The 115343-nt window shown below is 63.4% G+C and carries 82 protein-coding genes, 1 tRNA gene and 1 pseudogene (2 of these 84 running past the window's edge); 42 read left to right on the forward strand and 42 right to left on the reverse strand.

The features are described from left to right. The 12 genes from ACLRGI_RS10665 to ACLRGI_RS10720 form a co-directional block, all read right to left on the reverse strand. Positions 1–1472 carry the 5' portion of an FHA domain-containing protein gene (locus tag ACLRGI_RS10665; RefSeq protein WP_419201629.1) on the reverse strand. Its footprint begins 439 nt before the window's first position, so the window shows 1472 of its 1911 coding nt (coding positions 1–1472); the start codon lies at positions 1470–1472; the stop codon falls past the left edge of the window. Then, positions 1459–2385, reverse strand: coding sequence for a PP2C family protein-serine/threonine phosphatase (locus ACLRGI_RS10670; RefSeq protein ID WP_419201630.1), 927 nt, complete (start codon positions 2383–2385; stop codon positions 1459–1461). The genes ACLRGI_RS10665 and ACLRGI_RS10670 overlap by 14 nt, the downstream gene beginning before the upstream one ends. After that, on the reverse strand, positions 2382–3971 hold the full coding sequence (locus ACLRGI_RS10675) for an RDD family protein (protein WP_419201631.1): 1590 nt from the start codon (positions 3969–3971) through the stop codon (positions 2382–2384). Before ACLRGI_RS10675 ends, ACLRGI_RS10670 begins: the two co-directional genes overlap by 4 nt. After that, on the reverse strand, positions 3961–6459 hold the full coding sequence (locus ACLRGI_RS10680; protein WP_419201632.1) for a transglutaminase TgpA family protein: 2499 nt from the start codon (positions 6457–6459) through the stop codon (positions 3961–3963). Before ACLRGI_RS10680 ends, ACLRGI_RS10675 begins: the two co-directional genes overlap by 11 nt. Beyond that, a complete protein-coding gene (locus ACLRGI_RS10685) occupies positions 6456–7847 on the reverse strand; it encodes a DUF58 domain-containing protein (RefSeq protein ID WP_419201633.1) in 1392 nt (463 codons plus the stop codon). Before ACLRGI_RS10685 ends, ACLRGI_RS10680 begins: the two co-directional genes overlap by 4 nt. 90 nt (positions 7848–7937) lie before the next feature. Continuing rightward, a complete protein-coding gene (locus tag ACLRGI_RS10690) occupies positions 7938–8909 on the reverse strand; it encodes an AAA family ATPase (protein ID WP_014921183.1) in 972 nt (323 codons plus the stop codon). Positions 8910–8976: 67 nt separating this feature from the next. Beyond that, a complete protein-coding gene (locus tag ACLRGI_RS10695; protein WP_419201634.1) occupies positions 8977–15084 on the reverse strand; it encodes an Ig-like domain-containing protein in 6108 nt (2035 codons plus the stop codon). A 250-nt stretch (positions 15085–15334) separates the two neighbouring features. Further along, complete coding sequence (locus tag ACLRGI_RS10700; RefSeq protein WP_419201635.1) at positions 15335–21466, reverse strand: Ig-like domain-containing protein; 6132 nt, start codon at positions 21464–21466, stop codon at positions 15335–15337. Between the two features lie 151 nt (positions 21467–21617). Continuing rightward, entirely contained in the window at positions 21618–22796 is a 1179-nt protein-coding gene (locus tag ACLRGI_RS10705) for an adenylate/guanylate cyclase domain-containing protein (protein WP_419201636.1), read from the reverse strand. Beyond that, on the reverse strand, positions 22786–23379 hold the full coding sequence (locus ACLRGI_RS10710; RefSeq protein ID WP_419201637.1) for a PH domain-containing protein: 594 nt from the start codon (positions 23377–23379) through the stop codon (positions 22786–22788). Before ACLRGI_RS10710 ends, ACLRGI_RS10705 begins: the two co-directional genes overlap by 11 nt. Further along, positions 23372–24313 (reverse strand): biotin--[acetyl-CoA-carboxylase] ligase, encoded by a 942-nt coding sequence (locus ACLRGI_RS10715; protein ID WP_419201638.1) that lies wholly within the window; start codon positions 24311–24313, stop codon positions 23372–23374. The genes ACLRGI_RS10710 and ACLRGI_RS10715 overlap by 8 nt, the downstream gene beginning before the upstream one ends. A gap of 67 nt (positions 24314–24380) precedes the next feature. After that, positions 24381–25271 (reverse strand): SDR family oxidoreductase, encoded by an 891-nt coding sequence (locus tag ACLRGI_RS10720; RefSeq protein ID WP_419201639.1) that lies wholly within the window; start codon positions 25269–25271, stop codon positions 24381–24383. Positions 25272–25488: 217 nt separating this feature from the next. Here ACLRGI_RS10720 and ACLRGI_RS10725 point away from each other — a divergent pair, with 217 nt between their 5' ends. The 9 genes from ACLRGI_RS10725 (at position 25489) to ACLRGI_RS10765 (ending at position 38022) form a co-directional block, all read left to right on the forward strand. Beyond that, positions 25489–27072, forward strand: coding sequence for an acyl-CoA carboxylase subunit beta (locus ACLRGI_RS10725; protein ID WP_419201640.1), 1584 nt, complete (start codon positions 25489–25491; stop codon positions 27070–27072). Next, entirely contained in the window at positions 27069–27314 is a 246-nt protein-coding gene (locus tag ACLRGI_RS10730) for an acyl-CoA carboxylase epsilon subunit (RefSeq protein WP_419201641.1), read from the forward strand. Before ACLRGI_RS10725 ends, ACLRGI_RS10730 begins: the two co-directional genes overlap by 4 nt. A gap of 66 nt (positions 27315–27380) precedes the next feature. After that, entirely contained in the window at positions 27381–29063 is a 1683-nt protein-coding gene (locus ACLRGI_RS10735) for a DUF885 domain-containing protein (RefSeq protein ID WP_419201642.1), read from the forward strand. Positions 29064–29938: 875 nt separating this feature from the next. Further along, entirely contained in the window at positions 29939–31372 is a 1434-nt protein-coding gene (locus ACLRGI_RS10740; protein WP_419201643.1) for a dicarboxylate/amino acid:cation symporter, read from the forward strand. Between the two features lie 93 nt (positions 31373–31465). After that, positions 31466–31897: a YbjQ family protein gene (locus ACLRGI_RS10745; protein WP_419201644.1), complete on the forward strand. Its 432-nt coding sequence runs from the start codon at positions 31466–31468 to the stop codon at positions 31895–31897. Between the two features lie 133 nt (positions 31898–32030). Then, the gene (locus ACLRGI_RS10750; protein ID WP_419201645.1) at positions 32031–32756 is read left to right on the forward strand and encodes a TetR/AcrR family transcriptional regulator; all 726 of its coding nucleotides are present in this window, start codon (positions 32031–32033) and stop codon (positions 32754–32756) included. Position 32757: 1 nt separating this feature from the next. Further along, positions 32758–35277 carry an MMPL family transporter gene (locus tag ACLRGI_RS10755; protein WP_419201646.1) on the forward strand — a complete coding sequence of 840 codons (2520 nt, stop codon included), beginning with the start codon at positions 32758–32760 and terminating at the stop codon, positions 35275–35277. 120 nt (positions 35278–35397) lie between these two features. After that, entirely contained in the window at positions 35398–36090 is a 693-nt protein-coding gene (locus tag ACLRGI_RS10760) for a Maf family protein (RefSeq protein ID WP_419201647.1), read from the forward strand. Between the two features lie 60 nt (positions 36091–36150). Beyond that, positions 36151–38022 carry an acetyl/propionyl/methylcrotonyl-CoA carboxylase subunit alpha gene (locus ACLRGI_RS10765; protein ID WP_419201648.1) on the forward strand — a complete coding sequence of 624 codons (1872 nt, stop codon included), beginning with the start codon at positions 36151–36153 and terminating at the stop codon, positions 38020–38022. Positions 38023–38094: 72 nt separating this feature from the next. On the opposite strand, the gene ACLRGI_RS10770 is transcribed toward ACLRGI_RS10765, so the two are convergent. Then, entirely contained in the window at positions 38095–39504 is a 1410-nt protein-coding gene (locus ACLRGI_RS10770; RefSeq protein WP_419201649.1) for an MFS transporter, read from the reverse strand. A gap of 293 nt (positions 39505–39797) precedes the next feature. Here ACLRGI_RS10770 and ACLRGI_RS10775 point away from each other — a divergent pair, with 293 nt between their 5' ends. The 3 genes from ACLRGI_RS10775 to ACLRGI_RS10785 are packed head-to-tail and all read left to right on the forward strand — an operon-like array spanning position 39798 to position 44986. Continuing rightward, on the forward strand, positions 39798–41210 hold the full coding sequence (locus ACLRGI_RS10775) for an MFS transporter (RefSeq protein WP_419201650.1): 1413 nt from the start codon (positions 39798–39800) through the stop codon (positions 41208–41210). Further along, positions 41211–43427: a molybdopterin oxidoreductase family protein gene (locus ACLRGI_RS10780; RefSeq protein ID WP_419201651.1), complete on the forward strand. Its 2217-nt coding sequence runs from the start codon at positions 41211–41213 to the stop codon at positions 43425–43427. It abuts the gene before it with no gap. Beyond that, on the forward strand, positions 43424–44986 hold the full coding sequence (locus ACLRGI_RS10785) for an FAD-dependent oxidoreductase (protein ID WP_419201652.1): 1563 nt from the start codon (positions 43424–43426) through the stop codon (positions 44984–44986). The genes ACLRGI_RS10780 and ACLRGI_RS10785 overlap by 4 nt, the downstream gene beginning before the upstream one ends. Before the next feature lie 92 nt (positions 44987–45078). Here ACLRGI_RS10785 and ACLRGI_RS10790 read toward each other — a convergent pair whose 3' ends face one another. Continuing rightward, positions 45079–46488, reverse strand: coding sequence for an NAD(P)H-quinone dehydrogenase (locus tag ACLRGI_RS10790; RefSeq protein ID WP_419201653.1), 1410 nt, complete (start codon positions 46486–46488; stop codon positions 45079–45081). Between the two features lie 121 nt (positions 46489–46609). Here ACLRGI_RS10790 and ACLRGI_RS10795 point away from each other — a divergent pair, with 121 nt between their 5' ends. Continuing rightward, the gene (locus ACLRGI_RS10795; protein ID WP_419201655.1) at positions 46610–47410 is read left to right on the forward strand and encodes a purine-nucleoside phosphorylase; all 801 of its coding nucleotides are present in this window, start codon (positions 46610–46612) and stop codon (positions 47408–47410) included. Positions 47411–47524: 114 nt separating this feature from the next. Next, complete coding sequence (locus ACLRGI_RS10800; RefSeq protein ID WP_419201657.1) at positions 47525–49270, forward strand: phospho-sugar mutase; 1746 nt, start codon at positions 47525–47527, stop codon at positions 49268–49270. A gap of 4 nt (positions 49271–49274) precedes the next feature. On the opposite strand, the gene nirD is transcribed toward ACLRGI_RS10800, so the two are convergent. After that, on the reverse strand, positions 49275–49637 hold the full coding sequence (nirD, locus tag ACLRGI_RS10805; RefSeq protein WP_419201658.1) for a nitrite reductase small subunit NirD: 363 nt from the start codon (positions 49635–49637) through the stop codon (positions 49275–49277). 282 nt (positions 49638–49919) lie between these two features. Between nirD and nirB the strand changes: the two genes are divergently transcribed. From nirB to ACLRGI_RS10820, 3 genes are read left to right on the forward strand one after another with little or no spacing between them, the layout of a single operon-like run. Further along, entirely contained in the window at positions 49920–52550 is a 2631-nt protein-coding gene (nirB, locus tag ACLRGI_RS10810; protein WP_419201659.1) for a nitrite reductase large subunit NirB, read from the forward strand. Positions 52551–52559: 9 nt separating this feature from the next. Then, complete coding sequence (gene cobA / locus ACLRGI_RS10815; RefSeq protein WP_419201660.1) at positions 52560–53594, forward strand: uroporphyrinogen-III C-methyltransferase; 1035 nt, start codon at positions 52560–52562, stop codon at positions 53592–53594. A 12-nt stretch (positions 53595–53606) separates the two neighbouring features. Beyond that, positions 53607–54764: a uroporphyrinogen-III synthase gene (locus ACLRGI_RS10820; protein ID WP_419201661.1), complete on the forward strand. Its 1158-nt coding sequence runs from the start codon at positions 53607–53609 to the stop codon at positions 54762–54764. Positions 54765–54777: 13 nt separating this feature from the next. On the opposite strand, the gene ACLRGI_RS10825 is transcribed toward ACLRGI_RS10820, so the two are convergent. From ACLRGI_RS10825 to ACLRGI_RS10835, 3 genes are read right to left on the reverse strand one after another with little or no spacing between them, the layout of a single operon-like run. Next, positions 54778–56076, reverse strand: coding sequence for a Y-family DNA polymerase (locus tag ACLRGI_RS10825; RefSeq protein ID WP_419201662.1), 1299 nt, complete (start codon positions 56074–56076; stop codon positions 54778–54780). A 19-nt stretch (positions 56077–56095) separates the two neighbouring features. Continuing rightward, complete coding sequence (locus tag ACLRGI_RS10830; RefSeq protein WP_419201784.1) at positions 56096–56350, reverse strand: ArsR family transcriptional regulator; 255 nt, start codon at positions 56348–56350, stop codon at positions 56096–56098. 6 nt (positions 56351–56356) lie between these two features. Further along, complete coding sequence (locus ACLRGI_RS10835; RefSeq protein WP_419201663.1) at positions 56357–57097, reverse strand: aquaporin; 741 nt, start codon at positions 57095–57097, stop codon at positions 56357–56359. 45 nt (positions 57098–57142) lie between these two features. Between ACLRGI_RS10835 and ACLRGI_RS10840 the strand changes: the two genes are divergently transcribed. From ACLRGI_RS10840 to ACLRGI_RS10865, 6 genes are all read left to right on the forward strand, one after another. After that, positions 57143–57817: an arsenate reductase/protein-tyrosine-phosphatase family protein gene (locus ACLRGI_RS10840; protein ID WP_419201665.1), complete on the forward strand. Its 675-nt coding sequence runs from the start codon at positions 57143–57145 to the stop codon at positions 57815–57817. 157 nt (positions 57818–57974) lie between these two features. Beyond that, a complete protein-coding gene (locus ACLRGI_RS10845) occupies positions 57975–58397 on the forward strand; it encodes an arsenate reductase ArsC (RefSeq protein ID WP_419201666.1) in 423 nt (140 codons plus the stop codon). Between the two features lie 34 nt (positions 58398–58431). Continuing rightward, positions 58432–59421, forward strand: a complete 990-nt coding sequence (trxB, locus tag ACLRGI_RS10850; RefSeq protein WP_419201667.1) for a thioredoxin-disulfide reductase — start codon at positions 58432–58434, stop codon at positions 59419–59421. Positions 59422–59602: 181 nt separating this feature from the next. Then, entirely contained in the window at positions 59603–60988 is a 1386-nt protein-coding gene (locus tag ACLRGI_RS10855) for an FAD-dependent oxidoreductase (RefSeq protein WP_419201668.1), read from the forward strand. A 20-nt stretch (positions 60989–61008) separates the two neighbouring features. Beyond that, positions 61009–61248: a hypothetical protein gene (locus ACLRGI_RS10860; protein ID WP_419201669.1), complete on the forward strand. Its 240-nt coding sequence runs from the start codon at positions 61009–61011 to the stop codon at positions 61246–61248. Beyond that, positions 61248–61664 carry an arsenate-mycothiol transferase ArsC gene (locus ACLRGI_RS10865; protein WP_419201670.1) on the forward strand — a complete coding sequence of 139 codons (417 nt, stop codon included), beginning with the start codon at positions 61248–61250 and terminating at the stop codon, positions 61662–61664. The genes ACLRGI_RS10860 and ACLRGI_RS10865 overlap by 1 nt, the downstream gene beginning before the upstream one ends. A gap of 129 nt (positions 61665–61793) precedes the next feature. Here ACLRGI_RS10865 and ACLRGI_RS10870 read toward each other — a convergent pair whose 3' ends face one another. Beyond that, on the reverse strand, positions 61794–63260 hold the full coding sequence (locus ACLRGI_RS10870; RefSeq protein WP_419201671.1) for a sugar porter family MFS transporter: 1467 nt from the start codon (positions 63258–63260) through the stop codon (positions 61794–61796). 135 nt (positions 63261–63395) lie between these two features. On the opposite strand from ACLRGI_RS10870, the gene ACLRGI_RS10875 reads away from it, so the two are divergent. Then, complete coding sequence (locus ACLRGI_RS10875) at positions 63396–64418, forward strand: LacI family DNA-binding transcriptional regulator (RefSeq protein ID WP_419201672.1); 1023 nt, start codon at positions 63396–63398, stop codon at positions 64416–64418. Here ACLRGI_RS10875 and ACLRGI_RS10880 read toward each other — a convergent pair. The 3 genes and pseudogenes from ACLRGI_RS10880 to ACLRGI_RS10890 all read right to left on the reverse strand — a co-directional run bounded on the left by ACLRGI_RS10880 (position 64409) and on the right by ACLRGI_RS10890 (position 66025). Beyond that, the gene (locus tag ACLRGI_RS10880; RefSeq protein ID WP_419201673.1) at positions 64409–64840 is read right to left on the reverse strand and encodes a LexA family protein; all 432 of its coding nucleotides are present in this window, start codon (positions 64838–64840) and stop codon (positions 64409–64411) included. The genes ACLRGI_RS10875 and ACLRGI_RS10880 overlap by 10 nt on opposite strands. A 75-nt stretch (positions 64841–64915) precedes the next feature. Beyond that, a complete protein-coding gene (locus ACLRGI_RS10885) occupies positions 64916–65380 on the reverse strand; it encodes a hypothetical protein (RefSeq protein WP_419201793.1) in 465 nt (154 codons plus the stop codon). 242 nt (positions 65381–65622) lie between these two features. Next, positions 65623–66025 (reverse strand): annotated as a pseudogene (locus tag ACLRGI_RS10890) (dihydrofolate reductase family protein). Between the two features lie 208 nt (positions 66026–66233). On the opposite strand from ACLRGI_RS10890, the gene ACLRGI_RS10895 reads away from it, so the two are divergent. From ACLRGI_RS10895 to ACLRGI_RS10910, 4 genes are all read left to right on the forward strand, one after another. Next, entirely contained in the window at positions 66234–67109 is an 876-nt protein-coding gene (locus ACLRGI_RS10895; RefSeq protein ID WP_419201674.1) for an FAD-dependent oxidoreductase, read from the forward strand. A 115-nt stretch (positions 67110–67224) separates the two neighbouring features. Next, positions 67225–67917 carry a deoxyribose-phosphate aldolase gene (gene deoC / locus ACLRGI_RS10900; protein ID WP_419201675.1) on the forward strand — a complete coding sequence of 231 codons (693 nt, stop codon included), beginning with the start codon at positions 67225–67227 and terminating at the stop codon, positions 67915–67917. 52 nt (positions 67918–67969) lie between these two features. Next, on the forward strand, positions 67970–68197 hold the full coding sequence (locus tag ACLRGI_RS10905; protein WP_419201676.1) for a hypothetical protein: 228 nt from the start codon (positions 67970–67972) through the stop codon (positions 68195–68197). Positions 68198–68206: 9 nt separating this feature from the next. Next, on the forward strand, positions 68207–69343 hold the full coding sequence (locus tag ACLRGI_RS10910) for a glycosyl hydrolase family 28-related protein (protein WP_419201677.1): 1137 nt from the start codon (positions 68207–68209) through the stop codon (positions 69341–69343). A gap of 12 nt (positions 69344–69355) precedes the next feature. Here ACLRGI_RS10910 and ACLRGI_RS10915 read toward each other — a convergent pair whose 3' ends face one another. Together ACLRGI_RS10915 and mfd are read right to left on the reverse strand one after the other, a co-directional pair. Further along, positions 69356–70165, reverse strand: a complete 810-nt coding sequence (locus ACLRGI_RS10915) for a metal-dependent hydrolase (RefSeq protein WP_419201678.1) — start codon at positions 70163–70165, stop codon at positions 69356–69358. 5 nt (positions 70166–70170) lie between these two features. Beyond that, a complete protein-coding gene (mfd, locus tag ACLRGI_RS10920) occupies positions 70171–73803 on the reverse strand; it encodes a transcription-repair coupling factor (protein ID WP_419201679.1) in 3633 nt (1210 codons plus the stop codon). 109 nt (positions 73804–73912) lie between these two features. On the opposite strand from mfd, the gene ACLRGI_RS10925 reads away from it, so the two are divergent. From ACLRGI_RS10925 to nhaA, 4 genes are all read left to right on the forward strand, one after another. Beyond that, the gene (locus ACLRGI_RS10925) at positions 73913–75439 is read left to right on the forward strand and encodes an SDR family oxidoreductase (RefSeq protein WP_419201680.1); all 1527 of its coding nucleotides are present in this window, start codon (positions 73913–73915) and stop codon (positions 75437–75439) included. Positions 75440–75486: 47 nt separating this feature from the next. Beyond that, positions 75487–75984, forward strand: coding sequence for a DUF2505 domain-containing protein (locus ACLRGI_RS10930; RefSeq protein WP_419201681.1), 498 nt, complete (start codon positions 75487–75489; stop codon positions 75982–75984). A gap of 1 nt (position 75985) precedes the next feature. Next, complete coding sequence (locus ACLRGI_RS10935; protein WP_089594213.1) at positions 75986–76207, forward strand: SCO4848 family membrane protein; 222 nt, start codon at positions 75986–75988, stop codon at positions 76205–76207. A gap of 163 nt (positions 76208–76370) precedes the next feature. Then, on the forward strand, positions 76371–77702 hold the full coding sequence (gene nhaA, locus ACLRGI_RS10940; protein ID WP_419201682.1) for a Na+/H+ antiporter NhaA: 1332 nt from the start codon (positions 76371–76373) through the stop codon (positions 77700–77702). Positions 77703–77724: 22 nt separating this feature from the next. Here the strand turns inward: nhaA and sufU are convergent, their stop codons facing one another. The 10 genes from sufU to ACLRGI_RS10990 form a co-directional block, all read right to left on the reverse strand. After that, positions 77725–78177 carry a Fe-S cluster assembly sulfur transfer protein SufU gene (sufU, locus tag ACLRGI_RS10945; protein ID WP_419201683.1) on the reverse strand — a complete coding sequence of 151 codons (453 nt, stop codon included), beginning with the start codon at positions 78175–78177 and terminating at the stop codon, positions 77725–77727. 67 nt (positions 78178–78244) lie between these two features. Further along, a complete protein-coding gene (locus ACLRGI_RS10950) occupies positions 78245–79570 on the reverse strand; it encodes a cysteine desulfurase (RefSeq protein ID WP_419201684.1) in 1326 nt (441 codons plus the stop codon). Between the two features lie 88 nt (positions 79571–79658). Further along, positions 79659–82145 (reverse strand): AAA family ATPase, encoded by a 2487-nt coding sequence (locus ACLRGI_RS10955; protein WP_419201685.1) that lies wholly within the window; start codon positions 82143–82145, stop codon positions 79659–79661. A 470-nt stretch (positions 82146–82615) separates the two neighbouring features. Beyond that, on the reverse strand, positions 82616–85276 hold the full coding sequence (locus tag ACLRGI_RS10960) for an AAA family ATPase (protein WP_419201686.1): 2661 nt from the start codon (positions 85274–85276) through the stop codon (positions 82616–82618). Between the two features lie 41 nt (positions 85277–85317). Further along, positions 85318–88050 carry a helix-turn-helix transcriptional regulator gene (locus tag ACLRGI_RS10965; RefSeq protein WP_419201687.1) on the reverse strand — a complete coding sequence of 911 codons (2733 nt, stop codon included), beginning with the start codon at positions 88048–88050 and terminating at the stop codon, positions 85318–85320. A gap of 141 nt (positions 88051–88191) precedes the next feature. Continuing rightward, complete coding sequence (gene pth / locus ACLRGI_RS10970) at positions 88192–88776, reverse strand: aminoacyl-tRNA hydrolase (protein ID WP_419201688.1); 585 nt, start codon at positions 88774–88776, stop codon at positions 88192–88194. A gap of 120 nt (positions 88777–88896) precedes the next feature. After that, positions 88897–89472 carry a 50S ribosomal protein L25/general stress protein Ctc gene (locus ACLRGI_RS10975; RefSeq protein WP_419201689.1) on the reverse strand — a complete coding sequence of 192 codons (576 nt, stop codon included), beginning with the start codon at positions 89470–89472 and terminating at the stop codon, positions 88897–88899. Positions 89473–89791: 319 nt separating this feature from the next. Next, positions 89792–90772 carry a ribose-phosphate diphosphokinase gene (locus ACLRGI_RS10980; RefSeq protein WP_011774071.1) on the reverse strand — a complete coding sequence of 327 codons (981 nt, stop codon included), beginning with the start codon at positions 90770–90772 and terminating at the stop codon, positions 89792–89794. Next, a complete protein-coding gene (gene glmU, locus ACLRGI_RS10985; RefSeq protein WP_419201690.1) occupies positions 90769–92268 on the reverse strand; it encodes a bifunctional UDP-N-acetylglucosamine diphosphorylase/glucosamine-1-phosphate N-acetyltransferase GlmU in 1500 nt (499 codons plus the stop codon). Before glmU ends, ACLRGI_RS10980 begins: the two co-directional genes overlap by 4 nt. A 123-nt stretch (positions 92269–92391) precedes the next feature. After that, a tRNA-Gln gene (locus ACLRGI_RS10990) sits at positions 92392–92463 on the reverse strand. Positions 92464–92751: 288 nt separating this feature from the next. Here ACLRGI_RS10990 and ACLRGI_RS10995 point away from each other — a divergent pair. After that, a complete protein-coding gene (locus ACLRGI_RS10995) occupies positions 92752–93351 on the forward strand; it encodes a TetR/AcrR family transcriptional regulator (RefSeq protein ID WP_419201785.1) in 600 nt (199 codons plus the stop codon). A gap of 323 nt (positions 93352–93674) precedes the next feature. Here ACLRGI_RS10995 and ACLRGI_RS11000 read toward each other — a convergent pair whose 3' ends face one another. From ACLRGI_RS11000 to ACLRGI_RS11020, 5 genes are all read right to left on the reverse strand, one after another. Further along, positions 93675–95507: an ABC-F family ATP-binding cassette domain-containing protein gene (locus ACLRGI_RS11000; protein ID WP_419201691.1), complete on the reverse strand. Its 1833-nt coding sequence runs from the start codon at positions 95505–95507 to the stop codon at positions 93675–93677. Positions 95508–95558: 51 nt separating this feature from the next. Further along, positions 95559–96551, reverse strand: coding sequence for a 4-(cytidine 5'-diphospho)-2-C-methyl-D-erythritol kinase (locus ACLRGI_RS11005; RefSeq protein ID WP_419201692.1), 993 nt, complete (start codon positions 96549–96551; stop codon positions 95559–95561). Next, positions 96548–97429, reverse strand: a complete 882-nt coding sequence (gene rsmA / locus ACLRGI_RS11010) for a 16S rRNA (adenine(1518)-N(6)/adenine(1519)-N(6))-dimethyltransferase RsmA (protein WP_419201693.1) — start codon at positions 97427–97429, stop codon at positions 96548–96550. Before rsmA ends, ACLRGI_RS11005 begins: the two co-directional genes overlap by 4 nt. A 26-nt stretch (positions 97430–97455) precedes the next feature. Beyond that, on the reverse strand, positions 97456–98625 hold the full coding sequence (locus ACLRGI_RS11015; protein WP_419201694.1) for a resuscitation-promoting factor: 1170 nt from the start codon (positions 98623–98625) through the stop codon (positions 97456–97458). A gap of 290 nt (positions 98626–98915) precedes the next feature. Further along, positions 98916–99812 carry a TatD family hydrolase gene (locus ACLRGI_RS11020; RefSeq protein ID WP_419201695.1) on the reverse strand — a complete coding sequence of 299 codons (897 nt, stop codon included), beginning with the start codon at positions 99810–99812 and terminating at the stop codon, positions 98916–98918. Between the two features lie 196 nt (positions 99813–100008). Between ACLRGI_RS11020 and ACLRGI_RS11025 the strand changes: the two genes are divergently transcribed. From ACLRGI_RS11025 to ACLRGI_RS11035, 3 genes are read left to right on the forward strand one after another with little or no spacing between them, the layout of a single operon-like run. Then, positions 100009–101097: an AAA family ATPase gene (locus ACLRGI_RS11025; RefSeq protein WP_419201696.1), complete on the forward strand. Its 1089-nt coding sequence runs from the start codon at positions 100009–100011 to the stop codon at positions 101095–101097. Between the two features lie 13 nt (positions 101098–101110). After that, a complete protein-coding gene (locus ACLRGI_RS11030) occupies positions 101111–102577 on the forward strand; it encodes a DUF58 domain-containing protein (protein ID WP_419201697.1) in 1467 nt (488 codons plus the stop codon). Next, a complete protein-coding gene (locus ACLRGI_RS11035) occupies positions 102574–105069 on the forward strand; it encodes a transglutaminase TgpA family protein (protein WP_419201698.1) in 2496 nt (831 codons plus the stop codon). The genes ACLRGI_RS11030 and ACLRGI_RS11035 overlap by 4 nt, the downstream gene beginning before the upstream one ends. A 113-nt stretch (positions 105070–105182) precedes the next feature. Here the strand turns inward: ACLRGI_RS11035 and ACLRGI_RS11040 are convergent, their stop codons facing one another. Further along, positions 105183–106664 carry an NAD-dependent succinate-semialdehyde dehydrogenase gene (locus ACLRGI_RS11040; RefSeq protein ID WP_419201699.1) on the reverse strand — a complete coding sequence of 494 codons (1482 nt, stop codon included), beginning with the start codon at positions 106662–106664 and terminating at the stop codon, positions 105183–105185. Positions 106665–106824: 160 nt separating this feature from the next. Further along, on the reverse strand, positions 106825–107700 hold the full coding sequence (gene rsmI / locus ACLRGI_RS11045; protein ID WP_419201786.1) for a 16S rRNA (cytidine(1402)-2'-O)-methyltransferase: 876 nt from the start codon (positions 107698–107700) through the stop codon (positions 106825–106827). A gap of 133 nt (positions 107701–107833) precedes the next feature. Between rsmI and ACLRGI_RS11050 the strand changes: the two genes are divergently transcribed. The 6 genes from ACLRGI_RS11050 to ACLRGI_RS11075 all read left to right on the forward strand — a co-directional run bounded on the left by ACLRGI_RS11050 (position 107834) and on the right by ACLRGI_RS11075 (position 114426). Continuing rightward, positions 107834–109696: a dolichyl-phosphate-mannose--protein mannosyltransferase gene (locus ACLRGI_RS11050; RefSeq protein WP_419201700.1), complete on the forward strand. Its 1863-nt coding sequence runs from the start codon at positions 107834–107836 to the stop codon at positions 109694–109696. A 13-nt stretch (positions 109697–109709) separates the two neighbouring features. After that, positions 109710–111542 (forward strand): AMP-dependent synthetase/ligase, encoded by a 1833-nt coding sequence (locus tag ACLRGI_RS11055; protein ID WP_419201701.1) that lies wholly within the window; start codon positions 109710–109712, stop codon positions 111540–111542. Positions 111543–111697: 155 nt separating this feature from the next. Next, positions 111698–112168 (forward strand): hypothetical protein, encoded by a 471-nt coding sequence (locus ACLRGI_RS11060; RefSeq protein WP_419201702.1) that lies wholly within the window; start codon positions 111698–111700, stop codon positions 112166–112168. 14 nt (positions 112169–112182) lie between these two features. Continuing rightward, positions 112183–112866, forward strand: coding sequence for a sporulation delaying protein family toxin (locus ACLRGI_RS11065; RefSeq protein ID WP_419201703.1), 684 nt, complete (start codon positions 112183–112185; stop codon positions 112864–112866). 68 nt (positions 112867–112934) lie between these two features. Beyond that, positions 112935–113501 (forward strand): SdpA family antimicrobial peptide system protein, encoded by a 567-nt coding sequence (locus tag ACLRGI_RS11070; protein ID WP_419201704.1) that lies wholly within the window; start codon positions 112935–112937, stop codon positions 113499–113501. Further along, a complete protein-coding gene (locus tag ACLRGI_RS11075; RefSeq protein ID WP_419201705.1) occupies positions 113491–114426 on the forward strand; it encodes a sporulation-delaying protein SdpB family protein in 936 nt (311 codons plus the stop codon). Before ACLRGI_RS11070 ends, ACLRGI_RS11075 begins: the two co-directional genes overlap by 11 nt. A gap of 55 nt (positions 114427–114481) precedes the next feature. Here ACLRGI_RS11075 and ACLRGI_RS11080 read toward each other — a convergent pair whose 3' ends face one another. After that, on the reverse strand, positions 114482–115343 hold the 3' portion of the coding sequence (locus tag ACLRGI_RS11080; RefSeq protein ID WP_419201706.1) for a TIGR01906 family membrane protein. 314 nt of this gene lie beyond the right edge of the window; the window shows 862 of its 1176 coding nt (coding positions 315–1176); its start codon lies beyond the right edge, outside the window; the stop codon is at positions 114482–114484.

The following is a 115343-nucleotide window of genomic DNA, read 5'->3' on the forward strand; positions in this document are numbered from 1 at the left end:
CGTGCCAAAACACTCGGTCCATTGACGGCGGGGGTCTCCGCCCGCCCGTCAGCGGCATTGGCTCCTGCTTCGTCCTCAGCGGGAAGGCTGCTCTTCATGATTGTCTGACCGTCATGGTCGGAGTCCTCGTCCACGGCCATGGCTGTGGACGTGGCCGTTGGAGCCGATTTCCAAGCCGACGGCACTTGGGCAGCAGGATCAACCACTGTCCTGGGCGGATCCGCTGGCTTGTCACTTCCCGGTTTAAGGGTGGAGGACCCGCTGCGCAGCCACGGGACGGAATCAATCAGGCCGCTCGACGGCGTTGCTTCAGGCGCGCTCTCAAGGGAAGAATGCGCGGCTGGAGACTGCGCGCCTGGAGTCTGCACGGCTGGAAATGGGGTTCCCGGAGCCTCTGAAGCAGGTGCCGGAGCTGGTGTCGCATCGGGGGGCGTCGACCCGGTGGGTGTCGACTCGGTGGGTGTCGACGCGGGTGAGTCGTGCTCGTCAGACGCGTCGTCCGTGCGGACGGCAGCGTCCTCAATGTTGCGCATCACCGTCTTATCCCACAAGTGGTCATAGTTTGTGGTGTTTTCCAGAGTGGGAAGCAATGGATCGGTGGTGCTCGTGTGGACGGGCACCCCGGGTGCTTCCCCATGAGCATGTTCTCCGGGGGCAGGCTCTTCGGGAACAGGTACATCGGCGAGGCCAGTCTCCTCCTCCGCCTCGGGTACGTCGGTAACAACACGTTCCGGGGCGGAGGGAGACTCGCTGGCGGGAGACTCGCTGGTGGAAGACTCGCTGGTGGAAGGCACGGCGGTCGATGATGCGGCGGTGGAATGCTCACCAGCGGGGATCATGTGACCCGGGGCGATCGTCAGGCCAAGGTCTGCTTCCGTGTAGCCGATCATGGTCTCATCGGAAACGGCCGCGGGCCGGACTTCAGGTTTAGCGTCAACGTGGGCGGCAGCTCGGGCCGAGGCCTCGAGCGAGGCCAGGAGCACTACTCCCTCCCCCAGCGGAAGACTGTTTAAGTGCGAGCTGTTCACGCGAGAGCTGTTCAGCGGCACGTTTCCACCCGACGTCGGAGTTCCCGCGGACGGGGCCGGTGAATCACCGATCCGAACGCTGTACGAGGTGGCGTCTGCCAGTCGTCGTTCCGTCCAGGTGGTGACGTCGCGCCCTGTTAGGCGTTCCTCTTCCTTGGCCGTGTGCACAACCAGTTCCAGGTCTCCCCGGAGAAACACTCGAAGCGCATCCTTTGAATCGATAATTCCAAAGGGCGGGATGCGGCTGAGCGAAACGCCGAAGGCATCCGTCACCTCATGAAGGACTTCGTGGGCCTCAGGCGCGGAAGCCAGCAACTCCCAGACGGTGTCGATCAGTGCGTGCGGTGTCTCCGGACCCAGGAGTACCACGGTTCCGCTCCGCACTACTCCGAACCACTCACCCGGCTGGTAGCGGGTCAGCGATAGGTGGTTACTGCTTGCCATCGACGCCTTCCTCCTGGTTAGCCGCGGATACCTGGTCCGTGCCATTGACCCAGGCCCGGGGAAGAGTGTCCTCTTCTACGTCGGACGAAACCTCAGGGCGGGGCGCGGTGATGGCTATGCCGGCATCGTTCAGGACGTTCTTGGCGTCCACGATGATGACGGTGACGTTGTCCCTGCCACCGCTTCGCAGTGCAGCCTGGATCAATGCGTCCACGGCATCCTGCGGATGGGCCACAGTGCTGAGGATACGGAACATGTGGTCATCGCCCAGTTCGCCGTTGAGGCCGTCCGAGCAGATCATGATCCGGTCACCTTCCTGGATGGGAAGCAACCAGAAATCGGCCTCTGTCTCGTCCCCGGTGCCCAAGGCACGGGTCACAACGTGGCGGCGGGGATGGACAGTTGCCTGCTCCGCGGTGATATCCCCGGAATCCACCAGTTCCTGTACCTCGGAATGGTCCACGCTGACTTGGGTGAACTCCCCTTGGCTGAGGCGGTAAGTCCTGGAATCACCGATGTTCATCACCAGCCAGTACGGCAGGCCCATCTGTTCCACCACCACAACACCGGACAGTGTGGTGCCGGCGCGGGCTCCCGTTGCAGTGCGAATCGCAGCATCTGCCTTCAACAGGCATGACTGAAGGTCGGCAGCCGTTGCAGTGCGCACGCCGGCTGACAGTTCAGGCTCACTGCCCAAGGCACGGACACACATCCCGCTGGCAATCTCGCCCGCCTCGTGTCCACCCATGCCGTCAGCGACGGCGAACACGGGGTCAGAGGCAATGAACGAGTCTTCGTTCAGTTCGCGGCGAAGCCCGCGGTCCGTTCCGTACCCGTAGCTGAGTCGAAAGGAGGATCCGCCTGCGGCGGGACCCGCTTCGGCGTTGGCGGGCGTGGCCGGCTGTGAGTTCATGCTTGTCCTAGGTGGAAGGAACGGTCCCCAAAGTGAACGGTGGAACCGGGACGGACAAAGCTTGCTTCGCCCGGGTGGAGCCTGGTCTGGACGCCATCAGGGGTGGTAACAGCGCTGCCGTTGGTGGAATGACGGTCCGTAACCCAGACGCCGTCGCCATCAACGCGCAAGTGCAGATGCGTTTTGGAAATAGACCGGCCGGGATCTGATACGGGCAGCAATTGTTCCACGGACTCCCCTGGCTGAGGCGCCGGGTTACGGCCGAGGAGGACTGACCCGCCCAACTGAATGTCCTGTCCATCGTCGATCCGGATCCGCAGGACAGCCTGCGCCCGGGCTGCACCCGGACGCATCTGGGTGCGCTCCACGTCGTCGTCCGGGTGGGCGGCGGAGGTGGGGGCCTGCTGCGGCGCAATCGCCACAGGAGTTGGTGCCATTGATGGGGTTGGCGCCATTGATGCGCTCGGTGCTGCTGGCGTGCCGGCCGCCGATGCGAAGGGAGCCGGCGTGAAGGGTGCAGTGGGTGGGCGCCACTGGTTCGGGTCGTGTGAAGGCTGCACGGCCGGTGCTGATGGAGTCACCTGGTGTGCGGACTGTGCAGGGACCTGTGCAGGAGCTACCTGTGCGTTCGCGTTCTGACGGGCACCGGGTGCAGGCGCGGAAGGGACCGGAGAAGCCACGGGTTGAACCGGAGGAAGGTCCATCGGCGCGAAACTGTACGGCCCCTGGATGCCTCCCGTGGTCACCGGATTACGACCGACGTTCACATCGAACACCAACGACTTCGCCGCTTTGTCGTGCCAACCCCGCAACTTGCCGTTGCCGTCCCAGGCGTTGGAGATGACTACAAGGAAAGCCCAGACAACACCAAGGAACATCAGCGGCAGGGCGATCCATAGGACCAACCCGATTTGGCCGAGGGCCGACAGGATGACGGCAACGATGGATCCCAGCATCAGGAGGCCACCGGTGAGTATCCCGCGAACGAACACAACACCGGCACCCGGCGCGTAGCCGTCCGAGTCCGCACTGCGGATCCCCATGAGCTGGTTGCCGATGGTGTTACCGGACTTTGCCTCAATTCCAAGGAGGACAAAGGTGTAAACCACGGTCACGCCCAGGCCGATGCTGCCCAAGAGGACCAAGAGGCCCGTGTCGTAGACAATGAAGCCGTTCCTGCGGGTTTGAGTGATGCCGGCAATTCCAATGGTGAACGTCACGGCGAGCACGGCAACGGGACCCAGCCAATCCAGGACAGCTGCGCCCAGACGTTTCCCGGCAGAGGCCGGCGCCAACTCGAGCTTGGTGGTCATAGTGGTCCCTCCCCCTGGCCCCGGCATGTGGTCCGGCATTGTTTTTGGTCCGTGCTGCATCGGCGACGCCGGCGCCGACACTACCGAGATACTACCGGGATCGGGCAAGCCCTGCCGGTTAGCGAACTCCAACGCTGCCTTCCGGGCATGGTTGATGTTGCCTTCCTTGCGGGCACCACGGTTATTCAAAGGCGATCCGCACCGGGTGCAGAACGTTGCGCCCGGAAGTACCGCATGACGGCAGGCCGGGCACAGCTCGGTCTCACTGCTCATGGGTGGTGTCCTTCTTGAACGGCAATGAGAACCGGCGCTTGCTTGGGTCGCCGGGCGCTTGCTGCCGACGACGCAGCGCCGCCCGGCCGTCCGAAAGCAAGGAACGCGGCGAGAACCGTGCCTGCTGGCGTTTCCAGAAACCAACGCTACCCGTGATGTCGGTCAGAGACGTGTCAACGATTTCCCAGTATTCCTTGACCTCGTCCTCGCTGGGCTGGCCTGCGCCGAAGACAGCGGCATCGGCCCGGTGGGCAAGCATCGTGGTGGTGCTCCCGGCGGTGGGGAACGCATCGGCGATGACTGTGGCCGATTCGCGCCTGGTGGACTTGGTGTCAATCGAGGCACCCATGTCGGTGGCCAGGCTCAGCACTTCATTCCAGCCTCCGCCCACCCGCTGGGCGGGGTGGCCATCACGGTAGCGCGCCTTCCGGCGTCGTGATTTCAACAAGAGGATCAGCAACAGCGGCAAGGCGAGAATCGCGAGTGGAATCAGCGCCACACCGATGGCTGCCAGCAGCGGACCCCAGAAGAGCCACGGGTTGTTCTTCTTCTCGTCAGCGTCCAGCGCGTCGGGGGTGGAGTCCGGCGGCAAGTCCGCGGGTTCCTGCGGCGGGGGCGGCGGCTGCAGCACCTGGGGTTTGGGTTTGGACTTGTTCTCGGGGTCCGGTGGGATAGGCACGTTGTCCTTGGGCGGGGTGGGATCGAAGGTGACCCATCCCACGCGGTCGAACGCCACCTCCACCCAGGCGTGGACGTCCTTGCCGGTGATCTTGATATCGCCGGCACCGTTCTCGGGGCTCTTGGGGTCCGGGTAGAACCCCATGACCACCCGGGACGGGATGCCAAGGTGGCGGAGCATGAGGGACATGGACACGGCGTACTGTTCGTCGTCGCCCAGCATCTGCTTGGCGGAGAGCATGTTGCGCACACGGGCAGCACTGTGACCGGGAAGGCTTGGGAGCTGCCCCTCAGCCACCAGGCCATTGCTGAAGGCGCCACTCTTTTGGAAGTGGGCCTCGATCTGCCGGACGCGGTCAATGGCGGTAGGAGCATCCGCGGAAATCTGGTTGGCCTGTGAAGCCACGATGGGTGGTACTTCCTCCGCCTCGGGCAGTGTGAGCTTTGCAAAGTCGTATTGCGTTAGCTGGCCGTGTTCGAGGGTCCCGGGATCCGAGACCTGCACGGTGTAGTTCTCGCCCTTAACCAGGCCTTTGGTGGTGACGGCGGTGTCCGTGCCGGCATTGAAGTAGAGCCCTGAGGCTGCGCCGGACGTGTCCGCGAAGCTCATGCCCGTGGTGTGCCGGCCACCAGGGACAAAGTAGCCCTGGTAATCCTCAACAGTGATGTCCAGCGTGTAGTTGGTGCCCTCCACCGGGCTCCCGGAGTCAGCCAGGGTGTTCAGCGAACGGGCATCGCCCACTTTGCTGAAGTTGCCGGAGCTGTTGGGATCCATGCTGTAGTTCACGCCATTGAAGGCATCCAGTGCCGCCAGCCTGACGCGGGCGTCCTTGGGCAACCCCTTGACCGTGAACAGCGTAGTGTCCTTCTCGTCCTTGACGAAGTTGCGGAAGCTCGCCAGCGGAGTGACATACTCGCGGGGGTCGAACGGCGGGACGATCGTGTTGCGGAGCACCTTCCGGTCATCGCTCGCGGTGACCAACGGCGAGGCGATGGCGGTGACCCCGACCGCAACAGCGATCACGGCAGCAGCAGTCCCCAAGCGGCGGAGCTGGCCGCGGCGGGCCGTAGCGGCGTCGGAATCCGGCCTGTTGGCCGAAACGGCTTTGGTGCTGTTCCGGCGGAGCACGTCCCGGCGGAATGTCGCCCACACAATAGAGACAATGGTCAGCGAGACGCCGCGCTCCACATTGAGGAAACCGGCGCTGGTGCTGAACGCGATTCCCGTGACGAAGAGGACCAGCACGGGAAGCAACGGCCAGTACGGGCTCTTCAAACGCCACGTCAGCAGACCAGCTGCCAGAGCCGTCACCAATGAACTGAGGAACGGCACAATGAGCATGCCATTCGCTGTCCCCACAGGAACGCCAACGGTGAGCATGTCCTTCCAGGCAAACACGATGCCCAGCAGGAGGGTACGCAGCGAGTCGAGGCTGGGCAGGAAGCCGACGACAGCCGAGTCCGGCACGGCCAAGGCCGAGCCAAATACCATGTAGGCGCCGAACGTCACGGCGGTGGTGATGAGCAGTCCCAGGCGGAAGCGCACGTTGAGGACAGCGATGCCCAGCCCCAGCAGCACACCGCCCAGACCTGCGAACAAATAGTGGGCGTCTCCCCCGAAGCTCAGCGTGAAACCAAGGACGCCAAGGAACAGCAGCACCACGAGTGCCCCACAGTCAACGGCAAAATGCCACAGCGGCCTGCCGTCGTCGAATATCGATCCTCCGGTGCCGCGGGCCGCCGACCGGGGCCCCTTGCTTGTTCCCTTGGCTGCGCGGGGACGCACACGAAGATTGGGCGCGGTGCTCATGCTGCCGCCTTTCGAAGAACTATGGCGAGATCGTCCAGGTCGCCGACTGTGAGGACCGTCAGGTCCGCGATGTTGGCCCTCGACGGCGCCGCTCCGGGTTGGACACGGACCGCCAGGCTCCGTACGCCCGGAGGGACGGACGCGGCTGCCGAACGCAGTTGGGTGGCTGTCACGTGGCTGCCCACTACGAAGAACACCACGGAGGCGTTAGGGACGGTATCTGAAAGGGTTCGGGCGAGGTCGACGGCGGTCTTGCGCATGGGTGCCCCGACAATCCGGGTCATGTCGTCCAGCAAGGTACGGCCGGTTTCGCAGCGTAGAGGCCCCTTCTGGGTCAGGACGTCCAGCTCACGCTGCTCGCGAATGGCCTGCCTGCCAATGGAAGCGGCCACAGAGATGGCCATTTCGAACTCGGGCTCGGAGTCATACTCGTCGGTATTGATGGAGAGCGAGATAGCCAGGTGCGCGCGCCGGGTCTCCTCGAACTGGCGAACCATAAGCTTGTTGGTGCGGGCCGTGGTCTTCCAGTGGATGTGGCGCCGATCATCGCCGGGAACGTAGTCGCGCAAAGCATGGAACGAGACGTCGGCGCTGGACAGTTCCGTGGTGGGCATGCCCTCAAGGTCCCGGATAAAACCAGCCGCCGAGCTACCGAGCGATACTGTGCGGGGGTGCACGAACAGGTCCACCGGATCAGTCCACATCACCCGACGTCGCAGCAGGTGGAGGGGGTCGGCGCGCACCGAGCGGACCGGACCCACCACGATCACGGCCCGCCGCGCCGTGGGAATGGTAAAGAGATCCTCATGCACCTGCGCCGGCTTCATCCGGGGCAAATGGAAAACGGCAGTATTGGTACCCACCGGGAGCTCCAAGGCCGCAGGCAACAACGGCCTGGTGGAAACGTTGGACACTGCAATGCTGCCCACGGCGTCATCCCCCACTGCCACACGGGTGCGCGCAAGGTCCAGGACCACGCCATAAGCCGAGCGGCCCACAATGAAAGCGATGGCCAGGAGGAAGAGCAAAAAGGCCACCAAGGCCGCGGACTTGGCTTCCTGCCAACCCCACGCCTGCCCTGCCCACCAGAGCCCGATCGAGGCAGCCAACACCACCCAGCCGAGCAGGCTCACCACCGCGAGGACGGGCCACACGAACTTCAGCCAGACAGCGCGCACCCTGCTCCACGCCGGCGCAAGGAAGTCACCGGCGGTTCCGGCTGCTTCCGACCAAACGGCTGCGGGGTGGAGCTTGCTGGTGGTGCCGCGTTTACCTGGCTGGCCGGGGCGCTTGCCCGGCTCGCGCAGGGAACGCATCTTGCCGCCGAGCGCAGACGTAGCGCGCTTCAACGAGTCAGCAGCCCTGTTCAGGGGTGTGCTGGAGGACATGTCTGGGCCTTTGTTCGAGCTGGGTGCGGTGGGGAATCGCGTGGCGCTGTTACCAGTCGCCGACGCCGTGGTTAGGCGCCGGCGCTGGGTTTATGCGCTGGCGCGTTGCTGCGGGGCGGCGACGTCGGCGAGGACGCGGGTGAGTACCACCTCGGGTGTTGCTCCTGAGAATTCGGCTTCAGGGTCCATCACCAAACGGTGGGTCCACACCACGGGCGCGAGCTCCTTGATGTCGTCGGGCAGCACGAAGTTCCGGCCCTGGCTGGCCGCCCAAACCTTCGCGGCCCGGACCATGGCCAAGGCACCACGGACAGAAACACCAAGGCGCGTTTCGCTCGCGTTGCGGGTTTCCTCGCAGAGCCGCGAAATGTACTCCAGCACCGCAGTGTCCACGTGGGTGGTGGCTGCCAGGTCCGCCATATCAGCCACGGCCTGGGTAGTGATCAACGGCGTGAGGTCCTTCGAACGGTCCTTCAGGTTGGCCCCGCCGAGCAGCCGGACGGTGGAAGCGTGGTCCGGGTAGCCGATGGAGGTTTTGATGAGGAAACGGTCAAGCTGCGCCTCGGGCAGACGGTAAGTTCCCGCCTGTTCGATGGGGTTCTGCGTAGCCAGGACCATGAACGGGCGGCCTGCCTCGTACGTGGTGCCGTCCACGGTCACCCGGGACTCCTCCATGACTTCGAGCAATGCAGACTGCGTCTTCGGAGAGGCACGGTTGATTTCGTCAGCCAGGACGATGTTGTTGAAGACCGGGCCCTTATGGAACTCGAACTTCTGCGTCTTCTGGTCGTAGATAGTCACACCCGTCACGTCAGAGGGCAGAAGGTCAGGCGTGAACTGGATACGGTTATGCGAACCCTGCACCGTTGCGGCCAAGGCACGGGCCAGCGAGGTCTTACCAGTGCCGGGTGCGTCCTCAAACAAGACGTGGCCTTCGGCCATCATCGCCGTGAACGTCAGCCGGATGACGTGTTCCTTGCCCAACACGGCCTTGCCCACGTTGGCAACGAGCTTCTCGAACGTTTCTGCAAACCACGCGGCCTGCTCGTTTGTCATGGTCATCGGTTGATCCTGTTCCTTGGGTATGGAGGTGTTGGGTTGTAGTAGTTGCTTGTTGGCCGGCGATGAGTCAGCAGGGTGGCGGTACGCCATTGCGGACGTCCACGGTGGTGGACTTTACGAACCAGCCGTCCTTCGGCGAGCCGTTGAGCTTGTACCAGGGCGTCCCGTTCCGGTAGATGTCCTGCCTGCAGGTGACATCGATCCAGCCCCACGACCGCTCCACCCAGCCGACGCCACAGGTGGGACCGCTGGGGTTATAGCTGTCCGGTCTTCCTGGCTGGCCAGGGCACGTGCTGTTATGTGCCAGGATCTGCGATGGCGCGGGCGGGTTGGGCGGAGGCGGCGGAGGCGGTTCGGCTCCACTGCGGGATGTATCACTGCCCACCCGGCCAGCTTGGCCGCCGCTGATGGCACGGACTCTCAGCGTTTTTGTCTCGCTAAAGCCCACCTTCGTGGAGAAGCTCCTCTGCCCGGTGTCAGTCCACCCTCCACCCTCGAGGCTGTACTGGTATCCCGTCACAGGGCGTCCATTGCCGCTCGGGGCGCTCCAGGTCCACGACACAGTCTGGTCGCCGACGCCGCTGCTCTTGCTGCCGGTGACCACCGGCGCAGCTGCAAGCCCATAGGGATTGACGGTGTTTGATGCCGGGCTTCTGTCTCCTGGTGTGGGGTTGCGGGAGGAGACTGCCCACACCACTACCGCTGTGTCGGTTCCATTGGCGGCCGCCACAACAGCTCCGCCGGAGGGAATCGCGCCGCTGCCACCACCGGATGTCAGGGCATAACGGTAGCTGATCTCATTGACGTTGGCTCCGTTTCGCTCCGCAGCTGTCAGTGGATTGAACGTCACTTGGATTTTGCCGCCATCAGCGTTGGTCTCAACCAAGGCAGCGGATGGCGTACCCACCATGCCGGGCTTTCCGGCAGCGCGGATAGGCGCAGACTGTTGGCTAACCCCGCTGATACCGGCTTTGTTCGTAGCCGACACCGTGAAGGTGTAGTCAGCTTCCGAGTTCGCCACGGTGACGTTCTGAGAGGTAGCCGCCACAGATTGAGTACCCACAACGGCGCCTCCCATATAGGTGGTCAACGTGTAGGCCGAAACAGCGTCACCGTTGTTATTCGGCACTGCCCAGCTGACCTGCAGCTGGCTCTGGCTACCTACGGATCCGGCGCCCGCAACTGAGGGGGCCGCAGGAGTTGCCGGCACGCCCGCTGGAGTTTCTGCAGCGGAGTAGGTACTCCACTCCGAGGGTTCCTTGGCGTCGTTCCTGGCCAGGACCCGGACCTTGTAGGCCACGCCGTTGGTTAAGCCGGTCCAGACATGGCTGTTGGCCGTGAGGTTCTGGATCTGGGGGTTCTGGCCTGCAGGAGCAGGGGAAATCTCAAGATCGTAGGACTTGATGGGCGAGCCCTTGCTTGCGGGCGGAACCCAAGCTACGGACAGCTGCTGGTCGCCAAACTTCAGCGTCGGTGCCAGGGGGGTGTCGGGCTTGACGTCCGGGCGGACTTCCGCCGAGACCGGAGAGCGCTCGGATTCTTTGATCGCGTTGGTTGCCGTGACTGCAAAGTGGTACTTCACATTGTTGGTCAGGCCGGTCAATGTACAGGTGTTGGCGGGGCAATCCTGTTTGAAGCCGTTCTCCCCGTACACCGTGTACTTGGTGATGGGCGAACCACGATCAGCCGGTGCACTCCATGTGAGCAAGGCGGTTTGGTCGCCCACGGACTGCGCCAGCGGCGTTGTAGGTGCCTCAGGCTTGTCCTTGACAGTCAAACGGATGCGGGCAGTGGCGTAGCGGGAAATTTCGCCTGTCTTATCCTCCACGGTGTAGGCGACCACCATGGTTCCGGTGAATCCACTTCCGGGTGTGACGGTCACGCTGTCACCGGCCGCTTCAGCTGTTCCCTGTCCCGTTTCGGTGACGGCTGAGTTGATTTTCAGTGGAGTCTCCGGGAACGGGTTGGAATCATTTGCCAACACGTTCACCGTGACGGGCTTACCGGATTGCGCCTCCGGCTCAGTGTCGTCGTTGGCCACAGGTTTGGGCCTGTTGGAGGCCGACAGGGAGAGCTTGTAAGTTGCCACCGCTTCGAGCCCGCGGCGGTCCTTTGCTTTGACCTGGACTGTGCCCGACTGCCCGATCTGCACGGAATCCTCCGCGGAGACTTTGAGCGTCTTGCCGTCCACGTTTACCTTGAAGCCGCCTTGGGCTTCGCCCACCAGCTCGTAGCTCATGTTCTGCACGTCATCCGAGTCCGGATCCGACGTCAGCTTCTCCAGGTCCAGGCTTGCGGAGTCACCCTTGGGAACTTCCACTTCGCTGCCCAACAGGACAGGCGGGTTGTTCTTGTTGGGGTCGGGCAGCACCTTGGTCCGGATGCTCAGCGTCGACTTCAAGCCGTTGGGGTCATCGGGCCCTGTTCCGTCCGTGACTTCGAAGCTGATGGAACCGGGCCCCACGTACTCCGCGCCAGCGGTGTACTTCAGCGCGGTACCACCGTTGGCTATGGGATCGCTGCCGTCCGCACCAATGAGCTTGATGCGGTCGGTCTGGGTCAGGCGCGGTGAGCGTCCTTCACGGACTTTGACCCACTCCGCGAGGTTGACCGTGACGGACTGACCTGAGACAAGTTCCACTACCTCGTCCTTGGCGAGCGTGGGAACCTGCTGGCCAATACCGGGAACCCAGATGATGGCCGTGGACTTTTGTCCATCCACGTCCTCCACGGTGTAAGGCACCAGTTGCGGCTGCTCCGTGAGGTCAACAATGACGTTGCCATCAGGACCAGGACGCGCGGTGTCCAATCCGGTTGCGACCTTGAGATTCTCCCCCACGCCGTCCGGGTCCTCATCGTTTTTCAGCACAGGAACATCCACTGCAGTCTTGCCCAGCGTTTGTGCAGATGTCACGCGGTCGTCACGGGCGATCGGTGCCTGCAGCGGAAGGTCGTTCCGGACCACCACCCGGATGCTGGCTTGTCCCACTGCGTCGCGGTCGTCGGCCACGGAGTAGCGGACGTTGACGGTGCCCTCCGCATCGGGAGCGGTCACAAGGATCCGTCCGCTGGTCTGGCTGACCTTGGCATCGAGGCCGGCGTCAGCCTCGATGCTGTCGGTCAGGATGCGGATGATGTCACCATCCGGATCGGTGTCGTTGGCGGTCGCGTCCACAGCGATCTGCCGGCCCGGACGAACCTTGACCTCGTCATCCACAGGAGCGGGCTTCTGGTTGTCCTCGCCGCGGGGCGCGACACCCACTGTCACCGTTCCCGTGTTGACCGCACCTTGGCGGTCGATCACCTTGTACCTGAACGTATCCGTACCCGCGCCGTCACCGGCGGCGACGAAATCGATGAAGCTGCTTCCCGCCGTCGCCGTTCCCATGGTGGGTGTGCTGTCAATGCCGGTGAGCTGTACCGAGTCGCCGTCGGGGTCTATGCCATCCAGCGGAACCGGGATCCTCACACTGCCGCCGGCCACTACGCGTGCCGTCAGGTTTTGAGGCTGCGGACGCGAATTCTGGGCGCCTTCCAACGGAAGGATGTGAATGGTGACCGCTGCTGCACTCTTCTGGCCCTGGGGATCCACGGCGTTGTAGATGGCACGCACGGTTTTCGGCGTCGGGCCTGCAATGAAGCGAAGAGTCTTCTCGGAAACGAACGCCTTGCCGTCCTCCTCCGGGATGCTCTGCGCCAGCACCGGGTCCACGGACAGTTCCTCGCCTTGAGGGTGGGTGTCGTTATCCAAGACCGGGATGGTCACGACGTCGTTCACCCGAACGTTGACTTCGTCCGGCTTAGGCTGGGGAGCCTCGACGACGGCGGGAGCCGGCACCGGGACGACGCCCACCGTGCCGGTGGCTGAGGCGCGACCGTTGGACATGGTGTAACTGAAAACGAACGGTTCCTTGGCGCCGAGGACGTCTGTGACGCGAAGGACGCCGTGGTCAATCACGCTTACGGAGGCAGCGGAACCATCGGGCACGGTGACGGACTGGAGGACCAGCACGCCCCCGGAAGGATCGGAATCGTTGGCCAGCGGGTCAACCAGGACGCTGCCACCTACAGGAAGCAGGGCGACGTCGTGAACGGCCACGGGTGCTCCGGCATCCTTACCGGATTCTACGTCCACACGGATTAGCCCCTGGCTGCTTTGCGGCCCGTTACTGGCGATGTATGTCAGGTAGATCGGGCCAGGGGTAGTGCTTCGGAAGGTGAAAGTACCGCCGTCGGTTACCGGGCCCAGTTCGGCCGCTCCGGCAGCCTCAACTTGGGCCACCCGAAGGGCTCCGCCGTTAGGGTCCACGTCGTTCTTCAAAGGGGCGATGACCAGGTCCTGGCCAACAACCGCGGTGACGTGGTCCGCGTTGACCACCGGCGCGAGGGCACCGGGCGGCTGCACGTTCACCACGATGCGGCCGGTGGTGGTGGCCCTGCCGTCCCACACGGTGATGGTGACGTTCTTCTTGCCCGGTGCTGCACCGGAATCCTGGTAAGTAAGCAGGCCGTCGCGGCGTACCTTCACCTGGTCCTGGTCGTTGTCCGACTTTGCGTCCAACAAGACGAGGTCGTCGCCGTCCGGGTCCATCCAGTCGGTCAGGATGTTCTGGCTGACTGACTTGCCCTGTTCCACCAGCATGGTGGTGGGCTCTCCCCTCTTGAAGAGCGGCGGTTTGTTCTCTTCAGGGGGCACTACGCGCAGCGTGACCTTGCCGCCAGCGGACAAGTCCCGGCCGTCGGCGGCGTTGTAGTCGAAGACTTCCGTGCCCGGCTTGGCGTCCGCCGGGACCTTGATTTGGAAGGCTGAGCCTCCGTAGATGTTTTCCAGTGCTCCCATTTTGGGGCCGTTGGCACCCACCGACGCGGTGAGAACATCGCCGTCGGGGTCTGAGTCGTTATCCAACACGCTGAGGATGGAGGTCCGGCCCGGCCTGACGCCGTACTCGTCCGGTTTGGTCTCCGGCGGACGGTTGGGCTTGGTGCGGTCCGGGAGCACATTGATGGTGTTGTTGTCCGCGGACTCCTGGTCCTGGTCATCGGACTGGTTCTTGGGCGGGACAACATCGTCCCAGTTGTTGACGAGCTGCATGTTCTGGTTGACCAGCCACACGCTGCCGGAGTTCACGTCGTTGAGGACAACCAGGTCCCTGTTCACCCGGAAAACGTAGCTGGGCGATGCACTGGCTTTGGGGACGTCGTTCTTCTTGTCGTCGGCGTCGTTGTCGCAGTCGCGGACGTATTTGTTGGCACCGGACCAGGCGGAGTGGACACATTTGCTGACCTGAACCGGAGCTGCGGGGACACCTTCGCCGTCAGCATTGACTGTTGCTGCCGTGGACCCGTCCAAGGGCTGCTTCAGCAGGGCCTTCCGAGTGGCAATGGCAACGTAGCTGCTCTCTTCGCTGCTCTGCTGAAGTTTGGCTTCGCGGGCATCCTGCAGTTGGAGTTTGCGGCCGCCGGGCAGGAAAAGGTTCCCGGAGACGGCATCGAGGACCACCGGCTTATCACCCACCACGGCCATTTGGAGGTCGCCGGCGCCTTTAAGCTCGTCCACTTTGCTGACCTGCGTGTCGGTCCGTTCGCCATTGGCGTCCACCGTGGTGACAGTAATTTCGCCCTTGCCCGGATCCGCTGTGTAGATGCGGTTGTCGGATCCCACGGCCGACACCATACCCGGCGAACCCGTGAGTACCGGTTCGGTTCCTTCTTCGTCGAAGCCGTTGACGGTGGAGGGAGACAATGCCCAGACTTTTCCGCGGGCCGGGTCTGTCACGGAGAGGACGGTGGAGCCGTAGCTGACTTGCGACGACGACGGCAGCTGCTTATCGCCGCCGAGCTTCAGGTTCGCGGCCGACACCTGGTTGATGGTGGAGCCGGATTCGTCGTCAACGAAGACGTTGCCGTCATGCTGCAGGACGTCAAAGGTGGTGGTGGCCGGGGTAACCGCGCCATCAAGAACGCGCGATGGATAGTTCAACCGGCCCACGGCGTTCTTTGTTTTGCTCACCACCCACACACCGCCGTCGTTCAAGTCCACCTCGGTGGTCTTGAACCCCGGGTACAGAATTGCCCCGGTGATCAGCAAAGCACCTGCTGCGGTGACAGCAGTTCCCGCCATTAGCTTCTTGTTTTGACGCTTTTTCAGCCCCAGCTTGCCGAAGAAAGTTCTCACAGCCCCAGAATTCCCTTTGTGTCCAGCCGCTCCCCAGTGGCTTCCAAGCCGACCGGCAGATGCCGGCAGCCGTACGTTCCGCAGTTCCCCCGTACGGCGGCGGGATTTTCAGTCCCTAAGACTATCCCACGCGCCCTACGGCCAACCAAGGAAACCCGAGATCGGGCTATCCATTGGCTTTGACAGCGTACTGTCTCCCTTGCCCGGCGCGCGATGGGGACAACTACCCGGCGCTCTAGCCTCCATTCGCCTAGCATTGCGGGATCTGGTGCGGCCCGGGATCACCCAAGGTGGTGTTGCCCTGGGCGATGAAGCGGCCGGCGTTGGTTCCGCTGGTCAGGCGGTACCACGCGGCGTAGTTCAAGTACGGGGTGCTGCGGTTGACGTAGCAGTTAACCGTGAACGTGCCATTTGACTCGTATTGCCAAGGAGCTCCGTAAATCTTCCCGCCACACGTGTGCTCACCGGGCTTAGGATCCCACGACGTCTGGCCGGACGGTGCGGTATCCGTGCAAGTTCGGTAGCTACCGGGAGGCAAGTTAGCATCCCATGACGTCTTCTGCGGGCCACTCTGAGCACTCGCCGAAGCCACGCCGCCGCCTTGGCCCACGGAGTTGAACGTCTGAACTTCAATGGTTCGGGTCTGGTTGTAGCCACCGGTGTTGACCACCCGGCTGCCGGACGCTGATGCAGTGATCCAGCCGTCCGTTTCACCGTCACTAATCCTGATCTTGGTAACCGCTACATCATTGCTGCCCGTGGACGGCGAAGACCAGGTCAGCGTCAGAGTGGTTTTGTTTTGCCCTCCGTTGGCGCCCGAAGCAGATGGCGTACCGGGCGAACCATACGGCGTGGTGGTTGCCGGCGCGCTGGCATTGGAACTTGGCGCCACCGAAGACACTGCGGTAACCGTGATGGAAGTGGCCTGCCCGTTGGTGAATCCGCCCACCGTTTGCCCTGGGGTGATAGGGCCCGATTGGCCGGTGCTGGCGATGTACCGGTAACTGACTTCGCTTTGCGTAGATCCGTTGCGCTGTGTCTGGTCCAAGACCGAGAAGTTGATGGTGACTGCCCTGCCCGCTCCCCCGGTGTTGGCAGGTGTTGCCGTGACATTGCTTACTGTGCCGAGCGTTCCTGTGGCACGACGCGGTGCCGAAGGTGCACTGACGCCGCCCTTGCCGGCCTTGTTCTCCGCTTGAACGGTGAAAGTGTAGCCGGCTTCGTCGTTCTGGGCCGTGAAGACTGCGGAGCGGACGTTCCCCGGAATCGTCTGGGTTTGGGGGACGCCGTTTCCGCCGCTCATGGTGACGTAGTAGTTCTTGATGGGATCACCGTTGATGTCAGGCTTGGTCCAGTCCGCGCGGATCTGGTTGTTACTTCCAAAAGACTTCAGCACGGCAGTGGTGGGTGCAGCCGGAGCCGCCGGAAGGCCAGCCGGGTTGTCCTCAAGGGAGTACATGCCCCAGTCCGAAGGGCCTAGTTCATTAACGGCTTGGGCACGGACCTTGTACTTCACGCCGTTGCTGAGGCCCGGCCAGGTGTAGCTCAGGCCCGTGACCTCGTTCTTTACGGCTATGCCATTGGCCGGAGGCGGGGAAATCTCCAGATTGTAGTGCTTCACGGGAGAGCCCTCAGTCTTGGCAGGGGTCCACGTGATGGCCATGTTCTTGTCCCCGGCCTTGACCGTGGGGGCATCCGGCGGCGAGGGCTTCTCGTCCGGCCGGATTTCGTTGGACGCGATGGACGCCGGCGAATCCCCTACCTCGTTGGTGGCGAACACGGTGAAGACGTACTTCACGTTGTTGGTCAGCCCGGAGAGCGTGCAGGTGGTAGTGGGGCACACCTGCTCGAAACCGGCCGCCTTAACCGTGTACTTGGTGATGGCTGCGCCATTGTCCGACGGCGGCGCCCACTTGAGCACCGCTGTGCGGCTGCGGACGTCGGTAGCTACCGGTGCCGAGGGAGCATCGGGCTTGTCACGGACCGTGATCCGGACGCGTCCCACCGCCTGCCGCGACGGGTCCTTGGTCTTGTCCAGCACCGTGTACCGCACCACCATGACGCCCTTGAAACCGTCCGCAGGAGTCACTGTAACCGAATCACCGGAGACCGTTGGCTGGCCGCCCGCGGAGCCCGTTTCCACAGCGGCGCTTTCGATGGTCAACGGTGAGTCATCGAACGGGTTGAAGTCGTTGGCCAGCACATTGATGGTCTCGGAACGTCCGGCGTTGGCCTTCTCAACAGCGTCATCGTTGGCTGCCGGACGTGGCCTGTTGGACGAGACGACGGTGGCCGTCACGGTCGCCCGAACTGCGTCGGAGCGCCCGTCCGTAACCTTCAGCGGGAAAGAGCCCACAGCACCTGGATTGGCAGAGAGGTCCGGCGTGACTTTGAGGACGGTTCCTTCCACCCTGGTTTGGAAACCCGCAGGCTGCTGTCCGTCGAGCTCGAACTTCAGGTTCCCCTGGTCCTTTTCATCCACGTCCTTGGCAAGGTTCGCCAATTCCAGTTCGGTGGTTTCACCCTTGGGTGCTTCGATGGACGCACCGCTGAAGGTGGGGACGTGGTTGGCGTTGGGGTCCGGGATCACCTTGGTGATGATGGTCAACGTGGACTTCAGTCCCTGCGAGTCGTCCGGACCGGATCCATCCGTCACTTCGAAAGTGATGGATCCCGGGCCTACGTAATCCGTCTGTGCCGCATACCGCAGGGCATTTCCATCGCCCGATATGACGTTATTGGGATCGGCTCCCTGGACCCGGATCTTGTCCGCCACCGTAAGGCGCGGTTGGCGGCCTTCGCGCACGCGGACATACTCCTGGAGCGAAAGCGCGATTTCCTTGCCGGACATGACTTCAACGGGCTGGGTTTTGGCGAGGGTTGGGTACTGCAGGCCTTGGCCAGGGATCCACATCACTGCTGTTGCTGACTGCCCATCCATGTCCGTCACGGTGTACGGGATCAGCTGATCCTGGGGAGTAAGAGTCACCACCACGTTGCCGGCGGCCCCTACCCGGGCATTCGGATTCGCATCGGGCAGCGTAATGCTCAGGTCCTCCGCCACGCCGTCCGGGTCAGAGTCATTTTTCAGTACCGGCACATCGACGGCAGTCTTGCCCAGTGTCTCGGCCAGCGTGATGCGGTCGTCCACTGCAATCGGAACGTGGAGTGCCGCCGTCGGGCTCGTTTGGACCCGGACCACAGCACTGGCTTCCGCCTTTTTGTCGTCCTGGATGCGGTAGCTGATGCTCTCGTTGCCGGCAGCGCCGGGTGCTGTCAACAGAATTTTGCCCGTAGCAGCCTCAACCTGAAGTTCCGGGTTGGCTTCGAAGGAATTGACCAGGCCTATGGGATCGCCGTCGGGGTCCGAGTCGTTCTTCAGGGCGTCCACGGCAATGCGACGTCCTGGCCGGACATCAATGGCGTCGTCCACGGCGATCGGCTTTTGGTTATTCGCTTCTGCCGGTGCGATGCCCACGATCACGGTGCCGGTGTTTTCGGCCCCGATGCGGTCCCGCACTCGATAGCTGAACGTGTCAGTGCCTGCGGAGGTGGCGGCAGCGGTGAATTCCATGTAGCCGTCCCGCACCACAGCGGTGCCGAGGGCAGGCGCTTTGTCGACGCCGATGAGCTGCACCGAGTCGCCGTCGGCGTCAATTCCGTCCAGCGGTACGGGGATCTTGACGGTCATGCCTGCCACCACACGCGCGGTCAGGTTTCGCGGCTCCGGGCGGGTGTTCGTGGCGTCGTCCCTGGCGCGGATACGGATAGTGACCTGTTGCGAGTCAGTTTGGCCGGACGCGTTGCTGACCTTGTAAATGGCATAGACGGTCTTGGGGATCTCCCCCGCGATGAAGCGGAGCGAATTACCCGCGATGAACGTCCTGCCGTCGGCGGCGTCGGGCTGTTGCGCCAGTGCGGGGTCGAGGGTCAGTTCCCCGCCGTTGGGGTCCGAATCATTTTCCAGGACCGGAATGGTGACGACGTCACCGACGCGTACCGACACTTCGTCCGGCTTGGCCTGCGGCGCCTGCAACTTGCTGGGCGCCGGTACTACCTGCACTGAGATATCTCCCGTGGCCGACGCTTTGCCATTGGAAATGGTGTATTTCAGGGAAAGTTGCCCCGTAGCGCGAATGTCCGTGACCTTGACTACCGAATGGTCCAGAACCGCTACCGTGACCGGCAGGCCGTCCTCTGCAGTGACCGACTGGACAACCAGCACGCCACCGGCAGGATCCGAGTCGTTGCCAAGCACGTCCACCACCGTGCTGCCGCCGCTGGGCAGAAGCGCAATGTCCCGAACTGCAACAGGGGCGCCGTCATTATTGCCGGAGACTACATCTACGCGCACCAACTGCTGCGCGCTTGCCGGGCCGTTGGTGACCATGTAGGTGACGTAGTGGGGGCCGGTGGATGTCGAGTTGAAAGTGAACGTTTGCTGGTCCGGGCCTATCACGGCCGTGGACTGTTCATCCGGCTGTGCCTGTGCAAGCCGGAGTGTGCCGCCTTGCGGGTCGGTATCGTTCTTGAGTGGAGCGATCACCGTGTCCTGGCCTGCAACAGCTACCACGTGATCCGCGTTGGCAATGGGAGGCAGCGCACCTGGGGCACGAACGTCCACACTGATACGCCCCTCGGTGCTCAATGCGCCGTCGGAGACCGTCACGGAAATGGTCTTCTTGCCGGGCCCCGCACCGGAATCCTGGAATGTCAGTAGCCCGTCCGGCCTGATGCGTACCTGGTCCGCAGGATCGCTGCTGACGGCAGCGACGGCGAAGATGTCATCGCCGTCGGGATCAATCCAGTCATTGAGGATGTACTGGTTGGCAATCTTTCCCGATTGCACCACCAATGCGTTGTTCCTGTTGGGCTTCTGTTGGGGTGCACTGTTCTCACCGGACGGCACGATCCGGAGGTCAACGTTCGCCGCGGCGGTTCCACCACGGCCATCATCCACGGAGTATTTGAACGTCTCCGCTCCGGACTGCTCCGCCGGGACGGAAACCTGGAAACCCGTACCGCCGTAGACAGGCGCCAAAGCCCCCGACTTCACGGCTTGGTCGGCGGAGACCGTAAGGACATCGCCGTCGGAATCGGCATCGTTGTCCAGAACCGGGAGGAGGGTGGTTTTTCCGGCGCGCACGCCAAAGGCGTCCGGCTTTGCAACCGGCGGGGTGTTGGGTTTGCTGCGGTCCGGGAGGACCGTCTGCTGGACTTCGTCCGCGGAGTCCTTGTCGGCGTCGTCCGATGTTTGCTGGGGAGGGATAACGTCGTCCCAGTTGTTGACCAACTGCATGTTCTGGTTGACCATCCAGACGTTGCCGGAGTTGACGTCGTTCAGAACCACAAGATCGCGGTTGACCCGGAAAACGTACGACGGCGACGCACTCGCCTTGGGAACGTCGGCACGGCGATTGTCAGCCTCGTTGCTGCATTCGCGGATGTACTTGTTGGCACCGGACCACGCTCCGTAAGTGCACGTTCCCAGCTGCACTGGTGCTGCGGGAATGCCTTCGCCGTCGGGCCGGACGGTTTTGGCTGTGCCACCATCCAACGGCTGAAGCAGGAGGGCTTTGGTGGTGGCGATGGCCACGAAGTCTGCGGCAGGTCCGCTTTGCTGGAGCTTCGCGTCACGGGCGTCGTCAAGGTGAACGGTTGCGCCGCCCGGGAGAACGATGTTTCCCGTAGCCTCGTTGAGAACCACGGCTTTGTCCCCTACGGCTGTGAGCTGCAGGTCCCCTGCGCCCTTGAGGGCGTCGTCCTTGCGGACCTGGGAATCCACTGACCTGCCGTTGGCGTCCACCTTGGTAGCGGTGACGCTGCCGGACTCCGGATCCACAGTGTGAATGGTGTCGTCCGTACCTACAACCGACACAATTCCGGGCGACTGCTCGAACAGTGGCTCGGACTCGTCGCTGAATCCGCCCACGGAACCGGGTGATAGTGCCCAGACCTTGCCTTTTGAGGGGTCGGTGACTGCCAGCACTTTATGGCCGAAACTTACCTCCGCGGAGCCGGGAAGCTTCTGGTCTCCGCCCAGGCGCATGTTTGCGGCGCTGACCGGGTTGATGGTGGCACCTTCGGGGTCGTCAATGAAGATGTCGCTGGCCTGCTGGAGGATATCGAAGTCCTTGCTCGCCGGCGTCACCGCACCGTCCAAGGACTTGGAAGGGTAATTAAGTCTTCCGGCTGCATTCTTGGACTTGCTGACCACCCAGACGCCGCCGTCATTGAGGTCCACTTCCGTGGTCTTAAACCCCGGATAGAGGATGGCGCCGGTCACCAGGACTGCGGCAACAAGGGAAAATGCGGTCGCCGTCATGACCTTCCGCCGGCGATTCTTGGCACGGCGGTTTCCGGACCCGTCAGGCAGAGCCATCCACATTCCCCCACAATTCAGGCAGCACCAGGCAGCCGACGCCGCACACCACGGCCGTCCACGACACAAACAACGCTAAGACTACCGGGTTAATCCATCGTTTTGCTAAGTAGTGACCTAGTTCTCAGAGGGTGGTCCCCGCCTCAGGGGTTTAGTCCAGCACCAAGCCTTTGCCGCGTCCGCGTGCGAGCATCACGGGATGGATCTCGCCGAATCCGCGAACGTTTTCCGACTTCTGCGGAACCAGGACGAAGCGGTCGTCCTGTCCAAGGGCAGCGGCGGTCATGGCGTCCACGAGCACCGTCCCCGGCTGCGCCAACGTAGTCAGCCGTGCGGCAAGGTTAACGGTGGGCCCGTAAATATCGCCGAGCCTGGAAAGAATGCGACCCCACACCATGGAGACGCGGCACTGCGGCAGGATCTCGTCCTCAGTGAACGCCTGGGCCAAGGCAAGGGAAATCTCGGCTCCGGCCGCAGGCGTTTCAGCGATATACAGGACTTCGTCGCCCACGGTCTTGACCAGTCGTCCGCCACCTACGGAAATGATCTCGGCACACTTGTTTTCAAACCGTTGCACCAGCTGGGCGAGCGTTTTCTCATTCATGCGGCGCGAAAGGCTGGTGTAGGAGACAAGGTCGGCGAATCCCACGGCCCGGGCCAAGGGCAACGGTGAATCGTCTTCGTCACCCTCGCGACCTTCCTCGCTGGCCTGCAATCCTGCTTCCGCGCGAACGGCAAGTCGCTGGACGCCGGCGTTGAGTTGGCGGCGGTAGGAGTACACCAGGATTTCCTCAAGGGAATCCACCAGAGCCGGCAACTGTCCCACCAGTTGCTTGCGGGCCAGGGCATCCGGGATTCCCTGCTCGGAAACCATGTCCTCCACCAAGGCTTCAATCTGCCAGACCACCATGCGGTCCGTCATTTGACCAATGGAGCGGGTGACGGAGATGGCAGCTTCCTCTGTCAGGAGGCCTGCCCGGACCAGGTCCAGGATGCTGGACAGGGCAGCTTGGTCCCGTTCAGTGAACGCGACATCCTCGTCACCAAAGTTAGGGAACCCCAGTGCGCGCCAAATCTTTCGTGCCGACAGGATGGACACGCCCGCACCGGCAGCAACTTCACGACGCCGGAGCTTGCGTTCGCCACCGAGGAGCTTCGCCTCGAGCGCTTTGATTGCCAGGCGCTCCGCGGACATCACACCAGTGGGCGGACCTGTTTGCACCGGCGCCGGAGCAGGCCCGGCCTCGGTGTCCTCGTCCACGGAAGGTTCCGGTACGGCGTCGAACTCCTGGTCCAGGTCCTCGCCGGACTCCTGATCTTCAACGCTCATCTCTTCCACCTTCTCTCAACTCCCACGGCAATTCTTCAAAATCCCTCAGTACTTCACCCTCAAAAACCTCACCCTGCGGGAGTTCGTCCATCGCGTCAAGAATGAAGCCCCGGAACTTCCCCACTTCGGGAACATCGGCCAGGACGGCTATCCCGGAGTGCCCGGTATCCAAGGATATATTCCCGGAGTGCAATGCCCGTTGGAGCATGCTCTGTTGGATACCCACGTTGCGGATGGCCATCAGTGATACCTGCCAATCATTCCGCCGGAACATTCCGTTCCTGGCAAGTACCCGCCTGCTCGTCAGGATGTACTTGACGGAACGCCAGCGCAGCACCCGCTTAATGCTGTAGGCCGCCAGGAACCACGCGGCCAGCCCAACCACAGTACCTATCAACCACGGCGTCCATTCCGCGGTGATGAACGGCATCAGGCGCTGCGGGTTGTCCCTGACGATCCATGCACAGGCGAAGCCGGCGAGGGCAGGAACGGCGATGAAGGCCAGCATCGGAAAGAAGAGGGAGCGGGCCTGTTGGCGCGTGATGGTGATGACCTGTTCCCCCGGAAGCAACTCTTTACGCATAACCGCTTTCTGTGGCGCGTAAGTGCACCACATCTCCGGCTGTCACAACATGTTCCCTGCCACCATGGTCCACCACCAGCAACGAGCCATGCTCGTCCAATCGCGAGGCATGCCCCACGAGCTCATGATCACCTGGCAGGTGTGCCCGCACTTCGCGGCCCAACGTCACCATGGCAGATTCAACGCGCTTGTGCAGCGACGGGCCACCCACCAAACCGGCTGCAGGGTCCCCTTCGGAGTTGCAGAAGCTGCGGTAAAGCCTGGCGAAGCGGGACAGATAGCTCTTCAGCAGTGCGGTGCGGTCCGTCGTCGTGGCCCCTTCCAGGGCGAGCGACGTGGCAGTGGGTACCGGAAGTTCGTCCTCGGCCAAGGACACGTTGAGGCCAACGCCCAGAATGATCGCGGGAACGGAGCCATCGCCCAAAGGAGTCATTTGGGCCAGGATGCCTGCCACCTTTCGACCGTTGACCAGCACATCATTGGGCCACTTGATCTCCGCAGTGATCCCGGCCGTTTCCTGGAGGGCCTCGCGCAGGGCAACTGCGGCGAGCAGCGAAATCCAGGAGTAACTCTGCGTCGGAACCGGCATCCCCTCAGCAGTGACGGGGCGCAACACCATGGAAACGGACACAGCCGAGCGCTCCGGTGATTCCCAGTGGCGGTCGAGCCGGCCTCGCGCTGCCGTCTGGTGCTCGGCGGTCAACACGGAGAGGTCGGCCCATTTTTTGGGCTCCACCGTCACAGCCCGTACGAGGTCCTGGTTGGTGGAGCCCGTGGACTCGACAATGTTCAGTCGGGAGATGCCCGCTGCCGACAGGAAGTCCGGCTGGAGAAGAGCCTCACGGTCCAGCGCCCCGCGCTCACTCGAGGAAGGGGACTGCTCACTCGAGGAACGGGTTTGGGGTTCGCTGCTCTCTGGCTGTTCGGCTTCCATAGCTGAATCCTATCCAGTTGCGGCGTCTCCGGATGATGGCTGCCCTGAAAAGCGGCTATGAATCCGCTTAGAGGAAGATGTCCGGCACCAGGCGGTCTTCAGGCGCACCGAGGCTGTACGGAGTGAAGTCCAGCACTCCGGCAGCGCGCAGCACCTCTTCGTCCGTGTAGAAGTTCCCGGTTGAAGCCGAACCCGTCAGCACTGCGTGCGCAGCATCAGCCATGATTTCCGGGCCGCGTGCCGCCTGCACGATGTGCTGCCCGCCGGGCATGTTGCGGATCGCCGCCGTGTCGATCAAAGTGCACGGCCAGAGCGAATTGACGGAGACGCCATCATTCTTCAATTCCTCGGCGAGCCCCAGGGTGGTGAGGCTCATCCCGTACTTGGCCATGGTGTAGGCCAAGTGCATCCCGGCCCATTTCGGGTCCAGGTTCAGGGGCGGGGACAGGGTGAGGATGTGGCCGTGGCTGGATTCCCGCAGTGCGGGGAGCGCCAGCTTGGACAGCAGGAACGTGCCGCGGACGTTGATGTCCTGCATGAGGTCGTAGCGCTTCATGTCCACAGCATCCGTGGGGGAAAGGTCGATCGCCGAGGCGTTGTTAACCACGACGTCGATGCCCCCGAAACGCTCGACGGCGGCGGCAACTGCTGCGGCGACGTCGTCATCATTGCGAACGTCCCCGACGAGCGGCAGGGCGTGTCCGCCTGCTTCGACCAGCTGATCCGCGGCAGTGAAAACCGTCCCCTCGAGTTTGGGGTGGGGCTCGCCGGTCTTTGCCATGAGCACAATGTTGGCGCCGTCGCGGGCTGCGCGGGTGGCGATGGCCAGACCGATGCCGCGGCTGCCGCCGGACATGAGGATGGTCTTGCCCTTGAGCGAACCGGTGGCCACGTAGGGGCTGGTGCGTTGCGTTTGACCCTCTGTGGAGGCGGAGGAAGCGCCGTTGCTTGAAGTCATGGGGACACTCTAGCCCAACTATGTTACTGACGGGTAACATAGCTTTGGCTTTGGCTTGGACACGGAAAATTGTAGGGTTTCTACAGCGGTTCGCGGCAAAGGCGTCACTAGACTGGCCTGCGGAGCCTGTTCTTTGTACGGAAGCTACTTAAGTCAGCTACTTGTCCGCACATGGGACTGCGCCAACGAAAATCAGCTACAGAGCCGGAGACACTTGATGAGCCACGATCTGACAACGACAGCGGGAAAGATTGCCGACTTCCGCGACCGCCAGGCCCGTGCAGAACAGCCTTCCGGCCCGGAAGCAATCGAAAAGCAGCATGCGCGCGGCAAGAACACCGCCCGCGAACGCATCGACCTCCTGGTTGACCCCGGATCGTTCGTCGAGTTCGACGCCCTTGCAGTCCACCGCTCCACCGCATTCGGCATGGAAAAGAAGAAGCCGCTGGGCGACGGCGTTGTCTCCGGCTACGGCACAGTGGACGGCCGCCTCATCGCCATCTACAGTCAGGACTTCAGCGTCTATGGCGGTTCCCTGAGCCAGGTCAACGGCGAAAAGATCGTCAAAGTCCAGGAATTCGCCCTCCGCAACGGCTGCCCGGTCGTTGGCATCAACGATGGCGGCGGTGCACGCATCCAGGAAGGCGTCGCTTCGCTGGCGATGTTCGCGGACATTTTCCGCAACAACGTCCACGCTTCCGGTGTTGTCCCCCAGATCTCCCTCATCATGGGCCCGTGCGCCGGCGGCGCCGCCTACTCCCCCGCCCTGACCGATTATGTGGTCATGGTGGATAAGACCTCACACATGTTCATTACCGGTCCCGACGTCATCAAGACCGTCACAGGCGAGGACGTGGACATGGAAACCCTCGGCGGCGCCCGGCAGCACAACGCCACCACCGGCACCTCCACCTACTTGGCATCCGACGAAGCAGACGCGATCGAGTTTGTCCGCGAACTCCTGGACTTCCTGCCCTCGAACAACCTGTCCGAGGCCCCCGTGGTGGAGCACGACCAGGAACTGGAACTCAACGATGACGACCTCGCCCTGGACGGGTTGATCCCCGATTCCGCCAACCAGCCTTACGACATGCGCAAAGTCATTGAGCAGATGGTGGACGATGCCCACTTCCTGGAAATGCAGTCGCTCTACGCTCCCAACGTCATGATCGGCTACGGCCGCGTCGAGGGACACACCGTGGGCATCGTGGCCAACCAGCCCATGCAGTTCGCCGGAACGCTGGACATCTCCGCCTCGGAGAAGGCCGCGCGATTCGTGCGCCACTGCGACGCCTTCAACATCCCCATCATTACGCTGGTTGACGTGCCAGGCTTCCTGCCCGGCAAAGACCAGGAGTTCCAGGGCATCATCCGCCGCGGCGCCAAGCTTCTCTACGCCTACGCTGAAGCAACTGTCCCCAAGCTCACCGTCATTACCCGCAAGGCCTACGGCGGCGCCTACATCGTGATGGGCTCCAAGAAGTTGGGCGCTGACCTGAACCTCGCCTGGCCCACCGCCCAGATCGGCGTGATGGGCGCCCAAGGCGCGGTGAACATCCTGTACCGCCGCGATCTCGCTGCAGTCGCCGAAGCCGGCGGCGACGTCGAGGCCAAGCGCGCCGAGATCATCCAGGGCTATGAGGAAGAACTGCTCAATCCGTACCAGGCGGCACAGTTGGGCTACGTGGACGCAGTCATCGCGCCGTCGGACACGCGCTTGCAGATTATCCGCGGCCTCCGCGCCCTCCGGGACAAGCGCGCTAGCCTGCCCACCAAGAAGCACGGAAACATCCCGCTGTGAGCGCGCCTAAACATCGCGCCGAGGCGGCGCCCGCCGAAGCGCCAGCCGCCCCTATGTTCTCAGTGGTCAAGGGAGAACCGACTGCCGAAGAGCTCGCGGCGCTTGCCGCCGTCGTGGTTTCACTCGGCGGCCCTCAGGAAGCAGCCTCGTCCAAGCCGAACGTCCGGCACTGGGTGCGTCGCCAGCAACTCCGCCTGGACCCCACCCCGGGTCCGGGTGCCTGGAAGCGCAGCCGGGGCTAATTTTCGCGTCCGTAGAAAAGTTCAACAACCCTTTCACGTAGGCGTTGTCGCGGCTAGGCTCTGTGGGTGACTACTGCAAACACTCCCGTACGCCCGAAGTCCGCCATCGATGCCGTCGCTGACGCGTACACAGAAAAGCTGATCGAACTCAATCCCAGCTTCGCCACCACGCTGGGCCTGCCCGGACACGAAACGGAATATCGGGATTACTCGCCTGCCGGTGCGGAAGCGCACGCGGAAGCCGCAACATTGGCCTTGGATGCCTTGGCAGGCCTGGAGCCTTCCGATGATGTGGACGCTGTCACCCTCGACGCCATGCGCGAGCGGCTCGGGCTGGAACTGGAGATCCACGAGTCGGGCTGGGATGCGGCTGATCTCAACAACATCGCCTCCCCCGCCCAGGACATCCGGGCCATTTTCGACCTCATGCCCACGGACACGGTTGAACAGTGGAAACACATCGCGGGCCGCGCCGCCAACGTTCCCGGTGCGATTGAGGGCTACATTGCCTCGCTCCGCGCGGCGGCGTCGGACGGAAAAGTAGCCGCCGCCCGGCAAGTGCGGATTGTCATGGAGCAAACCGGCCGATACGCGGCAGAGGATGGCTTCTTCGCCAAGATGGCTTCATCCGCTTCCCTCGGTGGCCAGCCGCTTCCGGCGGACGTTCAGTCAGAGCTCGACGCCGGGACTGCAGCCGCGCGTTCTGCGTACAGCGCGCTGGGTGACTTCCTTCGGGACGAGCTCCTCCCTGTAGCCCCGGAAACGGACGCCGTCGGGCGCGAACGCTATGCCTTGGCCTCGCGTTCATTTGTTGGTGCTGAAATCGACTTGGAGGAGACCTACGCCTGGGGCGTCCAGGAGCTTGAACGGCTCATCAGCGAGCAGGAAAAGGTTGCCAACCAGATCAAACCCGGTGCCTCGATCGAAGAAGCCAAGAGCATCCTCAACAACGACACCGCCCGCCAAATCAACGGCACCGACGCTCTCAAAGCCTGGATGCAGGAACTCTCCGACCGTGCGGTCTCCGAGCTCGCCGACGTCCACTTCGACATCCCGGATGTCATGAAGACGCTCGAATGCATGATCGCCCCTACCGACGATGGCGGCATCTACTACACCGGCCCTTCCGACGACTTCTCCCGGCCCGGACGTATGTGGTGGTCAGTGCCGGCAGGCGAAGACACCTTCACCACCTGGTCCGAAACCACCACAGTTTTCCATGAAGGCGTCCCCGGCCACCACCTCCAAGTGGCCACGGCAACCTACCGGCGTGAACTCCTGAACAACTGGCGCCGCAATGTCTGCTGGGTGTCCGGACACGGCGAAGGTTGGGCGCTCTACGCCGAGCAACTCATGCTGGAACTGGGCTACCTCAAGGACCCGGGCGACCACATGGGCATGCTGGACGGACAACGCATGCGGGCAGCCCGTGTGGTGTTCGATATCGGCGTGCACCTGGAACTGCCCGTCCCCGAACGCTGGGGCACCGGCACCTGGACACCGGAGAAGGGCTTCGACTTCCTCAAAGCCAACCTCGACATCAGCGAAGGCCAGCTCCAGTTCGAGTTCACCCGCTACCTGGGCTGGCCGGGACAAGCGCCGTCCTACAAAGTGGGGCAGCGTTTGTGGGAGCAGATCCGGAGTGAGCTGGAATTCCGCGAAGGCTTTGACCTCAAGTCCTTCCACAGCAAAGCGTTGAACATCGGCTCAGTGGGCTTGGACGTGTTGCGCCGGGCGTTGCTGGGCTGATCCGCCCGGGCTGGGCCGGGAGATACGCTAAGCCCGCTCCCTGCACCCCGTCCAGCCCCTACCCTTTGCGCACCCGTACCCGCCGCACGCACCACTTTGGCGCAGGGCTCGCACCCGTACCCGCCGTACGCACCAGAGGTTACGGGTGCGATCGGCGGCACGTGGTGCGACGGCTACGACGGAGCCGCCAAGGGTGTCCCACTCGGCGTTCCCCGGGTCCAGCTCAGGACACTCGATACCGCCCGCACCCGTACCCGCCGTACGCACCCATCCAGCGCGGAGCTCGCACCCGTACCCGCCGTACGCACCAGAGGTTACGGGTGCGATCGGCGGCACGTGGTGCGACGGCTACGACTGAGCCGCTCATAGGCTGGGCCCGAAGAAACACTCAGCGCACTCCCTGCACCCCGTCTAGCCCCCTACCCGCATCGCACCCCCTCCCGCCGTAGGCACCACTTTGGCGCAGGGCTCGCACCCGTACCCGCCGTACGCACCAGAGGTTACGGGTGCGATCGGCGGCACGTGGTGCGACGGCTACGACGGAGCCGCCCAGGGTGTCCCACTCGGCGTTCCCCGGGTCCAGCTCAGGACACTCGATACCGCCCGCACCCTCGCACCCGTCCAGCGCGGAGCTCGCACCCGTACCCGCCGTACGCACCAGAGGTTACGGGTGCGATCGGCGGCACGTGGTGCGACGGCCCTTCAAAATGCACACTTCCTCATGACCATTGCCACAAGAAATCCGGGAATAACTTCACAAAACCCCACATCTTGCCACTAATCCGGGGTCACTCGGCAGAAGCGGATCGGGAGCCCGCGTAACATTTCTCAACGTCCGTTCGCTATGTTATTTGAGATGCACCTAACGTGTTCCGGTGAGCACCTCAACCAACACCTCCCCAGCAGCTGGCAACACCGGCTTCCGGCTCCCCAAGTGGGCCGGATCCTTCGGCGTCCAGATCATCGCAGCCCTCATCGTCGGCCTTATCCTCGGTCTTATCGCCAAGTACACGGGCAGCACCAAGACCGCTCCCAACGGCTTGGGGGCTACTCTCCAAACGATCGGATCGAGCTACGTCTCTTTGCTGCAGACCGCCGTCGTTCCTTTGATTTTCACCGCCGTGGTGAGCTCCATTGCCAACCTGCGCCAGGTTTCCAACGCCGCACGCCTGGCGTGGAACACGCTGCTCTGGTTCGCCATCACGTCGCTGGTGTCGGTGCTTATCGGTATCGGCCTGGGCGTGCTGCTGCAGCCCGGCACAGCCACCGGCATCACCGAGGAAGCGAAGTACGCCGGTAAGACCGGTGACTGGTGGGCCTTCCTGATCGGCCTGTTCCCCAAGAACTTCCTGGGACTGGGCGCAAGCTCCACCGTCACCGAGAGTGCCAATGCTGCCACCACTGTTAGCACTGCCGTCAGCTTTAACGTGCTCCAGATCCTCGTTGTAGCCATCGCCGTCGGCATTGCTGCGCTCAAGGTGGGCAAGCAGGCCGAGGTATTCCTGACATTCAATGCCTCGGCACTTGCTGTCATCCAGAAGGTCCTGTGGTGGATTATCCGCATCGCCCCGCTGGGTACCATCGGCCTGATCGGCAACGCTGTGGCCATCTACGGCTGGGACACCGTAGGCTCGCTGGGCAAGTTCACCGCCGCCATCTACATCGGCCTTGCACTGGTGCTCTTCGTCCTCTACCCCATTCTGGCCCGCGTCAACGGCCTGTCCGTCAAGCAGTACTTCTCCGGTGTTTGGCCAGCCGTGCAGCTGGCGTTCGTCTCGCGTTCCTCGATCGGCACGCTGCCGCTCACGCAGCGTGTCACCGAGAGGAACCTGGGCGTCCCAACCGGCTACGCTTCCTTCGCCGTGCCGCTGGGTGCCACCACTAAAATGGACGGCTGCGCAGCGATCTACCCGGCCATCTCAGCAATCTTCGTGGCACAGTTCTTCGGCATCAATCTGGACTTCAGCCAATACCTGCTGATCGTGCTGGTCTCCGTCCTGGGTTCCGCCGCGACAGCTGGTACCACCGGCGCTGTCGTCATGCTCACGCTGACCCTCTCCACGCTGGGACTGCCCCTTGCCGGCGTCGGCCTCCTGCTGGCGATCGACCCGATCCTGGACATGGGCCGCACCGCCGTCAACGTCGCAGGACAGGCCCTGGTTCCGACCATTGTGGCAAAGCGCCAAGGCATCCTGGACGAGTCGCTGTACAACGCACCGCGGAACGGTGCAGCATTCGCGGATGAATTCGCCGCCGACAAAGCAGCAGCCGAAAGCAACGAGCGCGAACTGGCCGACTCAAAGGCCTAAGGTTCAGGCTCACTGCAACGGCGCAAATCCCCCGAGGAGTTCTCCCCGGGGGATTTCCCGGTTTAAGGGGTCCGCTCTGGATAGGCTCGGACCATGTTGATCGTCACTTCCAATGAAATCCCGGGCCACCGGATCGACGCCGTCTTCGGCGAAGTCATGGGCCTCACTGTCCGTTCACGCGATATCGGGTCCCAGATGCTCGCCGGCTTCCGCTCCCTTGGCGGCGGCGAGCTGCCTGAAATGACCAAGGCCCTCTACGAAAGCCGCCAGGAAGTCATGGCACGCATGGTCAACGAGGCTCAGCAGCGTGGTGCCAACGCTATTGTGGCCATGCGCTTCGATACCTCGGAAATGGGCACCAACTGGACCGAAGTGTGTGCTTACGGCACTGCGGTCTATGTCCTCCCCCTGGGTGAAGGAGAACCCGGGGCCACAGGCCAGTCGATATACCTCACCAAGACGGCCGCACAGCAGCAGAGCCAGCCGAACCCGCCCGCTCCCCCGGCGCCCCCGACCCAGTTCTAGCCATACGCTCGAGTCCCGTCCTGGTTCGTTCCTCGCCCCGTTCAAGGGTTGGCGTGACGAACCAGGGCGGGACTTTTAGCATCAGAAACCTATCAAATTGCGCAGAGTGCAAACTTGCACCTAGTGTAAGTATGTGACCCAAACCAGCAACCACGAAACCGCTGCGGAGTCGTCCCCCAGTGCTGAGCCTGCTGCGCCCTCCAGGCGCGAACTCAACAAGGCGGCTACCCGCAGCTCCATCGCCTCCGCAGCCCTGGACCTTTTGCGCAGCAACGGGTCCGGCAATTTCACCGTGGAGGACATTGCAGCCGGCGCAGGTGTCTCACGACGAACCTTCTTTAACTACTTCCCCAGCCTCGAAGCCGCCCTGGCCTCCGTGGCGGATGGCTTCATGGACCACGCGTTGGAGCAGTTCCGGTTGCGCCCGGCGGACGAGTCAATCCTCGAATCAGCCCAAGCTGCCCTCATGGCGCTGGCTGATCCCATGTCCGTGGCACCCATGGCCGAACTGTTCAGCCTGACCCAGGACAACCGCCAGCTGGCCCGCTCCGAACTCGAAGCCTGGGAGCACTGCACCGAGCAGATCATTGACGCGGCCCGAGGAAGGCTCGGCCCTGGAATCAGCGAGCTCTACCTCCACGCCCTCGCCGGTTCGGTCATCTCCTGCGGCAAAGCGGCGATGACGGTCTGGTTCGCAGAACACGGGCCGGATCTCTCCCCCAAGTCCCTTGCAGTCCTTCGCCAGCACCTCATCGACGCGATGGGCCTTCTCGGCGCCGGCTTCGCGCCGCCGTCGGACGCGTCCCCGCAAGCGGCAACAGACACCCCCTCCGTTCCAACCACCACAGATCGGTTCTGACATGGCCTCGTTCCTCTACCGTCTCGGCAAATTCTCGTATCGGCGCCGCTGGCTGGTCATCTCCATCTGGCTGGCCGTCATGGTGGCAGTGGGCGGCTCGGCCGCTGCGTTCCACGGCACCATGTCCAACAACTTCACCATCCCGGGGACTGAAACCCAGCAGATGGCGGACAAGCTTAAGGAAGCCCTGCCGGATTCTTCGGGCGGCTCCGCCAGCGTGGTGTTCGACGCCGGGGATACCGGTTTCGACCAAGCCAAGAAGGACGCAGTGGCCGCGGCCCTGACGAAGCTTGATGCCATGCCTGACGTGCAAGGGACGGTGAACCCGTTCACCACGCAGGAGCAGTTGGATAATTCCGCGGCTGAGATCGCTGCCGGCGAGACGAAGGCCGCCGAGGGCCAGGCCCAGCTTGATGCGTCCCGTGCGCAGCTGGAGGCTGGCGAGGCCCAACTCGCCGGGGCTGAACAGCAACTAGTCGCCTCCGGCCTCACACCCGCCCAGATTGAAGCCCAGTTGGGGCCGCAGCGCGCAGAACTTGCTGCCAATAAGGAAAAGCTCGACGCCGGAGCCAAGGAAGCTGCCGACGGCGCCACCGCGCTGGCTCTTGGCAAGCGACAGCTCGATGCATCTGAAGGCCTCCGCTTTGTTTCCAGCGACAACAAAGCCGCAGTAGCCCAGGTCCAGTTCAAGACCTCCATTAACGCAGTTGACCCTGCCGTCCGCGAGGAAGTCCAGGAAATCGTCCACGGAGTCTCCTCCGCCGGGGTCACTGCTTACGCCAGCAAGGAAATCACCGAGGACGTCTCGGAGATCTTCGGGATTGCCGAGATCGTGGGTGTCGCGGTGGCTGCCCTCGTCCTGATTCTCATGCTCGGCACTCTCATCGCGGCCGGGCTGCCCTTGGTGATGGCGCTGATCGGCGTGGCTGTGGGTGTAGGAGGAACATTCGCGCTCACCAGCGTGATCGATATGAGCTCCATCTCCCCCATGCTTGCGCTGATGCTCGGCCTTGCGGTTGGCATCGACTACTCCCTGTTCATCGTCAACCGCCACCGCACGCAGCTTCTGGCGGGCATGGACGGGGAAGAATCCGCAGCACTGGCCACCGGCACATCCGGTAACGCAGTGTTGTTCGCAGGCCTCACCGTCATCATCGCCCTCGCAGCGTTGGTGGTTCCCGGACTGCCCTTCCTTGCCGTCATGGGTGTTGCTGCCGCAGCGACAGTTGGTGTCGCCGTCGTCGTGGCTTTGACCCTGACGCCCGCCGTACTGGCGCTGATCGGCCGCCGACTCATCTCCAAGCGCGCTTGGGCCAAGGCCGCGAAGCACAACGCCGAGCCGGGCCACGAAGCTGCCGACCGTGAACGTGAGGAGAAACGCAGCAGCGGGGGCTGGGGCGGTATGGTCACGCGTCGCCCGTGGGTTGCCCTGGTGGCCAGCGTCGTGTTGTTGGGCGCTTTGGCACTGCCGGCTTCACAACTGCGGTTGGCACTTCCCGACGGCGGCTCCGAGCCCGTCGATTCGCAGGCCTTCAAGGCGTACGACCTCACCCGCAGCAGCTTCGGCGAAGGCGTGACGGGACCGATCATCGTGGTCGGCGAATTCCCCGAAGGCCTCAGCGAGAACGACGCCAAGAATAAGCAGTTTGACGTGGCGGACCAGCTTCGCAGCGTCGAGAATGTCGTCGCAGCCGTGCCCATTGCTCTGAGCGAAGACCGCCGTACCACCGTCTTCCAGGTCATTCCGAAGGAAGGTCCGGCCAGCGCCGGTACCGTGCAGGTGGTGTCCGATCTTCGCGCCAAGGGCTCAGCAATTCACGACGACCTGAACGTAACCATCGGCTTGACCGGGCAAACCGCGGGCAACATTGACGTCTCGAACAAGCTCGGGGCTGCCTTGCCGCCGTACTTGGCGATCGTCGTCGGGCTTTCTCTGCTCCTGTTGCTCCTGGTATTCCGTTCAATCGTGGTTCCGCTGCTGGCTACCGGCGGATTCCTGCTCTCGCTCGCCGCAGCCTTTGGTGCCGTGGTTGCCGTGTATCAGTGGGGCTGGCTTGGCGGGATCTTCGACGTCGCCAACCCGGGCGCTGTCCTGAGCTTCCTGCCCATCATCCTGATTGGCGTGCTGTTCGGACTTGCCATGGACTACCAGGTGTTCATCACTTCCGGCATGCGGGAATCCTACATGCACGGTGAATCCGCCAAGCACGCAGTCCGTTCCGGATTCAGCCATGCCGCCGCCGTGGTCACCGCGGCCGCCATCATTATGGTCAGCGTGTTCTCCGGCTTCATCTTCAGCCACCTCACCATGGTCCGGCCCCTCGGCTTCGCGATGGCGTTCGGCGTGCTGATTGATGCGTTCGTGGTCCGCATGACCATTGTTCCCGCCGTCATGTATCTCCTTGGCGAGAAGGCGTGGTGGCTGCCCAAGTGGCTGGAACGGGTCCTGCCGGATGTGGATGTTGAAGGCGCGAAGCTGGAACGCAGTGATCGCCAAAAGGCCGGGGAACTGGTCCACTAGCGCTCTCTCACATAACAGCCAATGTTCACCGGACGCTCGCTCACTTGCTTGAAGCAAGTGAGCGAGCGTTCGGTTTAAGCACGCGGGATGTGAGAGACGGTTGGTATTAGGCTGGGAACCGTGACCCGATTGATCCTTGCCTCCCAGTCCCCCGCCCGCACCAAGCTGCTTACCGAAGCCGGGATCCGGCATGAGGTCCTGGTCTCGGACGTTGATGAGGATGCGGTCCAGGCCAAGTACGGTGTGACCGACGCCCACGACACTGCCCTGTTGCTGGCCCGCGCGAAGGCCGAGGCTGTCGCCTCCCTCCCCGAGGCTGAGGGCGCCTTGGTCATCGGCTGCGATTCGGTCTTCGAGTTCGACGGCGAGTCCCACGGCAAGCCTTACACTGCGGAGGTCGCCCGGGAACGGATGCTGCGGATGAGCGGCTCGCAGGGAGTGCTCCACACCGGCCACTGGCTGGTTGACTGCCGGGACACCGCCGCTGACCTGGACGACGAGGCAGAGGGTACAGAAACAGAGGATACAGAGGCAGAGGCACCCGAAGGCACAGGGGCCACAGTGGGTGCTGTTTCAAGTGCCGAAGTCCACTTCGCAGAAATGACCACGGGCGACATCGACGCCTACATCGCCACCGGTGAACCCCTCCACTGCGCCGGCTCCTTCACCATCGACGGCTTGGGTGGGGCCTTCATCCGGAAGGTCGACGGCGACCCGCACGCCGTCGTCGGGCTTTCCATCTCTACCCTCCGGGACCTGCTGGTCCATGCGAACATGGGCATCACGGACCTCTGGGACTCGAATAACCAGTAGAAGCGCTTTGTAGCAACCCTACAAAGGAACATCGCCTCACACACGGAATCCCCCATCAATATGGGCGGAACCCTCACAATCGCGCTAGGCTCCTCAAGGACAGAAGGAGTCAACAACTTGTCAGCTAACCCGGCGCAGCCCATTTCCAGCCCTCTCACCAAGGTCTTGATTGCCAACCGCGGCGAAATCGCGGTCCGCATCATCCGAGCCGCCCGGGACGAAGGCATCGCCTCCGTAGCCGTCTACGCCGATCCCGACCGTGACGCCCTCCATGTCCGCCTCGCCGATGAAGCCTACGCTTTGGGTGGCAACACCGCCGCCGAGTCGTACCTGGTGATGGACAAGATCATCGACGTCGCCAAACAGGCAGGCGCCGATGGCATCCACCCCGGCTACGGCTTCCTGGCCGAAAACGCCGAGTTCGCAGCCAAGGTCATTGACGCCGGCATTACCTGGATCGGCCCCTCCCCCGAAGCGATCTCCGCTTTGGGCGACAAGGTGCAAGCCCGCCACATCGCTGAAAAGGTGGGCGCACCCCTGGTCCCCGGCACGGCTGACCCAGTGGAATCTGCCGACGAAATCCTGAAGTTCGCCGAGGAATTCGGCCTTCCCATTGCCATCAAGGCAGCTTTCGGTGGTGGCGGACGCGGCATCAAGGTTGCCCGCACCATGGACGAGATTCCGGAGCTGTACGAATCGGCAGTCCGCGAAGCGGTCGCAGCTTTCGGTCGCGGCGAGTGCTTCATCGAACGCTTCCTCGACGCTCCCCGCCACGTCGAAACCCAGTGCCTGGCCGACGCCTACGGCAACGTGGTGGTGGTCTCCACCCGCGATTGCTCACTGCAGCGCCGCAACCAGAAGCTCGTGGAAGAAGCCCCGGCTCCGTACCTCAGCGAAGAGCAGAACAAGCGCCTCTACGAATCATCCAAGGCCATCCTCAAGGAAGCCAACTACCTTGGCGCCGGCACCTGCGAATTCCTGGTGGGCCAGGACGGCACTATTTCCTTCCTGGAGGTCAACACCCGCCTCCAGGTAGAGCACTGCGTCTCCGAAGAAGTCACGGGCATCGACCTCGTCCGCGAGCAGTTCCGCATTGCGCGCGGCGAAGCCCTCGGCTACGAAGACCCCGAAGTCCGCGGCCACTCGTTCGAGTTCCGCATCACCGGCGAGGACCCGGGCCGCAACTTCATGCCCGCTCCCGGCACCATCACCACCCTGAAGAATCCGACCGGCCCCGGCGTCAGGATCGATTCCGGCATTGAGCAGGGCGACGTCATCAGCGGCAACTTCGACTCCATGCTCTCCAAGCTGATCATCACCGGCGCCACCCGCGAGCAAGCCCTCCAGCGTTCCCGCCGCGCTTTGGAGGAGATGGTGGTTGAGGGTATCCCCACGGTCATCCCCTTCGACCTCGCAGTGGTCACCGATCCCGCATTTGCCCCGGCCGAAGGCCCGTTCAAGGTCCACACCCGCTGGATCGAGACCGAGTTCGTCAACAGCATCCCGGCATGGTCCGCCAACGTTGCCGGCGCTGAGGCGCCCGACGCCGGTGAACGCCAACGCGTCGTCGTCGAGGTTGGCGGCAAGCGGCTTGAGGTCGTGCTGCCGTCCGGACTGGGCGGCAGCATCGCCGCGGTTTCCGGCGGTTCCGGCACCAAGTCCGGCAAGTCCAAGAAGCGCTCCCGCTCAGCTGGTGCCACGGCTGCAGCTGCGGGTGGCGATGCGTTGACGTCCCCCATGCAGGGCACCATCGTCAAAGTGGCAGCTTCTGAAGGGGACGTTGTAGCTGAGGGTGACCTGATCGTGGTTCTCGAAGCCATGAAGATGGAGCAGCCGCTGACGGCCCACAAGGCAGGCACGGTCCGGGGCCTGGCTGCCACCGCTGGCGAGACCGTCGCCGCAGGCGCGGTCATTGCCACCATCGAGGACTAAAAGGCGAATTACCCCGAACACGACGTCGGCCCCGCACCAAACGGTGCGGGGCCGACGTCATTGTTGGGCTGGTTAGGCCACGTTGTTCTCGTAGTCAGTGTCTTTCGTTTCCCGCGTCAGCCAGAGGGCCACGAAGGTGACCACCGCGGCGGCTGCCATATAGGCGCCCACCAGCCAGGTGCTGCCGTTGGCTGCAGACCAGAGGGCAATGGCCACGAACGACGCCGGAGCGGCTCCAATCATGGAGGACAGGTTGTACGCCACAGCTGAACCCGTGTAGCGGACGTTGGCCGGGAACAGCTCCGGAAGGATGGCCGCCATGGGTCCGAAGGTCAGGCCCATGAGGGTGAAGCCCACAATGAGGCCAACCATGGCCGCTGCCTGGCCGGGGCCGAACATGGTGAACCAGAGCGCACCAAAGACGAAGATGCCGGCGGTGACGCCCAGCAGGAACTTGCGTCGGCCCCACTTCTCGGCCAGCGGTCCCGAAACCACGGTGAAGATACCGAAGAAGACGACGCCGATGATCAACATCCAGAGGAAGTCGGACCGGGTGATTCCCAGACCGGGAACGAACGCCGCTACCTGCTCCGCGGTCATTGGTTTACCGGCCTTCTCCGCTGCCGCCTGGGCGCCGGCCAGCGTGGGCTTGGTGCCGTAGGACAGCGTGAACGTGGTCATGATGTAGAAGAGCACGTACGTGGCAAACATGATGAAGGTACCGGCCACCACGGGGCGCCAGTGGCTCTTGAGGGTGGCCGCGAGGGGCACCTTTTGCACCTTTTCCTGCTGGATCACCTTGGTGAAGGACGCGCTCTCCACCAGCTTCAGGCGAACGTAGAGGCCCACGATGACCAGGACCGCGCTGAGGAGGAACGGAACCCTCCAGCCCCAAGCGAGGAATTCTTCGGCGCTCAGGGAAACGTTCATCCAGATGAAGATGACGTTGGCGATGATGAAGCCGATGGGCGCACCCAACTGAGGGAACGTTCCGTAGATGGCACGTTTGCCTTCGGGTGCGTTCTCCGTGGCGAGCAACGCCGCGCCGGACCACTCTCCACCCAGGGCCAGGCCTTGGAAGAAGCGCAGGATGACCAACATGATCGGGGCCAGGATGGCCCATCCGGCCATGGAGGCCGTGGGCAGGAGTCCGATGAGGAAGGTTGCGATACCCATGGTCAGCAGCGATGCGACCAGAGTGCCCTTGCGGCCGAACTTGTCACCAAAGTGACCGAAGACCACAGCGCCGATAGGACGTGCGAAGAAGGCGACGCCGAAGATGGCAAACGCGCTGAGCAGGGCATTGATGTCAGTGGCGTCCGGGAAGAAGAGCTTCGGGAAGACGAGTACCGACGCGGTGGCATAGGCGTAGAAGTCGTAGAACTCGATCGTCGTGCCGATCAGGCTCGCGAAGATCACCTTGCCCCGCGAGTTCACTGGCGTAGTGGACTCGCCTTCCTTGGATGGTGCGGTGGAAGACATGTGTTTGCAGCTTTCTTTCACGCCGGCCGAAGGCCCAGGAGCCTCCCGGCGAAGGATTATTCGAGAGTTCAATAATAGTTCCCGCCGTCCATTGACTGGACAACTAAGTCCACCATCCGGACAGGCAGGAAAATCTCACCTTGTGGTCCGCGCCACATTACCTCACCATCGCCTCACGCGCCGGTGACCCCGCCGATAGGGAAATGTCACAGGCCGTTTACAAACGGCGCCCGTCCATGAAATGCGCGAAACCTACCTTGGAAGAACAACGTCCCCCACCAAGGAGGCACTCCGTGACTGTTGATCGCTCCGCAGATGAACTGGCCCCCGTCCAGTCCACTGCCACCGCCGCCCCCGCCCTTGAACACCGCCCCGGCCGCTGGATTGCCAACTGGGATGCCGAGGACAAGGGCCAGTGGGAAGCCGAAGGCCGGTCCATCGCCAAGCGCAATCTCTACTGGTCGATCTTTGCCGAATTCCTCGGATTCGTCGTCTGGCAACTGTGGTCCATCGTGGTGGTCCAGCTCCCCGCAGCCGGCTTCCGATTCGATACCAACCAGATCTTCTGGCTCATCTCCATCCCCAGCCTCGTAGGCGCCACGCTCCGCATCCCCTACACCTTCATGGTTCCCAAGTTCGGTGGCCGGAACTGGACCATCGTCTCAGCACTTCTCCTGCTGATCCCCACCACGGGCCTTGCCATCTGTGTTTCCAACCCGGAAACACCGTTCGGCATCATGCTCCTCATGGCTGCCCTCGCCGGCTTCGGTGGCGGCAACTTCGCCAGCTCGATGGCCAACATCACCTTCTTCTACCCCGCCCGCGAAAAGGGCTGGGCGCTGGGCCTGAACGCTGCCGGCGGGAACCTGGGTGCCGCCGTCGCGCAGCTTGTTGTCCCGATCGCCATCACCCTGCTGGCCGCCGGAACCGTCAACCTGCCCATGGCAGGCATCATCTGGATTCCCTTCATCATCATCGCCGCCTTTGGCGCCTACAAGTACATGAACAACCTCACCAGCGCCAAGGGTGATGTAGCGGGCTCGCTGGCTGCCCTCAAGGAACCGCACCTGTGGATCATGGCGTTCCTGTACATCGGTACCTTCGGCTCGTTCATCGGCTTCGCAGGCGTCTTCCCCAAGCTGATCAAGGACTACTTCCCGGACTTCTCCTCCATCCACGTCGGCGCGGTGGCACTCTCACTGGCCTTCCTCGGACCGCTGGTCGGTTCCCTGGCCCGCCCCTACGGCGGACGCATGGCCGACCGCATGGGTGGCGCCCGCATGACCATCGCCTCGTTCGCCTCCATGGCCATCATCACCCTGACCATGATCTGGACGCTGCCGCTGAAGAACTTCTGGCTCTTCCTCACCTTGTTCCTGCTGCTCTTCCTGGCCAGCGGATTCGGCAACGGTGCTACGTACCGCATGATTCCGGTCATCTTCGCAACGTCCAGCCGGGCCGCCCGTTCAGGGGCCCCGAGCGCCACCACTGCCCGGCTCGCTTCTTCCTCGCTGGGCCTGATCTCCGCGATCGGTGCCTACGGCGGCTTCGTGATCCCGCAGGTTCTGAACGCTTCGAACTCGGCCAGCGGTTCCTACACCCCGGCGTTCTACGGATTCGTTGGAGCCTACGTCCTCATGCTCGCTGTCTGCTGGGTCTGCTACATCCGCCCCGCCCGGAAGCGCAACACGATCGGACACATCTAGATGCCCAACGGCGCCGATACCCACTGCCCCTACTGCGCGCTCCAGTGCGCCATGACGCTGACCCCGGCTGGCCCCTCAGTCGCGGGGACAGCGGCAGCGCCCGCGCCCACCGCAGAACCGGCCAAGCCCGAGGTGCCCTTGGAAGTATCAGGGCGCGACTTCCCCACCAACCGGGGCGGGCTGTGCCGGAAAGGCTGGACATCGGCGTCGTTGTTGCATCACAACGGCCGGGTCACTGAACCCATGCTCAAAGGGTCCGACGGCGTGCACCAGCCGATCTCCTGGGATCAGGCACTCATGCTCATCACTGCAGCCGTCAAGGACACCCAACAGCAGTACGGAAATGACGCCGTCGGAGTTTTCGGCGGTGGTGGCCTCACCAATGAGAAGGCCTACATGCTGGGCAAGTTCGCTCGCCTGGCACTGCGCACGTCCCGCATCGACTACAACGGCCGGTTCTGCATGTCCTCGGCCGCGGCCGCCGGCAACCGCGCTTTCGGTGTGGACCGGGGCCTGCCCTTTCCCGTCGCCGACCTCGACACCGCATCGGTCATCCTCATGCTCGGTTCCAACGTTGCCGAGACCATGCCGCCCTTCGTCCAGCACCTGCAGGGCGCGCGCGACGCCGGCGGACTGATCGTGGTGGATCCCCGCCGTTCGGCTACTGCTGCCTTCACGTCCGACGGCGGTGGCCTCCACTTGCAGCCGACGCCCGGTACCGATTTGGCTCTTCTCTTGGGCATCAGCCATGTGGTGGTCCACGAAGGACTGGCCGATGCTGAGTACATCGCGGCGAACACCAGCGGTTACGCGGCGGTGGTGCGCAGCCTGTCCTCGTTCTGGCCCGAACGGGTCCAGACCATCACGGGTGTGCCGGCCAACCTCATCCGGGACACAGCCCGCCGGCTGGCGCAGGGAGCCCGCGACGGCGGCAGCTACATCCTCAGTGGCCGCGGAGTGGAACAACATGTGGACGGCACGGACACCGCCACCGCTGCGATCAACCTCAGCCTCCTCCTGGGCCTGCCCGGCTCCGCCCGCAGCGGCTACGGCACCCTCACGGGCCAGGGCAATGGCCAAGGCGGCCGCGAACACGGGCAAAAGGCCGACCAGCTCCCCGGCTACCGCAAAATCACCGACCCCGCCGCCCGCACACACGTCGCCAAGGTGTGGGGCATCGACGAATCGCTGATCCCCGGACCCGGCCTCCCCGCCGTCGAACTCCTCAAGTCACTGGGAAAGCCCGACGGCGTCCGGTGCCTTTTCGTGCACGGCGCCAATGTGGCGGTGTCGGCGCCCGACACGAACGCCGTGATCCAAGGGCTCCGCAGCCTGGACTTCCTGGTGGTGTGCGACTTCTTCATGTCAGAGACGGCTGCCGAAGCCGATCTGGTGTTGCCCGTGACGCAGTGGGCCGAGGAAGAAGGCACGCTCACCAATCTGGAGGGCCGTGTGATCCGGCGCCGCCGGGCACTGACTCCTCCCCCGGGTGTCCGCAGCGAGCTGTGGCTCATGGCCCGGTTGGCAGAACTGCTTGAAGCACCTTCAACGTTCAGCGACGATCCTGAGACCGTTTTCGAAGAGCTCCGTTTGGCATCCGCCGGCGGCCTGGCCGACTACTCGGGCATCGATTACGCCATGCTGGACCGGGGCGAGGCTGCGTACTGGCCCTACCCCGTGGGCAGCACAGGGACGCCGCGCCTTTTCACCGACGGCTTCGCCCTTGCTGATGGCCGGGCCGTCATGGTTCCGGTGACCCCATCCAAGCGGGCTGTTCGTTCGTTCGCGGACGATTCGCTGGCACTGGCAACGGGCAGGCTTCTGGAGCACTACCAGTCCGGCGCCCAGACCCGCCGGGTGAGCGAACTCCTGGCATCGCAGCCCCAAGCCCGGCTCCTCATTCACCCGGGAACTGCGGCTTCGCGCGGCATTGCCGACGGCGACTACGCCACTGTCACGAACGAGCGCGGTGAAGTGCTCTGCCGTGCCGAGCTCAGCACCACGGTTCGCCCGGACACTGTCTTCCTGCCGTTCCACTTCCCCGGCCAGGAAAACGCCAACCGCCTCACGGAGGCGGCCACAGATCCCATTTCCGGCATGCCGGAGTTCAAGACCAGCCGGGTGTGGGTACGGAAGGCAGCGGCCACTTCACCTGCCCTCCCCACAAGTAGTCCCGCCATGGCCGGTTTGCCGGTGCACGTCAAGGAGGCCTCATGAGTGAGCGCATTGTTGTTGTTGGATTCGGGCCTGTAGCTGCGCGGCTCGTGGACGAGCTGCTCCCTGCCGTCCGTTCCGGGCTCGTACAGTTACTTGTTGTGGGCCAGGAGGCCGAAGCCGCCTACAACCGCGTCATGGTTGCGGAGCTGGGCGTGGGCCGCACCACGGCCGAGGCATTGGCCATGGCTGATGCGTCCGAGCTGGAAGCCGACGGCGCGGAAGTCCGGTTGGGCGTCGAGGTCAAAAGGATCGACCGTGCACGCCAGAACATTGTTCTCTCCGACGGCAGCACCGAGCACTATGACCGGCTGGTATTTGCCACCGGATCCCGTCCCGTGATTCCGAACCTCACCGGCCTCAACCCCGATCCCGCCCGACCTGTGCTTCCGGCCGGAGTTACTGCCTTGCGTGATCTGAAGGATGCTGCGGTACTTCGCGGGGCCGTTGCCGGTGGAAAGCGCGTGGTGGTCCTGGGTGGTGGCGTGCTGGGCCTGGAAACGGCCCTGGCGGCCTCGGAAGAAGGCGCCCGGACAACAGTGGTTCACAACGGACCGTTTCCCCTGGGCCGCAGCATTGACCGCGGTAGTGGCTCCGTCCTTACCAACAGCTTGCGTGCCAGCGGTGTCAGGATGGCTGGCAACGCCCGCTCCACCGGCATTGAAACGGCCGGCCCTGACGGCAGCTTCTCTGCGCTGATGCTGGACGACGGCTCAGCGATCGGCGGCGATCTGCTGGTGTTGTCCTGTGGTGTCCGCCCGCGAACCGAATTGGCGGAAGGCTGTGGACTTCCCACCGGCGCAGGGATCCTGGTGGATCACCATCTTCGGACCTATCACGAGCCCCATATGTTCGCGATCGGCGACTGCGCTGAAGTGCGCTGCCCGGATGCTGGGTGTGTTGATTGCAGGACTGCCGTTGGCCCCACAGGCCTGGTGGGTCCGGGCTGGCGCCAGGCTGAGTGGTTGGCAGAGTACCTCGTGGTGCTGGCCCGGGATGGCCAGGACGCCGCGGATGCCTTGGAAGCACTCCCCACCGAGAAGCCCGGGGTGGTGGTCCTCAAAGCACGCGGCATTAACCTTGCCGTGGCAGGCGACAACCAAGCCGATCCTTGGGATGATGAGTTGCTGGAAGCCGGAGCAGCGTCCGGGCGACCCCGCCGGCAGATTTCCCAGTGGGCCGACCCCGAACACGGCCGCTACGTCAAGATGACTACCCGCGGCGGAGTGCTGGAAGGCTTGGTGGCTGTGGGCATGCCCCGGACCGCTGCGGAGCTGGTGGTGCTCTTCGAGCGCTCATCGGAGCTGCCCGCGGACCGGTCCCTGCTGCTCCGTTTGGACGGACCTGACCAGTTCGATGCCGGCGCCACCAGCAATGACCCCCAGCGGACAGTGTGCCGGTGCGCCGGGGTGAGTGCGGCCAGCATTTCGGAGTCCGTGCTGGAGGGCTGCAGCACCGTGGGAGAGGTCTCCAAGGCCACCCGCGCCGGCACAGGCTGCGGAGGATGCCACGAGGACATCAAGGGGATCATCGAAAAACACTTCCAAGCCGCAGCCGCCTGACGCCTAGCAGAAACGCCCGTCTCGATGGCTTGCTGCGTATTAGACGGTAGGAATCATCTAACGGGCAGCCGGCCGTCGAAACGGGCGTGGAGCTACATGTGCACGTGCAGGCGCCGCGCAGCCTCTGAGATGGAGCCGGTCAGTGACGGGTACACCGTGAAAGCACTGGCCACGTCATCAACGTGAAGCTTCTGTGTCACCGCGACGGAGATCGGGAAGATGAGCTCAGACGCGTTCGGCCCAACCACCACGCCACCAATTACGGTGCCGGATCCCTTGCGGGCGATGATCTTGACGAAGCCGTCCTTGGTGTTGCGCATTTTGGCGCGGGCGTTGCTGAGCAGGGACAACATCACAACGTCACCTTGGTACTTACCCGAGGCAAGGTCGGCCTCGGAAACACCTACGGAGGCGATCTCCGGAGAGGTAAAGATGTTGGACGCCACTTGGTTGAGCTTGAGCGGCTTGACGCCGTCGCCCATGAAGTGCGCGATCGCGATGCGGCCCTGCATGGCTGCGACGGATGCCAGGGCGAAGACACCCGTGCAGTCACCGGCAGCGTAAATGTTGGGGGCGGTGGTGCGGGAAACGCCGTCCACCTTAATGTGCCCGGACTCCGTGAGGGTCACACCGGCTTCCTCAAGGCCAACACCGGCGGTGTTGGGGATGGAACCAACACACACAAGGCAGTGCGTACCTGTCACGACCGATCCGTCGCCCAAGGTGACCTTCACGCCGTCGTCCGTTCGCTCCACGGCGTTGGCGCGGGACTTGGAGAGGACGGTGACGCCGCGACGCTCGAAGACGCCCTCCAGCAGCTTGGCGGCGTCGGTGTCCTCGCCCGGGAGGACCTGGTCACGGCTGGAGATCAGGGTGACCTTGGAGCCGAGGCCGTTGTAGGCGGAGGCGAACTCCGCCCCGGTGACGCCCGAACCCACAACGATCAGTTCCTCCGGAAGCTCGTCCAGGTTGTAGATCTGGGCCCAGTTGAGGATGCGTTCGCCGTCAGGCTTGGCCGTAGGAAGTTCACGCGGGTGCGCACCAACGGCCAGCAGGATGGCATCGGCGTCAATGGTTCGGGTTCCTTCGAGGGTGAGGACCTCAATGGTGTTGTTGTCCAGCAGCTTGCCCGAACCAACGACGATCTCAACGCCCAGGCGCTCGAGTCCGGCACGGATGTCATCGGATTGGCCATGCGCCAGGGTAAGGACGCGATCATTGATGTGCTTGAGGTCGGCACGAGGCTTGGATGCTGTTCCGTCGCCGTCGAACTTCACTCCGAGTTCGTCCGCCTCGCCGACGCGCGTCATGAGGTCGGCGGTGGCAATAAGGGTTTTGGAAGGCACGACGTCGGTCAGCACGGCTGAGCCGCCGAGGCCTGCCCGCTCAACGATGGTGACGTGCGCGCCGAGCGAGGCGGCCACCATGGCAGCTTCATATCCGCCGGGACCACCTCCCAGGATCGCGATACGGGGGGCACTGAAGTCAACTTGGGTGGTCACAATCCTCAATTCTCGCTCATTGCCACGCCGGTTGCCACCCAGCCGAACCTCACTCCGCACCGGTCCCTACCAAAGTCCCCTCGCCGCGGGGTAGCTTGTACCAGTGAGTAACACTGAGCTGATGAACACTGACCCTTTTGAGGCCGCGAAGGCCGCCGCAGACTTCATCGCCGCGGAGACCGGCGTCGAGTCACACGATGTAGCCCTGGTTCTCGGATCCGGCTGGGCGGAAGCCGCGGACCTGATCGGCGAAACCACTGCCACCCTGAACGCTTCCGAGGTTCCCGGCTTCCACAAACCGGCGGTGGTGGGCCACGTTGGCACCATCCGTTCGGTCCTCACCAAGGAAGGCAAGCGCGCCCTGGTCCTGGGCGCCCGGACCCATTACTACGAAGGTCGCGGCGTGCGGTCTGTTGTCCATGGCGTACGCACTGCCGCAGCTGCAGGTTGCAAGACGCTGGTGCTCACCAACGGTTGTGGCGGGCTCAATGAGGACTGGACCCCGGGAACTCCGGTGCTGATCAGCGACCACATCAACCTCACCGCAACCTCACCGCTTGAGGGCGCCACCTTCGTTGACCTCACGGACCTCTACTCCTCCCGCATCCGCGACCTCGCCAGGGAGGTTGATTCGTCCCTGCAAGAGGGTGTGTATGCGCAGTTCACAGGCCCGCACTACGAGACGCCGGCAGAGGTTCAATACGCCAAGCGGATCGGCGCAGATTTGGTGGGCATGTCCACCGCGCTGGAAGCCATCGCCGGCCGCCACGCCGGGATGGAGGTTTTCGGCATCTCCCTGGTCACCAACCTCGCGGCCGGAATCAGCCCGGTTCCTTTGAGCCACGCGGAAGTCCTCGAAGCCGGACATGCGGCGGGCCAGCGGATCTCCAAGCTTCTGGCGGAGATCATCGCCAAGCTCTAGTTTCGTCGTGGGGCTCCGCCGAGGAGCGAGATCTCACCTTTTACAACCACTCATACGGGCGGGATCTCGCTCCTCATTGCCCGCGAAGCGCCCAATGAGGATAGTTTTGTCCCTATGACATCCCGCGATGCCGCCTTTGACCAGCTGCTCACCGACGCCCGCCAGTGGGCTTCCCAGGACCCGGACCCGACGACGTCGGCTGCCCTGACGGAGCTGGCCGAACTCGCCAGCGGCGGTGATGCGGGCGCAGCGCAGGAACTGGGCGACAGCTTCAACGGCACCCTGCAATTCGGCACAGCCGGGCTCCGCGCAGCGCTCGGCCCGGGCCCGAACCGGATGAACCGCGTGGTCGTCCGCCGGGCAGCGGCAGGCCTTGCGGCCTTCCTTAATGAAACCGTAGCCGCAGCCGCGCCGGGGACCCGGCCGCGCGCCGTCGTGGGCTTCGATGCCCGCTACAACTCGGACATCTTCGCACAGGAAACCGCGGCGATCTTTACGGCAGCAGGCATTGAAACCTTCCTGATGCCCGCAGCACTTCCCACGCCGTTGCTCGCCTACGCGGTCCGGTCACTGGATTGCGACGGCGGCGTGATGGTCACAGCGAGCCACAACCCGCCGCAGGACAATGGTTACAAGGTCTATCTCGGACGGCATGCCGTGTCTGAAAGCGGGCGTGGTTCGCAGATTGTTGCGCCGTACGACGCACAGATTGCCGCGAAAATTGAGGCCGTAGGCACGCTTGGCTCAATCAAGCTCGCAGACAACGGCTGGACTGTGCTTCCCGCGTCCATCGCCGCGGAGTATCAAGCCGCCATGGCGGGGTTGGTGGATCGGCAGCATTTCCCGGCCCGCGACCTCAAGATCGTCCTGACGCCCATGCACGGTGTGGGCGGAGAGACGGCTGTCTCGGTATTGAACGCCGCCGGTTTCACCGATGTCACGCTCGTAGCCGAACAGGCCGAGCCGGATCCTGATTTCCCCACCGTCGCGTTCCCCAACCCGGAAGAGCCCGGTGCGCTGGACCTGGCCTTGGCGGCTGCCGCGGACTCGGGCGCGGACATCGTTTTGGCCAATGATCCCGACGCGGACCGGGCTGCGGTGGCTGCCTTGGATCCTGCCACGGGAGGCTGGCGAATGCTCCGGGGCGACGAAGTAGGTGCGCTTCTTGGTGCGCACGTAGTTGCGCGTAGGGCTGCCGGCGCCGATGATGAGCCCCGGACCGGCGTCTTCGCCAACTCGATCGTGTCCTCCCGGTTGCTCTCACAAATCGCGGCGGCAGCAGGGTACGTCCACGAGGAAACACTCACGGGCTTCAAATGGATTTCGAGGGTCCCCGGCCTGACCTACGGGTACGAGGAAGCCTTGGGGTACTGCGTGGCGCCTGAGCTGGTGCGCGACAAGGACGGCATCTCAGCGGCTGTCCTGATCGCGGAACTCGCTGCAACGGCCAAAGCCGAGGGCAAGACGATCTTCGACACCTTGGATGACTTGTATCTGGTGCACGGACTGCACGCCAGCGACCAACTCAGTATCCGGGTAGCCGATTTGGGACTACTCGATGCCATGATGAACCGCTTGCGGGTCAACCCGCCGGAAGCGTTCGGAGGATCCGCCGTCGAGGTTTCAACCGATCTCGCGGAAGGAAGCGAAACCTTGCCTCCCACGGACGGCCTGCTGTACCTGACCCGGGACCAAAGCCGCGTCATCATCCGGCCCAGTGGCACCGAGCCCAAGCTCAAGTGCTACCTGGAAGTCATCCAGGCTGTGGAATCCGCGGCGGAACTTCCCGCGGCACGCCAGGCAGCAAGGACGTCCCTGGACGATGTCCTCAGGGACGTCCGCGAAGCGTTGGGCCTCTAGGACCCTAGAGTTCGACCTCGACGAAGCCATCCACCAAACGGGTGGCAAACGCGTCAAGCTTGAGTTCGGGGTTGGTGAAGCATTCACCGGTTTCGAGGTCGTAAACCTCTTTGTGCAGGGGCGAAGCGATGGTCGGCCGGCTTCCACGGGATCCAATGATTCCGCGGGCCATGACATTGGCCAGGGTGGCGGGGTCCTGTTGCGCCACAGCGAAAACCTCGGTGGGCGCTGTGCGGAACAGCGCAACCTGACGTCCGGCGATCAGCGCAGCCTCGCCCCACGCCAGTTCGAGTTCGTCCACCGGGCAAACACGGTGCCAGGTGGCGGTAGCGGTCAGGTCCTCGGCGCGGTCCAGAATTACGGTCATTTCAGCCCCTCTCACTGTGTCCGGGTGCTGGCATTTCCACCGTCACTTCCCCGAACCGGGCCACACTTGCGGCCACTCCTCCAAGCTAGGACCCGGGTGTTTCATCCGTTGTCCGCGTTTGTGTCGAGCGCGTAAAAGAGACCTCACACCCCCGGAAATGCGTTCGTGATGCAGAAGTTAAGATCACGAAACAAAGGGGAAACTGAAGCGAAACTGCCCGTCCCTAGGCTGGAACCACAAGTTGCGGCAGATCCGCTTGCAACAACTGCGAAAGGCCCACCAGTGACCGGACACACTTCAAGTACTGAGAACCCGCGCCGCATCGTCGTGGTCGGCGGCGGCCCCGCTGCCCACCGTTTCGCCGACGCCATGTTCAATCGCGGACTTGAAGGTTGGCAGGTTACGGTGCTGACCGAAGAGGCACACCTCCCCTACGACCGCGTTGCGCTGAGCAAGGCCCTCACGGAAACCGACGTGGACCTCACCTTGGGTGATGCGTCCATGTGGGACCACGAGGCCCTGACCTTGATCACCGGCGAGCGCGCCATCAAGATCGATTCCGTTGCCAAGAGCGTCCTCACAGCCGCCGGCAACAAATACGAATACGACCATCTGGTGGTGGCTTCGGGTTCGGACGCGGCACGTCTCCCCATTCCTGGTTCCGAGCACACACACGTCTACCGCACCCTGGAAGACGTTTGGGCCATCAACAAGACCATCGCCGAGCTGCGCGAAAAGCTCGGCCGCAAGGTCAACGCGGTCACCATTGGTGGCGGCTTGCTTGGACTTGAGTCCGCTGCTGGCACCGAGCAGTTGGGCGCTACTCCTATCGTGATCAACGGCGCCCCGTGGCTGATGAACACCCAGCTGGATGAAGGTGCCGGCCAGGCCCTTGGCCGTTTGATCGAAGCCAAGGGCTTCGAAGTACACGGTGGAGTCTTCCCTTCCGAGGTAGTGACGGACGACGACGGCAACGTCACCGGCGTCTTGATGGCGGACGGCCGCACCATAGACGCGGATCTCGTGATCGTGGCTATCGGCGTCAAGCCGCGCGACGACCTCTTCCGCGCGGCAGAAGGCGAAGAGCAGCTGTTCAGCCTGGGCCAGCGAGGCGGCGTTGTCATCAATGACTTCTGTGCCACTGAAGTGGATGGCATCTGGGCCATCGGTGAAGTGGCCAACTTCGGAGGCATGTGCCTTGGTCTTGTGGCTCCTGCCAACACCATGGCCGAGATCGTTGCCGACCGCCTGCACGGTGGCGAAGCAACGTTCCCGGGCTTTGACACCGCTACAAAACTTAAGTTGTCCGGCGTTGACGTGGCCAGCTTCGGTGACGCGTTCGCCCGCACCGAGCACTCCCTGGAGATCGTCTACGCTGACCCCGCTCGTGGTGTCTACCAGAAGATTGTCACCACCGATGATGCCAAGACCCTCCTGGGCGGCATCTTCGTGGGCGATGCTTCCCCGTACATGAGCCTCCGCCCGCTCCTGGGCCGCGAGTTGTCCGCCGAACCGGGCGCTTACCTGAGCGCTGCCGGTGGTGGCGAGGCTCCTGAGACCGAACTTCCGGACGACGCCATCCTGTGCTCCTGCAATAACGTGGCCGCCGGAACGATTCGTGACACCATCAACGGCTGCGGTGCCTGCGAGGGCAACGCTCCCGTGCAGGAACTTGGCGAGCTGAAGGGTTGCACCCGGGCCGGCACCCAGTGTGGTTCCTGCGTTCCCATGCTCAAGAAGCTCCTTGAAGGCGAACTGAAGAAGTCCGGAATTGAGGTCTCCAAGGCACTGTGCGAGCACATCAGCCTCTCCCGGCAGGAACTCTTCGACGCCATCCGCGTCCTGGAGCTCACGTCCTTCGAGGACATCATGGCCAAGTACGGTACCGGCGCCGGTTGCGATATCTGCAAGCCGACCATTGCTTCCATCCTGGCAAGCCAGCACTCCGCCTACGTTCTTGACGCCGGGCGCGGTGCGCTGCAGGACACCAACGACCGCGCTTTGGCGAACATGCAGAAGGACGGCACGTATTCGGTAGTCCCCCGCATCGCCGGTGGCGAGATCACGCCCAAGGGCCTGGGGGTCATTGCGGCCGTCGCTGAGAAGTACAACCTTTACACCAAGATCACCGGCGGCCAGCGCATCGATATGTTCGGTGCTCGCCTGGAGCAACTGCCCGAGATCTGGAAGGAACTGGTGGACGCCGGCTTCGAATCCGGGCAGGCCTACGGCAAGAGCCTGCGCACCGTGAAGTCCTGCGTTGGTTCCACGTGGTGCCGGTTCGGTGTGCAGGACTCGGTGGCCATGGCCATCGCCTTGGAGTTGCGCTACCGGGGTCTTCGCAGCCCGCACAAGCTGAAAATGGGTGTCTCCGGCTGCGCCCGTGAATGCGCTGAAGCCCGGGGCAAGGACGTGGGCGTGATTGCCACGGCCGACGGTTGGAACCTCTACGTTGGCGGCAACGGTGGCGCCACCCCGGCGCACGCCCAGCTGTTGGCCAAGGACCTGGACGACGAAACCCTGCTCAAGTACATCGACCGCTACCTCATGTACTACATCCGCACTGCAGACCGCCTGCAGCGCACGGCGCGCTGGCAGGAAGAGCTCGACGGCGGCATCAAACACGTCGAGGAAGTTGTGGTCAATGACTCCCTTGGCATTGCCGAAGAGCTTGAAGCCGCCATGGCCAAGCACATCGACACCTACGAGGACGAGTGGGCCGAGACTTTGAAGGACCCGGAGCGCCTCCGCCGTTTCCGTTCGTTTGTCAACGCTCCCAACCAGAAGGACGAATCCATTTCCTTCGTTCCGGAGCGTGGCCAGATCCGTCCGGCCACCAATGAGGAAAAGGGCGGTGTGCTTATCGCTTCCACCATTCCGGTCCGCAGCGAAACCGTCGGCGTAGAAAACTAGGTGTTCACCATGCAGCTCACCATTGATCTCACCGGCCGCGACGTCCTTGTCACAGGATCTGAGAGGTCCGCCCGCCAAGCGGTTCGCCGTTACCAGCGCGCGGGCGCCAACGTGTACCGGCTCAGCGCCCCGGAAGGTGCAGCGGGCGACGGTCAACTTCCCGAGCGCCCGTTCCTGGTAGCGGTAGTGGACGACGGCGAGACCGGTTGGCTGCCGCTGGTGGAACGCTGCCGCGAGGCCGGAATTCCCGTTGCTTTTGAGCCTGCACCCGGCACCGAAGGCCAGGTCACCTTGGTGGGTGGAGGCCCGGGAGCCTTGGACCTCCTCACGGTGGGTGCCATGGACGCCCTCCGCGATGCCGACGTCGTGTTTTATGATCGGCTGGCTCCCTACCAGGAGCTCGCCGAGCTGACGTCCGCCGAACTGGTGGATGTTGGCAAGCAGCCGGGACTCCACAAAGTGACGCAGCGTGACATCGAGAAACTCATGGTGGAAGCTGCGCTGCTGGGCAAGAATGTTGTCCGGCTCAAGGGCGGCGATCCCTACGTGTTCGGCCGTGGCGGCGAAGAAGTGGCGGCCTGTGTTGCTGCCGGCGTCCCGGTGAAGGTCATCTCCGGTGTCACCAGCGCCATCTCCGTTCCTGCTGCCGCCGGAATCCCGGTAACGCACCGCGAGGTCAGCCACATGTTCACCGTGGTGTCCGGCCATGCGCCTCTGACTGAGAAGGAACACACCCACCTTGCCGGACTGGGTGGGACGATCGTAGTCCTCATGGGCATCGGTACCCTGCCCCAGCTGGCGGCCGGCCTCCGCCGCGCGGGAATGAACCCGGACATGCCAATGGCCGTGGTGGAACGTGGGTACCGTCCGGGCCAGCGCACCACCATCGCTGACCTCGGTACCATCGAAACGGCAGCCACCGGCTGCAGCAACCCGGCCGTGTTGGTCATCGGCGAGGTGGTCCGGGTTGCTGAAGCCAACCGGAATCATGCCGAAGCATCCGCTGAACTGAGCCGACTCGCGGCTTCGCTCCTTGAAGCCTGAAGGTAAGAACACATGACTGTTGCACGTGCCATCGAAGTCCAGGACGCCACTGCCGCTCCGGAAGTTACCGAAGCCGTGGAAGCGCCACTGGATGGATTCCGCATTGGCGTGACCTCGCACCGCCGCTCCCGCGACCTCATTGAGGCACTGGAGCGCCGCGGTGCCAGCGTGTTGCACGCCCCGGCTTTGAAGATCGCCCCTGTGCAGGAGGACATGGTCCTCATCGAGGACACCCGCACCATCATCTCCGCCAAGCCGGACATCTGCATCGCCACCACCGCCTACGGCATGCGCCGGTGGTGTGAGGCCGCCGATTCCTTTGGCATCGGCGAGCAACTGCTGGAAACGTTGTCCGGCTGCCGCATGTTCGTCCGTGGTCCCAAAGCCCGCGGCGCCGTCCGTGCGGCCGGTCTTGCCGACGTCGGAATCAGCAGTGACGAAACCACGGCCACGCTGGTGGACATGCTTCTGGCCGAGGGCGTGCGCGGTAAGACCGTAGCTGTGCAGCTGCATGGCTACACAGACGTCCGGCAACTGGAACGGCTCCGCATGTCCGGGGCCACTGTCCTGACTGTGACTCCTTATCGCTGGGTGAAGCCCGACGGCGAGGACAAATTGCCGCGCCTGATTGAAGCCGTGGTCAGCGGCAATCTCGATGTGTTGACGTTCACCAGCGCCCCGGCCGTGGACGCGATGTGGAGCACTGCGCACGAAATGGGCCTCTACCGTCAGCTCATCGAGGCTCTGAAGGGTCCGGTAACTGTGGCAGCCGTTGGGCCTGTCACAGCGCAACCGCTGGTGGATGCCGGGCTCACCCCTTTGATCCCGGACCGCTACCGCATGGGTGCGCTCATCCGGCTGGTTACCGAACACCTTTCCCTGAACCACGTGCGGCGTTTGGAAACCAAGAGCGCCACCATCGAGCTCCGCGGGCGCTGCTTGCGGATCAACGGTGAGGTGGTGGACCTGGCACCGGCTCCCCTGCTCCTGCTGCGGGCGCTGCTCGGCGCGGGTGGGGCCGTCCTTTCCAGGGAAGCCCTCTCCGACCTTTTGGACTTGCGCGGTTCCGTCCACGCACTGGACATGACGGTGAGCCGCCTGAGGTCTTCCCTTCCTGACGGCAAGCTCGTGGAAACCGTGGTGAAGCGAGGTTACCGCTTGAGGGCATAGGCTCTCTGACACGCTAGGCCGCCTTCACCAGGGGAAGCTCGTCCCAGTTGGTGGTGTACCGGGGGCTGAGCATGTCGCGTTTCATGGACCAGTCCGGGCCACCTTTGATGCCGGCATGACCTAAACCGATGGAGCCCCGGCCATACCGTTTGCTGACTTGCTCCAGCAGGGGCCCGGTGCCCCGTTCCTCATGCCGGTTCTCGAAGATTTCCAGGGGTTTCTGGTTGCCGCTGGGGCAAAGGTCCGTGACCATAATCCCGGCTTTGGCGTATTTCACGCCTTCCTGGATCTTTGGAACCAGTGCGTGCGCTGCTTTGGTCAGCAATACGGGATCAGACGTGGGCATGGGCAGTTTGACGTTGACAGTGGGGAATGATTTGTCAGTCGGGTTGTAGACCGAGGTCGCGGCGAAAGCAGTGAGAAGCTTGGCTTGGAGATGGTGTTTGGCCAGCCTGGCACTGGCCATCTGGCCGTAGACACTGAGTACCTGCCGCAGCTCGGCCGCTGAGGTGATTGGTGTAGAGAAGGACCGGGAGAAGATCAGTTGGTCCCGCCCGATCCGTTCCTCCTCCATGGGAATGCAGGGCGTTCCTTGCAGTTCAAGGACCGTACGCATCATGACGATGGAGAACTTGTCCCGCAACGCCACAGGGTCGGCGCGGACCAGGTCCAGGATCGAGAAAATGCCCATCGCATTCAGGCGTTTCGTTAGCCTGGTTGCCACGCCCCAGATTTCGATCACGGAGAGCCGCGCCATGAGGGCTTCCCGTTGGGCCTCCGGGATGGAGTCCCAACGGCAGACACCGTTGAAGGCGGGATTATGCTTGGCCCACTTATTTGCCAGCTTGGCGAGGGTCTTGGTCCGCGCGATCCCTACGCAGACCGGAACCCCGACATGCCGCTGGCAGGCCGCCTTGATGGTGCGCCCGAGCTCGAGCAGGTCTTCAGGTTTCCCTTTTACACCCAGGAACGCTTCGTCAATGGAGTACACCTCCTGCCACGCTGAGTACCGGGCCAGGAGCTCCATGACACGCGAGCTGATGTCTCCGTACAGTTCATAGTTGCTTGAGAGCGCGATGAGCCCCCATTCCTTGGCCCGCGGAGCAAGCTTGAACCACGGCTCCCCTAGTCCGATCCCCAGCTTTTTGGCCTCCGGCGACCTGGTCACGGCGCAGCCGTCGTTGTTGGACAGGACGATCAGCGGTTTACCCTCCAACGCTGGATTGAACGCACGTTCCGCCGACGCATAAAAGCAGTTGATATCCACGTGGGCGATCTCCTGCATCCGGTGCATGAGCGCTGGCTTGGACATTCCACTCCTTGGCTCGTCACTAGCACGCGGGCCGCCATTCCCGTCCAGGACACGCCGCGTATTCGAACATATATTCGAATACCTTTAGTGTACCGTCAGCCACCGACAAGAAAACACCCGAGTCATTGGGCTGCGAGGATTCCAGCGACGTCGTCCAGGCTCCCGGGACGAGCGAGTAGTACGCCCGGGTGCCGCGCTTTTCGCGGTGCAACAGACCGGCCTCGACCAGGATCTTCAGGTGATGGGAGACGATGGGTTGGCCGAGGTCCAGCAGTAGGGCCTACTTCTTGGCTTCTTCGGCGGGATGAGGAATGATGACGTCGTCGGCGGCCCTGCCGACATGCGGGAAGAGCAGGAGCAGGAGTCCCCCTCCGACAGCGGCGCCGAGGAGCTGGGCGGCAATGAACGGCGCGACGGAACCGGGCGCGATCCCGGCGAAGGTGTCGCTGAAGATGCGACCGATGGTCACGGCCGGGTTCGCGAACGACGTCGAGGACGTGAACCAGTACGCAGCCCCGATATAGGCACCTACGGCGGGGGCGGCCAAGGCGCCGCGTTTGGTGGCTGCAAGGGAGAAGATCAGCAGGACCAGACCAGCGGTCGCTACCACCTCGGCCAGCAGATGGCCCGCCGTCGCCCGCTCTTTGGTGGAGATGGAAGTGCCGACTTCGAACATCGCATTGGCGAGCACGCTGCCGCCGATGGCGCCGGTGATCTGGGCCAGCATGTACAAGCCGAGCTCCGATAAGGATAGGCCGGACCCGCTGCGGCGCCCAAGGAACCAGTCAGCCAGGGACACCACGGGGTTGAAGTGGGCGCCGCTGACCGGCCCGAACACAAGGATCAATACCGTCAGCCCGAGCACCGTGGCCGTGCTGTTTTGCAGCAACTGCAGACCCACGTCATTAGGCGAGAGCTGGGCTGCAGCGATCCCCGAGCCGACGACGATGGCAACGAGCAAAGCAGTGCCGAGGAATTCGGCAAGGGCACGGCGCCACAGGGGCGGCTGGTGTGAAGTCATGCCAACAGCTTGACGCAAAGAATTAACTCAGTCAAAATTGAATCAATGAATATTGAAGCAGCTGGCACATTCCAGGCACGAGTAGCCAAGCACGCAGCCCTTGCCGATCCGGCACGCCTTCGCATCATGGACCTGCTGACACTGGGTGACTTCTCGCCGTCCGAGCTGCAGGCCGAACTGGGCATGCCGGCGAACCTGCTCTCCCATCACCTCCGTACGCTTGAGGAAGCCGGACTGGCAACCCGCCACCGCTCCGAAGCCGACAAGCGCCGCAGCTACCTCCGCCTCGCCGCCGGCGCCCTGGAAGGACTCGCCCCAGGGGCGGTACATGCGGCAGCCCGCGTCCTGTTCGTCTGCACCCGCAACAGTGCCCGCTCCCAACTGGCCACCGCTCTTTGGCAGCGGGTCAGCGACATCCCCGCGGCCTCGGCCGGAACGCACCCCGCTAACCGCATCGCCCGCGGAGCCATCGAGACCGCCCGACGCCATGGCCTGGAGCTGCCGGACATTGCCCCACGCACCCTGGGAGAGGTTGCGGACGGGGCTGACCTGGTTGTGACCGTCTGCGACAACGCCCACGAAGAACTGACCGGGCTGGGTGGAATCCACTGGTCCGTGCCGGATCCCCTCCGCCTGGACACTGCGGCCGCCTTCGACCAAGCGTTTGATGACATCACCCGCCGCATCCACGACCTCGCGCCCCGCATCACCGCCGCCTAACCACTTCGCCTCTGCTCCAATATTGACATTCATCAATCTATCGTCCGATACTCTCTATATCGATCATCATCAATGTTCGTTTCGGAGAGCTTCCTTCTCGGGCGCACCGCTTCAAACCCACCTACCCGTTCACACAACAATTCCAGGAGAGAAACCCGTGAGCACCGAGACCACCAAGAAGCCTTCCGTACTGTTCGTCTGCGTCCACAACGCCGGACGTTCCCAGATGGCCGCCGCGTTCCTGACCACCCTTGGCAAGGGTGAGATCGAAGTCCGCTCCGCCGGCTCCCAGCCCGCCGACCAGGTCAATCCGGCCGCCGTTGAAGCCATGGCTGAACTGGGCATCGACATGTCCGCTGAAATCCCGAAAATCCTCACCACCGAGGCCGTGAAGGAATCCGACGTCGTGATCACCATGGGCTGCGGCGACGAATGCCCGTACTTCCCGGGCAAGCGCTACGAAGACTGGGTCCTGGAAGACCCCGCAGGCCAAGGCGTCGAGGCCGTCCGCCCGATCCGCGATGAAATCAAGACCCGCATTGAGGGCCTGATCGTCTCCCTCGTCCCTGCCGCCAAATAAAACCCACCCACTTCAACCACCAGGAGCAACCTTCGTGAGCACCGACGTCCAGACCGAGCAACTGATCATCATCGGCTCCGGCCCCGCCGGATACACAGCGGCCATTTACGCTGCCCGGGCAGGCCTGAACCCGCTGGTCGTGGCCGGCTCGGTCACGGCCGGCGGCGCGCTGATGAACACCACCGAGGTGGAGAATTTCCCCGGCTTCCCCGGTGGCATCCAAGGCCCGGAATTGATGGACGGGCTCCAGGAACAAGCCGAAAAGTTCGGCGCCCGGATCGTGTTCGACGACGTCACCGAGGTGAACCTGAAGGGTCACCTCAAGCGCGTGGTCACCGGCGCTGGCGAGACCCACGAGGCACCGGCGGTCATCCTCGCGACCGGCTCGGCCTACAAGGAACTGGGCCTGCCGGAAGAGAAGAAACTCAGCGGCCACGGAGTGTCCTGGTGCGCCACCTGCGACGGCTTCTTCTTCCGTGAACAGGACATCATCGTCGTCGGCGGCGGGGACTCCGCAATGGAGGAAGCTACGTTCCTGACCCGCTTCGCTAAAACCGTCACCGTCGTTGTGCGCAAGGACGAACTGCGTGCCTCACGGATCATGGCCCAGCGCGCCAAGGACAACCCCAAGATCAGCTTCGCTTGGAACTCCGCCATCACCAAGATCCACGGCGACAGCAAAGTCACCGGCGTTACCCTGACCGACACCCGCACCGGTGAAACCCGTGAACAGGCCGCCGCCGGCATCTTCGTGGCCATCGGCCACCTTCCCCGCACCGAGCTGGTCGCCGGGCAGGTTGATCTGGACGACGAGGGCTACATCAAGGTCGACTCACCCACCACGGTCACCAACCTCTCCGGCGTTTTCGCCTGTGGGGACGCCGTGGACCACCGCTACCGCCAGGCCATCACCGCTGCCGGAACCGGCTGCGCGGCCGCGCTGGACGCCGAACGCTTCCTTGCCGCGCTGGAAGATGCCGACAGCATCGCCACAGCCTTGGTGGAAGAACCAACCCACGCCTAACCACTCGAAACGGGGAGGGGGGTGAGCTGCATGGACACCGGATGCTGCACCGACACGGGCTGCTGCGACGAGGACGATCCGGACTGCTGCTGAACAGCAACGCCCCTGCCTGCCGGCCCCACAAGGACCGGCAGGCACCCGATTCGAACCGCCACACCAACGGATGAAACAAGAGGACAGCATGGATTCAGTGAAGAACCTTCCCATCGCAGTGATCGGCGCAGGCCCGGTAGGACTCGCCACCGCAGCACACCTTCTTGAACGCGGCCTCGAACCGGTCATCTTCGAAGCCGGCCCCACTGCCGGCGCCGCCATCGAACAATGGCGCCACATCCGGCTGTTCTCCCCCTGGCGGTTCAACCTCGACGACGCAGCCGTCCGCCTGCTCGAACCCACCGGCTGGGAATCACCCCGCCCCACCGCACTGCCCTACGGCGGCGAACTGATCGATAACTACCTCACCCCGCTGGCCACGACCCCGCAGATCGCATCCCGGCTCCAGACCGGCGCCCGCGTCATCGCCGTCACCCGGCAGGGCATGGACAAGACCCACGTCCGTGACCGCGACACTACCCCCTTCGTTGTCCGAGTAGAGCACGACGGCGGCGAAACACGGGACCACACGGTGGCTGCCGTCATCGACGCTTCGGGCACTTGGTCCGCCCGCAACCCGCTGGGAACTTCCGGTCTGCCTGCCATTGGCGAGACCGCGGCGACTGACCGGATTTCCTCGCCCCTGCCCGACGTTGTTGGCCTCGACCGCGCCGCCTTCGCCGGCCGCCGCGTCCTGGTCGTCGGGGCCGGTCACTCTGCAGCGAACACCCTGATCAACCTCGCCGACCTGGCAAAAGACGAGCCCGACACCCGCATCCTCTGGGCCGTCCGCGGCAACTCAGCCGAAAAGGTCTACGGCGGAGGCGACGCTGACGGGCTCCCGGCGCGGGGCCAACTCGGTTCCCGACTCCGGCGCCTGGTCGAAGCCGAGACCATCGAACTGCACACCAGCTTCGGCATCGCAGCCCTGAAAAACCTGGACTCGCACGTGAGTGTCGAAGCCGCCGATGGGCGCACCATCGAGGCGGACGTCATCGTCCCGTGCACCGGCTTTCGCCCGGACCTGGAGATCCTGCGCGAACTGCGCCTGAACCTGGACCCTGCCGTTGAAGCCCCCACCGAACTCGGCCCGCTGATTGACCCCGAATTCCACTCCTGCGGGACCGTCCCGGCGCATGGCGCGAAGGTTCTGGCCCACCCCGAAAAAGACTTCTACATCGTCGGAATGAAATCCTACGGCCGGGCCCCGACCTTCCTGCTCGCTACCGGCTACGAGCAAGTCCGTTCCGTCGACGCAGCCCTCGCCGGGGACCAGGCATCGGCGGACACTGTCCACCTTGAACTGCCCGAAACCGGGGTCTGCTCTGCCGACGCCGGCACCAGCTGCGACGTTCCCACCGCAGCTACCACCGCGTCGCAGGAGCCTGAGCCGGGGTGCTGCGCCGCACCGGAACCGGCATTCGTCGGCTTCCCGACCGGTCTCGCGCACGGCCGATCCGGCACCAGCAACTAAGCCAGTCACCAAACCAATCATTGGAGCACTTCGCCAACGACAGGCTCCACGCCCTGGCCAAGTCCAAGGGCTCCCTGGCCTCCGAAGTCCCGGAAGTGTTGTTCGTCTGCGTGCGGAACGCAGGCCGGTCCCAAATGGCCACGGCCCTGCTCACCGTCGACGTCGTCCGCGCCTCCGACGTCGTCCGTGAAATCCGCGATGAGATCCACGACCGCGTGAAGAACCTGGTCGCCTCCCTCACGAAAGAAGCAGCACTTTAATGACCTCAGAACACCCCGCAGTCCTGTTCGTCTGCAGCAAGAACGGCGGCAAATCCCAGCTCGCCGCAGGCCTCATGCGTGACCTGGCCGGGGATGACGTCACTGTCTACTCAGCCGGCACGAAACCGGTTGAGTCCTTGAATAGCCAAGCCGTTGACTCGCTGACGGAGTTGGGCATCGACGTCACCGGCGAATACCCCAAACCGGTCACCGACGATGTCCTCAACACCGTCGACGTCGTCATCGTCCTCGGAACGGAAGCCAAACTCGACCCACCGGCCGGCAAGCGCTTCGAAATCTGGGAAACCGACGAGCCTTCCGAACGCGGTATCGAAGGCATGGAACGGATGCGCCTGGTCCGCGACGACATCAAGACCCGCGTCCAAGCCCTCTACAAGCAACTCCCGGCGAAGTAACCCGTAAGGCGCATCCTGGCGCGCCGAACCGCGCCGCGGACCGTAACGTCACGAAGTACGAGTCACGACTAATCCCGCCCGCCGGACCCTGGAAAAGTCCGGCGAACGGGATGCCAACAGCGTGCAGATCTAAGAAGTACCTGCCGGCTCCTTCTTATGCACCAGGTAGATGGCTCCGGTGGTCACGTCTTCTTCGAGCGCCTCCAGTGTGCGTCCGCGGGTTTCGGGAACCTGCGTGTAGATGAAGATGAGGGCCAAAATTCCAACGACCCCAAAGAGGAAGAACGTTCCGGTGATTCCGACGCCGGCCACCAGCGTGGGGAAGAAGAGGCCCAGGAGGGCGTTGGCAATCCAGAGGCAGAATACGGACAAGCCGATGGCGAAGCCGCGAACATGCAGCGGGAAGATCTCGGACAGCATCACCCACACGGCGATGTTCAGGAAGGTCTGCATGGAGCCCACGAACGCCACCACCAGGAAGAGGATGACGAATGGGCGGGCAGCGTTACCGACAGGAAGGACGATCGAGGCGATGCCGATGAGGAAATGGCAGAGAGTGGTCAGGGTGAAACCGAGGAGCAAAGTGGTGCGCCGGTTGACCCGCTGCATGAGGGTCAAGGCAATCACGCCACCGACCACCGCGATCACACCGGGGGCAATGTTGGCAATGAGGGCAGCATTGGAGTCAAATCCGGCTTCCACCAGCACCGACTGCCCGTAGTACATGATGGAGTTGATGCCGGTCAGCTGCTGGGCAACACCCAAGCCAATGCCTACCAGGATAATGCGCAGGATCCACTTGTCCTTCAGCGCGCCCCACGAGGTGGATTTGGAGGCCCGTTCCTCGTCGGCAAGGTGCTTTACGTCGGCCATTTCAGCTTCGGCCCGCTCTACGGATCGGATGGTCTTCAGGACCACCAAGGCCTCTTCCCAGCGTCCCTTCGAGATGAGCCAACGCGGCGACTCGGGCATGCGCAGCATGCCGAAGAACAAAGCGATGGCAGGCAGGGCAGCGACGGCGAGCATGATCCGCCACACTCCCCCGAATTCGCCCCAGACATTGCCAATGATGGCGTTGACCACGAAGGCCGCGAGCTGCCCGATGACGATCATGAGTTCATTTCGCCCCGCCAGCGAGCCGCGGATTTCGTAGGGCGCCAACTCGGCGAGGAACACTGGGACCACAGTAGAGGCTCCACCAACGGCCAGGCCGAGAATGACGCGCCCCAGGACCATGACTTCAAAGCTCGGCGCGAAGACGCAGGCAAGCGTTCCGGCCAGGAACAGCACCGCGAGCAAGATGATTGTCTTCCGGCGGCCCCAGGAATCGGAAAGCCGGCCGCCGCCAACCGCTCCGGCCGCCGCACCGAAGAGCAGAGAGCTGGTGACGATACCTTCTGTTAACGGCGTGAGGCCGAGGTCCACCGTCATTGGCCGCAGTGCGCCGTTGATGACGCCGGTATCGTAGCCGAAGAGGAGACCGCCGAAGGTAGCTACCAAGGCGACCAGGCCGAGTCGCTTCCTGTGCGGGCCATTGGTCAGCGGCGGGAGCGAAACGCCATCGGCAGCTCCCCGCTGCGTTTGCGTAGCAGACATCAAGACTCCTTTGTCAGTGTGGCGCGGGTCATATCCACCCGCTCTGAATACAGACTAACGCGCGAAAGGCTTAAATGTAAGGTCAAACTAACAAATCCTTCTTTTCATAACTTTCCGCCATGGGAGGATGAGGGCATGGTTATCGACAACCGCCATCGTTCGGCCACCCAAAGCGACGTTGCCAAGGAAGTCGGCGTCTCCCGAACCCTCGTTTCCTTTGCCTTCCGCGGCGCGCCGGGCGTCAGCGAGGAAACCAAACAGGCAATCTTCGATGCAGCAAAGCGTCTGGGCTACCGACCCAACGCAGTAGCGGCCGATCTCGCGCGAAAGCATCGGTCCGCCGTCGGGCTCTATCTGATGGACATCCGCAATGAGGTCTACGCCGATATTCTCAGCGGCGTCCGCACCGCGCTGCCCCAAGGCGGCAACAGGTTGATCCTGAGCGTCGCGCGGTCCGTTGACGGCGAGGACCAAGGAGCTTTGGAATCGCTGATTGAGGCGCGAGTGGGAATCGTCATCGCCGCCACCTTGCTGGATTCGGACGAACGGGTCCATGAATTGGCCAAGATTGTTCCGCTGGTCAGCGTGACCCGCCCAGTGGAGGGCGTGGACAGTGTCTATGCAGACGACGCCGCAGGCGCCCGGGCGGCCACCGAACATCTCATCGGGCTGGGTCACACGAGGATCGCCCACTTGGCAGGTCCCGTCTACGACGGCCACACGCTCCGCAGGCGGACTTACGCACAAACCATGCGCGACGCCGGCCTGAAGCCGCTGATACTGGAGGCCCGGGACTTCACGCAGGACGCCGGGCAGCGGGCAGCCGCCGAACTGCTTGGCATGACCGACCGGCCAACGGCAATCTTCACCCACAACGACCAGCTCGCCCTGGGGGCCCGCGAAGCTGCGTATGCCAAAGGCTTTTCGGTGCCGTCCGAGCTTTCCCTGGTGGGATACGACAATTCCCGGACCTCCGGACTCCACGGCATCGACCTCACATCCGTTGACCTCCACGCCCTTGAACTCGGCCGGATTGCGGGAACCGTTGCCTTGGAACGCCTCGGCAAACCCGCAGGGCCCGCCGCCGACAGGCGCCTCACACCGCAATTGGTGATGCGAAACTCGACAGCCCCGCCGGCTGGAATCACTCAGATGTGATGCAGGCACGTGGTGGCGACGCCCCAAATGGTCAGCTCGGACAACGCCGGGACGCGAATGTCCGGGTACCGGGGATTGTCAGCCTGCAGGACAACGCCCGATTGCGTGACCCGCAGCCTTTTGATGGTCAGCTCGCCATCAAGGACGGCCACGACAATGGAGCCATCCTTGGGCTCCAGCGCCCGGTTGACGATCAACTCGTCGCCGTCGCTGATACCGGCGCCCTCCATGGACTGGCCGGTCACCCTCACCACGAAGGTGCTGGTGACGTCCTTGATCAGATGCTCGTTGAGATCGATCCGGCCGTCGAAATAGTCCTGCGCAGGCGAAGGATATCCCGCCGCCACCGGGAGAGGCGCCAGCAGTACCGACATAAGGGAAAAGCCCGCATCTATCACGCGGGGGCCGACTATCACGCCCACAACACACCTTTATTCGAATATATGTTCGATGATTCAGTGTACAGCGGAAGTCGGACATTGTTGTGACTCCATTCCTCACCGAGGGACTTCGCCTGACACCTCCACCATGTGCCCGCTACCACCGCCGATGACGAATTCCCCAATCACGTTATTCCCGTTGACGTCGTACACGGGGATGACCACAGGCCTGTTACCGCGTGCCTCCTGCCAGGCCAAAGCGTCCGCCGGGCTCCTGAAGGTTCTCGACGCTGCGGTCCCGTTCGCCTCCTCTTCATCAGTCCTGTACACATAGCCACGGGCACCATTGGTCGCCAGCACTGCAACCAAGTCCGGCGCTCCCTTCTCGTTTTCCATGCCGTAGGACTTACCGTCCTCGTTGACGCCCCAGTCCGTTGTCTCCTGGTTCACGTACTTCACCGTGATCTGCCAGCGGGTGATCGAGCCGGTGCTGATGGTGAGGCTTTCCTGGCCGGGCAGCAGCGCGTTGATGCCGCGCGTCGTATAGGGACTTGACAGCAGATCGGCACTCCCGCAATCCACGCCGCCTCCCGCCTCGCCGATTTTGAGAATTCAAGGAACGCCGCCGACATGATGTCCTCGGCATCCTGCCTCTGCCCGGCGAGCCGGTACGCATGACGGAAAACCCTGTCTCGGTGGCGATCGAACAGCAACCCGAAGGCCGCTCCCTCGCCTTGGAGGCTCTTCTCCCACAGCCCGCCTTCGCCGGCTTCATCATTTCCCATGCCCTGTAATGTCCGCGAACGGCCGGAAGGTTTCACTAATCAGCGAATCACCCGATACCGCACATGCGTGACCAAGCCGGTCCCGCGCGCCTCGGCCTGCTGGAGCGTCAGGTTCTCCACGCCGTCAAACAATCGTTCGCCAGCACCGAGGATCAAGGGTGAAATGTGGAGCCGCAACTCGTCCATGAGCCCGGCTGAAAGATACTGGCGTGCCGTCTGCGCTCCCCCGGCAATGGCCAGGCCCGGCAAACATGTTGCGCCCCATGATGAAGGCACCCGCGGCAAGGATCCCCTCAATCTCAGGCGCATTGGCCTCCCGGTCTTCGAACATCCATCTGTGCAGGAGCTCTCCGCCGTCGCCCAGCGGTTTGTCCAAGCGCTGGTTGGGGCCGGCGACAAATGCATCCAGGGAAACCGTCAGATCACGGGTGACTTGGCTCATGCGCCCATCATGCCACCGCGGCCCACAAGGGTCAGCGGGCCCACTACCCTCCAATAGTTGAGGAGCCGGATGTGATCCACGTTATTACCGGCCGGTAAACAGCACGCTTCGGATACGCCAAAGATGGCAACAGTGGCGAAACACCCGCGAAAAACCGGCCCCCTACGCTGATGATCAACAGCAGGTCACATGAGCGAAAGGGCCAAACATGTCCGCCATCCCGTCCGCACCTTCCCTCCACATCGTCATCGCGGGCGCAGGTCCCGCCGCCCAGGCCTTGGTGCGGCGACTCGCCGGAGGAGCCGACTCCCGGCAGCGCGCATTCCACGGAACCATCACCGTGCTCAGCAACCGCGACGAGTGCCCGGAGGCCCTGTTGGAACTCGCCGAACTCCCTCAGGTCTCGGTGCGCTTCGGGCAGGCCGCCAGCTTCGTTGACCCCGACGCCAGGATTGTCACCACCGTGGACGGCATGGAGTTCTCCTACGACCAGCTGGTCATCGCCACCGGCTCCGCCCCGGCCCTTCCACCGGTGGAAGGCGCCGAGTCCAGCCTGAGCTACTCCACCATCGACGACGCCGCAAACATCGGCGAAGCGGTCAAGGACGTTACCCGCTTGGTGGGTCGCCGCCCGCTGGGAATCCTTGTGGGGAACGGACCGGCAGCGGGCCAGGCTGAGGCCGTGCTGCGGGCCCGCGGCGTCCGTCCCGTCCGCACAACCCTCCGCCCCACCGCCGTCGTGCCTTCCACCGGCACAAGCACCGGTGGGCTGACGGCCACCGGCATCCTCTTCGAAGACGGCAGCAGCATGAAAGGCGACCTGGTTGTCCTGGCGGAGGAGCGGACTGCCCGCAACGACCTCGCCGAAAGCGCCGGACTCACAACAGCTCCCGACGGCGGCATTTCAGTAGGGCGCGACCTCGCCACAACCGTCCCCGGCATTTGGGCCATAGGCGATGCCGCTTCCTGCGACGGGCTTCGCCTGGGCCTGCTCCTGTCCGCCGAGTCCTCTGCGATGCTGTGTGCCTCGGGCCTGCTCTTGAGCGCAGGCAAGGACGATCAGCAGACGTTGATCGCAGCCTGACCCATCGCCGGCAACCGCCCAAGTGGCCTCCGGCGCGTATGGCAAGATGGTCCTTTGACGGGCAGTGACAACCCTGCGGCCACCGGGCCGGCCACGCCCTGCACGGAAGGATCCCATGAGCAACGAAGCCGTCGCCACTGCAAATATCGCCTCCTACATTGACCACACACTGCTCAAGCCGGAGGCCAGCGAGGCCGACGTCCTCAAGGTGTGCGCCGAGGCAGTCGAGTACAAGTTCAAGTCAGTCTGCGTGAACCCCGTTTGGGTCAAGACCGTCACCAAGGCCCTCAAGGGTTCCGGTGTGCTCACGTGCTCAGTGATCGGATTCCCGCTGGGCGCCACGCCCAGCGATGTCAAGGCTTTCGAAGCCCGCGGAGCCGTGCTGGACGGCGCGGATGAAATCGACATGGTGATCAACATGGCCTCCGCCCGCGCCAACGACAAGGGCGCGCTGGTGGACGACATCAGGGCAGTGTCCGAGGTAGTCCATGCCGGTGAGGCCATCCTTAAGGTCATCATCGAGACGTCCATGTTGACCGACGAGCAAAAGATCATCGCCTGCGAAGCTGCCGTGGAAGCCGGGGCCGACTTCGTCAAAACCTCCACGGGTTTCAACGGGGGCGGCGCCACTGTTGAAGACGTTGCCCTGATGCGGAAGACCGTCGGACCGGACCTGGGTGTGAAGGCCTCCGGTGGAGTGCGCTCGCTGGCCGATGCACAGGCTATGATTGCTGCTGGTGCAACACGTATCGGAGCGAGTTCCGGAATTGCCATTGTCAAGGGTGAACAGGGTTCATCTGCCTACTAAGGCTTCCGCTGCCGCCAGAGATTTTTGAGCCCTGCGGGGCGAGGAGGAATGAATGTCCAAGAACGCCACAAGCGCCCCCATCGAAAAAGAGAACAGCCTGGCCACCAGCATTGTGCTGTTCCTGGTCATGATCGTGCTCTTCCTGGGTGCCATCTACTCGTTGTCGTTCCTCACCCTGGATAATGCTTGGCCGATGGCCATCTGCCTTGGCCTGTTCGCCCTCGCTTTCTGGATCCCGCAGACCATTCTGGGCCGCTCCGACTCCGCTGGCGAAAGCTAGACCCCGCATATGACGTGGAATGGCCCGGGCCCTCGCCTGGGTCACTCCTTTTTGTTGACCGTTTCCATGGTGGTTACATTGCTTCTCACAGGTTGCAGTTCGGCCAGTGCCCTCAGCCGGCCGGATGCGCTCCAACGCGTAGAACCCGACTCCTGTGATGCGTACGGAAGCAATGCCACCAGCGTCAAGGAATGGGCCGTGGATGGCTACCTCGACCCTGAGGACACGTCCAAATCCCTGCAACAGGCAATAGATTCCGCGTCAAAAAGCGGCGGCGCAATCGTTCAGCTGCCCGAAGGTGTCTTTACCTTGGAACGTCCGTTGGTCATCAAGAGCAACGTATCCCTCAGGGGAGCCGGTCCAACAACAGTGCTGAAAGCAGGCCCGGAGTTCCTTGAATTCGAGGGGCCATTCGGAGGCCATCCGTTGATCACCACCAACGGCGCCCGGAACGTCACCATCTCCCAGCTCACGGCGGACCAAAACGGTGAAGAGCTGGATGGGAACCTTCCGGGACGACTCAACGAGTACTTGGTGGACGTCCGTCACTCCGTAAACGCCTTGGTGGAGGGCGTCACCACCCGCAATCCCTACACGTACTCCATTGCCGTGGTAGCCAGCAGTAATTTCTGCATCCGCAACAACAACACGCTGGTGACCAGCAGCGGCCGATATGACCAGCTGGACGGCATACACATCACCGACTCCAATAACGGCTTGGTGGAGGGAAACACCATTGACCAGCGCCAAGGAGATGACGGCGACGACGGGCTCGTAGCCCAAGCCCTCGGGGCGTCCGTTTATGACGTCATCTACAGAAACAACGACGTGCGGGGCGGATCCCATGGCTCAGGACTGCAGCTGGCCGTCGGTGACCATGAGATCTACAACATCACTGTGGAGGGCAACCGGTTCTGGGGTTCTCCCGACGGCGTCAAAACCGGATACTACGACGGCGGCACCGCGGCAGTCCGCGAGGTAAGGGTCAGGAACAACAGCTTCTTCAACCTGCAAGGCCCGTGGCTCAATTTCCACGGCGACCTGGAAAACATCGTCGTGAAGGACAACGTCACCTGCCAGGCCGGGACGATCATGCTCGAGGATGCACCCGGAAACATTGTGGCCAACAATGTGACCAGCTGCTGACGTAGAGCCCCTTCAAGGGAGCTGCAGTACCCCGCCCAGAGCCGCTAGAACACCGGGCCAATGCTGTTGCGCCAGCGTCCACGCTGCGGCTCCCATGCCCACCATGGCGTAGCCGCTGACAGGGATCAGGACCAGCCACTCCCGCCGGGAACCAGCCCTCCCCAGCAGTGGGATGGAGAAGGCGCCGTTCGGACGCCAGATTCCCCGGATCATGGATTTCCGCAGGAATTTCGGCGGCTTGATCACTATGGGCCACAAAAGAGGCACCCCGCCCACAGTAATCATGTCCCCCACGATGTGCACCACCACTCCGGTGAGCATGGACAGCGGCAACCAACCCCATTGATCCGGCGCGAACCATGTCACCAGGCCGGCCATGACCACAGCGAACAGCCAGTTGGTAATCCAGCCTGACTTTGGAAACAGGTTCAAGGCCTTGGCCGCCAGGTTGATCATGAACATACACAGCAGACCGGCTCCGATGGAGAGCTTGCCTACCGGAGTCACCATTTGGAACTGGGCCGCCATGGCTGCGAGCACCACAAACGCGGAGGCCCCCAAAAACGAGTGTGTCCCTTGGCGGTGCCCTCCGCTTGCTTTTTCGATCCCCACCGCTATCACGTTGGACAGCGGCGGCAGCGAATTCGCGATGGTGCTGTGTCGGTGGTCCCAGTCGACCACCAAAGCAGTTCCCGCCGTCGCCATGGCGCCGATCAGGATCCCGGTGGAATCCAACGGGTACCATCCCAGGGCATATGGGCCGGTCGAGGCAATAGCGATCCACGCCGCGGCTCCCGACGCGGCGTGATGTCCTCCCATCATGGAAGCTAGCCGGCCTTTACAGGTACTTCAGCGAAAATTGCTTCAATGACGTTATTGGCCCATTGAAGGATCTCGGCGTCCTGCAGATCCCGTCCGCCGATCCTGGCCGTTTTGGGCTTGGGGATCAGCACGGCGTCCAAGGCAGGCTTCACCTGCGATCCCGGGTACATGCGGTTCAGCCGCATGGTCTTGGACTCAGGCAGTTGCGCCGGTGAGAAACGGATGAAGTTGCCTTGGAGTGCGACGTCGGACAGGCCGGCTTCGCGGGCACCCACCCGGAAGCGGGCCACGGCAATAAGGTTCTGGGCAGGCAACGGTGGCTCGCCGTAGCGGTCCACGAGTTCGGCCAGGACTTCGTCGATGGCCTCGTAGGTGATGGCGGAGGCCAGCTTCCGGTAGGCCTCCAGGCGCAACCTTTCACCGGGAACGTAGTCGTGCGGCAAGTGGGCGTTGACGGGCAGCTCGATCTTCATCTCGGCTGCCTTCTCCTCGGCCTCGCCACGGTATTCAGCCACAGCTTCACCCACCAGGCGGATGTAGAGGTCGAAGCCGACGCCTTGGATGTGGCCGGACTGCTCCCCGCCCAGCAGGTTGCCTGCACCACGGATTTCCAGGTCCTTCATGGCCAGCTGCATACCCGCACCAAGCTCGTTGTGTGCTGCAACGGCCTTGAGGCGCTCCAACGCCACCTCACCCAAGGGTTTCTCCGAGGGGTAGAGGAAGTAGGCGTAGGCGCGTTCCCTGCCACGGCCAACACGGCCGCGGAGCTGGTGAAGTTGCGAGAGGCCGTACTTGTCGGCCCCATCCACGATCAACGTGTTGGCGTTGGAGATATCCAGGCCCGTTTCGATGATAGTGGTGCAAACGAGGACGTCGAAACGCTTTTCCCAGAAGTCCACAATGATCTTCTCGAGGCGGCTCTCGGACATCTGCCCGTGTGCCACTTCCACACGGGCTTCGGGGACCAGCTCGCGGATCTGCGCGGCGATGCGTTCGATGGACGAGACACGGTTGTGGACAAAGAACACCTGCCCTTCACGCATGAGTTCGCGTCGGATCGCGGCAGAGGTCTGCTTGTTCGTGTAAGGACCCACGTAGGTCAGCACCGGGTGGCGTTCCTCCGGTGGCGTCGCCAGGGTGGACGTTTCCCGAATACCCGTCAGTGACATTTCCAGGGTTCGCGGAATCGGCGTAGCGCTCATAGCCAGCACATCCACGTTGGTGCGCATCTTCTTCAGCGCTTCCTTGTGCTCCACACCGAAGCGCTGCTCCTCGTCAACAATCACCAGGCCCAGGTCCTTGAACTGGAAGTCCTTGGACAGAAGCCGGTGAGTACCGATCACCACGTCCACGGCACCGCTCTTGACGCCCTCGGCCGTTTCCTTGGCTTCCTTGCTGCTCTGGAACCGTGACAGCGGCTTCACCCGCAGGGGGAAACCGGAGAAACGCTCGGTGAACGTTTCGTAGTGCTGCTGCGCAAGTAGGGTGGTGGGCACCAGGACCGCCACCTGCTTGCCATCCTGCACTGCTTTGAAAGCAGCGCGGACAGCGATTTCGGTCTTGCCGTAGCCCACGTCACCGGAGACCAACCTGTCCATGGGGATCTCCCGCTCCATGTCCGCCTTGACCTCGTTGATGGTGGTCAACTGGTCCGGCGTTTCCACGTAGGGGAACGCTTCCTCAAGCTCGCGCTGCCACGGGGTGTCGGGCGCGAAAGCGTGTCCACGGGAGGCCATACGGGCTGAATACAAGCGGATCAGCTCACCGGCGATTTCCTTGACGGCTTTGCGTGCCTTGGACTTGGTGCTGGCCCAGTCCGCGCCGCCCATCTTGCTCAAGGCCGGCGCATCCCCGCCCACGTAGCGGGTCACCTGGTCCAGTTGGTCGGTTGGTACGAACAGCCGGTCCCCCGGCGCGCCGCGTTTGGACGGCGCGTACTCGAGCACCAGATACTCGCGCAGACCGGCATCGGAGGACGATGTACCGGTCACCTTGCGCTGGATGAGCTCCACGAACCGGCCTATGCCGTGCTGCTCGTGCACTACGAAGTCGCCGGCATGCAGCTGCAACGGGTCCACAGCATTGCGGCGCTTGGACGGCATCCGGCGCATGTCCTTGGTGGAGCTGGCGGTGGCACGGCCCAGCAGGTCGGCTTCGGTCAACAGGCCCAGTTTGAGGCCGTCCAGGACAAAACCGCGTCCGACGGCGGCGGTGGTCACCTCGATGATGCCGGGTTGGGGCTCGTTATCCAGGGACTCCACCCGGGAACAAGGAATCTCCGCGTCGTGGAACAGTTCGGCCAGGCGCTGGGCGGGCCCGGGACCGTCCGTCACCACCACCACCCGCCACTGCTCGCGGACACGGGAGCCAATGAACTCCAGCATTTCGGCCACATCGCCCTGGTAGCCGCGAGGTTCGCGGGCGCGCATGTTCAGGACATCGATGTCCAGGACCAGGTCCTCGTCCGAAGCAAGCGAGGTAATGGACCACCAGGACACACCGTGTTCCAAGGCGGCCGAGCGGGTTTCAGTGAGCGAACGGAAGCTGGCAGCGTGCAGATCCGTGGACGCCTGTGACGAAAGATCAAGGGGGGCCGCACCGCCGTCGGACGCCGTTGACCAAGCAGCTTCCAGGAACTCCTCGTTGGTCGCCGCGAGGTCGTGCGCGCGGGTGCGGACCTTCTCCGGTTCGATGACCACCGAAAGCGAGCCGGCCGGGAGCTGGTCCACGAACGGGACCATGGCATCCACCAGAACGGGGGCCAGCGATTCCATGCCTTCAACGGCGATTCCGCCGGCGATCTTCTCCAGCATGTCGGCCGCGGCCGGCATGTCCGCCTTGAGCTTGGCGGCACGGGACATCACGGACGCCGTGATCAGGATTTCGCGGCACGGCGGGGCGTGCAATTCAGTGGGGTGGTGGATTCCCGGTGCGGACAGCGAACGCTGGTCGGCCACAGCGAACCAGCGCATCTGGTCCACTTCGTCGCCGAAGAATTCCACGCGGATGGGGTGGTCCTCGGTGGGAGGGAAGACGTCAAGGATGCCACCGCGGACCGCGAACTCGCCACGGTGGGTCACCATGTCAACACGGGCATACGCAGCGTCGGACAGGGCACGGACTACCTCTGTGAACGAGCGTTCCTGTCCCACTTGCAAGGTCACGGGGACCAAGTCGCCCAAGCCGGCCACGATCGGCTGGACCACAGCGCGGACCGGGGCCACCACCACACGCAGGGGGGCCGCCGTCGAGCTTTCAGGGTGCGTCAGGCGGCGCAGGACGGAGAGCCGGCGGCCAACGGTGTCTGAGCGGGGCGAAAGCCGCTCATGCGGGAGGGTCTCCCAGCTGGGGAAGGTGGCCACGGACTCCGCGGGGAGGTAGGAAGCGAGCGCCGCTGTGAGGTCCTCGGCTTCACGACCGGTTGCGGTGACGGCAAGGACCACGGGAGCGCCCGCGCCTTGGGCAGCACTGTCAGCAAGAGCATCGGCCATTTCGGCGAGCAACACTGCGCGCATCCCTTGGGGGGCGCTGATCTGGTAGTCGGCGTTCCGGTCGTTGAAGGACCGCTGCGCCTCCGTGCGAACGCGCGCAAAAGTCTTGTCCTCCGCCAGTGCGCGGCGCAGACCGTTGAGGCTCATGGCAGAAACTCCTAGGGTGGGTCCAAGGGCAGGCAACACAAATGCCCGGAAATTCAGATGAATGCCGGGTCATTCCAGCCTACCTCTACCCCCAGCCCCAGGAGTTCCTTTGCAACCTACGGAAGCTACGCATTCCAATACCCCGCAGGAGACCAAGACAGTGCTGGTCACCGGCGCCACCGGTTACATTGGCGGACGCTTGGTCCCCCGGCTCCTCGAAGCCGGTCACAAGGTCAAGGTCCTGGTCCGTACACCACAGAAGATTGCCGATGTTCCCTGGCACGATCAGGTCGAGATCGTCCAGGACAGCTTGTCCGACGCCGGTAGCTTGGCGGGCGCTTTAAAGAGCGTGGATGTCCTGTATTACCTGGTCCATTCGATGGCCTCCGGCAGCGGCTTCGAAGCCAAGGAAGAATCGATGGCCAGGCTTGTGGCAGACGCAGCCGGGAAAGCGGGCGTGGACAGGATCGTGTACCTCGGAGGCCTGCACCCGGAGAACACCGAACTTTCCACCCATATGCGATCCCGGGAGACCGTTGGCCGGGTCTTCCTTGAGTCCGGGGTCGACTCCATCGTGTTCCAGGCCGGTGTGGTGATCGGTTCGGGTTCGGCTTCGTTCGAAATGATCCGGCACCTTGCTGAAACCCTCCCTGTCATGCCGGCACCCAGTTGGGTTAACAATTGTGTGGAGGCCATCGCGGTCCGTGACGTCCTCCACTACCTTGTGGCTGCCGCTGCGGTCCAGGAGAAACTGAATCGCTCCTTCGATGTGGGTTCCAGGGACGTCCTGAAGTACAAGGACATGATGAATGAGTACGCCGCGGAGCGGGGACTCCCCCGGCGGCTGGTGGTTGCGCTCCCGGTACCGGCCCCCAAGCTCGCGGGCCTGTGGGTTGCCTTGGTAACGCCCATTCCGTTGTCCATGTCGCTACCCCTGGTGCAATCGCTGCAGCACGACGCGGTGTCGCGGGAGCACGACGTCGACCGTTACATTCCACAGCCCGACGGCGGCCTGACACCTTACCGGCGCGCAGTCGCGTTGGCGTTGGGCAAGGAACGGGACGGGCAGGTGGAGACCACGTGGGCGAATGCGGGCATTGACGCCGATCCCCTGCCGAGCGACCCCGACTGGGCCGGGTACAAAGTGTTCCTTGATGAACGGACCTTCCACAGCGAAGCCAAGCCGGAACACGTGTGGACCATCATCGAGGGCATCGGCGGCAAGAACGGGTGGTACTCCCTTCCGTTGGCCTGGCGGGTCCGGGGTTGGCTGGACAAGCTACAGGGTGGGGCCGGACTCTTGAGGGGTCGGAGGCACCCCCGAACACTGAACACGGGTGAGGTAGTGGATTGGTGGCGGGTGGAGGCAATCGACCGGGGACACTTGCTGCGTTTGCGCGCCGAAATGCGGGCCCCCGGTGGCGCATGGCTTGAGTTGGCCGTGGAGCCCGATGGTGACGGCAGCCTCTATAAGCAACGCGCCATCTTCTTCCCGCGCGGCTTGGCTGGAAGGCTTTACTGGCTTGGCGTGTATCCCTTCCACGGGTTCATTTTTCCCTCCATGGCGCGCAACATTTCCGCTGCGGCCACTACGCTCCAGGAGGCCGGTTCAGGGGTGTCCACCCGGACCCCGTAGGATGTTGGGAGCTAAAAAACTCCACCACAACCATCCACGGAGGACCCATGGCCCTGAGTGCATCCACCACCCTGCCCCACAGCGTTGACCGCGTAGCTGCTGTCTTCGTCAACGAAGACTTCCTGCGTCACACCAGCGAATACGTGGGCGGCTCCTTGGAATCGTTCAATGTTGACGGCGACACCGCCGGCGCTTTCACCACCACCACTGTGCGCACGCTGCCTACCACCCGGCTGCCGGACATCGCCCGCAAGTTCGTTGGCGAAACCCTCAAGGTGACCCAGACCGAGAAGTGGGAAGCCCCGGCTGCCGACGGTTCACGGTCCAGCACGATTGCCCTGAAGATCTCCGGCGCTCCGCTCGACGTCACCGCCGTGCAGCGCCTGGTGGCCGAGGGCAGCAGCACCCGGATTGAGCTCGAAGGCAACGTCACCTCCTCGGTTCCGTTCCTCGGCGGCAAGATCGCCGATGCTGCCGAGCCCATGGTGGGCAAGGCTTTGGGCATCCAGTCGCAGCAGGCGCAGGCCTGGCTCGAAAGCCACTAGCGTGGAGATTCCCGCAATCCTGGCGGTCGTCCTGATCGTTGCCGGCGTCTGGTCCTTGGTGGTGTGGCCGCAGTTCCTGAAGCGCGTCATGAAGGACCCGCGCGCCCGGGATGCCGCCGGCAAGGCCACCAAGTTCCTCACGGTCCACGTTGTACTGGTCACCATCTCCATGGTGCTCGGACTCGCGACGGCGGCCATCGGGATCGCGGGCCTCGTCGCCTAGGTTTCACACGCTAAGTAGCAGCAGAGCGCGTAATGAGGGCTGATAACGCGCTTTGCTGCTACTTAGTTGGGTAGGATGGACATTGGTGTGCCGGGAAGTCTGGTCGGCGGAGTCGTTGTGCTCCCCTTTTGACCGACTGATTCCCGAAAATTAAGGAGCCCCCGTGCCCCAGCCCACCAGCCAGCCGCAGCCACCAGGCCAGTCCCGGAACCAGGGCGGCAAAGTCTTCTCCCGCTCCAGCTATCCCGAGTATCGCAGGATCCTGGCGATCCTCCGCACAGAGACGGTTGGCGGCGCCCTCCTCCTGGCAGCCACCGTCATCGCGCTCATTTGGGCGAACTCCCCCGCCGCGGAGGGCTATTTCGCACTCCGCGACATCAAGGTCGGCTACGAACCCTGGCATTTTGAGCTAAGCCTGGGTCGTTGGGCTTCGGATGGACTGCTTGCCGTATTCTTCTTCCTCGCCGGGCTTGAACTCAAGCGCGAATTCGTTGCAGGGGAACTCCGCAAGCCGGCCCGCGCAGTTGTCCCTGTGGCCGCTGCCGTTGGCGGAGTGGTGGTCCCGGCCCTCATCTACGTTCTCTTCAACCTCGGGACGCCAGGAGAAACACTCAGAGGCTGGGCTATTCCCACGGCAACGGACATTGCTTTCGCCCTCGCAGTGCTGGCCGTGATCAACACGCACTTGCCCGCCGCGCTCCGAACATTCCTGCTGACCCTTGCCGTGGTGGACGACCTCATCGCCATCGGCATCATCGCCTTCTTCTACTCCACCGGGCTCCAGCCCCTCATGCTTTTGGCAGCCCTGGTGCCACTGGCGCTCTTCACGTTCCTGGTCCAAAAGCGGATCCGCAGCTGGTACCTCCTGTTGCCCCTCGCCCTGGCTACCTGGGGTTTCGTCCATGCCTCCGGGATCCATGCCACAGTGGCCGGTGTGCTGTTGGGCTTCGCCGTTCCGGTTCTGGCAAGTGGCAAGAAGGGAGAACCGGCGGAGGGTTTGGCCGAGCACCTCGAACACAAACTACGCCCGTTCTCGGCGGGCTTTGCCGTGCCTGTCTTCGCGTTCTTCTCTGCCGGCGTGGCCTTGGGCGGCTTGGACGGCATGGGAGCAGCCCTCAGGGATCCGGTGGCCCTGGGCATTGTGGCTGCGTTGGTGGTAGGCAAAGCCGTGGGTGTCTTCGGCACAACGTTCCTGGTCACCAAAACCACCCGCGCGAGCCTGGATTCCAGCATCGCCTGGATCGACCTCTTCGGGCTGGCTCTGCTGGCGGGCATCGGATTCACTGTTTCATTGCTGATCGGCGAGTTGAGCTTCGACGCCGGATCCGCCCACAACGACCACGCCAAGGTGGCCATCCTGGCAGGTTCCCTGATCTCGGCGCTGCTGGCCGCCGTCGTGCTGAGGGCCCGCAACCGGCGCTACCGCCAGGTGCAGGCAGATGAAGAGCGGGACGACGACGGCGACGGCGTACCTGACGTTTTTGCCCGCGCCTGACGGGGAGGTACTGCAGTGGACGCTAGGCGGTGGCTTGGTTGAGCGCGTCCTCGGCAGCCACCCAGGAAATCATGGCGCACTTTACGCGGGCGGCGTAGCGGGCCACTCCTTCGAACGCGGCGGCATCGCCCAAAATCTCGGGGTCTGCCTGTACTTTTCCGCGTGAACGGAGAACTTCGCGGAAGTTCCCGATCACGGAGTGCAGTTCCTCCACGGACATGCCCTCACCCAGTTCGCTGAGCACCGAGGCCGAAGCCATGGAGATGGAGCAGCCTGCACCGTCCCAGCTGATTTGTTGGACGGTTCCGTCGGAGACCGCAAGCCGCAGCGTCACTTCGTCCCCGCACACGGGGTTCAGCTGATGTGATTGACCGGTGGACGTACCGTCCGGGGCATCCGTTTCCGCCAGGCCGCTGCCGTGCCGCTGCTTGGAATGGTCCAGGATGATCTGCTGGTACAACTGGTCAAGACTCATGATGCTTACTGCCTTTTCTGGGAAATCGTTGGTAGCGGCTGGGCGGCCGAAGGCCTGCGCCGCAGTGTCAGGCCTGGAAGTAGGCCCGGACACCCGAAACTGCGTCGAGGAAGGCATCGACGTCGTCCGTGGTGTTGTAGAGGTACGTGCTGGCGCGGGTGGTTGCCGTCAATCCCAAGCGGCGGTGCAACGGCTGGGCACAGTGGTGGCCCACGCGAACGGCGATGCCCCGATCGTCAAGGAACTGTCCGACGTCGTGGGCATGGACACCGGCGACGTCGAAGGCTGCCAGTCCGATCCGTTCGGAACCGGATGCCGGACCGACCACACGAATGCCGTCAATGCTTTCCAGGCCCTTGACGAGCCGCTGGCCAAGTTCAGTTTCCCACGCATGGATGCGGTCTATGCCGGTCTCGGTGAGGTAGTTCACGGCCGTAGCGAGCGCAACAGCCTGGGAGATGCGCTGGGTTCCGGCTTCGAACCGCTGTGGTGCCGGCAGGTACTCGGCCCGTTCCATGGTGACGGTGGTGATCATGGACCCGCCCGTCAGGAAAGGCGGCAGCACATCCAGGAGCTCCTGCTTCCCGTACAGCACACCGACACCGGTGGGGGCCAGCATTTTGTGACCGGAGAACACGGCGAAGTCGACGTCCAGTTCCTTGACGTCCACAGCCATGTGCGGCACGGACTGGCAAGCGTCCAGGACTACCAACGCACCTGCGTCCCGGGCCATGGTTACGAGCTCCGGTACCGGGTTGATGGTGCCCAGGACGTTCGATGCGTGGGTGAATGCCAGGAGCTTGGTCCGCTCCCCCACGATCTCAGCGGCGGCATCGAGCCGCAGCGTCCCGTCATCCGTTACAGGGATGTACTTGAGCGTTGCACCCGTCCGAAAGGCAAGCTCCTGCCAAGGGATCAGGTTGGCGTGGTGTTCCATCTCGGTGACCACGATCTCGTCGCCCGGATCAATCGCGAGGTCCTTCAGGGCGGACGTGCCACGTCCTTGGGCAGCCCACAGGGCCGCGTTGGACAGCGCGTAGCTGATGAGGTTGAGACCCTCCGTGGCGTTGGAGGTCCAGACGGTTTCCTCGTACTGCGCACCAATAAAGTCAGCCACGGTCTGGCGTGCATCCTCAAAGACCTCGGTGGCTTCCACCGCAAGGTGGTGTGCGCCCCGGTGTACGGCGGCGTTCCGTTGCTCGTAGTACTCCTGCTCAGCTTCGATGACACTGAGCGGATTTTGCGACGTAGCGCCGGAATCAAGGTAGATCAAGGGTTTGCCGTTGACCAGCTGGTCCAGCACCGGGAAATCGTTCCGGATCCGCAACACCTCCGCATTGTCCATGGCATGCATGGACCGCTGCAGTGAGGCGGGAGTTGATACGGCAGTCAAGGGGCGCTCCTTGGAAATCCTTCAGGGACTCCTCATTATCCCACGATGGCCCCTGACTTGCGGTGCCGAAGGTGTGCCGTACAGCACTTCAGCCGCCGGCCCTCCCGGGCACCCATCCCAGTGGTGGAACCATCCCGCTGTCGAAGGCACTCCGGAGCCGCTCCGCGAGCACCGAGGCACGGCGGCTCGCAGCAGTACGTGTCCTGGCTTCATAACCGCTGGCAGCCCGCGAATAGCAAAGGGCTGCATGGGCAAACTGCCGGTCTGCGGACAGGCTCCGCCCCGCCGACTCCAAGGTCTTGGGGTCGTTCTCCACCAACGCGTTCGCCAAGGTCCGCAGTGCCGCCCCGGCCGGACCGTGGACAGCAGCAGCCAGAGCGCCCAGGCGGCGCTGGATCTCAAGATCGTCGACGGCGGCGCTCCTCGAGTTGAGTGCCAGGAGGGACAACGCCTCCGCCTCCATCAAGAGGCTGCTTCGGGCGTGCAAGTGTTCTGCCAGCGCCAGTAGCTGGGTTGACCTGCCGGAGGCCTGGTCCTGCGCCGCCGCCACATACAGAGCAGTGAGCTGCGGCAAGAGGCGGGTTGGGTCCAGGTCCGCCAGGTTCCGGGCGGTTCCCTGGCCGGCTTTCTGAGCGGCCAGGCTTTGCCCGACCCTCCTCATGGCCTGCCGCGGATTTCCGCAAAGCGCCTCGGAGTAGGCCAGCAGGGCCGCAGCCAGGGCGAGTACAGGCGGCAGGCCGGCGTCGTGCAGTTCAGCGAGGACCGGCTCCAAGGTGGCGCGGGCTGCTCGCGGTAGACCTTGGCTGAGCTGGACATAGCCACGGGCAACGTCCAGGCAAGCCGAAAGGTGCAGCGGCAGGGTGTAGTCAGCCGGATAGTCCAAAAGCGGGTCCACCAATCCCCACGCCAAGTTGTATCGCAAGCTCATCACATGCCGCAGCAGCACGCCCGGCAGGAACATCGTCAAAGCCGGGTCGGCGCCGATGGCATCCATCGCAGTCGAGGACTTCTGCAACGCTTCCGGTGCCGCCCCTGAGAGCAGCAGCCGCTCCACTTCCCTGACACTCCATGTGATCAGCGCAGCAGGCTCCTCCACAGTGGACTCCGGCACGGTGGACTCCGGCACGGTGGACTCCGGCACGGTGGAAAGCGCTTCAAGGGGTGCGCCACCCAGCAGCCCCAGCGCCATAAGTCGGTGCGCGGCGTCCGCCCGCACATCAGGCGACCCACCCACGGCCGCCAAGTGCCGAAGTTCCGGAGTTGCCTCCCCGAGTTGGCCCTCGGCAACCAGCGCTCGTGCCCTAAGAAGTCTGGCCTCGTCCACGTGATCCGCCGCCGTCACTGCTGAAGCTGCTTTCATTGCAAGTTCTGCCGTTGACGGCACATCGGCGGCGGGAGCGGCTGCCAGGAGGAGCTCGTCGGAGAGCGTCAGACCGCAGTCGAGGGTCCAGGTCATCCATCGCAGCATGGCGGGCGCCGTCTCTGCAGTCAGGGCAGGTTCCTCCATGCCCAGCCGTAGTGCCATACTGCGGGAGCGCGGTACAGACAGTCGGATTCCTTCCCCTCTCAGCCAGGAGCTCGTCCGCACCAGTGGAGGTCGGCCCGCCAGCAGCCGGATGTCGTGGTTCGCGAGCAGGTTTTCCATGGCCCTCCGGCCGAAGTGGCGCTCCACGGCGTCAAGCGCCACGGGCTCTGCGAGCGCGATGAGTTCCAGGGCTTGGCGCTCCTCCGGAGGACGGGAGAAATTCTCGGCCCGGATATGCTCCACCACGCCCGGCCAATCGCAGTGGGCCCGGACATCGATGGTCCAGAAACCGTCCATCCGAACCAGGAAACCCGCGCGGCGGGCGTCATTGACCGCGAGGCAAAGCAGCCCGACGTTGAAGCCACTCATGGCAGCGAGGAGGCTGCTTGCCCGTCGCTGAACCTGTCCGCCCAGGAGGGCCTCGCACAGGGCATGCGCTTCACGGAAGCTGAAGGGCGGCAGGAAGTACTGTTCCAGGAAGCCGTCTTCCCACAGCTGATATAGGTCCTGCGGCAGCGGGTGGTGGCTTTCGGCCGTGGCCACCAGGGTTGCACCGAAACCGGGAATGAGTTGCAGCAGGACCGCCAGGGAAGCTGGATCGACGTAGTGGATGTCGTCCACCAACAGGACCAGCTGCGGCCGTGCCGGCTGGGCGTGCCGTTTTTTCCGGCGTCGTCCCAAGTGTGGTGTGTACAAGTAGTCGGCCGGCCCCAAGGTATTCGTGAGGGCCCGGAGTACGTGGAGGCCCGGCGCTACGGCCTCCTCAACTTCGCCTGCGGGAACGGCCCCCAATGCACCGAAGTGAAGCGCCTTAAGTTCCGGCTTCCCGCTGAAGGTGCGGACGTCCACGGTTTTGGGGAGTCCTTCTTTGACGGAGAGCAGAAGGTGGCTCTTTCCGGAGCCCCGCTCCCCCACCACCACTATGCCACTGGTGGACGCCGACGGAACGGCGGAGAGAATGAGGTCGACCAGCTGCGCCCTGTCCGGGAATTGTGATGGCCTCAGCCCTGCTGTGACGGTGTCTTCGTCCAGCCAGGGGTCCGGCAACATGCACACTCCAATAGCAGCAGGTCCCATGATGCGGGAGGGGGTGGGTTCCGCGATGAGCGGGGTCCCTGGCCTAGAAGCCGGCGGCGGCTGGGGGGAGAGTCTCGGTCTCAGAAGACTCTGTCGCCGCCGGCTTCGTACAGGGCCGGACCACCTTTCGGCGGCCGGAGCATCGGCTCGAGAGACCTCCGATGCGGGTGATGCGACTTTCGGAATTCCGGTGATGCTTGGGGCTGAACCGTTCTTCCAAGATCAATACTGCCGGGGCGCAACATGCCGTACATCAGTAGTTGGTACTCGAAAAGCGGGCGTCATTCGACCTCCCTATACTCTGTTGTACTCAGTCCTTGGGAGGGGCACTACTTGGTTTAGACACGGAATACCCGCGCATTACTCCATTGATTTGGCAAATTCCGCGGAATGGCGGGGCGGGTGGGCCGGGAGGCCGTTTTGCGGGTACTCAGGAGCGTGCGTCAGTGACGGACGGCGGCACCCAGGTCTTCACGCCGCCGGATACCCAATTTGGCGTAGCTCCGATACAAGTGGCCTTCCACGGTCCGCACGGAAACCATGAGCTTCTCCGCAATCTGACGGTCGGTCAGTCCCGAGACGGCCAGTGCCACGATGTCTTGTTCGCGCCTGGTCAGTGGCACGGATCGGTCTGCTTCGGTATGGGGGTCATGAACCCGGGCGTCGCCCAAGCTGGCCTCGCTGACATCGCGCAATACCGCTGCTTGGCGCGCCTCCGGGCGTTTGCCTTCGGCATCGAAGGTCACAGCCGCTTTGTCGAAGGCCACTGCGGCCGGTCCCGGCATCCCGGAAGCAGCCAGGAGGTTGCCCGCATTAACGAAACCTTGGCCCTCACCACGCAACTGTGCCACCGCCAGTGACTGCCAGCCGGCTGCCCAGCTCCCGGCCATCGACGACGCCGTTTCCTGGATGGACTCCATGGCCTGCACGTCACCGAGCTCCGCCCGGAGTACCAGGTTCTGCATCAGGACTCCCGGCAACCGGTGAAGATGTCCGGATTCGGGAAGCCGGCTCATTGTCTGCAGGCCTGTGCCTTTATTGAGAAGTTCCTGGCCTGCCAGCCTGAAGAGCTCCGCGAGCGCCTCCACGAAGGCGCCGCCGGAGGCATCCGCTCCCTGCTCGCTTCCCAGACGCTGGGCGAGCACCTGATTGCCGGACTTGGCCGCTGCGTAGAACGCCAAAGCATCGCCCAGGCTTCGCAACTGCAGCGGGTCGCGGACCCGTAGCGCTTCCACGGCGGGCGTCAGGAGTTCCGCAGCCTGTTCCAGGCGGCCTTGGCGCAGCAGTGACATGCCTTTGAGCGCGTCAATGCCTCCCCCGAAATAGATGAGTCCCGTGGCCGAACCGGCGGCGTAACGGTCAAGGGCAGTACCGGCAGCTTCCCATTCGCCGGATTCCAGGGCGGCCAGGGTGTAGCGCAGTAGAACGAAGTCGCTGAAGTACAGGAGGTCCTCGTCGTGTTCTTCCAACAAAAACAGGGCTTCCCGGCCAGCTTCCAGCGCCTGCACGGCCTGGCCCTCCACGGTCAGGAGCTCGCACTGCATCGCAAGCAGGAAGATCCGGTTCATGGCGTGGTCGGGCCCATCCGCTCCGAGCCCTTCCGCAAACCGCTCCAGGCCCTCGCGGAGTTCCTCATAGTGTCCATCGTTGGCAAGTGCCGCCAGTTCCAGTGCCCGGACGTTTCTTTCGACTTGCTGGACCACGGGGTCCGCTGTTTCCCGCTCACGGATCAGGGCCTTGGCCGTGGTCCGCGCATCGGCCACGATGTTCGCCGAGGCATCCCCTGCGGCGTTGCGCGCTGCAGCCCAAAGCAAGCCAGCTCCCACGGGTCCCGGTGGATCAGCGTCCAGGAAACCGGCCCTTTCCTCCAGCAGCCGCACGGCACCGCGATAGTCGCCGTCGTTGTAGTGGACCATGGCCATGACGGCGCGTGCACGCGCCCTCAGTGCTTCTGAGCGGACTTTGCCCGCCGCCGCCAGCGCCAAGGGGTTTTGGAGTATTTTTGCGGCAAGGAATGCTGCTTGCAGCAGACGTTCATCAGCGACGTCGTCACCACAGTCCAGTGCCCAGCTCACCATCCGAAGGAGTCCCTCTGGGGTGGACGGTTCCGGTGGCAATTGCTGGACCATGCGCTGGCGGATCTGGAGGCTGCGGGCAGGCGAGACGATCTTGCGGAGCGCCTCGCTGTACATGGGGTGCCACATCTTAAGAGGCCCGCCGGGCCCGTTGGCGGAGAGCACAAGCCTGCTGTCCATCAGTGCCCGCACGGTGTCCCTGCCTACCTGCGCGTCCAGCACAGAGGCAGGGACGGGCTCGGATAAGGCAACCATGTACATCGCCTCCCGCTCGGCTTCGCTGGTCCGGAGGACCCTGTTGCGGACTACCTCGGCAAGGCTCTCCCCGCTGCCGGACAATGCCCGTGTCAGGAGCCAGACTCCGTTGCGGCGGACCAGGTTCCCGTCAGTCTTTGAGTCCTCAAGGAGGCAGTGAAGGAGCAACGGGTTGCCCTCGGACGCGGAGTGCAGGACCTCCGCGGCGCTGGCCACCATGGTTCCCCCGAGGGTTTTTTCCGCCAACTCCGTGACAGTTTCCTTTTCGAGCGGGTGGAGCTCCAGCCGTTCTGCCAGTCCCTCATACCAAAGTTGAAGCAAGGCCGCCGGCAGTCCTGGCCTGGGCCTGCTGGTAGCCACCAGCCGGGCCCATCCAGCCGTGACCAACTCTGCCAAAATCTGTGTACTGCCTTCATCGAGGTCATGGGCGTCGTCCACGATCAGCAGCAGGCGCGCACCTTCGCCGCCACGCCGTTTCTCGAACTGCGACCAAAACAAGCGGAGAATAGCCACCGGTGATGTCGTTTGCTCCACGGGAAGATCCAGCAGGTACGGGGCAAGGACGCCATAGGGCACGGCGGACAAAGCGGGGCTGCCATGGACCCGCATCACCACCATTTCCCCGGCAAGACGGGCCGCGATTTCGGCTGCGAGTGCGGTCTTGCCGATGCCCGGATCCGCAACCAGGAGCACGGCCCCGGCACCTTCCTGCCGCAGGATCTCCATGGCGAGGTCCAGTTCGGCGTCCCGGCCTACAAGGTGCTCAGCCTGCATGGGCAACCCACACCATGCTTACGGAAATTGCGCGCCGTGGCTCATAGCAGCCCATTGAGCTCGCCCCGAGACGATACGCCGAGCTTGGTGAAGACCTGGTACAGATGACCTTCTACAGTTCGCACAGACACCCCAATATCCATCGCGATTTCACGGTTGCTGACACCCTTTCCGGCGAGTTTAGCAATTTGGCGTTCCCGTTCGGTCAACACCGGCGCGTCGCTGCGTGGCTGGATAGGTAAGGCGGGGACCGAATGTTCCAGCCGTTCAAGCCTCAACTGTGCCGTACGGGCCGCTGTTGTCTCGCCGGCGTCCCTGGCATAGTCCAGGGCCATGGCCACGCACCTGGCTTCGACCACCAGCAGGTCCAAGGATGCTGCGGCATCTGCGGCCGCCAGCAGTGAACGGGAACTCTTGGTCAGGGCGCCGCGCGCCAGGTCTCCGGAGATCTTGGCCAACGGTCCTTGCCGACGGCCGGCAATGTCTTCCAGCAGCCGGTAATCGTCGTCAGTGCCCTCCACAGTGGCGCCGAAAAGGTAGATGCCCGCTGTGGTGAAACGCTGCTGTTCGATGTCGCTGCGTACCCGGGCCAGCAGGCGCTGCTTCACGTCAGGGTCGCCCATCCACCGCCCAGCCATCTCGGCACAGAACTCAGCTACGGACTCGGAGAAGTACGTCCCTACTCCCCTGCAGGTTCTATAGAGGTCCAAGTACCGGCCGGCCTCCACTGAGTTGCCCAGTTGAGCGTAGGCGAAAGCGGTGGCTGCATAGGCCGCCTTGTTCATGTTCATGCTCGGCCGAAGCTCCAACTGGGCAACGGCGGAGCGCAGGGGTTCGATTGCGCTGGCAGGCTTGCCCGCATAGGCGAACGCGAGCCCGACGCCCAGCTCGGTGAGCGCACCACGGTACTGAAGGCGCGAGGACCCCGAGGGAGTGCGGCGCATGAGCTCGATGCACTTCCTCCATTGCCCGGACAAGAGGAGGACAAGGAACGCATGCCTGGCGAAAGATTCCTCCAACTGCGCAGCTCGGTCGGTGCTTCCCAAATGCCGCGAAACGGTCCGCGCGAGTTGTTGGGCTTCCAGCTCCCTGCCCAGCATGCAACGGGCCTCGATCAGGAAGAAGGAGGACTTGAGCCAGTGTTCGCGATCCTCCGCCGGATCCTTGGCCTGTTCCTCTTCCAAGGCCTCAATCATGGCGGCGTACTCGCCCATGTACGTTTGGTACTCGTAGCTGCACAGCCGGAGGCGGTTACGGGCTTTGACCATGGCCTCCGCAGGATAATCCGGCGCCTTGGCTTCGAGCGTTTCCAAGCCGGCGGCGATCACTCCCGGCACCATCGCGGACCGGCCATCAATCCACGTCATTGCCTGGCATTTTGCTGTGATGACTTCAGCGAACTCCAATGGCTCCAAAGCCTCGATGTGGGACTCCGAGACCTCATCCAATGCCTGGGCCGCATGCAGGGGTAGGTCCAACATGAGGTAGGCCGCTGCTTTCAACCGCTGCCCCGGCACCCATTCATCGTCCTTCGGGTCCAGTGACAAGGTGCACTGGATGGCGAAGTTGGGGTCGTAGTCATCCAACGCAGCCCGCCCGGCCGCAAGTGCATGCGCGGCCGACGGCGCGGGCTCGTCCTCGGAGGCATGCATCCACGCCGCGTAACTCAGGAGGTCCTGTGGTGCCAGGGCCTGCAGTTCAGGCTCTTTGGGGCCATGCAGCATCAACCGCAGCTCACGCATGCGACGGGTACTCAGCCAGCCGCGGACCACCTCTCCCACGTACGGGTCCCGGAGCGATACCCAGTGGTCACCGTCCTTTTCAATGGTCAGGAGGGCGGACTCTTCCATGTCAACCAGGACTTCGGTACCGAAGATAGCGGCCAGGTCCAACAGTGTGGCGCGCTGCGCACAGGCCAGGATCTCGACGACGGTCCTGCTGGCCTGCGGTTCGCGCGCCAGTCTGGAACGGACAAAGTCCTCCACCACGGTCGCGCCCTCCAGCTTGATCCGGTCCCGGAGCGTCCAGACGGAGTCGTTGAGGACCAGGTTGCCCGTATGCCGCTGCTCCTCAAGGAGCGCATGCAGGAGCATGGGGTTGCCGCCCACGGCGGAGTGCAGTGACCCCACCAGCGTAGAAGACACATAGTGGCCCAGGACGGAGCCCAGGACCTGCTTGGTCTGTTCCTCGCTGAGCGTGTTCAGGTGGACCTCGCCCAATGATCCTTCAAGGACGAGCCGATGAAAATCGACCGGGAGGTCGCTGGCGCGTTGCACGGTGGCGATGACCTTCGCGGTGCCGGTAGCCATGAGGTTCAACAGCACACCCGTGCTCATGGGGTCCATGCCGCCGGCGTTGTCCACAATGAAAACGGTGTCGCGGCCAGCGGCTTCTGTCCTGATCAGCTTGGTGACCGCGTGCAGGATACCCGTAGGTGAGCCCACGGCCCCTGAAGGCAATCGGGCCAACAGGAAACCGAGGCATCCGTAAGGGGTTTGGCCGCTGGCTACGGTGTTACGCAGTTGGAGGCTGTGAACTTTGGGGCCCAGTGAAGATACCACTGCCCTCGCCAGGCCCGACTTGCCGATGCCCCGTTCCCCGGTGAGGACCACTCCATAGGCGTCGGGCGATTCCAGATGTTTGCCCGCTTTGGACAAATCGTGGCTCCGGGCCAACAGTGACCATGTTTGACGGTCTGTTGGGCCGCCCACATGATCGGGAGCCGCAGCCCTCGCTGCGCCCCCACCGCTCCTGTTTAGCAACTCCGCCGACATCCGCATCCTTAGCTACACATCCGCGACAGTCCCCCACCGCTTACTTGCGTACCATGCACACTACCGCCGGGCGCCCGCACTTTGTAGGCCTTAGGGTCCCCGGGACCGTCAGGCTTTGATCAGGCTTTCCTCAAGATTTGCTCAAGCTTTGGCCGGGTGATGCTTCTGTTGCGCAGCCAGCAAGCCCTGGTCCATGAGCAACTCCACAGCATCGGCCGCCTCGTCCACGAGGAGCGGCAGTTCCTCCTTTTCCGCGGTGGCGAAATCCCGGAGGACATAGTCCGCCGTCTCCATGCGCCCCGGAGGCCGACCCACCCCTACGCGGACACGCAGGTAGTCCTTCGTCGCAAGTGCCTTGGAGATGTCGCGGAGGCCATTATGGCCGCCCTCGCCGCCGCCGATTTTTAACTTGACAGTGTTAAAAGGGATGTCGATCTCATCGTGCACAGCTATGACATGGTCCGGCGTGATGTCGAAGAAGTTGCACAGCCCTGCCACGGGGCCTCCCGAAACGTTCATGTACGTCATGGGCTTTGCCAGCACCACGCGGGGACCTCCAAAGCCCAGCCGCCCCTCCACAACCTGAGCCCGGGCCTTATGTACCTTGAACTTCCCGCCCATACGGGAAGCCAGCTCATCCAGCACCATCTGGCCCACATTGTGCCGGTTGTTGCTGTACTCGCTGCCGGGGTTGCCGAGGCCGACAATCAGCCAGGTGTCAGTCATGGTCTCATCCTAGGGAAGCGTTGGTTAACCAGCAGGAATTAGGGGTGGCAAAGAAGAAAGTGGCCGGGACCCCAAGGGTGCCCGGCCACTCAACGGCGTAAGCCTCAAGCAGTCAGAAGACTACTCGGCAGCAGCGTCCGTGGTCTCTTCTTCTTCGGAGCCAGCGGCTTCGGCGATGCGGACCACCAGGGTGTCACCTTCGGTGAGCAGGGTGGAGCCCTTCGGCAGCACGAGGTCGGCAGCGTGGATGCTCTCGCCGGCCTTGAGGCCATCGATGTTGACCTCGACGGCGGTGGGCACGTGGGTTGCCTCAGCTTCGAGGGACACTGTGGTGGCTTCGAGGCTGGCGACAGCACCCGGAGCAACTTCACCGGAAACGTGGATGGCGATGTCGACGGTAACCTTCTCGCCGGCCTTCACGGTCTGGAGGTCAACGTGCTCGATGATCTGCTTTACGGGATCGCGCTGGATGTCCTTGACGAGCGTGAGGTGCTGCTCGCCGTCGACGTCGATTGCCAGCAGGGCGTTGGAAACGCGAACTGCCAGCGTGGTGGCGCGGCCCGGCAGGTTGATGTGGATCGGCTCTGCGCCGTGGCCGTAGATAACAGCCGGGATCTGGCCGGCCATGCGTGCGCGGCGGGCGAAACCCTTGCCGAATTCGGTGCGCAGTTCTGCGGTGAGCTTCTGCTCAGACATGTGTACTCCTTGATTACTGTGGCACCCGGAAAGTCCGGGCCGGTCTATCAGCAAGGGCGGAGGTCTGGAGACCTTCTACGCCGGGCTGAAATCGGCCGCCGAGCAGCCGTTCCGCCTGTGTTGAAGGAGATGCAGACCCAGTCGATAACGGAGACCCGCAACCCTGGTCCACAAAATGCGAACCGGATGTGCTCTCCCTCGCCAAGGTATCCCCAAGAGTTTAGCAGCGGTACGCGCTGTTTCTAAAAACGTGCAACGAAAACAGGCCACCCACCGCCCGAAGGCGGCGGATGGCCCGCTCAAATTCAGCAGTCCGGCGTTACGCTTTGCCGTCGAAGAGGCTGGTGACCGAACCGTCGTCGAACACTTCACGGATGGCACGTGCGATCAACGGTGCGATCGACAACACCGTCAGCGACGGGAAGCGCTTCTCGGCCGGGATGGGCAGGGTGTTGGTGACCACAACTTCGCGGGCACCGGAATCAGCCAGGCGCTGCGCGGCGGGATCGGAGAAGACCGCGTGGGTGCAGGCAATGATGACATCCTTGGCGCCTGCGTTCTTCAGGACCTGGACGGCCCCGGAGATGGTTCCACCGGTGTCGATCATGTCGTCAATAAGGACACAGGTGCGCCCTTCGACCTGGCCAACGACGGTCTTGGAGACGGCCTGGTTGGGCACTGTAAGGTCGCGGCTCTTGTGAACGAACGCGAGCGGGGCACCGCCCAGGCGTTCAGCCCACTGCTCGGCAACGCGGACGCGGCCGGTGTCGGGCGAAACAACCGTGATGTTGTCAGCCTCAACCTTGGTGCGGATGTAATCGGCCAGCAGCGGGATAGCCATCAGGTGGTCCACGGGGCCGTCGAAGAAGCCCTGGATCTGCGAGGTGTGCAGGTCAACGGACATAATGCGGTCCGCGCCGGCGGTCTTGTAGAGATCGGCAACCAGGCGGGCGGAGATGGGCTCGCGGCCGCGGCCCTTCTTGTCCTGGCGGGAGTACGGGTAGAACGGGGAAACAACCGTGATCCTCTTGGCCGAGGCGCGCTTGAGGGAGTCGATCATGATCAACTGCTCCATGAGCCAGTTGTTCAACGGAGCCGGGTGGGCCTGGATGACGAAGGCATCGGTGCCTCGCACGCTCTCGGCCGAACGGACGTAGATTTCCCCGTTTGCGAAGTCGTAGGCATCGATGGGCAGGAGCTCGGTCTCCAGCTCCTTCGCGATTTCCTGCGCCAGCTCCGGATGCGCCCTTCCGGCGGCGAGAATCAGTTTCTTCTCGCCGTGTGCGGTAATTTCGCTCATGCCTGTTTGCCTTCTTCTATGGTTGCCGGGGATTGTGAAGATGTGGATGCTGATGCCGGTTCCTGCGCGGCTTCGGCCAGCTTCGCGGAGGAGGTGCCCGGCCGGTTGGCTGCTACCCAGCCCTCGGCGTTACGCTGTGCGGCCAGGCTGAGGGCGAGGGCTCCCGCGGGAACGTCCTTGCGGATGACCGCCCCGGCGCCGCTGTATGCGCCGTCGCCCACTGTCACAGGGGCCACGAAGACCGTGTTTGAACCCGTGCGGACGCCCGAGCCAATCAGAGTGCGGTGCTTCTTCTCGCCGTCGTAGTTGGCGGTGATGTTGCCGCAACCGATGTTGGTGTCTTCGCCGATTTCAGCATCACCGGCGTAGCCCAGGTGGGACAGTTTGGAGCCGCGGCCGATTGTCACGTTCTTGGTTTCGTAGAACGCGCCGATCTTGCCTGTTTCGCCCAGGACCGTACCGGGGCGGAGGTAGGTGAACGGCCCAACGCTCGCCTTGGCACCGATGGTGGAGCCGGAACCGTGCGTTCGGATCACCTTTGCGCCCTCGCCAACGTTGACGTCGGTCAAAGTGGTGTCAGGACCGACGACGGCGTCCCTCGCCACCGTGGTGGAACCGTGCAGTTGGGTGTTGGGCAACAAGCGGACGTCTTCGTCGAGCGTCACGGTGGAATCGATCCACGTGGTGGCGGGATCCACCACTGTCACGCCAGCACGCATCCAGGACTCGATGATGCGGCGGTTGTGCTCCGCGCCAAGGGCGGACAGTTGGATGCGGTCATTGGCACCCTCAACCTGCCAGCGGTCCTCAGTCACGACGGCGGCAACCCGGCCGCCGGCGTCACGGGCCAACCCGAGGACGTCGGTCAGGTACATCTCGCTCTGCGCGTTGTCCGTGGTGACCTTCGCCAGCGCATCGCGCAATACGGCGGCGTCGAAAGCGTAGATACCGGAGTTGACCTCGCGAATGGCGCGCTCGGTTTCGCTGGCGTCCTTGTGCTCGCGAATACCGGTAACGGTGCCGTCCTCGGCCCGAAGGATCCGGCCATAGCCGGTTGCGTCGTCCAGCACTGCAGTGAGGACCGTGACGGCGTTGCCCTCAGCCTCGTGCGTTGCCACAAGTTCGCCGAGCAGTTGTCCGGTCAGCAGCGGGACATCGCCGTAGGTGACCACCACGGTGCCGGAAAGTTCAGCTTCGCCGTCCAGCGCGTTGAGCGCCACCTCCACCGCGCGTCCCGTGCCGGGAACTTCGTCCTGGTCAACAATCAATGCTTCCGGATCCAGCCCCGTGACGTGCTCGGCTACGCGGTCACGTTCATGACGGACAACCAAGGCCAGCTTCAGCGGATTGATGGCACGCGCTGCGAGGAGAGCGTGGCCCACCATGGAGCGGCCGCCGATTTCGTGGAGAATTTTGGGAGTCCGCGACTTCATGCGCGTTCCGGCACCTGCGGCCAAAACGATCACCGCTGCGGGACCGGTGGTTTCGGGGCTCACGTACTGGCTCTCCTTGCTCGGTATGTCCCGGGTAACCCGGCTTCGGAAAGCTGCCATCCAGCAATGGACCCAGGCACCGTGAGAGCCGCTACAGGTACAGAGAAGGAGCGCATTTTCCGACCGTTCCGCCCATAGGATTCGAACCTATACTCCACGGCTCCAAAGGCCGGGGTGCTGCCATTACACCAGAGCGGACCGTGCATGATTCATCCCCCGGATCTTGCATTCCGGAGGGTTTCCCGGATCACCGGGATGCACACACAAGAATCTAGTTTGCCATGACCAATGCGTGCTTCGCGACTTGACCGCTCCGTGGCCCCTCCGGGATGCACGCTTCCACCCGCTAAGCACCCGCCCATCACCCGTATCCTCAGTCACTTAGGGCATGATGGTCACGTGAGCAACCGCACTGAACTCCCCCGGCCAGCGGCCGCCTCCGAGCACGGAGGTCACGTCCCCAACGGCCCCGCAGTTCGCGTACGGATGACCGGACAGCAGCGGAAATCACAACTCGTCGGCATTGGTCGTGCCCTCTTCGCTGCCCGCGGACTGGATGGCACCACCATTGAGGAAATCGCCGCCGCCGCAGGCGTCTCCAAGCCCGTGATCTACGAACACTTCGGCTCCAAGGAAGGCCTGTACCGCCAAGTGGTCGAGACCGAATTCCGGATCCTCCTGGACTCCATTACCGAAGCCCTCAGCACCGAAGCCAAGCCCCGCGTGCTGGTCGAACGCGCTGCGCTGGCCCTCCTCGGCTATATCGAAGACCGCACCGACGGCTTCCGGATCCTCATGAGGGACGCCCCGCCATCACAGCCCGAAGGCGCCTTCTCCACGCTGCTCTCCCATGTCACCGCCCGGGTGGAACACCTGCTCTCCGACGAATTCGCGCGCCGTGGATTCAGCGCAGCAGACGGAGCCATGTACGCGCAGATGCTCGTGGGAATGGTGGCCATGACCGGCCAGTGGTGGCTTGACAGCCGCACGCCCGACAAACGGGCAGTTGCCGCCCACCTGGTGAACCTGGCGTGGAACGGCCTGACGGGCCTGCAAAAAGAGCCCGGCCTCCGCAGCGAAGGCTAGCCGAACCCTCTCTCACATCTGCTCCAGAGCGCCTGTTCCGTCGCTGCGCCGCTTTCCCGGTGTTGGGCATCAACGGAATAGCGGGTTGGCGACGTGCTCCAGGTCAACTTCCGAGGGATGTGAGCGAGCGTGGCTCCACCGCGGTTTGGGACGTCCCGCAAAGGAGCGCATCGCGGCGCATCGGGAATCGGAGGTCGCCCAGCGACCGGAGTTTCCCCTTTGCGTCGTGTCTAAGCGACGGCGAGACGTTCCTCACCGCTAAGCGACGGCGAGACGTCCCGCACCGCCAAGCGACGGCGAGACGCCTCTGACAAGCCGCCGCACTACTCACCGAGGATTTCGGCGGCCTCCAGCCACTCCAGCTCCAGGCCCTCTTTCTCCTCGAGCAACTCCTGAAGTTTGGCGTTGAGCTCTCCCAAGGCGTCGAAGTCACCGGATTCGGACTTGGCGGCCATCTGGGTGTGGAGCTTTTCTTCCTGCTGGGAAATCTTGCCAAGTTGGCGGTCGATCCTGTTGAGGTCCTTGCGGGCTTCACGTTTCTCGGCTTCGCTGGCTCCGGACGGAGCGGCAGCACCTGATGAACCGCCGCTTGCCGAGGTGGGAGCACCTGAGCCGCCACCAACGGCACCGGAAGCCAGTGCAGCTTCCCGAAGTTCCAGATACTGGTCCACACCGCCGGGAAGACCACGAAGTTTGCCGTCTCCCAGCAACGCCATCTGGTTGTCGGTGACACGTTCCAGGAGGTAGCGGTCGTGGCTGACCACCACAAGGGTTCCGGGCCAGCCGTCCAGGACGTCTTCGACGGCGGCCAAGGTGTCGGTGTCGAGGTCGTTGGTGGGTTCGTCGAGCATGAGCACGTTGGGCTCCCCTACCAGCAGGCGCAAGAGCTGGAGCCGACGCCGTTCACCACCGGAGAGGTCGCTGACGGGTGTCCACTGCTTTTCCTTGGTGAACCCGAGTTGTTCCACGAGCTGGCCGGCGGTGAATTCCTTGCCGCCCACGCTGAAGGACCGTTTTTCGCGTTCGATGACCTCAATGACACGCAGGTCGGAGACCTCGTCGAGCTCTTTGACGTCCTGGGTCAGCACTGCGGTGACCACGGTCTTGCCTCGCTTGACCTTCCCCGAGCTCGGCTGGATTTCGCCGTTCAGCAGCTTCAGGAGCGTTGACTTGCCGGCACCGTTCACGCCCACCAGGCCGAGCCGTTCCCCCGGCGCCAGCCGCAGGGTGATGTTGTCGAAAAGTTTCTGCCCTTCCTCCCCGTCCAGAAAGTCCAGCGTCACGTTCTCGAGGTCCAGCACATCCTTGCCCAAGCGTGCAGTAGCCATCTTGCTGAGGGCCACGGAATCGCGGGGGTCGGGAACGTCGGCAATGAGGTCGTTGGCAGCCTCGATGCGGAACTTGGGCTTTGCGGTTCGGGCGGGAGCACCGCGCCTCAACCAGGCCAGTTCCTTTTTCACGAGCTGCTGCCGTTTACCTTCGACGACGGCGGCCATGCGGTCACGCTCGGCGCGTGCCAAAACGTAGGCTGCGTACCCGCCGTCGAACATGTCCACCATGGCGTCGTGGACTTCCCAGGTGTAGTTACAGACTTCGTCGAGGAACCAGCGGTCGTGGGTGACCACCAGGAAGGCGCCCTGGTTTGCGCGCCAACGTGTTTTGAGGTGCCGGGCCAGCCAGGCTACGCCCTCGACGTCGAGGTGGTTGGTGGGTTCGTCCAGCATGATGACGTCGTGGTCTTCGATGAGAAGCTTGGCCAGCGCAACACGGCGTTTTTGGCCACCGGACAGCGCGTGGACGTTGGCATGCCAATCGACGTCACCCACCAGTCCGCCCATGACTTCGCGGATTTTCGCGTTGGCTGCCCATTCATGGTCCGCGCGGTCGCCAACAATCGCAGCGCCCACTGTGAGGTCGCCGTCAAGAACGTCGCCCTGGTCCAGATAGCCGACGTTGACCTCCCCGCGCTTGGTGACGCGGCCGGAGTCCGGCGTCGAGCGTAGGGCAAGCAGGCGCATGAGCGTCGACTTACCGTCGCCGTTGCGCCCCACCATGCCGATGCGGTCGCCGTCCTCCAAGCCGAGGGTGACGCCGTCGAGGACAGTGCGGGTAGCGAACGAAACGGTGAGGTTTTCGCCGCCGAGCAGGTGGGCCAATGGGTACTACTTTCTGCTGCTGGAATGCGGAGGTACAGGAGCTGGAGGATACTACAGGAGGGTATCGGAGATGATCCGGGCGCCGGGCACGGGACCGTGAACGGCCAGGGCATAGTGTCCACGGTGACTCAACTCTTCGGCAAGAACCGTTGCCGAGACGGAATCCCGGGCCAACAGGGCTATGGTGGGCCCCGAGCCGGACACCATGCCTGCAAGGGCGCCGCGCGCCTCGCCGAGTCCGATGGTGTCGCGAAGCTGCGGCGCCAACGCTATGGAGGCCCGCTGGAGATCGTTGATCAGCACCCGGCTGAGGGTTTCGGGATCGCCGTTCCGCAGGGCCTGGAGGATAGTGGGATCCACGTCAACGGGCTCGGGAATCCTGACGCCTTCAGAGTCCCGAAGTCCGTCCAGAACGCGGAACACGTCAGGTGTGGACAGTCCGTAGTCGGCGAAAACAAGCACCCAGTTCGTTTGCGCCTTGGCCAGGGCCGGCGATAGTTTATCTCCCACGCCAAGCCCGACGGCGGTGCCTCCCAGGAGCGAGAACGGCACGTCTGCGCCCAACTCGGCGGCCAGGTGCGCGAGTTCCTCGCGTGAAAGGCCGCTGTTCCAGAGGGCATCGCAAGCCAACAGGGTGGCTGCGGCGTCTGCGGAGCCACCGCCCATGCCGCCGGCAACGGGAACCCGCTTGGTGATTTCCAAGTGCACACCGGTTGGTTTCTCGGACATTTCAGCCATGATGGCCGCAGCCTTGTAGGCGAGATTGCGCTCGTCCAAGGGAATGTCTACGCCGTCCAAGTCCAGCGTGCTGTCCGGACTGATGCTGACGGTGATTCCTTCAGCTTCTGTACTTGTTGCTGCCACTTCCTCGTATAGGGAGACTGCGAGGTACACGCTGGCCACCGAATGGTAGCCGTCGGGCCGCAACGGCCCCACGCTCAGTGACACGTTGATCTTCCCCGGGGCTTTAACGCGAACCGTGCGGGCATGGAAGCGATCCCTGGCGAACGGGAGGCTGCTTGGCTTGCGGCTACCCGGGTTCATGCGTCAACGGGGTGGCGGGCTTCGGCGATCTTGACGTAGGCGTGGATGTCCAGGACCTCGCCGCGTGCGGTGGGGTCAACGCCGGCAGCTACCAGGCAGCGCTCCGCTTCGGAGGCGCTTCCGGCCCACCCGGCGAGTGCCGCGCGCAGCGTTTTCCTCCGTTGGGCGAAGGCAGCATCGATGACTGCGAACACCTGTTCCCGGGTGGCGTGCGTTTGGGGCGGATCATGGCGTGTGAACGCAACGAGCCCTGAATGGATCTTCGGCGCAGGCCAGAACACGTTCATCCCGATGACGCCGGCCTTGCGCATATGCCCGTACCAGGCTGCCTTGACCGATGGGACGCCGTAAATCTTGGAACCGGGTGTGGCGGCAAGGCGATCGGCAACCTCGTCCTGCACCATGACCAGTCCATGTTGGAGGCTGGGGAAATGCTGCAGCAGGTGAAGCACAACCGGCACGGCCACGTTGTAGGGCAGGTTGGCCACCAACGCGGTAGGAGGCATCGGCAGTTCAGTGACCTTCATGGCGTCGGAGAGCACCAGATGGAAGTTGTCTTCCGCCCCGGGCCGCCAGGCCTGCACGGTCGCCGGCAGCTTTGCTGCCAACACCGGATCGATTTCGACGGCGACCACAGCCTTGGCAGCGTCCAGCAAACCGAGGGTCAGGGAGCCAAGGCCAGGGCCTACTTCCAGCACGGTCTCGTCGTCGCCAATGTTGGCTGCAGCCACAATCCTGCGGATGGTGTTGCCGTCGATCACAAAGTTCTGCCCCAGTGTTTTCGTGGGGCGTACACCGATTTCCCCGGCGAGCCGTCGGATATCTGTGGCGCCCATCAAGGGCGCGACGGCGGCGGGTTCGGAATTCGGTTCAGTCACCTTGGTATCGTATCGCCTGTGCGGGGTCAGGCGGCGCTGGCGCAGCCCCAGTCCCGGAGGCCGTTCTTGGCGTAAAGGCGGTTGGCGATGTCAATCTGCTGTGCCTTGGTGGCAAGGCTGGCGTTGGGAGCGTAGGCTCCACCGCCATTGGCAAGCCAGGTGGGGCTGGAGAACTGCAGGCCGCCGTAGTAGCCGTTACCGGTGTTGATCGACCAGTTTCCACCGGATTCACACTGGGCAATCCTGTCCCACATGGCTTCGTTGGGAGCACCGGTGGGGCCGCTGGCTGCGGGTGCTGCGGCCGCGGCCGCTGCCTGGGGGGCAGGAGTCGGGACGGGGCGGGCCTTGGTGCCCACGCTGATCTTTTCGGTTACCGGCTCGGTGGCGACGCTGCTGGAGGCAAGGGTGCGGGACGCTTCACGGCCGTCCACGAGGACAAGCTTGAAGGTCTTGACGAGGGATCCGGCCGCGCCTTCCTGCGTCACTTTCTCTTCGCCCTTGAAGAGTTCGGCGCTATCGCTCTTCACGCTTTCGAAGGGTACTTCTTCGGTGACTTCGGCGGTCTTGCTGGTATCCACGCGGGAGACCTTAATGACCATGTCCTGCACAACGGGGGCATTGCCCGGCTGGGAGATGCGATCGTTCGCGCCGAGGGTGATTCCTGTGTCCTTGAGCACCGTGGCGACGTCGTCCGCCGTCGTGGTGGTGCTGGTGTCCTTGCCGTCGGCTACCACGCTGATGGTCTTGGGCGTGGAAATGGAAACGAACGAGCCAGTCACTTCCAAGGATGCTTCTTTGGGCTGGGAGATCTCGGAGGAGCTTGCTACGCCGAGTTCGCTGACCAGGCCTGCAACGTCAGGGGCCGTGGTGTTCACGGTCTTCCGGGCGCCGTCCAGTTCAATGGACACGGCCTTGGCCAGGTTGACGTTCACTACGGATCCGTTTTCGACCCGCGCGTCAAGTGCCGGCGAAACGCGGTCTGCGTCCTTCAACTCGACCTTGGCTGCTTTGACCACCTGGTCAACCGTGCCGCCGAAGGTCTGGATGGAGCTCACTTTGCCGTCCACGTTGAGGGTGACGGTCTTGTTGTTGCCCACGAAGGCCACTACACCAACCACCAGTGCCGCAACTACCAGCAACTGGGTACCTACTTTGAGGAAACTGAACTTGCCATCCGTTGTGAAGAACTTGATCACGATCGCCCATTACTCTCAGACCATCCGGGCACGGGGAAAAGCGCAAAAGTAATGCCGACCGCAAAACGATAGGGCCAGGCAATAAGCCTGGTCCCACACTTGCTGCCGGCATCTGCGCCGCCAAAAAACATTCAACTGAATGCTCCCAAATGAAGGGGAGCAGTTGTCCGAAGGCCTTCCCCGACCCCGGCTACTTGTTTAACACAGTAACCGATCCGTTATAAACGAACCAAGAATCGTGCATACCGGGTATTCAAGGTCACAATCCACGTAGCTGGGAAAAAGGCACTCTAGGCCCATGAACCATAGGCGTTCACGGTATTTTCGGCCAGTCGCGAACAAAGTTCGGTCAAGTCATCTCCTGTCACGTCAGCCATGGACCGGACGGTGTAAGGGACCATGTAACTCGCATTCGGCCTCCCCCGGTGGGGATGCGGCGTAAGGAAAGGCGAATCGGTTTCCACCAGAATCCTGCTCGGCTCTGCGATCGCCAGGGCTGCGCGGAGATTCCCGGCGTTCTTGAACGTCATGGTTCCGGCAAAAGACATGTACCAGCCGTTTTCGTTGCAGATCCGGGCAAGCTCCTCATCTCCGGAGAAGCAGTGGAACACCACGCGATCGGGGGCGCCTTCCTCGCGGAGGACCTGAACTACGTCATCATGGGCATCGCGATCGTGAATTTGAAGCGTCAGCCCGAGTCTCTTGGCGATGTCTATGTGTCGCCGGAAGGAGTACCGCTGATGGGCCAAACCCTCTCCATGGGTCCTGAAGAAATCCAGCCCGGTCTCGCCGATGGCACGGATCCGGGGGTGACCGGCCAGCGCCTCGATCTCGGCGAGCGCCGATTCCAGCTCACCATGGGCTGCATATTCGGGGGCATCGTTGGGGTGAATTGCCACGGCACCGAGCAGCCGGGGATCAGCTTCCACCGCCTGCACTGTGAATCGGGAAGATTCGAGGTCGCATCCGACTTGCACGGCACCCTGCACACCAACGGCTTCGGCGGAGTCCATCGCATCCCTGACCGAGACCTCGATCAAACCGTGCCTGAAGTCCAGATGCGTGTGGTTGTCCATCACGGGCACGGGCAGGGGTTCGGGCGCTGGCGGGTACTCCCGGCGGGAGTCGTTTTGGCCTGCTGCATCGGAAGGCGCCCGGTACGGTGCGGGGGCAAGGGGATTGCACATGCTTCCACCTTAATCGGACCGTGGTCCTCCCCGGGCACCCGGGAGGAGGGAGGCGTAGATTCCCTGCGCCACATAAATTGCGGAGCACTATGTTAGCGCGGGCCAATGTCTGGGTAGTCTGGAACGGACAAGCGGCCACCACCAGCAGCGCTCAGCTAAGACAGCTGCTGCCGGGGCCACGGCTGAAGGGCAATCCATGGAGTCCAAGCGACAAGTCACCGTTGAACCATCTCCTGATCAAGGCGAGGCGTACAGTCCTCTGCCGCGTGACGGCGCGGGGCTCAACGGGCATCGGCCGCATGTCATGGATCCGGAGCGGTTCCACGATGCCAGTGAGCGCATCCTTGGTTCCATCAACAAGGTCATCGACGGAAAGGCCGACGCCGCCAAGCTCGCCCTTACTGTGTTGCTGGCCCAAGGCCATCTCCTGCTGGAGGATGTGCCGGGCGTCGGCAAGACCCTCCTCGCAAAGACGCTGGCCCGTACCGTGGACTGCACGGTGTCCCGCATCCAGTTCACGCCGGACCTGCTGCCCTCTGATGTCACCGGCGTGTCCATCTACAACCAGTCTTCCCGGCAGTTCGAATTCCGGCCAGGAGCAGTGTTCGCGAACATCGTCATCGGCGACGAAATCAACCGCGCTTCGGCCAAAACACAGTCGGCCCTCCTCGAATGCATGGAAGAGCATCAGGTGACCGTGGACGGTCATTCCTATCAGTTGGGTTTGCCTTTCATGGTGGTAGCTACGCAGAACCCCATTGAGATGGAGGGCACGTACCCGCTGCCGGAGGCACAGCGTGACCGCTTCATGGCCAGGATTTCCATGGGCTATCCGGACAGGGACGCCGAGATCGAGATGTTGGAGACGCATCAGGCGTCCTCGCCTTTGATCAAGGTCACTCCCGTGGTGACGGCCGCCGATGTGTCTGCCATGATCGCCACGGTCCAGCAGGTCCATGTCTCCACAGCCATCAAGGAGTACACCGTGGCCATTGGGCGGGCCACCCGCGAAAGTGCCCGCCTCCGTCTTGGCGCGAGTCCCCGGTCCTTGCTGCAACTCCTCCGGGCGGCCAAGGCCACGGCAGCACTGGACGGCCGTGATTTCGTTCTTCCGGACGATGTGGTGGACGTGGCTGAATCGGTGCTGGCCCACCGCATCATCCTTGACCGCAAGGCCGCAAGTTCGGGTGACACGCCGCAGAGCATCCTCCGCGGCATCTTCGCTTCCCTGCCCGTTGCCCAGGAACCCCCCGGCACGTGGCGCAGGGACAGGCACAGCGTTTAGGAGAGATGCCGGTATGGCGCTCATGGATCGGCTCCCCAAGCACTTATTCACCAACCGCGGCTGGGGAATCCTGGCAGCCGGGGCCCTGTCCTTGGGGTGCGCCTACGTCCTGGGCAGGCGGGATCTCCTGACTCTGGCCGTCCTGTTGATTGTCCTGCCAATAGTCGCGCTGGCCGGAGTCCGGGTGCTCAAACCCAAGTTCCAGGTGTACCGGGAGTTCAACCCGTCCACCGTGGAGACATCCGGCACCACCACTGTCCGCCTCGCTGTTGCCCGGTCTTCGTATTCCGCCAGGCACGTGATCATGGAGGAGCAACTGCCTCCCCGTTTCGGCGAGCCTCCCGCATTCCGCTTTCCCGCCCGCTCAGCCTCCGGAGGCACCAGCCGCTACGAATACCATCTGCGCTCGGGCAAGCGGGGACAGTTCCGGATCGGTCCGGTTACTGCGGAGTTCAGTGACCCCTTCGGCTTGTCGCTCCGGCGACATGCAATCGACGACGGCGACATCCTCACCGTGACGCCCGCCGCCGTCGAACTTCCCGTCACTGGCCTCGCCGGTGCGCGCGGAAACGATGGCGTGACGGCGACCCGGATCCGGGCCAATCCCAGCGATGACGACATCATGACCCGTGAGTACCGGCACGGTGATCCCATGCGCCGCGTTCACTGGGCAGCGACTGCCCGCCATGGCCAGCTCATGGTGCGCCAGGAGGAGTCGGTGACAACTCCCGAAGCGACTCTCATCCTTGACCAGAGATTCAGGGCTTTTGCCGCCGGAACCGGTTCGGTTTTCGGTGGCCACGACGAAGATTCGGATCTGGTCACCAGTACCAACTTCGAATGGATTGTCACGGCGGCCATGTCCATCACCGCGCACTTGGCCGAACGGAACTATTCCTTGCGGCTCCTTGACTCGTTCGGCGGCCCGGCGTTCCGTCGTTCGCGGTCTGCACCGGACCCGGAGGCGGAGGAATTTTCGGCGTTGGGCGGCCTTCAGGCCATCGCCGAAGGCCTGGCAGCCGTGGAGCTTAGCGGTCCCAGGCACACCAGGATGGAGCACCACAGGAGCGAGCATAGCCCGGAACACCAGCACAGCGCAGAACACAAAGCTGACTCCCCTGGCGCGACAAGCGCGGAAAATGCTGATTTTCCCTTCAACGACCGTCTGATGGACAAACTCTCTGCGCACCGTTTGCGCGGTCCCCTGCTTGCCTTGGTAGGTAACCTCTCCCTTGCCGAGGCAAGGGCACTTGCCCCGGCGGCCGGGTACGGCGCCAACGCGTTCGCCTTGGTGATGACCGATGCTTCCCGGAACAACGAGGAAGTACTTGAAATTTTGCGTCTCGCAGGTTGGAGAGCAGCCGCTGTCACATCAAAAACCCCCTTGACGGCTGCCTGGTCAGCCTTCGACGAGGGCGGCATCGTAGAGGCTGCCGACGCAGCCATGGATGTCCGGCGTGGAGCGGCGGTGCCACGATGACTGCTACCTCCCATCGCGGATCCCCCAGCGCCCCCGCCCAACCGGGCGGCACGTCCGGCACGCCTGTGTCGGGTAAACCGCCCCGGCCGCAGGCGCCGGGGCCAGGTGCCTATCCGTGGGCCATGGCAGCATCAGTGGCGGTTGCCGTTCTTGGTGCTGCACTGTCCCTGAATGGTGTCCTCAGGGGCTGGGCCTGGTTCATGCCGCTGATCACCACGGTGGTAGTGGTGGCGCTGACGCTGGCCGTCCTTCGGGCCCTCCGTGCCCAGCCGCTGATTGCCACTTTGGGCGCCTTTGCCTCGCTGGCCGGCGTGCTTAGCTTCATCTTCTGCCGTCAGGAAAGCCTGGCTGGGTTTATCCCCACCACCGGAACCTTTACCGCCGTCGGACGCCTCATTAAACGGGCCGCCGAGACAGTAGTGTCTGAAAGCGCCCCGGTGGCACCGAACGCGGGGATCGTTTTCGTCATGTGTGCCTGCCTTGGGCTCCTGGTGATCTTGATCGATGCCTTGGCCGTTCCCCTGTCCATGCCTGCAGCCAGTGGCATTGGCCTGCTGGCAGTCATGGTGGTCCCGGCCACCATCAAGCCCCAAAGCGTGGGCGTGGCAGGGTTCATCGGCGCGGCCGTGGGCTACCTGCTGATCCTCGGGTGCAGCCACTGGTTCGCCCCTGACGCCAGGCTCCAATCCGGTTCGGGACGCGGTGCCGGCCAGTTCAGGCGCTCAATCCTCACCGGTGGCTTGGCGCTGGCATTGACCATGACGGTGCCCCTTGCCATACCCGGCTTCGAGACAGGCACGTTTCCGCAGGGCTCACGGCTCAGTCCCTGGGGCACGTCCAACGGGCTCAATCCCATGATCACCCTGGGCAACAGCCTCCGGAGTCCCACCGGTTCGGGTCGCATCACCTATGCCACCAGCGCGGACACACCCCTGTATTTGCGGTCGGTCACCATCGACAACTTTGACGGCGAAACCTGGGCGCCGGATGATCGTGGGGCTGAGCGCCGCGTAGGTGTGGACAGGATCGAGACCGGGTACGCCGTTCAGGGCGAGGTGGTGAACGCCGTGACGTCCGTCAACGCGGGCCTGTTCACCAGTCCGTACCTCCCGGCCCCGTTTGCCCCGGCCTCGGTGAATGGCCTCAACGGGCGCTGGACTTGGGATCCGGCCACTTTAAGCATCATGAGCACGGAGACCACAACCCGTGCGCAACGGTACGTCGTTTTCTCCGCAGCTCCCAAAATCACCGCACAATCCCTGTCCCAGGCCAATGCCGTTCCGAGGGGTATTTCTGAGAACTTCCTGAGGATTCCGGGCAATCTTCCGGACATCGTGCGGCAAACAGCCGACTCCGTCACGGCATCCGCGGGCAGCAACTATGCCAAGGCCTTGGCCCTCCAGAAGTATCTCCGTTCCGGCGAGTTCACCTACTCCCTGCAGGCTCCCGTGCAGAACGGCTATGACGGAAACGGGCTCTCGGTCCTGGCGGATTTCCTCGCAGTGAAGAGCGGCTACTGTGTCCACTTCGCCTCGGCAATGGCTGTCATGGCGCGCGCCGAAGGCATACCAAGCCGCATCGCCGTGGGCTACGCACCAGGTCGGCTCACGGGCGAGTCGGTGGCCTTGGTCGGCCAGGGTTCCTTTCCTGAGTACGAGGTGGACGCCCGGGATGCCCACGCATGGCCCGAACTCTACTTCGAGGGACTCGGCTGGGTTCCCTTTGAGCCCACACCGTCGCGGGGGGTCGTTCCCGAATACGCCACGGAATCTTCGGTTGCGGGCAATCTCAGCACCAATGCCGATGAGAAAGAGGTCCTCACCACCCCTGCCCCCGTTGCGACTCCCGCCATACCCCTCCCGGGCGTGGAAACTCCCGGCTCACGATCCGCACCAACGAACCCCCTGCCGGCGATCGGGGCCGCCACGGTCGGCGTATTGCTGCTTGCAGGTTTCCTCTGGTCGCCGAGGCTGAGCAGGACGGTTCTCCGACGACGCAGGCTGAACCAAAAACCTCCGGATGAAGGCGGCATTCCCGGGGTCAAGGATCCTGCCCCTGAACTTGCATGGGCGGAGCTCCAGGACCTCGCAACCGACTACGGCGTCCCGTCAACTCCCAGCGAAACCCCGAGGCACTTTTCCGCCCGGCTACGGTCCAGTACCGCACTGGGTGACGCAGAAGGGCTCGATGACGCCGCACACGCAGCAGTCGCGTCCCTCACCTCGGACTTCGAACGGCAACGCTACGGACGCTTGACTGCGCCGGCACCGCCAGCGGGCGGCCGCATCGCCGTCGTCCGTGAGGCGTTGCGAAACAATGCCCGCTGGTTGGTGCGCTTCCGCGCTGACTGGCTGCCGCCGTCGATGATGCAGCGCTGGGTCCACGCACTCGGGGCGCCGTTCCGGGCGGTTGGGAGGCTTGGCAGGGCCGTTGGGTGGGCGGTTGCCCGGTGGTGGCACAGGCTCAGGGGCCTGCTCCCCCAGCGCCGGTAGGTTCCGCCCCGGACAGCCAAGGGCCCGGCACGGGAACTTGTGGTTCCGGTGCCGGGCCCTTGCATGCATCAACCGTTCTTGTTGCGAGAGCGGCTGACCGGGTCCGGTACTGCCTAGTCGGCGTACGGGTCCGCGATACCTACGTACTGGGTGTACAGGTACTCTTCGATGCCTTCGGAGCCGCCTTCGCGGCCCAGGCCGGACTGCTTGACGCCACCGAACGGTGCAGCAGCGTTGGAGATGACACCGGCGTTGAGGCCGAGCATGCCGGTCTCGATGCGTTCGCTGATGCGCAGGCCGCGGTTGAGGTCCTTGGTGAAGACGTAGGCAACCAGGCCGTATTCGGTGTTGTTGGCCAGGCGGACTGCTTCGTCTTCGGTGGAGAAGGTGATGATCGGCGCCACCGGCCCGAAGATTTCTTCCTGAAGAATGCGGGCGTCAGCTGCGACGTTCTTCAGCACGGTGGGCTGGTAGAAGTAGCCGGGACCGTCCACGGCGGCACCACCTGTGACGGCAGTGGCACCTCCTGCTACGGCTTCAGACACCAGGGCGTGCACGCCGTCGCGGGCCTTGCCGTCAATCAGCGGGCCAACTTTCGACTCCGGCTCGGTGCCGCGGGCCGTGGTCAGTGCACCGATCTTGGCGGCGAACTTCTCCGCGAAGGAATCAGCGATGGACTCGTGCACAATGAAGCGGTTCGCTGCGGTGCATGCCTCGCCCATGTTACGCATCTTGGCAGCGATGGCGCCCTCAACAGCCTTGTCCAGGTCGGCGTCCTCGAAGACCACGAACGGGGCGTTGCCACCCAGTTCCATGGAGGTGCGAAGGACTTTGTCCGCGGCTTCGCGAATCAAGGCCTGGCCAACCGGGGTGGAGCCGGTGAAGGAGATCTTGCGGAGACGATCATCCTTGATCAGCGGACCCGTGACGGCACCGGCGGTGGAGGTCTGGATGACGTTCAGTACACCGGCGGGCAAGCCGGCTTCCTGCATGACCTGTGCGAAGAGCAGGCTGGTCAGCGGGGTCAGGTTGGCGGGCTTGAGCACCATGGTGCAACCTGCAGCGACGGCGGGGGCTACCTTGCGGGTGGCCATGGCCAGCGGGAAGTTCCACGGGGTGATCAGCAGGCAGGGGCCCACCGGCTTCTTCTGCACGAGGAGGCGGTTCCTGCCATCAGGAGCAGCGGAGTAGCGGCCCGAAACGCGGACGGCTTCTTCGGAGAACCAGCGCAGGAACTCGGCACCATAGGTGACTTCACCACGGGCTTCGGCCAGGGGCTTGCCCATTTCAAGGGTCATCAGGAGTGCGAAGTCTTCCGCACGTTCGGTGACCAGTTCGAAAGCGCGGCGCAGGATTTCGCCGCGTTCGCGCGGTGCCGTCCGGGCCCAATCGGCCTGGGCGGCAGCAGCGGCGTCGAGGGCGGCTGCGCCGTCTTCAGCGCCGGCGTCGGAGATGCTGAGCAGGACCTTGCCAGTGGCCGGGTCCTCAACATCAAAGGTCTTTCCGGAACCGGCCGGACGCCACTGACCGTTGATCAGCAGGCCGGTAGGGACGGAAGCCAGCAGTTCGCTTTCGCGTTCAACCGTGACAGTCATGGCGACTCCTTCGTCTTGGGTGCTTTGGAGAATTGCACCACTGGGGTTCGTTGCCGGAAGTGGCGTGAATTACTGCCACGGTACTGCCCCGCGCGAAGCAGTGTCTACGCCTTCACGCACTGCCTCATGGCCGCCGTTTTGTGCAGGTGCACAGCGGGCATCAGCGTGCCGCAAGAACCGCCGAGTAGAGCTCCCGCTTGCTGACCCGGGCATCCTCGGCCACTGCTGCCACGGCCTCCTTCAATCGGATCCCCTGGGAAATGAGCTCATTGACCGCAGCGACGTGGTCCTCCGGTTTGCCGGGTTCCTGTTCAGGCGCACCGCCCACAACCACTGCGATTTCGCCGCGGACCTCGTTGTTCTCCGCCCATTCCAGCAGTTCACGCAAGGTGCCACGAATGACTTCTTCATAGGTCTTGGTCAGCTCACGGCAGACGGCCACGCGGCGCTCTGCCCCGAAGCGCTCGTGGAGTGCCCGCAGCATCACCTCCAGCCTGTGCGGGGCCTCGAAGAAGACCATGGTGCGGCGCTCGTCGGCCAGGTCCGCCAGGCGTGAGTTCCGGTCCCCCGACTTTCGCGGCAGGAAACCTTCAAAGCAGAAGCGGTCGGTGGGCAGCCCGGAGAGTGCCAGCGCCGTCAGCACCGCGGAGGGGCCGGGAACCGCCGTGACGGTCAGGCCGGCAGCAACCGCGCCCTCCACCAGTCGGAAACCGGGGTCTGAGACGGCCGGCATTCCGGCGTCGCTGACCATCAGGATGGTCTTGCCGGCGCGCACGTGGTCCAGGAGCTCACCGGTCTTGGCCACTTCATTGTGCTCGTGATAGCTAATGACACGTCCGCTGACCTCCACACCCAGCGCCGTTACCAACCGGTGCAAACGGCGTGTGTCTTCAGCAGCCACAATGTCCGAGGTGCCCAGGAGCTCAACCAAACGCGCGGAAGCATCGCCCACATTGCCAATGGGTGTTGCGGCGAGCACAATCCGGCCGACGCCGGGAATTGCTCCGGAACCGGCATCAGAAGCTGGCTCCTCCAGGTCGTCGTTGAAGGGAGCCTCGTCCGGGGTGCTGCGCTGTTCGTCCACCTGCCAAGCCTAATGCCGGACGGGGTTCAAGGATGCAGCCGCGGGGTTCAGGGATACCGCAAGGATGGAAAGGTAGCATGGGCGGGTGAACCAGTCGCCCGTTCCCGCTACCGCTTCCGGATCCCCGGCGGCTTCCCCGGCGACCCCCGACCAAGGAAACACGCCGACGGAAGGAAACGCCGGCCAGCCGGATGCACCGAACCCCGCAGGCGGATCACTGCCCCGACAGACGGCGCCCCTGAATGACGCCGCGCCTATAGACGACACCTCCAGCGGTCCTCTCCCGAGCCCTGTGCACAAGCGCCGCTTGCCCGGCCGCGGATTGGAGGGCCACCGTTGGATCGCCCGGCCGTCCGAGGCCTACACTGTCCAGGCCTTGAAAGAACGTTTGATCGGCGGAGTCCAAAGCTGGCGCGACTACCCGCCTTCATTGCGTTTGTGGTTTTGGCTGATTCCCACCATTACGGCAATCCTGGGCGGAATTCTCCGCTTCTTCCGGCTTGACGCCCCGCACAGCCTGGTTTTCGACGAGACCTACTACGTCAAGGATGCTTACTCCTATCTGGTGAGCGGCTACGAACGCAGTTGGCCGGCCAACGCCAACGATTCCTTCAACGCCGGAAACCCGGATATCCTCCTCAACACCCCCGAGTACGTGGTACACCCGCCCGTGGGCAAATGGATGATTGCCTTTGGCATGTGGCTCTTCGGCGGAGACAACCCCTTCGGTTGGCGGTTCAGCGCGGCTTTGGCAGGCACTGTGACGGTCTTCCTCGTTTCGCTCATCGCGTTGAAGTTGTTCCGTTCACACACCCTCGGCGCGGTTGCCGGACTCTTGCTGGCCATCGACGGCCACCATCTGGTGCTCTCCCGTACATCGCTGCTGGACGTGTTCCTGGCTCTCTGGATCCTTGCCGCTTTCGGTGCCTTGTTACTGGACCGCGACGACGGCCGTCGTCGTCTGGCTTCCCGGCTCGCCGAGCAAGCGGCTGCTTCTCCGGGAGGCCGCCCTAGACCCACCCAACTGGTTGCAGGTCCCTGGCTTGGCATGCGCTGGTGGCGCCTGGTTGCGGGCCTGTGCCTCGGCCTGGCAGTGGGAACCAAGTGGTCGGCGCTGTTCTTCGTAGCGGCCTTCGGCATCATGACCGTGCTGTGGGATCTGAACGCCCGGCGCATCGCAGGAATCCGCAGTTGGTTCAGCGCCGGCGTCATCAAGGACGGCCTGCCCGCATTCGTGACCATCATTCCCATCGCTGCGGTCACTTACGTGGCTACGTGGACCGGCTGGTTCCTGTCCAAGGACGCCTACTACCGGCAATGGGCCGCCACCAACCCGGCCCCCGGATGGGACTGGCTGCCCAACTCCGTACGGTCGTTGGCGCACTACCACCTTGAAGCGTACAAATTCCATCAGGGCCTCAGCTCGGACCATCCTTACGAGTCCAGCCCCTGGACGTGGCTCATCATGGGCCGCCCTACCTCGTTCTACTACCAGACCCCCAAACCGGGCACCCCCGGCTGCGTTGTTGAGACATGCTCATCAGCCATCCTGCCGGTGGGTAATCCGGTGGTCTGGTGGGGCGGAACCATTGCCCTGGTGATCCTGTTGTTCTGGTGGGCAGGCCGCCGCGATTGGCGCGCCGGCGCCATCCTCGCCGGAGTTGCCGCGGGCTATCTTCCGTGGTTTATGTACCCGGAACGGACCATGTTCATCTTCTACGCCGTGTCCTTCGAACCGTTCCTGGTTTTGGGCCTGACGTATGTGCTGGGCTTGGTCCTGGGTCGCAGCGATGACCCCGTCTGGCGACGACGATCCGGGTTCTACGTAGTTGCCCTCGTCCTGGTGTTGGCAGTTTTGGCGACGGCATTCTTCTACCCTGTGCTCACGGCAGAAGTCATCACCTACCAGGAGTGGCGGATGAGAATGTGGATGCCATCGTGGATCTAGGAGGAGGCAAGCAGTGAGGGAAGCAAGCACGGAGCTTCTGGTCGAGGCGGACCCGAACACCAACGTGACGGACCTCCTCCTGGAACGCTGCCACAAGGATCCGTTCGGTAACCTCTATGCGCACAAGACGGCGAACGGCTGGCTGAACATCTCCGCGGCGAGATTCCTTGCCGATGTGACCGCCCTGGCCAAGGGCTTGATCGCAGGTGGGCTCAACCCCGGCGATCCTGTAGCTGTGCTCTCCCGCTCAAGCTTTGAATGGACGCTGGTGGACTTCGCCATCTGGATGGCCGGCGGAGTCACCGTCCCCATCTACGAGACGTCGTCGGCAAGCCAGATCGAATGGATCCTCACTGACTCCGGCGCCCGACGCATCTTCGTGGAGGACACTGCCAAAGCAGGCCTCGTCCATGCCTTGGTGGAACAGTCCCCGGCTTTGGGCGAGGAACCCGTGACCATCATCCGGATGGAGCACGACGGCGACGCACCCAACCTGACCAGCGTCTCCGCCGTCGGGATCGGCATCATGGACACCGAACTTGAGCGCCAGCGCAGCGCCGCGAACCTGTCCAGCATCGCCTCAATCGTTTACACCTCCGGAACAACGGGCAAGCCCAAGGGCTGCGAAATCACCCACGGCAACTTTGTCCTGGTGGCACGGAACGTCATCCCGTTCCTCCCCGAGCTTCTGATGCAGCAAGGCGCCCGGACCCTCATGTTCCTGCCCTTGGCGCACGTCCTCGCCAGAGCAGTCCAGGTTGTCTGCCTAACGGCTGGCATCACTCTGGGGCACAGTGCCGGCGCCAGTGGATTGATGGCAGACCTAGGCTCCTTCAAGCCCACGTTTCTGCTGGCTGTGCCGCGTATTTTCGAGAAGGTCTACGCCGGCGCCAGCCACAAAGCTGCCATGAGCGGAAAGTCCGCCCTCTTCTCGGCGGCTTCGGCTACCGCGGTGCAATATTCGACGGCGGCGGACCTCGCCGCCCGCGGCCAAGGACCCGGTCCGGGCTGGCTTCTGGGCCTGAAGCATTCCACGTTCAACAAACTCCTCTACCCCAAAGTGAGGGAGCTGTTCGGTGGCGACGTAGGCTACACAGTGTCCGGCGCCAGCCCCCTCAGCCTCCGGGACAACCATTTCTTCCATGGCGCGGGCGTTCCTGTCCTTGAGGGTTACGGGCTGACAGAGACCACCGCTCCCTGCACCGTCAATACCCCCACCATGTCCCGCATCGGCACGGTGGGGATCCCCCTGCCGGGAACCACCGTCAGGGTGGCCCCGGACGGGGAGGTGCTGGTCAAGGGCATCGGTGTGTTCAATGGCTACCACAACAATGAAGAGGCCACCCGGGATGCCTTCGTTGACGGCTTCTTCCGTACCGGCGATCTGGGCGAACTCGATGCCGACGGCTTCCTCACCATCACCGGCCGCAAAAAGGACCTCCTGGTAACCGCCGCAGGCAAGAATGTAGCGCCGGCTCCCCTGGAGGAGAAACTGCGCGAACACCCCTTGGTGGGACAGGCAGTGGTTGTGGGCGATGGCCGGCCTTTCGTCGCCGCGCTGGTTGGATTGGACCCCGAAGGGCTTGCCGATTGGTGCGCCGAGAACAAACTAGGGTCCATGAACCCAGAGGAGGCCGCTGGCAACGACCGTGTGCAGGCGGCTGTTCAGTCCGCAGTGGACGAGGCCAACAAGCTCGTCTCAGCTGCTGAATCCATCAAGAAGTTCGCTTTTATCACCGAGGACCTCAGCGTCGAGTCCGGGCACCTGACGCCTTCATTGAAACTGAAGCGGGCCGCGGTGCTCAACGACTTCTCAGCGGCAGTGGAGAAGCTCTACGAGAAGTAAGGCCTCCACATAGGCCGCCTCGAATCACCACCTAGTGCTGCCAATTCGGCACCTAATTCGGCCAAATTCACCACCTAGTTAGGCCAATGTCCCTCTAGGTGCCGTTGTTATCCCCATAGTGTTTCCTCACGAACCAAACGTTCAAAGGGGAACTCATGGTCACACCATCAGGCATACCAACACCGGCGCTCTACTACTCGCGTGTCCGGGCTACCTTGGTACCTCGAGTTGCGGGTTTCACGATGGTTGCGCTGGGCCCGGTGCTGTTCGTGCTGATCGTCCTGAAGAACACACCGGAAGTGCTCTTCGCACCGCTGGTCATCACCGCAGCTGGTTCATTCATCGCGTTCATGACCGTCACCGTCAAGGTCGACTCGCAGAACGTCGTGATCGCCTTCTGCGACATCTTCAAACGGACATTACCCAGGGATGAAATCGCGACGTTGACCACGGACAACTCGGCCGGTCCCAGTGGTTACGGATTCCGATACATGGGGCCCGGCATGGTCGGGTACCTCGTCGGCGGTCCCGAGATCAATATCGAGATGAAAAGCGGTAAGACCGTCATCGCCAGCATGGACCGCCCTGAACAGCTCATTCGTGTTCTGAGCGAAGCAAACCACTAAAAGAGGAGAACAAATTGTCGAAACGAACCTGGCCCCTGTCAGCAGGAGCTGTGGCACTGACCGCCGCCATCGCCCTGGGCTCAAGCGGAGTCGCCTCGGCAGCACCCACGCAAACCCACGCCGTCACGCGGCATGTAGTAAAGGATGCCACGTCCGAAGGCAAAGGGCTGTTCAAGGCAATCTACTTTGGCGTCGGACCACAGGTAGCTGAAGTCCGGGAAAAGCTGAACGACGGTTCCTACAAAGAATTCGCGCTGTCCGCAGCCAACCAAGAGGGACAAGTCCAGGCAGCAGACGCGGTGGTGTCTGCCATCGAGGCCAAGAATCCTAAATTCTTCGCCACCTTCCACGCAGCCCTCACCAGTGGCGATGTCCTGAGGGTTGATGCGAAATTCAAGCAGGTTCAGAAGATCATGACGGACCTCCTGAAGTCTGAACCGCAGCAGGTTACGGCACTGGCAAAGTCAGACACCGCAAACCCCTTGGCGGCCGTCCCCGTCTTCATTTGGGCCGCAGCAGTATGGGATGTCGCCGCGGCCGTCAACTACGCAGTGGGCGTCAACGTCTCTGTTGCCGCTGCCGCTGTCGTGGTGGTGTACGCCAAAGTGGCCTTCTGGCCCTCCGCGGGCACCGCGGGTTCACAACTGGAGAGCGAGAACAGCATTTCCCAGTTCACAGCGGCCCTGTCGCAGGACTGATCCCGGCCCCATACATGACCTCCGTACACACCGTTGAGGGTGTCCCCGCTGCTGGCTGGACACCGTCAATGGGACCGCAAGTAAGCCCCCTTCATGTGCTGGCCCCCGTAGTTGGCCTCCTGGTCCTGGGGACGTACTCCGTTTTGTCGTCAATTCCTTCAACGATCCTTACGCTGCCCTACTTCGACCAAGTGAAACCAAACGCCGTGTCAGCCATGCCTCAAGGGTGGGCCTTCTTTTCCAAGTCGCCCCGCGATCCTTCCATTGCTCCGTACCGCGAAGATGCCAACGGCTCCTTTACGTCGCTGAGCAAACTTCCAACTACCCGGGTCGAGAACCTCTTTGGTGTCAGCCGGGAAGGCCGCGCCCAAGGCGTTGAGGTCGCTTTGATATCCGGTGGGTCCGATGCCCGGAATTGGATGGATTGCTCCAGCCCGGTCCTACAGGAATGCGCGGAACTCGTGCATGACACACCCTCGTCTGTCGTCACCAATACCGTTGCCTCCCCCACGCTTTGCGGTGATGTCGTACTCGTACAGACCACTCCCGTGCCTTGGTCATTCAGGCACCAAACGTCACTGAGGGAAAAGGCAGACAAGGTCATCAAGCTGCGTGTGGACTGCAATGGCCAATAAGCTCTCAACCATCGTGGAGATTCCCCGAATTACGCTGTCTGTGGTCTGGTCGCCCTTCATGGGGATGATGCGGAGCGTTCTGGCTGTCGGCACCCTGCTGACGTTGATTTTCACGAGCAACGACGCACTGTTCCGGCCAGTTCTTGGTGTGGGCAACTATCCACTCTGCCGCGGAGTTGAATCGTTTGGCCTGTTCTGTGTCATTCCGCATGAGCAGCTCGGCTTCGCCAAGGCGCTCGGCGTGGTCATCCTGTTGCTGGTGATCTCAGGGGTCCTGCCCCAGATCACGGGGGTCCTGCATGCGTGGGTGGCCTTCAGCGTGGCGACGGGTATCTCAATCCCGGACGGCGGGGACCAGATTACGTCAAACCTGGCACTGCTGTTGGTTCCGATCTGCCTCGCGGATCCACGACTGAACCACTGGTCGCGGGCCAGGGCAGGATCTTGGGGCTTGCAACACCGGGCCAGCATTGCGGCTGTCTCCCTGGCTGCCCTGAAGATACAAGTCTCCGTGTTGTACTTCTACTCCATGACCGGAAAGATGTTTCAGACCGAGTGGGCCGAGGGCTCGGCCCTCTACTACATCGGCTCTGGTTTCTTCGGCCCCTCCGGAGCCCTCAGGGATGCCTTTGCCCTGCTGACGGATAACCCGGTGATATCCCTCGCCATGTCGTGGGGCGCACTCCTGATTGAGCTGCTCCTGGCAGTGACGTTGCTGACGCCTGTCAGGTACCGGCTTCTCTGGTTTGCTCTTGGTGTTTCGCTCCACACGGGCATCGCGCTGTTCCTGGGGATCTGGAGCTTTCAAGTCGCCATGCTGGCGGCCTTGTCCCTGCTCACTATCCCGGCCAAGTCCCCCGTCTACTCCGCAGGATTCCGTCTTCGCCACTTTAGGTTCAGAATGGCTTTTGCGGAGGCTCGGTGACCCCGAAGCGAACCAGAAGCCAAGTTAATTGGCTTCGTGTCCATCCGCCGGCGCTCTACCGCTGGGATTCCGCCGACTCCTGGCGGATGTCAGCCGGTTCGGACTCGTCGTCGGCTTTCTGCGCGGAAGTTTCAGCGTCGTCCGCTGCCTCCTGCTTGTCCGCAAGGCCCCGACGCCGCTTGGTGGGCCACGTGAAGATGAATGTCACGGTCGCCGCAAGGAACACCAAGGCTCCGATGACGATGCCCGCATCAATCCAGAACTGACCCGGGAAGAGCCGGATGAGGGTGTCCTCCAGTGAGAAGGTCCATGTGCCATTGGCAAAGAAGAGCCGGTGGAACTCCGTGAAGAACTGCTGCCAGCTCAGGGCAGCCAGGACCGCGAGGCCAATGATGATGACCAGCGTGACGATTGAACCGGCAAAGAGACCCCGACGGATCCCGCCGTTGCTGCGCTTACGCAAATACAGGATGGCAATGACGCTCAGGATGATGAGCAGGAGCCCCGCCCCGAAGGAAGACAGGATGACCAGCTTCACGTCGGCCATGTGCGAGACTTCGCTGTCCGTTAAGAGCTTCTCCCCGTCCTGGTTGACCAAGCCTCCCAGGAAGCGGGGGCCCGCCCAGTTGCTGAGGTAATCCACGGCGTACGAGCCGTACGTCATGCGATCGTCCGTGCTGAAGCCGTAGCCGTCGCCCGGGAAACCGGGGCGGTTGTACTCCACCCACAGGAACAGCGGACTGGTGACTGCCCTGACTGCCAAGACCAAGAGAATGACGGGGTAGAAAATGGCCAGCAACACCTGGAAAATCCGCGGCCCGATCGGCTTCACCTTTGCAGCTTGCTCGCGCTCGGCATTTCGGCGCGCAACTTCATCCTCCGGTGGACGAATCTGCAGGGCCGACGTCGGCAAAGGC

The organism is Paenarthrobacter sp. PPS72, assembly GCF_048537125.1.
Classification (GTDB): Bacteria; Actinomycetota; Actinomycetes; order Actinomycetales; family Micrococcaceae; genus Arthrobacter; species Arthrobacter nitroguajacolicus_E.

Excerpts from the sequence above, each read along its gene's own strand:
- sufU (WP_419201683.1), bottom strand. The coding sequence starts at position 78,177 with ATGAGTCTTGACCAGTTGTACCAGCAGATCATCCTGGACCATTCCAAG.
- ACLRGI_RS10725 (WP_419201640.1), top strand. The coding sequence starts at position 25,489 with ATGAGCCACGATCTGACAACGACAGCGGGAAAGATTGCCGACTTCCGC.
- pth (WP_419201688.1), bottom strand. The coding sequence starts at position 88,776 with ATGACTGACACCTGGCTGATTGTCGGCCTCGGCAACCCCGGCAGCGAG.
- ACLRGI_RS10785 (WP_419201652.1), top strand. The coding sequence starts at position 43,424 with ATGAGTGAGCGCATTGTTGTTGTTGGATTCGGGCCTGTAGCTGCGCGG.
- ACLRGI_RS10800 (WP_419201657.1), top strand. The coding sequence starts at position 47,525 with ATGACATCCCGCGATGCCGCCTTTGACCAGCTGCTCACCGACGCCCGC.
- ACLRGI_RS11075 (WP_419201705.1), top strand. The coding sequence starts at position 113,491 with ATGGCCAATAAGCTCTCAACCATCGTGGAGATTCCCCGAATTACGCTG.
- ACLRGI_RS11070 (WP_419201704.1), top strand. The coding sequence starts at position 112,935 with ATGGGACCGCAAGTAAGCCCCCTTCATGTGCTGGCCCCCGTAGTTGGC.
- ACLRGI_RS10685 (WP_419201633.1), bottom strand. The coding sequence starts at position 7,847 with ATGTCCTCCAGCACACCCCTGAACAGGGCTGCTGACTCGTTGAAGCGC.
- ACLRGI_RS10745 (WP_419201644.1), top strand. The coding sequence starts at position 31,466 with ATGTTGATCGTCACTTCCAATGAAATCCCGGGCCACCGGATCGACGCC.
- ACLRGI_RS10840 (WP_419201665.1), top strand. The coding sequence starts at position 57,143 with ATGAATATTGAAGCAGCTGGCACATTCCAGGCACGAGTAGCCAAGCAC.
- ACLRGI_RS10720 (WP_419201639.1), bottom strand. The coding sequence starts at position 25,271 with ATGACTTCAAGCAACGGCGCTTCCTCCGCCTCCACAGAGGGTCAAACG.
- ACLRGI_RS10855 (WP_419201668.1), top strand. The coding sequence starts at position 59,603 with ATGGATTCAGTGAAGAACCTTCCCATCGCAGTGATCGGCGCAGGCCCG.
- ACLRGI_RS11005 (WP_419201692.1), bottom strand. The coding sequence starts at position 96,551 with ATGAACCCGGGTAGCCGCAAGCCAAGCAGCCTCCCGTTCGCCAGGGAT.
- deoC (WP_419201675.1), top strand. The coding sequence starts at position 67,225 with ATGAGCAACGAAGCCGTCGCCACTGCAAATATCGCCTCCTACATTGAC.
- ACLRGI_RS10770 (WP_419201649.1), bottom strand. The coding sequence starts at position 39,504 with ATGTCTTCCACCGCACCATCCAAGGAAGGCGAGTCCACTACGCCAGTG.
- ACLRGI_RS10975 (WP_419201689.1), bottom strand. The coding sequence starts at position 89,472 with ATGTCTGAGCAGAAGCTCACCGCAGAACTGCGCACCGAATTCGGCAAG.
- ACLRGI_RS10755 (WP_419201646.1), top strand. The coding sequence starts at position 32,758 with ATGGCCTCGTTCCTCTACCGTCTCGGCAAATTCTCGTATCGGCGCCGC.
- ACLRGI_RS10705 (WP_419201636.1), bottom strand. The coding sequence starts at position 22,796 with ATGAGCGTTGAAGATCAGGAGTCCGGCGAGGACCTGGACCAGGAGTTC.
- ACLRGI_RS11060 (WP_419201702.1), top strand. The coding sequence starts at position 111,698 with ATGGTCACACCATCAGGCATACCAACACCGGCGCTCTACTACTCGCGT.
- ACLRGI_RS10825 (WP_419201662.1), bottom strand. The coding sequence starts at position 56,076 with ATGTCCAAGCCAGCGCTCATGCACCGGATGCAGGAGATCGCCCACGTG.
- ACLRGI_RS10910 (WP_419201677.1), top strand. The coding sequence starts at position 68,207 with ATGACGTGGAATGGCCCGGGCCCTCGCCTGGGTCACTCCTTTTTGTTG.
- ACLRGI_RS10690 (WP_014921183.1), bottom strand. The coding sequence starts at position 8,909 with ATGACCATGACAAACGAGCAGGCCGCGTGGTTTGCAGAAACGTTCGAG.
- cobA (WP_419201660.1), top strand. The coding sequence starts at position 52,560 with ATGCAGCTCACCATTGATCTCACCGGCCGCGACGTCCTTGTCACAGGA.
- nirD (WP_419201658.1), bottom strand. The coding sequence starts at position 49,637 with ATGACCGTAATTCTGGACCGCGCCGAGGACCTGACCGCTACCGCCACC.
- ACLRGI_RS10780 (WP_419201651.1), top strand. The coding sequence starts at position 41,211 with ATGCCCAACGGCGCCGATACCCACTGCCCCTACTGCGCGCTCCAGTGC.
- ACLRGI_RS10670 (WP_419201630.1), bottom strand. The coding sequence starts at position 2,385 with ATGAACTCACAGCCGGCCACGCCCGCCAACGCCGAAGCGGGTCCCGCC.
- ACLRGI_RS10715 (WP_419201638.1), bottom strand. The coding sequence starts at position 24,313 with ATGGAAGCCGAACAGCCAGAGAGCAGCGAACCCCAAACCCGTTCCTCG.
- ACLRGI_RS10965 (WP_419201687.1), bottom strand. The coding sequence starts at position 88,050 with ATGTCGGCGGAGTTGCTAAACAGGAGCGGTGGGGGCGCAGCGAGGGCT.
- ACLRGI_RS10980 (WP_011774071.1), bottom strand. The coding sequence starts at position 90,772 with ATGAGCGAAATTACCGCACACGGCGAGAAGAAACTGATTCTCGCCGCC.
- mfd (WP_419201679.1), bottom strand. The coding sequence starts at position 73,803 with ATGAGCCTCAACGGTCTGCGCCGCGCACTGGCGGAGGACAAGACTTTT.
- ACLRGI_RS11040 (WP_419201699.1), bottom strand. The coding sequence starts at position 106,664 with ATGACTGTCACGGTTGAACGCGAAAGCGAACTGCTGGCTTCCGTCCCT.
- ACLRGI_RS11020 (WP_419201695.1), bottom strand. The coding sequence starts at position 99,812 with ATGTGCAATCCCCTTGCCCCCGCACCGTACCGGGCGCCTTCCGATGCA.
- ACLRGI_RS10875 (WP_419201672.1), top strand. The coding sequence starts at position 63,396 with ATGGTTATCGACAACCGCCATCGTTCGGCCACCCAAAGCGACGTTGCC.
- ACLRGI_RS10870 (WP_419201671.1), bottom strand. The coding sequence starts at position 63,260 with ATGTCTGCTACGCAAACGCAGCGGGGAGCTGCCGATGGCGTTTCGCTC.
- ACLRGI_RS10675 (WP_419201631.1), bottom strand. The coding sequence starts at position 3,971 with ATGAGCAGTGAGACCGAGCTGTGCCCGGCCTGCCGTCATGCGGTACTT.
- ACLRGI_RS10765 (WP_419201648.1), top strand. The coding sequence starts at position 36,151 with ATGGGCGGAACCCTCACAATCGCGCTAGGCTCCTCAAGGACAGAAGGA.
- ACLRGI_RS10820 (WP_419201661.1), top strand. The coding sequence starts at position 53,607 with ATGACTGTTGCACGTGCCATCGAAGTCCAGGACGCCACTGCCGCTCCG.
- ACLRGI_RS10835 (WP_419201663.1), bottom strand. The coding sequence starts at position 57,097 with ATGACTTCACACCAGCCGCCCCTGTGGCGCCGTGCCCTTGCCGAATTC.
- ACLRGI_RS11035 (WP_419201698.1), top strand. The coding sequence starts at position 102,574 with ATGACTGCTACCTCCCATCGCGGATCCCCCAGCGCCCCCGCCCAACCG.
- ACLRGI_RS10895 (WP_419201674.1), top strand. The coding sequence starts at position 66,234 with ATGTCCGCCATCCCGTCCGCACCTTCCCTCCACATCGTCATCGCGGGC.
- ACLRGI_RS10960 (WP_419201686.1), bottom strand. The coding sequence starts at position 85,276 with ATGCAGGCTGAGCACCTTGTAGGCCGGGACGCCGAACTGGACCTCGCC.
- ACLRGI_RS10865 (WP_419201670.1), top strand. The coding sequence starts at position 61,248 with ATGACCTCAGAACACCCCGCAGTCCTGTTCGTCTGCAGCAAGAACGGC.
- ACLRGI_RS11030 (WP_419201697.1), top strand. The coding sequence starts at position 101,111 with ATGGCGCTCATGGATCGGCTCCCCAAGCACTTATTCACCAACCGCGGC.
- ACLRGI_RS11025 (WP_419201696.1), top strand. The coding sequence starts at position 100,009 with ATGGAGTCCAAGCGACAAGTCACCGTTGAACCATCTCCTGATCAAGGC.
- ACLRGI_RS10795 (WP_419201655.1), top strand. The coding sequence starts at position 46,610 with ATGAACACTGACCCTTTTGAGGCCGCGAAGGCCGCCGCAGACTTCATC.
- ACLRGI_RS10995 (WP_419201785.1), top strand. The coding sequence starts at position 92,752 with ATGACCGGACAGCAGCGGAAATCACAACTCGTCGGCATTGGTCGTGCC.
- ACLRGI_RS10680 (WP_419201632.1), bottom strand. The coding sequence starts at position 6,459 with ATGAGCACCGCGCCCAATCTTCGTGTGCGTCCCCGCGCAGCCAAGGGA.
- ACLRGI_RS10905 (WP_419201676.1), top strand. The coding sequence starts at position 67,970 with ATGTCCAAGAACGCCACAAGCGCCCCCATCGAAAAAGAGAACAGCCTG.
- ACLRGI_RS10915 (WP_419201678.1), bottom strand. The coding sequence starts at position 70,165 with ATGATGGGAGGACATCACGCCGCGTCGGGAGCCGCGGCGTGGATCGCT.
- ACLRGI_RS10710 (WP_419201637.1), bottom strand. The coding sequence starts at position 23,379 with ATGCGTAAAGAGTTGCTTCCGGGGGAACAGGTCATCACCATCACGCGC.
- ACLRGI_RS10955 (WP_419201685.1), bottom strand. The coding sequence starts at position 82,145 with ATGTTGCCGGACCCCTGGCTGGACGAAGACACCGTCACAGCAGGGCTG.
- ACLRGI_RS10930 (WP_419201681.1), top strand. The coding sequence starts at position 75,487 with ATGGCCCTGAGTGCATCCACCACCCTGCCCCACAGCGTTGACCGCGTA.
- ACLRGI_RS10700 (WP_419201635.1), bottom strand. The coding sequence starts at position 21,466 with ATGGCTCTGCCTGACGGGTCCGGAAACCGCCGTGCCAAGAATCGCCGG.